The organism is Stenotrophomonas sp. YJH_SMC_120, assembly GCF_059368675.1.
Genome location: NZ_JCAFRY010000004.1, coordinates 1 through 113,200 on the forward strand (window position 1 = coordinate 1; position 113,200 = coordinate 113,200).

The window sequence follows — 113,200 nt, forward strand, 5'->3', positions numbered from 1 at the left end:
AGTGCTCGACTATGGACGGTCAAACGGGCATTTTTATGGTGGTTCATCCGGGCTCTTTGGGGTCTGGAGAGGTGTGGTAACCACCATTTTCCAAAGATGTCCCGGATGAACAACGTACAGAGAGATCACAGTTAGTCGACTATCGCGCGAAGCGCGGGCTTTCCAGCATGGGAGAGAAGAGCAGTCGACTAACAGTCGACTCTACCCAGTCGGCTCTATCCAGTCGGCTCTATCCAGTCGGCTCTACCCAGCCGGTTCTACCCCGTCGGCCCTACCTGGGCAACGCAAACGCCATCACGTAATCGCCGTTCGGGGTTTCCATGAAATGGTGGCCGCCGGCCATGATCACCACGTACTGGCGCCCGCCCTGCTCGTACACCATCGGATTGGCCTGGCCGCCGGCAGGCAGCTTGGCGTGCCAAAGCTCCTTGCCGGTCTTCAGGTCGATGGCGCGCAGCAGGTCATCGGTGGCGGCGGCGATGAAGATCAGGCCGCTGGCGGTCACTACCGAACCGCCGTTGTTCGGCGTGCCGATCTCGATCGGCAGGCCGGAACGGATGCCGAACGGTCCGTTGCCGCGCGCACTGCCAAACGGACGGTCCCACAGCAGTTTGCCGGTGCGCAGGTCGATGGCACGGATACCGCCATAGGGCGGCTGCTTGCACAGCAGGCCGGTGAACGGCAGCCGCCAGCCGGCGTTGACCTGGATGGCGTAGGGCGTACCCACCTGCGGGTCGCCCGCGCCTTCGGCACCGCCCTTGTCGAACCGGACCTTCTCGCGCGGCAGCCAGCCCAGCCGGTCGGCCTCCGCGCGTGGCACCAGCCGGTTGTAGTTGGGCATGTCGTTGTAGTTGGCCACGATCACGCCGCGGCGCGTATCGATGGACACGCTGCCCCAGTCCGAGCCGCCGTTGTAGCCGGGGTACTCGATGGAATGTCGCTCGCTGCTCGGCGGCGTGTAGAACCCTTCGTAGTACGCCTTGCGGAACTGGATGCGGCAGACCAGCTGGTCAATCGGGGTGATGCCCCACATGTCACGCTCGGTCAGGTCATGTTCGCGGCGCAGCGTGTGGTACAGCGAAAACAGCTGGGTGGGAGAACGCTGCTCGGGTTCGACGCCGCCGACCGGCACCTTGCGCTCTTCGGCGGCAGTCAGGAGCTGGCCGTTGCGGCGATCGAGGATGTACATGTCACCTTGCTTGGTCGGCAGCAGGATCGCCGGCACCTTGCCCGCCGCCGTCGGGTAGTCGATCAGGCTGGCCTGCGAACCCAGGTCGTAGTCCCACACATCCTTGCGCACCGCCTGGAAATGCCAGACCGGCTTGCCGGTGGCCACGTTGATCGCCACCAGCGAGGTCGCATAGCGATTCTGGTTCTCCGTGCGCGAACCACTCCAATAGTCTCCCGCGGAATTACCCAGCGGCAGGTAGACCAGCCCCAGCGCTTCATCACCGGTGGCAGTGGTCCACATGTTGGGGGTGCCGCGCGTATAGGTCTGCTCGCGCGGCGGCAGGCCGCTGCGCTCGGGCTGGTCCATGTCCCACGCCCAGCGCAGCTTGCCGGTGATGGCGTCGTACGCCTGGATCACGCCTGAGGGCGCATCGCGGCGCTGCCCGTCCAGCACCTGATGACCGGTCACGATCACGCCGCGCACGATGGCCGGCGGCGAGTTGATCGACACGTAACCCGGTGGCACCTCGCCCATGCCCAGGGTGATGTCGACCTGGCCGTTGTTGCCGAAGTTGGCGCAGGGGCGGCCGCTGTCCGCGTCCACCGCGATGATGCGACCGTCCAGCGTGCCTTCAATGATGCGCGCCCAGCACGCCGGACGACTGCCCGGTGCAGCGCTGCGGGTGACGCTGGGCGGCGGCTCCGGCAGGGCCAGATCGGCAGCGACATCGGCCAATGCCGCGTCGGCAAGGGTCGGCGTGCTGGGCTGCTCGTAATAGCTCACACCACGACAGGCAGCGGTATAGGGAATCGAAGCATCCTTCACCTTTGGATCGAACCGCCACAGTTCCTTGCCGCTGGCAGCATCAAGCGCGATCAGGCGGTTGCGTGCGGTGCACAGGTACAGGCGGTCGCCGATCTTCAGCGGCGTGGTTTCCGCGCCCCAGCGCTTCTTCGGCATATCGCCGGTACGGAACTGCCAGGCCGGCTGCAGCGTGGCCACATTGGCCGGGGTGATCTGCTGCAGTGGCGAATAGCGGGTACCCGCATTGCTGCGGCCCCACGCCGGCCAGTCGCCCTCGGCGGGCTGGTCAGCCGGCTGCAGGCCCGTGGTATCGCGCGTAGGTTCCAGTCCGGCGCTGACCGCGCCTTCCGGGAACGGCTGATGCCCATCCACTTCACCATGCGGCGCGAAAGCCAGGCCGAAGGCGGCCACGAACACCAGCATCAGCACGCCCGCCACGCTGCGCGACAGGCGTTGTGAAACCGGCTCGCGCAGTGTCGGCGCCAGCAGCGCCAGCACGATGCCGAGCGCAGTCACCAGCCCGAGCCGCGGTACCCAGCGCCAGTAGTCGCTGCCCGATTCCCACCAGGTCCACAGCAGCGTGCCGATGAACACCAGCGCATACAGCAGCGCGCCGCTGCGGCGGTTGCCGAACAACAGGGTTCCGCTGGCCAGCAGGCCGAGCCCGGCGATGGCGTAGTACGCCGAGCCACCCAGGCTGAGCAGCCACCCACCGAGCCCGCCGATGACCAGGCCGAGCACGACCAGCAGCAGTGACAGCACGGTGACGAGGGGATGCCGGGAGGCGCGGACGGGAGCAGGAGCGGACTGCGGCGTGGCGGACATCGTCGATCTCCGGGGGCAGCATGCGCCGTTATCCCACCGCCTGCGTGAAGCGCGCGCGTATGCGTGGCACCCGGATACGACGACGCCGGCACAGGGCCGGCGTCGTCGGTACCTCAGGCTCGCGGCAGGATCACTCCTGCGCGGCGTCCTCGCTGCTGGCAGCAGCCGGTGCGCCGTCGGTCGTGGCCGGGGCGGCGGCAGCCACCTCGTCCTCGTCCTCGTCGATCGAGGCATCCATGCGCTCCACCGCCTGCAGCTTCTCGTCCTTGGAGAGGCGGATCAGGGTCACGCCCTGGGTGTTGCGGCCGACGCGGCTGATTTCCGAGCCACGCGTACGCACCAGGGTGCCACCATCGGAGATCAGCAGGACTTCGTCGCTGGAGCCCATCAGCACCGCGGCGACCAGCTTGCCATTGCGCTCGGTGGTCTGGATGCCGATCACGCCCTGGGTGCCACGGCCCTTGCGCGGATAGTCCGGCAGCGGGGTGCGCTTGCCATAGCCGTTCTCGGTCGCGGTCAGGATGTACTGAACGCTGGCGTCGTCGGCGCCTTCGATCACCGCATCGCCATTGCCGGCGGCTTCCTCGACACCGCTGTCGTCCTCGTTCTCGTCCTCGATGCCACCGGCACTTTCGGCCACGATCAGGCTGACCACCTCCTCGCCGGCCGGCATCTTGATGCCCCGCACGCCGGTGGCGGTACGGCCCATTGAGCGGACCTTGTCCTCGCCGAAGCGCACGGTCTTGCCGTTGGAGGCGAACAGCAGGATGTCGCGCTGGCCGTCGGTCAGGCCGACGCCGACCAGCGCGTCGCCCTCATCGAGGTTGATCGCGATCTTGCCGCGCGCCAGACGGAAGGCGAACTCACCCAGCGGGGTCTTCTTGACCGTACCGTTCTTGGTGGCGAAGAACACGAACTGGCCATCGGCGTAATCGCGCACCGGCAGTACGGCCTGCACGCGTTCACCCGGTTCCAGCGGGATCCAGTTGATGATCGGACGGCCGCGGGCGTTGGAGCCCGCTTCCGGCAGCTGGTAGACCGGCAGCCAGAACACCTTGCCCGAACTGGTGAAGGTCAGCAGCGTGTCATGCGTGTTGACCAGCCACAGCTGTTCGATGAAATCCTCTTCCTTGGTCGCCGCCGCACTACGGCCACGACCACCACGGCGCTGCGCGCGGTACACGCTCACCGGCTGGCGCTTCACGTAACCGGCATGCGACACGGTGACCACCACGTCTTCCGGCGCGATCAGGTCGAGGATGTCCAGGTCTTCTTCGCTGTGGCGGATCTCGGTACGACGCTCGTCGCCGAATTCGGCCTTCACACTGACCAGCTCTTCGCGGATCACCTGCAGCAGGCGGTCGGGATCTTCCAGGATGTGGATCAGCCCGGCGATCACTTCCAGCAGCTGCTTGTACTCATCGGTCAGGCGGTCCTGCTCCAGCCCGGTCAGGCGGTGCAGGCGCATTTCCAGGATCTGGGTGGCCTGGATCTCGGTCAGCTGGTAGCCGCCCTCGATCAGGCCCACGCCCTTGGGCAGGTCTTCCGGGCGCGAGGCTTCGGCGCCGGCGGCACCCAGCATCGCACCGACCAGGCCCGGCTCCCACACGCGTGCCAGCATGCGCTCGCGTGCTTCGTTCGGGTTCGGCGAGGTCTTGATCAGTTCGATCATCTCGTCGATGTTGGCCAGCGCGACGGTCAGGCCTTCCAGCACGTGGGCACGGGCGCGCGCCTTGCGCAGCTCGAACACGGTACGGCGGGTGACCACTTCGCGACGGTGGCGGACGAACGCCTCCAGCATCTGCTTGAGGTTCATCAACTGCGGGCGGCCATCGACCAGCGCCACCATGTTGATGCCGAACACCGATTCCATCTGCGTCTGCTGGTACAGGTTGTTCAGCACAACCTCGGCAGATTCACCGCGCTTGATCTCGATGTAGATGCGCATGCCGTCCTTGTCGGACTCATCGCGCAGCTCGCTGATGCCTTCGATCTTCTTTTCCTTGACCAGCTCGGCGATCTTCTCGATCAGACGCGCCTTGTTCACCTGGTAAGGAATTTCAGTGACGATGATCGATTCGCGGCCGTTGTCGGCCACTTCGATATCGGCCTTGGCACGGATGCGCACGCGGCCACGGCCGGTGCGGTAGCCGGCGACGATGCCGGCGGTGCCGTTGATGATGCCGGCGGTCGGGAAATCCGGGCCCGGGATGTACTCCATCAGGCCGTCGACGTCGATTTCCGGGTTGTCGATCAGCGCGATGCAGGCGTTGATCGATTCGCTCAGGTTGTGCGGCGGGATGTTGGTCGCCATGCCCACCGCGATACCGGCCGAACCGTTGACCAGCAGGTTCGGGAACCGGGTCGGCATGACCGTCGGCTCCAGTTCCTTTTCGTCGTAGTTGGGCTGGAAATCGACAGTTTCCTTGTCGATGTCCGCCATCAGCTCATGCGCCAGGCGCGACATGCGCGCTTCGGTGTATCGCATTGCCGCGGCGGAGTCGCCATCGATGGAGCCGAAGTTACCCTGGCCATCGACCAGCATGTAACGCAGCGAGAACGGCTGTGCCAGGCGCACCAGCGTGTCGTATACCGACTGATCGCCATGCGGGTGGTACTTACCGATGACGTCACCGACGATACGCGCCGACTTGAAGTAGGGCTTGTTGCTGTGCGCGTTGAGTTCATTCATCGCGAACAGCACGCGGCGATGCACCGGCTTGAGGCCGTCGCGCGCATCCGGGAGCGCGCGGCCCACGATCACGCTCATGGCGTAATCGAGGTAGCTCTTGCGCATCTCGTCTTCCAGGTTGACCTGGATGATTTCCTTGGCGGTTTCTGCCATTCGGGTTCCGTTGTCTGGTAGCGGTCCAGTCCGGCGCAGCCCCCTGCGGGAGGGGGTCGTGCCGGAACCTCGATTCAACCTGCGGATATTACCACAACAGGCCGTTTTCCGCCTCCCTTTACGGGTATTTTACCTGCACAAATCAGGAACTTAGGGGGTTGCCGGCCCGCGGCCGGCACCACCGGGGGCGGAGGTCACGCGGCCCCTCCCCCCGCGCGTCAGCCGCCGAAGGCGGCGCGCATGTTCTCCGGGGTCGGGTTCAGGATCACGCCGCGCTCGGTCACGATGGCGTCGATCAGCTCACCCGGGGTGACGTCGAACACCGGGTTCCAGGCAGCGATGCCCTCTGCCACCGTGCGGGTGCCGCCCACGCCGTACAGCTCGCCCGGATCGCGCTGCTCGATCTCGATCTGGCTGCCGTCCACGGTCTCCATGTCCACCGTCGAGGACGGCGCCACGACCATGAACTTCACGCCGTGATGGCGGGCGGCGATGGCCAGCTGATAGGTCCCGATCTTGTTGGCGGTATCGCCGTTGGCGCAGATGCGGTCGGCACCGACGATCACCCACTGCACAGCGCCGGTCTTCATCAGGTGCGAGGCGGCTGAATCGGCGATCAGCGTGGCGTCAATGCCATCCTGCTGCAGCTCCCACACGGTCAGGCGCGCGCCCTGCAGCCACGGACGGGTCTCGCCAGCGAACACGCGGGCAATGCGGTGCTGGGCCATGCCGGCGCGGATCACGCCCAGCGCGGTGCCGAAGCCGGCGGTGGCCAGCGAGCCGGTGTTGCAGTGGGTCAGCACGCCGCTGCCGGCTTCGATCAGGCCTGCGCCCAGCGCGCCCATGTGGCGATTGGCGGCCAGGTCTTCCTCGGCGATGGCCTGCGCTTCGGCCTCCAGCTTCGCCTTCCAGTCAGCACCGGCGGCATTCAGGCAACGGCGCATGCGCGCCAGCGCCCAGGCCAGATTGACGGCGGTCGGACGCGAAGCGTTCAGACGCTGCAGCGCCGGTTCCAGCTGCTGCAGCGCGTGCGCACCGTCTGCGGCCTGCACGTCACGTGCGGCCAGCACCACGCCCCAGGCGGCGGCGATGCCGATGGCCGGCGCACCGCGCACGGTCAACGCGTGGATGGCCGCAGCCACTTCGTCACTGTCATGGCAGACCACATGCTCGACCACGAACGGCAGCTTGCGCTGGTCCAGCAGTTGCAGGGCATCGCCGGTCCACAGGATCGGACGGATATGGTCGTAACGGGCGTAGTCGATGTCGGAGGCAGTGTTCATGGGCCCATTGTAGGGCCACGCCCCCCGGGGTTGGAGCCCGCCCGGGCTCAATTCACCGAGAACTCGGCGCGGCAGCCACCGTCCACCCAGATGCCGTTGCGGCTCCAGCCCCAGGTACTGCCTTCCTCGCACGGCGTGCTGGACAGCTGCTCGGAGACGGCGGCACCGACCGAGATGCTGGCGCCGCAGAAACGGCGCTTCTTCGACTTCGATTCACAGGTCAGCCGGCGTGGTACGTCAACGAATCGGCCGTCCTCGTCAGCCACTTCGAAATCCCCCTGGCAACCGCGGCTGGTCCAGACTTCATTGCGCTTGTAGCCCCAGCCCTGCCCTTCGCGGCATGGCAGCGCCGACAGCTGGCGCAGCAGGCGCACTGGCGCGCCATCCAGGCGCACCGGGCAGCTCTGCGGGCGACCATTGGATTCACAACGCACCACGCGACGGACCAGGCGCTTGCCCTCGCTGGCTACCGGCGCGGCACCCGCAGCGCGGCGTGCGCGGAACTCGGCGCGGCAGCCCAGCGTGACCCACACGCCACTGCGGTCGGTGCCCCATTCGCTGCCACGGATGCAGCTGCTGTTGGAAAGCTGGCGCACCAGGTCGACGCCGTTGCTGACATCGATATCGCAATGCACCCAGCCCATATCGCGTGATTCGCAGGTCACCACTTCACCGTCGTAGCCGGCCTGCTGGGCAGATGCCGATGACGGCAGCCAGGCACCCCAGAGCGCGATGGAGTAAACCGGTGCAGCGACAACCGCAAACCACTTGACCAAAGCCTTCCCCAGCAGGAATGGATGAACTGCGTGCCAGTGTCCGGCATCTGCCGTGATAAGAGCATCATCCTGCTTACCGAAGCAAGCGCGGAATCGCGGAATTCCGTTCAGTCTTTGACGTTCAGGAACGCACGTCCCTCATGCGTGGGCAAAGTCGTAGGCCAGCACGTCAGCGATCCGCGGCGTGCGGTTCATCGCCATCAGGAGGCGATCGACCCCCACCGCCACGCCCGCGCACGCCGGCATCGATGGCAGCGCGGCCAGCAGCGCCTCGTCCAGCGCCGGCTGCACCTGGCCACGTTCATGTCGTCGCTGCAGGTCACGCTGGAAGCGCGCGCGCTGCTCGTGGGCGTCGTTCAGTTCGTGATAGCCGTTGGCCAGCTCCACCGCGCCCAGGTACAACTCGAAACGCTCGGCCAGGGGTGGTGTACCGGCACGGATGCGCGCAAGCGCCGCCTGGCTGGCCGGCCAGTCATGGACCACGGTCATCACTGTGTCATCAAACTGCGGCTGGATGCGATGGGTCATCAACAGGTCCAGCCAGTCGTCGCGGGTCAAACCGACCGGATCGATGTGCACATCACCCATCGCGGCCCGCAACGCAGCCTCATCGGCCTTGAACGGGTCAACGCCCACATGCTGCTGGAACAGCTCGCGGTAGCTCAGCACGCGCAGGGTCGCACTGCGCCCGACCAGCGCCAGCGCCTGGCCGACCAGCTCTGCGGTCTCCTGCACCAGGCGATGATGATCCCAGCCAACCCGGTACCACTCCAGCATGGTGAACTCCGGGTTGTGGCGGCCGCCCGCCTCGCCATTGCGGAATACCCGGCCCAGTTCGTAACAGTCACCCACGCCCGCCGCCAACAGGCGCTTGAGCGGATACTCCGGCGAGGTGCGAAGCCAGCGGCGGCGTCCGCCGGCATCGACATGGCCGGTGAAATCGGTATGGAAGCTGTCGATGTTCGGCTCGGTGTTGCCGGCCACCGACAGGATCGGCGTTTCCACTTCCAGCACATCGCGTTCGGCGAAGAAGCGGCGGACCAGCGCATTGAGCGCGGCGCGCTGCTGCAGCGCGCGCAGCAGGGCCTCGCTCACAGGATGCCCTCCGGGCGCGGGTGGTCCAGCGGCAGGGTCAGCAGATCGCGGGTGTCATCGATGTAACCGCTCGCCAGATAGAGGCGACGGGCCAGCTCGTTGTGGTGGTTCACTTCCAGGCGCAGGCGGCTTACGCCGCGGCCCCGTGCCCGCTGTTCGCAGATGGCCAGCGCCTGCTTGCCGCGGCCGCGACCACGCGCACGATGGCTCAGGTACAGCTCGTCCAGCAGCATGAAGTGGCCGCCCTGCTCCAGGCTGAAGCCCATCGCGATCACTGCGTAACCGACCACCTCGGCCGCCTCGTCCAGCCACAGCAGCACTTCGCCGTTGCGTGGGTCGGCCAGCAGCGCATCCACGCCGCGACGCACGCGCGCGTCGTCGAAGTCGATCCTGTCTTCGGCATAGAACTCGCGCATCAACGCGATCAACAGTTCTTCGTCGGCACGGGTGGCCAGGCGGAAATCCAGTGGGGCAGTCTGCATCGGTGTTCCTTTGTGCTTCATGCCGGGTGCCGGGCACCCGGCGGCGTCATCATTCGTGTTCGGCAAGATAGGCCAGCAGGCGGTCCTCATCCCACACCGGCACGCCCAGCGACTGTGCCTTGTCCAGCTTGGAGCCGGCCTCGGTACCGGCCACCACGAAGCTGGTCTTCTTCGACACACTGCCGGAGACCTTGGCACCCAGCGCTTCCAGGCGTTCCTTGGCGGCATCGCGGGTGAGCTGGGCCAGGGTGCCGGTCAGCACCACGGTCTGCCCATCCAGCGGACCCGCCACGATCTCGGCCAGCGCCGGCGCCTTGGCCAGGATCTCCCGCATCGCGTTCTCGGCGGCCAACAGCATCGCACCGTGGCCATCAGCGTCCAGCCATTCGGCCAGACCGCGCGCGGTGTCATCGGGCAGGCCGGCGTTGACGAACTGGCCATGCTCGGCATCGAGCACCGCCTGTGCGCCGGGAAGCGCAGCCACCAGCTTTTCGGCGCGCAGACGGGTGATGCCGGGGATCTCCGACTCGACCAGCAACTGCGCCAGATCCAGCCCTTCGCGCAGCTTGGCACTGGGCGCATGCACGTCGCTGATGCGCACCTGGCCGACCTGCAGCAGGTCATCGATGGCCTGCTGGTTGCCCTGCTGCTCGAAGAAGTGGCCAAGCGAACGCGCCACTTCGCCACCGATGTCCGGCACACGCTTGAACAGCGGCCACGGCAGGTGACGGATCAGCTCCAGGTCACCGAACCACTGCGCCAGCGCCTTGGCGGTACTTTCGCCCACATGCTCGATGCCGAGCGCGAACAGCAGGCGCTCCAGCGTGGCCGCACGACTGGCGTCGATCGCTGCGATCAGGTTGTCGGCCCACTTGGTGGCGATCTTCTTCGTGTTCCATTCGAAGCTGGCCGGCTGCGCCAGCGCCTGCGCGCGCCAGCCCGGATCGTTGCCGTCCAGCTTGAGCACCGCATTGAGCACCGCACCACTGCCCTCGGCGGGAAGGTGCAGCTTCAGCGCCGCTGCCAGCGCCGACGGCTCCTCGGCGTCGAGCACCAGCTTCAGGTGCAGCAGCGTATCGCGGCTGAGCCGGTACAGGTCGGCCACGCTCTTGACGATGCCCGCGTCGACCAGGGTTTCGATGTACTTGTCGCCGAGACCGTCGATGTCCATGGCACGGCGCGAAGCGAAATGGGCAATGGCTTCCTTGCGCTGCGCCGGGCAGGACAGTTCGCCCGAACAACGCCACGCCGCCGCCCCCTCCTCACGCACGATCTCCGAGCCGCACACCGGGCAGCGCGTCGGCATCTGCCACGGCGTGGTGCCCTGCGGGCGGCGGTCGAGAATGACGCTGACCACCTCGGGAATCACGTCGCCAGCGCGGCGCACGATCACGCTGTCGCCAACGCGCACATCGAGGCGCGCGATCTGGTCGGCGTTGTGCAGGGTGGCGTTGGACACGATCACGCCAGCCACAGCCACCGGCGCCAGTCGCGCGACCGGCGTGGCAGCACCGGTGCGGCCGATCTGGATCTCGATCGCCTCCACCGTGGTGCTCTGTTCCTGCGCAGGGAACTTGTGCGCGATGGCCCAGCGCGGCGCACGGGAGACGAAGCCCATCGCCTGCTGACCCGCCCGGTCATCCAGCTTGTAGACCACGCCATCGATATCAAACGGCAGGCCGTCGCGGCGTTCACCGATAGTGCGGTAGTAACCGAGCAGGCCGTCGGTGCCCTCCACCACTTTGCACAGCTCACTGACCGGGAAGCCCCAGGCGCCGAGCTGGGCCAGGGTGCCCGAATGGGTGTCCGGCAGCTCGCCGCCCTGCACTTCGCCGGTGCCGTAGGCGAAGAAACTCAGCCTGCGCTGCGCACTGATCTTCGGGTCGAGCTGGCGCAGCGAACCGGCCGCCGCGTTGCGCGGATTGGCCAGCACCTTGCCGCCCTGCAGGCGCGCACGTTCGTTGTAGGCCTCGAAGTCGGCGCGGGCCATGTAGACCTCGCCGCGCACCTCCAGCACATCCGGCCAGTCCTTGCCGTGCAGGCGCTTGGGAATGTCACCGATTTCGCGCAGGTTGGCGGTCACGTCCTCGCCGGTACTGCCATCGCCACGGGTCGCGCCGAGCACGAAATGACCGTCCTCGTAGCGCAGGCTGATCGCCAGGCCGTCCATCTTCGGCTCGGCCGAGAACCGCAGGCTGCGACGCCCCAGGCGCTCATCGATGCGGCGCACGAAATCGGCCACTTCCTCGTCGCTGAAGGCATTGGACAGCGACAACATCGGTACCGCATGGCGCACTTCCGGGAAGCGGCCAGAGGGGCGCGCACCGACCTGCTGGGTCGGGCTGTCGGCACGGGCCAGTTCCGGGTGCTCGCGCTCCAGCGCTTCCAGCTCGCGCACCATCCGGTCGTAGTCGACGTCGGGGATCTCCGGCGCGTCCAGCTCGTGATAGGCGCGGTTGGCCTGGGCGATCTGCCGGCGAAGGTCTTCGGCGCGTTCGGCGGGGCTGGGGCTCATCGGGATCCGGTGGTTCTGGGATGGCCGGGGATTCTACCGCGCCCAGCCGTCAGGCCCTGTAACGCCTCCGCCTTTGCAGCGTCGAGCGTGCTCGACGGGCACTCCCCGCTCCGGCAGGTGCCAACCTTCTTCCTCGCTCCGGCAGGTGCCAACCTTCTCCCTCGTTCCGGCAGGTGCCAACCTTGGTTGGCACATCTGCATGGCGCGACGCCACAAAAAGCAGCTTGCCGCCCACCCTCGCCGGCGCTAGCGTGCGACGGTCTGCCCTTCGGAATCCTGCCCGTGACCCTGCCCGCTTCCCGTCGACGCTTCCTGCAACTGGCCGGAGCCGGCCTCGCCGTCGCCGGCAGCGGGCTGCCGCGGCCCGGCCATGCCCAACCCGCGACAGCCGTCGCCCCGGGCCCCGCCGAAGGTGCGGTGCTGCTGAATTTCAACGAATGCCCCTACGGCCCCTCGCCCGCAGCCCAGCAGGCGGCACGCGACAGCATCGCCGGTTGCGGCCGCTACCGTTTCGCACTGGCCGGTCAGGTGCGCGACGCCTTCATCGAACAGGCGCGCATTCCGGCCGATCACGTGCGGCTCTATCCGGGTTCCAGCGAACCGCTGAACCGTGCCGCCGTGCTGTGGACCGGCCCGCAGGCGGGACTGGTAGTCGCCGATCCGACCTTCGAGACGCTGGGCGAGGTCGCGGCCGCACACGGTGCGCACGTGCAGAAAGTGCCATTGCACGACGACGGCGCACATGACCTGCGCGCGATGGTGGCCGCCGCACACGCGCGCTCGACTGGCCTGCTGTATGTGTGCAACCCGAACAACCCGACCGGCTCGATCAGCCCGCCGGATGAACTCGCCTGGCTGCTGGCCCACAAGCCTGCGTCCACCCGCGTACTGGTCGACGAGGCCTACCTGCAGTACAGCGAGCAGCCGAGCCTGATCGCGCAGGTGGCGCAGCGCGATGACCTGATCGTGTTGCGCACGTTCTCCAAGCTTTATGGCATGGCCGGCCTGCGCCTGGGCGTGGCGGCCGCGCATCCCGACCGCCTGCGCGAACTGGCCAGCCTGGGCGACAACCCGCTACCCGTGCCAGCACTGGCCGCGGCACTGGCCAGCCTGCAGGATCCTCAGTTGATCGCGCAGCGGCGCCTGCAGAATGCCAAGGTGCGGCAGGCCACCATCGCGTGGCTGGGCAAGCGTGGTTTCAGCTGCGTGCCGTCGGAAGCGAACTGCTTCGTGGTGGATGTGCAGCGCGACGGTGCCGCCTTTGCCAAGGCGATGGCAGACAACGGCGTGATCATCGGCCGCAGCTGGCCGATCTGGCCGCAGCGCGTGCGCGTGACCGTCGGCACCGAGGACGAGATGGCCGCGTTCCGCGGGGCATTTGCCAAGGTCGCCGGCGTACCGGCCTAACCCTGTTGGTGGGGGCGAACCTTGGTTCGCCCCATCCACGCATAGCGTGGATCTACTGTTGTGGGTGCCGACCGCTGGTCGGCACACCAGGGCGCTCACCAGCGCGGGGTCTTGGTCAGCGGCGGCGCCTGGTGCTGGCGATCATAGGCACGCAGTTCGTCACGGATGTGCGCGATGCGCTGCCGGCCGAGAGCGTTGCGGCTGTCGTCCAGCACCACGCCGTCGAGCAGCTCGGCCATGCGCTGCACGGTGGGCAGCATCTTCTCCCAGGCATCCAGCGCGGTCAGCGGCGCCGGCAGGGTCAGGAAGAAGGCGATGGCCGGGGTCTCCATGGCGCGGATGTTGGCCATGTCGAAGCTGCCCGGCTTCATGATGCTGGCCATCGAGAAGATCGGGCCGCGCTCGGGGTGGCCTTCCACCAGGCGGTGGAACACGTTCATGTGGCCGAACACCAGGCCGGTCTTCTCCGCCGCCACCACGATGTCTTCACCACGCAGCTGTTCGCCGGCGCGAGCGGCCACGAACAGCGACACGATCTTGTCGAAGTCCTGGGTGGCGCGCTTGCCAAGGTCGCTGGCCGCGCCGGCGTCGGTGTCGGCCAGGCCAAGCTCGGCCTGCTCGCCTTCCGAGCCCATGCCCGGCTCTACGCGGCCATCGGCCACAGTGACGCCATCATCGCCCAGCACCGGCTCGCGACGCTCGCCGCCGGTCGGTTCCGCGCTTTCCACGCGACGCCCCTGGGGCTTCTTCTTCGGACGGCCAAACAGGAAGATCGCAGCGATCAACAGCAGGCCGGCGGCCAGGATGCCGATGCGCAACAGTGCCGTGTCGGACATTCGATAGGTTCTCCGGCTAGTTCATTCAGGTAATTAGGATGGCACGTCAGGCCGCGCCCGCCAATCGTGCGGCTTCTTCCAGGTCCACGCTGACCAGGCGGCTGACACCCGGTTCGCGCATGGTCACGCCCGACAGCTGGTGCGCAGCTTCCATCGTCGCCTTGTTGTGGCTGACGAACAGGAACTGCACCTTCTCGCTCATTTCCTTGACCATGTTGGCCAGGCGACCGACGTTGGCTTCATCCAGCGGTGCGTCCACCTCGTCCAGCAGGCAGAACGGTGCCGGATTCAACTGGAAGATGGCGAACACCAGCGCAACTGCGGTCATCGCCTTTTCGCCGCCGGACAGCAGCGAGATGCTGGACACGCGCTTGCCCGGCGGGCGCGCCATGATGGTCACGCCGGTGTCGAGCAGGTCTTCACCGGTCAATTCCAGGTAGGCGTGGCCGCCACCGAACAGGCGCGGGTACAGCGCCTGCACGCCGGCGTTGACACGGTCGAAAGTGTCCTTGAAGCGGCCGCGGGTCTCGCGGTCGATCTTGCGGATGGCATCTTCCAGGGTTTCCAGCGCTGTGGTCAGGTCGGCGTGCTGCGAATCCAGGTAGTCCGAGCGCTGCGAGGCCTCGCCGTACTCGTGGATGGCGGCCAGGTTGACCGGCTCCAGCCGGCGCATGCGGCCATCGATCTGGTGCACGGCCTGCTCCCAGTCGCCCAGGCGGGCGTCCTCGGGCAGTGCATTGAGCACGTCCTGCAGCACGAAACCGGCCTTTTCGACCGCCGCCTGCAGGGTCTCCGCGCTGAGCACCAGCGCCTGCTGGTCAAGCTTGCGCTGCGAAATACGCTCACGCTGGGCCAATGCCTGTTCGTCGCGCTGGTGGCGGGTCTGCTCGTAGTTGCGCAGCTCGGCGTCGATGCCGTCCAGCAGCGTTCGCGCTTCGGTCAGCACGCGATCAGCGCGCACGCGCTCTTCCAGCGCATTCTGGTGTTCGGCCTGCAGCGCTTCGACCGGCGAATCACCTTCGTCCAGCTGCGAATGCAGCTCGCCCAGGCGCGAATCCAGCTGCCCGCGCTGGGTGCCCATGCGCTCCAGCGCCTGGCTCAACGAGGCCAGCTGCGCACGCTGCGATTCCAGGGTCAGGGCCAGCGAGTGCGCGCGCTCGCGTACCGCACGGGCGGCGTCGCGAGCCAGGTCGCGCGCCTCGGTCAACTGGCGGCGCTCGCCCTCCAGCCGCTGCCGGGTCGATTCCAGGTCGCCCATGCTGCTGACCGCGTTCTCCAACCGCGAGCGCGCTTCACGCGCTTGTTCGTTGTTGGCTTCAATGGTTTCCTGCAGCTGCTTCAGCTCGCCTTCGATGCGATCGATGCGCGTGCGCGCTGCCTCCACCTTGCCCTGCTGGCCCTGCAGCTGGCCGGCCAGTTCGGACACCGCACGATGGGCCTGGTACAGCGCACGCTGCGCGTCTTCCCGCTGCTGTTCGGCAGCCTGCAGCTGCTCTCGGAAGCCAGCCAGCTGTTCTTCCAGTTCGGCCTCGCGGTCCTGCAGCTGCTCGATCTGCTCACGCAGCTCCTGGATCTCACGTTCGCGCAGCAGCGCGCCCTGCGCGGCGGCACCGGAGCGCGATACGCGCAGCCAGCCCTGGCCCAGGCGCTCGCCACTCTGGGTGATGATCGAATCGCCTTCCGGAAGGCTGGCCTGCAGCACCTTGGCCTCGGACAGATCCCTGGCACCGTGCAGGTGCGCCAGCAGGCGCCGGATCGCTGCCGGGCCACGCACGCGTGCAGCCAGCGAGGTCGGCGCGACCTTCAGGTCCGCGCCATCGTTGGCGACCAGCGCAATGTGGCCCTCGCCCAGTTCGCCCAGCGCGTCGACCAGGCTGGCCGGGTCATCGACCAGCACGCCTTCGATCAACTGGCCGAGCGCGCTTTCCACCGCGTTTTCCCAACCGGCATCGACATCCAGGCGTTCGCCGACACGCGCCGCCGAATCCAGCCCACGCGCCTTCAGCCAGGCCACGGCAGCACCCTGCTCCTGGCCCAGCGCGGCCTGCTGCAGGGTTTCCAGCGAAGCCAGGCGACCGCGCAGGCCATTGGCCTGCTTGCGCAGTTCGGCCAGTTCGTTCTGGCCATTGCGCTGCTGTTCCTGCACCGCCGCCACGCTCTGCTTGCGCAGCTCGACGTCTTCGCTCAGTTCATCCAGCGCGGTCTTCTGCGTGTCGTGCTGCAGGTGCAGCTGCTCGAAGGCTTCTTCCAGCGCATCCACGTCCAGCCCGGCGCGCTCGGCGGCCAGGGCTTCACGACGCCGGTCGGCATCGAGGATCTGCTTGTCCAGGTAGTCCACGCGCGTGCGCTCGACGTCGCCGGCGCGCGAGGCTTCCGAACTCTGCGAGGTGTGCTGTTCCCAACGCTGCTGCCAGCTGGCCAGCCGGTCTTCAGCCTCGCGCAGGCTTTCCTGCTTTATCTCGTTTTCTTCCTGCAGTTCTTCCAGCTGCGGGGTGGCGGCCTCTACCGCCTCCCGCAGCACCCTCAGCTTGGCCTCGTCGCCACTGATGTGCTGCCCCAGTTCGGCCAGGGCCTGCTGGGTTTCGTCGCGCGCCTTGTGCAGGCGCTGCGACAGCTCGCGCTGGTGCTGGATCTGCTGCTCCAGGCGGGCCAGCGTGCTGCCGACCTGATAGACCGCCGCCTGCGCGGTGTTGAGCGCATCGGCGGCCTCTTCGCGACGCACTCGCGAGGTTTCGATGCGGGCCTCTGCGTCGCGCTGATCGGCGATCAGCTGCTGCAGCTTGGTCTCTTCCTGCGACAGGCCTTCGCGCAGCTTCGACAGGCGCCCATCGAGGCCACGGAATTCCAGCGCCTTCCACTCGGCATCCTTGATCCGGCGCTCTTCCTGCAGGGCCTGGTACTGCTCGGCCTGCTTGGCCTGGCGCTTGAGGTGTTCGAGCTGCTTGCTGATCTCGTCGCGCAGGTCACCCAGCCGGTCCAGATTCTCACGGGTGTGGCGGATGCGGGTCTCGGTCTCCTTGCGACGCTCCTTGTACTTGGAGATGCCGGCTGCCTCTTCCAGGTACACCCGCAGGTCTTCCGGGCGCGCCTCGATGATCTGGCTGATCATGCCCTGCTCGATGATCGAGTAGCTGCGCGGGCCCAGACCGGTGCCGAGGAACAGATCGGTGATGTCGCGGCGACGGCACTTGGTGCCGTTGAGGTAATAGTTGCTGGTGCCGTCGCGGCTGACCGTGCGCTTGACCGAGATCTCGTTGAACGAGGCGTACTCGCCGGAAATCGTGTGGTCGGAGTTGTCGAAGATCAGCTCGACCGTGGCCTGCGACACCGGCTTGCGGGCATTGGACCCGGAGAAGATTACGTCGGTCAGCGAGTCGCCACGCAGGCGGCTGGCCGAACTCTCGCCCATGACCCAGCGCACGGCGTCGATGATGTTCGACTTGCCGCAGCCATTGGGCCCCACCACGCCGGTCATGTTGGTCGGCAGGTGCAGGGTGGTCGGATCGACGAACGACTTGAAGCCGGACAGCTTGATCGTGGAAAGACGCATAGGGGTTCCGGACTGGGGCCGGCAAGCGGCCTGCGTTTACCCTCCAAGCCATTGATCCTGTTGGGATCGATGCCCGTGGAACGGGTGTGACGCCCTGAGTATACCGATGTGGACGTGTTCTACGAATGGGCGTGGAACATTGCCCACCACCACCCCGTCGGACGGACCTGGCCCGACACTGCGGAACGGCGCCAAAAACAAAACGGGCACCCTTGCGGGCGCCCGTTCTGCGGTGATGCCAGGCCTTGCGGCGTGGGATCAGGCTTCGGCGACGACGACGACCTTGACGGTGGTCTCGACGTCGGCGTGCAGGTGGACCAGCACGTCGTATTCGCCGATGTTGCGGAAGGCGCCTTCGCCCAGGATGACTTCGCTCTTTTCCAGCGGCAGGCCGGCGGCGGTGAAGGCCTCGGCGATGTCGCGCGGGCCAACCGAGCCGTACAGCTTGCCTTCGGTCGAAGCGTTGGCGGCGATGGTCACGCTCGCGCCTTCCAGCTTGGCCTTGCGGCCTTCGGCGTCAGCGTGGATGGCCTGGGCCTTGGCTTCGTATTCGGCGCGCTTGGCTTCGAACTCGGCCTTGTTGCTCTCGGTGGCCGGCACGGCCTTGCCCTGCGGCACGAGGAAGTTACGGCCGTAGCCCGGCTTCACGTCGACCAGGTCGCCCAGGTTGCCGAGGTTGGTGACTTTCTGCAGGAGGATCAGCTGCATGGTATTGCTCCAGATAAGTTATTCGTTAGCGAGGCAATGCCCCGCAACAAAGGCTGTCCGAATAGCTGGCACAGCGGGAGCGGCGCCGGGCCGCCCCGCTGGCATCAGACGTCGTGGTTGTCGGTGTACGGGATCAGGGCCAGGAAGCGAGCGCGCTTGACGGCGGTCGCCAGCTGGCGCTGGTACTTCGACTTGGTACCGGTGACGCGGCTCGGCACGATCTTGCCGTTCTCGGTCAGGTACTGGCGCAGGGTGTTGAGATCCTTGTAGTCGATCTCCTTCACACCTTCAGCAGTGAACTTGCAGAACTTGCGGCGACGGAAGAACTTGGACATGGGAAGGCTCCTTAGGCGGCGGAAGCGGCGTCATCGCCGGCTTCGTTGTCAGCGGTGTTGTTGGACTCGCCTTCTTCGTCGTCACGACGACGGCGCTCACCGCGCTCCGGCTTGTCACCCTTCTCGTCCTTGCTCTTCATGATCAGCGACTGCTCGGTGTCAGCCTCGTCACGCTTGATGACCAGGTTGCGCAGCACGGCGTCGTTGAAGCGGAAGCTCTCGGTCAGTTCGTTCAGAACGGCCTGGTCGGCTTCGATGTTCATCAGCACGTAGTGGGCCTTCACCAGGTTCTGGATCGGGTACGCCAGCTGGCGGCGGCCCCAGTCTTCCAGACGGTGGATGGTGCCGTTGCCGTTCTCGACCAGCGACTTGTAGCGCTCGATCATGGCCGGGACCTGCTCGCTCTGGTCCGGGTGGACCATGAACACGATTTCGTAATGACGACTCATGTTTTTTTCTACCTTTCGGATGTGGCCTTGCGGCCGGACAGCCCCCCGCCGTTGAGACCGCGGTGGGGCAAGGATTCCCGCCGGGAGGCAGGAAGCCGCGCATTATGGCGCAGATGGGGGTGCCGGGCAACCGGCGGGTCACAGGGCAACCTGAACCGGGGGCGCAGCCCCCATGCCGACCCAGGCTGGCCGCTACCGGAGCCCCGCACAGCCCAAGAATCCGCCTGGATTCACCCCAGGTCGACGTGAAGGCGATGCTGGCCGCATTCCAGGCACTGGAACAGGCAGCCGACCATCATCCCGTCCCGGCTCAGGTGCGCCAGCACCCAGTCGGCGTCGCGCGGATTGACCTCCGCCACATCGGGCCGGACCTGGTCGAGGATGGGCAGCAGATCGTCGCTGCCGGCGAAACCGAGGAAGGCGCAGGGCCGTTCACAATGGCTCAGCCAGACCGATTGCTGCCAGGACGGGTAGCCCGGCGTGCGCTCGCAGATCTCCAGCAGCAGCTCACGAGCGATGCTCGGCGGCGGGTCGGCCGGGCCTGGCGAGACCCCTTCGATATCACTCCAGCCGGTGAATTCACCCTCGTAGCTGGCCGCCGCCCTGCCGTCGGCGATACACCAGGGGCAAAGGTAATCCGGACGCAGACGGGTGTAGAACGGCCCGCGGTAGCGCAGTGTGCGCGGCTGGCCGCAGCAGTCACAGATTCCGTCGACCTCTTCGAAGGAGAGGGCGTAGGCGTTGGGATGATAGGTAAAAGCCGGTCGTTCCATCCGCGGGGTCCCTGCCGAGCCCCGCGTGCCGACCAAGGTCGGCAGCTACCGGGACGCGCCGGGCCGTCAGGCCTTGTCGGCGTCGGTGGTGAAGCTCTCGCCGCAGCCACACTCGGCGGTGGCATTGGGGTTGCTGAACGTGAAGGTCTCGCTCAGGCCGTGCTTGCCGAAGTCGATCACGGTGCCGTCCACCAGCGCCAGGCTCTTGGCGTCGACATAGATCTTCACGCCGTCCTGCTCGAACACGGTATCGCCCTCGCGCTCGTCGCGTGCCAGGTCGGTGATGTGGCCCCAGCCGGAGCAACCGGTCTTGGTCACGCCGAAACGCAGGCCCAGCGCACCGGGGGTCTGGGCGACAAAGCGCTGCACGCGCTCGAAGGCAATGGGGGTCAGGCTGACGGCCATGGGGCTACTCCAGAGGTACGGGGACATTATAAGGAGCCGTTGCCGCGAAAAATGCCTCGCAAGCAGAACGCTGCAACCGGTAAACTCCCGTGTTCACAGATCGAGTCGATCAGCAGAGGATTCAAGTCATGACGGTGGTCAGCGTTGAACATGCGCTTGCCGGGAAGATCCCGGAAGGCGGCGAAGTCACGGTACGCGGATGGGTGCGCACGGTGCGCGGTTCAGCGAATCTGGCCTTCGTGAATGTGAGCGACGGCTCCTGCTTCGCCCCGATCCAGGTCGTGGCCGGCGACAGCCTGGCCAACTTCGACGAGATCAAGCGCCTGACCAGCGGCTGCTCGGTCATCGCCACCGGCACCCTGGTGAAGTCGCAGGGCAAGGGCCAGTCGTTCGAGATCCAGGCCAGTGCAGTGGAAGTGGTCGGCTGGGTCGAAGACCCGCTCACCTACCCGATCCAGCCCAAGCCGATGTCGCCGGAGTTCCTGCGCGAAGTGGCGCACCTGCGCCCGCGCACCAACCTGTTCGGCGCGGTCACCCGCATCCGCAACTGCCTGGCCCAGGCCGTGCACCGTTTCTTCCACGAGAACGGCTTCAACTGGATCAGCACCCCGATCATCACCACCTCCGACGCCGAAGGCGCCGGCCAGATGTTCCGCGTGTCCACCCTGGACATGGTGAACCTGCCGCGCGATGAGAAGGGCGCGATCGATTTCAGCCGCGACTTCTTCGGCAAGGAAACCTTCCTGACCGTGTCCGGCCAGCTGAACGTCGAGGCCTACTGCCTGGCGCTGAGCAAGGTCTACACCTTCGGCCCGACCTTCCGCGCCGAGAACAGCCACACCACTCGCCACCTGGCGGAGTTCTGGATGATCGAGCCGGAAATCGCCTTCGCCGACCTGGCCGAAGACGCACGCCTGGCCGAAGAGTTCCTGAAGTACCTGTTCCGTGCGGTGCTGAACGAGCGCAGCGACGACCTGGCCTTCATCGCCGAGCGCGTGGACAAGAACGCGATCACCAAGCTGGAAGACTTCATCAACGCACCGTTCGAGAGCATCGACTACACCGACGCGGTCAGCCTGCTGCAGAAGTCCGGCAGGAAGTTCGACTTCCCGGTCGAATGGGGCCTGGACCTGCAGACCGAGCACGAGCGCTGGCTGACCGAGGAACACGTCGGCCGCCCGGTGGTGGTGACCAACTATCCGGAGCACATCAAGGCCTTCTATATGCGCCTGAACGACGACGGCAAGACCGTTGCCGCGATGGACGTGCTGGCCCCGGGCATCGGCGAGATCATCGGCGGCAGCCAGCGCGAAGAGCGCCTGGACGTGCTGGACGCGCGCATGGCCCAGTTCGGCCTGGATCGCGAACACTACAGCTGGTACCGCGATTTCCGCCGCTATGGCTCGGTGCCGCACGCCGGCTTCGGCCTGGGCTTCGAGCGCCTGGTGGTGTACGTCTGCGGGCTGTCCAACATCCGCGATGCGATCCCCTACCCGCGCGCCCCGGGCAGCGCGGACTTCTAAGCCCCATACGACCACGGAGGTACTGCCCCCATGACCCTGTTCTTCGCCCTCTGTTTCGTCGGCGTTGCAGTGGCCGGGTTCAGTGCCTTCGTGATCTTCTGGCCGCTGACCCTGGTGCACGTGCGCGACCGCCATCCGGCGCTCGCCGCGCGCTTCGGCAGCGGCGCCTTCCTCAAGCCCGATGCCCTGGCCTGGCTGCTGCGCCGCGACTATCGGCAGCAACCGGACCGCTCGCTGTCCGGGCTGGCGACACCGGCCTGGGTATCGCTGCTGACCCTGCTGGCCGGACTGGGCATGGCCGCCCTGCTCTGGCTGGCCTCGCTCTGGTAACACACCCATGAATGACATCACCGCCTCGCGCGACAGCTGGTGGCTGGCCAGCCTCGGCAACACCCTGATCTGGGCGCGCCTGCGCGTTCGCCCGGCCGGCACCGCCGAAGTGCTCGACAGCGATGGCAACACGCTGAGCTACGACAGCGAAGACACCGCCCGTTCGCAGTTGTTCGACGCCGAGTTCGTCGAGTACGACGGCCTGGACGAGGAGGACGCACTGGTGCGCGGCTTCAGCCTGCACGAAGTGCAGCCGCCGCAGGCCGACAGCGACGAGGGTCTGCGTGGCCGCATGATCCAGTCGCTGGGCGGGCGCGCCTGACCCCTGCATGTTCACCCCGCGCGCCTTCGCCGAGACCGACCTGCTCTGGCTGGACCGCCTGCTGGCGCGCGACCCGTTCGTCACCGTGCTTACCCCCGGCAGCGATGGCCTGCCGGAGCTGACCCGGATGCCGGTGCTGTACCGGCGTGACGGCGACCAGATCGAACTGCGCGGCCACTGGGCCCGCGCCAATCCGCAGTCGCGCCACAGCGGCGCAGCCAAGGTACTGGTCGATGGCCCACACGGCTACGTCTCGGCCAGCTGGTATCCGGACAAGGAACCCGCTGCGCGGGTACCCACCTGGAACTACGCCGCTGCCGAGCTGCGTGGCCAGCTGCAGACCTTCGACGACGCTGATGCGCTGGCCGAACTGGTCGGCGCGATCAGCGACCGCTTCGAAGCCAGCGTCGGCCAGGCCTGGCAGTTCGATGCCGCGCGCGCCGAACACGGCCCGGAGCTGCGCGCCATCGTCGGCTTCCGCTTCCAGGTGGAACACGTGCAGCTGAAGCTGAAACTCAGCCAGAACCATCCCGACGCCAACCAGCAGGCCGTGATCGCCGCACTGGACGCGCTCGCCTCCCCGTCCTCCCATGAGCTGGCGCAGTGGATGCGCTGGCACCGTGAACAGTCCGCCTCCAGCGGCTGATCACCCCAGCTTCCCGCGACGGCGCGACCAGAACGGCCGCGCCTTGCCCCCACCCGACGCCAGGGATACCGCACATGAAAGACATCCACCGCCTGCTGCAGAACAATCGCGACTGGGCCGACCGCATCGCCAAGGAAGACCCTGGGTTCTTCCAGCAGCTGTCCAAGCAGCAGCATCCGGAATACCTGTGGATCGGCTGCTCCGACTCGCGGGTGCCGGCCAACCAGATCATCGGCATGGCCCCGGGTGAAGTGTTCGTGCACCGCAACGTCGCCAACGTGGTCGCGCACACCGACCTGAACTGCCTGAGCGTGGTGCAGTACGCGGTGGACCAGTTGAAGGTGAAGCACATCCTGATCGTCGGCCACTACGGCTGCGGCGGCGTGCACGCCTGCCTGCACAATACCCGCGTCGGCCTGGCCGACAACTGGCTGCGCCATGTCGGCGACGTGGTGCAGAAGCACCAGGGCATCCTCGATGCGATCGAGGATGACGAGCTGAAGCATGCCCGCCTGTGCGAACTGAACGTGATCGAGCAGGTCGCCAACCTGTGCCGTTCGACCATCGTCGAGGACGCCTGGGCGCGCGGGCAGAAGCTGATGGTGCACGGCTGGGTCTACAGCCTGAAGAACGGCCGGGTCAGCGAAATGGGCATCGATGTCGGTGGACCAGAGGAGCTGAAGCCGGCCTATGAAAAGGCACTGTCCTACGTGCCCCGCCAGGGCCGGCGCGACTGACCTCACTACGGACCACGACCATGCTCGCCTCGCCGATCAACCTGCACGCCTGGATCGAAGAAAACCGCCACCTGCTGAAGCCGCCGGTGGGCAACAAGATGATCGACAACGGCGACTTCATCGTGATGGTCGTGGGCGGGCCGAATTCGCGCACCGACTATCACTACGACGAAGGCCCGGAGTGGTTCTACCAGCTCGAGGGCGAGATGGTGCTGAAGGTGCAGGAGGACGGCGCGGTGCGCGACATTCCGATCCGCGCCGGCGAGATCTTCCTGTTGCCGGCCAGGGTGCCGCACTCGCCGCGGCGCCCGCCCGGCGGCATCGGCCTGGTGGTCGAGCGCAAGCGCCTGCCGCACGAGAAGGACGGCGTGATCTGGCATTGCGAACGCTGCAACCACAAGCTGCACGAAGAGTTCTTCCCGCTGCAGAACATCGAGACCGACCTGCCCAAGGTGTTCGCGCGCTATCACGCCAGCCTGGAGCTGCGTACCTGCAGCCAGTGCGGGCACGTGGATCCGCTGCCGGTGCCGGCGGCGGGCTGACGCCCACACCGGTAGGCGCCCACTTTGGTGGGCGCATGGATCCACGCGCGCCAACCAAGGTGGGCCACTACCAGAAAACGCGGCGCTCGAAGCGTGGCCGCGTCTACCGGTCCATGCCCCAGGCGCTACACTGGCGGTCCCGTTGCAGCCTGTTGCCCGACCATGTCCGACCTGCTCAGCCGCACCCACGCCATTGCCCTGGACGCCGCCGATCCGCTGCGCCCGCTGCGTAACGAATTCCTGATTCCGCGCCATGGCGGTGGCGAGCAGACCTACTTCGTCGGCAACTCGCTGGGCCTGCAGCCGCGTGGCGCCCAGGCCGCGGTGCAGGAAGTGATGAAGCAATGGGGCGAGCTGGCGGTGGAAGGCCATTTCACCGGCCCGACGCAGTGGCTGTCCTACCACCGTCTGGTGAGCGCGCAGCTGGCCCGCGTGGTCGGTGCACTGCCCAGCGAAGTGGTGGCGATGAACACGCTGAGCGTGAACCTGCACCTGATGATGGTCAGCTTCTACCGACCGACCGCGCAGCGCCCGGTGATCCTGATGGAAGCCGGTGCGTTCCCGACCGACCGACACGCGGTCGAAGCGCAGATCCGTTTCCACGGGTTCGACCCGGCCGAGTGCCTGGTGGAAGTGCAACCGGACGAAGCCAACGGAACGATCTCGCTCACCGCGATCGAGCGCGCCATCGCCGAACACGGTCCGCGCCTTGCACTGGTGCTGTGGCCCGGCGTGCAGTACCGAACCGGCCAGGCCTTCGACCTCGATGCAATCACCCGTGCTGCCCGCCTGCAGGGCGCGCGCATCGGCTTCGACCTGGCGCACTCGGTCGGCAACCTGCCGCTGCGCCTGCATGACGTCGCACCCGATTTCGCCGTGTGGTGCCACTACAAATACCTCAACAGCGGCCCGGGTGCGGTGGCCGGCGCGTTCGTGCACGAGCGCCATCACCGCGACACCACGCTGCCGCGCTTTGCCGGCTGGTGGGGCCATGAGGAAGCCACCCGCTTCCAGATGGCACCGCAGTTCACCCCCGCCATCGGTGCCGAAGGCTGGCAGCTCAGCAATCCGCCGATCCTCGGCCTGGCGCCGCTGCGCGCGTCGCTGGACCTGTTCGAGCGCGCCGGCATGGAGGCACTGCGCAACAAGTCGCTGGCGTTGACCGGCATGCTCGAAGCGCTTGTACGTGCACGCCTGTCCGGCGTGCTCGACATCATCACCCCGGCCGAGCCACAGCGCCGTGGCTGCCAGCTGTCATTGCGCGTGATCGGTGGGCGCGAGCGCGGCCGTGCGCTGTTCGAGCACCTGCGCGGCATCGGCGTGCTCGGCGACTGGCGCGAGCCGGACGTGATCCGCATCTCGCCCACCCCGCTCTACAACCGCTATCTGGACGTGCACCACTTCGTCGAGGAAGTGGAAGCCTGGGCTGGCCTCTGAGCCGGTCCCTCCCCTACTGCTGGACAGTTCGTTGATCGCACATGCTTCCCGCTCGTTGAGCATTATCGGTGCCGGCCTCGCCGGGTCGCTGCTGGCCATCCTGCTGTCACGCCAGGGCTGGCGCATCACCCTGTACGAACGCCGTGGCGATCCACGCGTGGCCGACTACGAGAGCGGCCGCTCGATCAACCTGGCGCTGGCCGAGCGTGGGCGCAATGCGCTGCGCCAGGCCGGTGTGGAAGACGAGGTCATGGCGCGCGCGGTGATGATGCGCGGACGCATGGTGCATCCGCGCGAAGGCGAACCGCAGCTGCAGCGCTATGGCCGCGACGACAGCGAAGTGATCTGGTCGATCCATCGCAGCGACCTCAACACCACGCTGCTGGAACTGGCCGAACAGGCTGGCGCGACCGTACACTTCCACCGCCGCCTGCACACCGTCGATTTCGATGCCGGCTACGCACGCTTCATCGACGACCGCGACGACAGCCCGCATGACATCCGATTCGACACCCTGATCGGTGCCGATGGTGCAGGCTCGGCCCTGCGCGCGGCGATGAACCGGCGGGCGCCGCTGGGCGAGGAAATCGCGTTCCTCGATCACTCCTACAAGGAGCTGGAAATTCCGCCGGCCGACGATGGCAGCTTCCGCATCGAGCGCAACGCGCTGCATATCTGGCCGCGCGGCCATTACATGTGCATCGCCCTGCCCAATCACGAAGGCACCTTCACCGTCACTTTGTTCCTGCCCAACCAGGGCGATCCCAGCTTCGCCACGATCAATACCGGCGCGCAGGCCGAGGCGCTGTTCGCGCGCGAGTTCGCCGACACCCTGCCGCTGATCCCGAACCTGCGCGCAGACTGGGAACAGCACCCGCCGGGCCTGCTTGGCACGCTGACGCTCGATCGCTGGCACCAGCAGGGCCGTGCCGTGCTGATCGGCGACGCCGCGCATGCGATGGTGCCGTTCCACGGCCAGGGCATGAACTGCGCGTTCGAGGACTGCGTTGCGCTGGCCCGCCACCTGATGGAGGCCGATGATCTGGAAGGTGCGTTCGCCGCGTTCGAAGCCGAGCGCAAGCCGAATGCACGTGCCATCCAGCAGATGGCGCTGGAGAACTACCTGGAAATGCGCGACCGCGTCGCCGACCCTGCATTCCTGCTGCAGCGCGAACTGGAACAGGAACTGCAGCGGCGCTGGCCGACCCGCTTCGTGCCGCACTACACCATGGTCACCTTCCTGCACACGCCGTACGCCGAGGCGCTGCGCCGCACCGAACTGCAACGCGACATGCTGGTGGCCGCCACCACCGGCCATGATTCACTGGACAACATCGACTGGGCCGCGCTGGAAGCGCAGATTCATGCGCAGCTGCCGGTCCTGGAGGGCGCGCACTGATGGCTGACAGCTTCCTGTTCTACGATCTGGAAACCTTCGGCCAGGACCCGCGGCGCACGCGCATCTCGCAGTTCGCCGCCATCCGCACCGACGCCGATCTCAACGAAATCGACACCCCGGTCAGCTTCTTCGTGCGCCCGGCCGATGACCTGCTGCCCTCGCCGATGGCCACCCTGGTTACCGGCATCACCCCGCAGCAGGCACTGGCCGAGGGCATCAGCGAGGCCGAGGCCTTCGACCGCATCAACGAGCAGCTGTCGCGCCCGGGCACCTGCGCGCTGGGCTACAACACGCTGCGCTTCGACGATGAGTTCGTCCGCTACGGGCTGTTCCGCAACTTCCACGACCCGTACGAACGCGAGTGGCGCAACGGCAATTCGCGCTGGGACCTGCTGGACATGCTGCGGCTGATGCGCGCGATGCGCCCGGACGGCATCCGGTGGCCGCTGCGCGAGGATGGCGCCACCTCGTTCAAGCTTGAGCACCTGGCCGAGGCCAACCACGTGCGCGAAGGCGATGCACACGAAGCACTGTCCGACGTGCGCGCCACCATCGGCATGGCGCGGCTGTTCAAGCAGTCGCAACCACGCCTGTGGGAATACGCCCTGAAGCTGCGCGACAAGCGCTTCGTCGGCGGCCTGCTGGACGTGGCCGCGATGAAGCCGGTGCTGCACATTTCCATGCGCTACCCGGCCAGCCGCCTTTGCGCGGCACCGGTGCTGCCGTTGGCCGTGCACCCGACCATCAACAACCGGGTGATCGTGTTCGACCTGGAAGGCGAGATCGACGACCTGCTGGAACTGCCGGCCGAGGTGATCGCACAGCGCCTGTACATGCGCGCCAGCGAGCTGCCCGAAGGCGCGGCACGGGTACCGCTGAAGGAAGTGCATCTGAACAAGGTGCCGGCGCTGATCGCCTGGAACCACCTGCGCGCCGATGACCACGCGCGCCTCGGCCTGGATGTGGCTGCGATCGAAGCCAAGGTGGAGCGCCTGCGCGCGTTCGCCCCGCAGCTGGCCGAGAAGGCCCGGCAGGTCTACAACCAGCCCCGCACCGCCACCGTGGCTGACGTCGATGCCTCGCTGTACGACGGCTTCCTCGGCAACGGTGACAAGCCGCTGCTTGCGCTTGCACGCACCACTGCGCCCGAGCAGCTGGCCGCGCTGGAAGGTCGCTTCCGCGACCCGCGCCTGCCGGAGCTGCTGTTCCGCTACCGCGCGCGCAATCATCCCGACAGCCTCGCGCCGCCTGAACGCCAGCGCTGGCAGGATTACCGCCGCCAGCGCCTGCTCGGAGACGGCGGCCTGGGCGAACTCAACCTGCCCCAGTACCAGCAGCAGCTGGATGCACTGGCCGCCGAAGCGCCCGATGACACCCGGCGCCAGGCCCTGCTGCAATCGCTGCGCGACTGGGGCCAGCACCTGCAGGAGACGCTGTGAGCACTTATTTCTCGGACGCCAGCTTCAAGTTCCTGCGCAGCCTTGCGCGGCACAACGACAAGGCCTGGTTCAACGATCACCGCCAGCAGTACGAAGACCACGTGCGGCAGCCGTTCCTGCGCCTGCTGGGCGACCTGCAGCCGGCGCTGGCCGAGGTCAGCGAGCACTTCCGCGCCGATACCCGTGGCGTCGGTGGCTCGCTGTTCCGCATCCATCGTGACGCGCGTTTTTCCAACGACAAGTCGCCGTACAAGACCTGGCAGGGTGCACGCCTGTTCCATGAGCGCCGCCGCGAAGTGGCCGCGCCCTCGTTCTACGTGCACCTGCAGCCGGGCGAGAGCTTCGTCGGCGCTGGCCTGTGGCATCCGGAACCGGAAACCCAGCGCCGCGTACGCCACTTCATCCTCGACAATCCGGGCAGCTGGAAGGCCGCCGCGCATGCACCGGCCCTGCGCAAACGCTTCGATTTCGAGGAGAGCGAAAAGCTGGTGCGGCCCCCGCGTGGCTTCCCGGCCGACTTCGAGTTCATCGACGACCTCAAGCACCGCAACTGGGTGATGTGGCGCTCGCTGGACGATGCCACCATGACCGGCCCGCGCCTGCTGTCCACGCTGGGCAAGGACCTGGCTGGGCTCGGCCCGTTCGTTGACTACCTGTGCGCGGCGCTGGACCTGGAGTTCTGAGCCGCATCACCTGCCGTTCACCACTGGCTGCCTCACTTGCGGCAGTCTGGACAGCATGAAGAAGCTCACTGCACTGGCTGTGCTGCTGGTCCTGGCCTTGGCTGCGTGGTGGTTCGGCGGCCCGTACATGGCCGTGCACGGCCTGTCCAGGGCCATCGAAGAACGCGACACGGCGCGACTGGAACGCTATGTCGATTTCCCTCGCGTGCGCAGCAGCCTGCGCGCCCAGCTCAACGACTATCTGGTACGCCAGGCCGGCCCGGATGTAGCGGCCAGCCCGTTCGGCGCCCTGCTCTACGGCCTCGGCGACCAGCTCGGCGGTGCAGCGGTGGAAACCATGGTGACCCCGACCGGGATCGGCGCAATGCTGCAGGGCCACGTGCTGTGGAAGCGCGGCCGCAATGAACTGCAGGGCGGTGATGCCTTCGGCGCGACCGAGCCGGCACGGCCATTGAAGAACGCCGAGCATCACTTCGAAGCGCTGGACCGCTTCGTGATCGACGTCGATCGCGGCCCCGACCAGCCGCCGATGAAAGTGGTGCTGGAACCGCAGGGCCTGCGCTGGAAGGTGGTGGATCTGCAGTTGGGGATGTCCGGCAGCCCGTGACGGGTCATGCCCTTCGACGGCGCTGCTTTCGGTAGGTGCCCGCCTTGGTGGGCATGGGTCCAGGACGGCGCCAACCAAGGTTGGCGACTACCGCGGTACAGCGCTCTGGTAGATGCCCACCTTGGTGGGCGCCGATGCATGGCAGTGCCAACCAACGGTTGGCACCTACCCGGCATGGTTTCACCCCTCGTTGGCGACACCGTGCGGTACGTGGCCGGCGGCCACGTGTTCGCGCGCACTGTCGATGTTGTGCTGCGAGTCATCGAAGAAGATGTCGGCACCGAACGCCTGCAGGAACGGCCCCTTGTGGCGGCCGCCGAGGAACAGCGCTTCGTCCAGGCGCACTCCCCACTCGCGCAGGGTGCGGATTACGCGCTCATGCGCCGGTGCCGAGCGTGCGGTCACCAGCGCAGTGCGGATCGGCGCGCTCTCGCCGGCCGGGAACACTTCCTGCAGCGTATGCAGGGCCGACAGGAAACCGCGGAATGGGCCGCCGCTGAGGGGTTCGCGGGCCCGTTCACGCTCGTGCCGGCCAAACGCCTCCACGCCCTGCTCGCGTGAGATGCGCTCGCTCTCGTCACCGAAGATCACTGCGTCACCGTCGAAGGCGATGCGCAACTGGCCGGCCGGGCGCCCGGTATCGATCTGGTCGGCCGCCGCGGCGGCGGTTTCGCCGGGCGGCTTGGGCAGGATGGTCGCTGCGGCGATGCCGTGGCGCAGCGCGCTGCGCACCGATTCCGGGTTGGCCGACAGGAACAGGTCGGTGCCGAACGGCTTCACGTACGGCCAGGTCGGCTCGCCGGCGGTGAACGTTGCGCGGATGATGCCCAGGCCGTAGTGCTGGATCGAATTGAAGATGCGCAGGCCGGTATCGGCCGAGTTGCGCGACAGCAGGATCACCTCGACGCGAGGATTCTCCGGGCTGGCGCCCTGGTTCAAAGCCAGCAGCTTGCGTACCACCGGAAACGCCACGCCGGGGCCGAGGATATCGTCCTCGTGCTGGCGCTGGAATTCGGCATAGGCCGCCACGCCATCGCTCTCGAACAGCGCGTGGCTTTCCTCGAGGTCGAACAGCGCGCGCGAGGTCACCGCGACGGTCAGCAAACGGGGGGAGTTGTCGCCCATCGGTGGGGGTCCTTCAAGCGGTCGGCACGGCCGGCTGCCCATTGTCCTCAAAAAACGAACTGTTCGCTCAGGATCCGGTCTTCCAGGTTGTGCTCCGGGTCGAACAGCAGGGTCACGCGGCGGTCCTTCGACTCACGGATGGTCACCTCGACCACGTCGCGGGTCTCGTGCGAATCGGCAGTCACGCTGACCGGGCGCTTGTACGGATCGAGCACGCGGAAGCGCACTTCGGTATCGGCCTTCAGGATCGCGCCGCGCCAGCGCCGCGGCCGGTACGGGGCCAACGGCGTCAGCGCGATGGTGTGCGAGCCCAGCGGCAGCACCGGACCATGCGCGGAATAGTTGTAGGCGGTGCTGCCGGCCGGGGTGGCCACCAGCACGCCGTCGCCGATCAGTTCGGCCACACGCTCCTGGCCGTTCAGATCGATACCGATATGCGCGGCCTGCCGGGTCTGGCGCAGCAGCGAAACATCGTTGTAGGCCAGCGAACCGGTACTGGTGCCGGACTCGGTCAGCGCCACCATTTCCAGCGGGCGCAGGTTGGCCGGTTCTGCGCGTGCGATGCGGGCCTGCACGTCGTCGTCTCCACGGTACTGGTTCATCAGGAAGCCGACCGTGCCCAGCTTCATGCCGAACACCGGCTTGCCCAGGTGCCCATGCCGATGCAGGGTCTGCAGCATGAAGCCGTCGCCCCCCAGCGGGCACAGCACGTCGGCCTGCTCCGGCGCGTGATCGCCATAACGCGAGATCATCGCCGCGCGGGCCATCTGCGCGGGCTCGGCGGTGCTGGCCAGGAAAGCGATGCGGGGGGTGTCGCTCATCGGTGGATCCGGGGGGAAGGCATGAGGGAGAGCATAACCGAGCGCCGGGGGCTGGACCCCGCTGGGCGGATGACCGGCCCGTCCGCCGGGACACGCCGTAAACCCATCCATGGGGGCTCGGTCGCGCCATCCATGGCGCTCACGGTCCCGGCGGACGGGCCGGTCATCCACCTGGCAGGTTCACGGCCGGCGTCGGGTCAGGTGGTCGCAAAGGTCAAGGGCAGAAACAGAACGGCCCCGCTTTCGCGGGGCCGTTCCGGTTCACGCATGCCAGGCATGGCCTGGCACTACTTCACTTACGCGCCATGTGCCGCCAGCTGGCCCAGGCGCTGCACCGCGACCGAAACGGTCGGGTAGTCCAGGGTCTTCTGCTCGGCCAGTTCGGCCAGCATCGCCAGGGTGAAGCGCAGGCTGTTGTCGTCACGGCCCATCCAGGCTGCGACCTTGGCTTCCGCGCTGCTGCCCTTGGTGCCCAGCACCTGGCCGGCCAGGTTGCGGTGGTTGGCCGCCAGTTCGTCACGCAGCACGCCACGTGCCACGGCGTGCCAACGACCGTTGACCTCCAGCGCGTCGACCTGCTCGAACAGCCACGGCAGCTGCAGGGCATCGCCCAGGCGGAAGTGGACCTTGGACACGTCCACCGGCTTCAGCTTGCGGGTGCGGGCCAGTTCGATGATGTCGAACGCCGGCTCCAGGAAGTGCAGTTCGGCCAGCTGCTGCGCCAGCGCGGACGGCAGGCCCTTTTCCTTCCACTCGGCCACCAGGGCTTCGTAGGTCGGACGCTGCGAATCCGGCAGCACACCCGAGGCAACGCGGATGTCGTTGAACGGACCCTGGTAGCGGTTGACCGCTTCAGTGATGCCCGGCATCGCGCCCGGGCGCGACAACAGCCAACGCACGAACGAACGCTGCAGCTTCCAGATCACTTCCAGTGCGTCGATCTGCACCGACTCCGGCACCTTGCCGTCGAGTGCATCGATCTGCGCCCACAGCGCGCGCGCATCCAGCGTTTCGCGGCTGATGGTGTAGGCCTTGGCGACCTCGGCGATGGAACGGCCGGTGTCTTCCTGCATGCGCATCAGGAAGGTGGCGCCCATGCGGTTGATGGTCTGGTTGGTCACGGCCGTGGCGATGATTTCGCGCTTCAGGCGGTGACGCTCCATCGCGTCGGCGTACTTCTTCTGCAGCGGGGTCGGGAAGTAACGCTGCAGTTCCTTGGACAGGTACGGATCTTCCGGGATGTCCGATTCCAGCAGCTGGGCGAACGCCACCAGCTTCGAGTAGGACAGCAGCACCGACAGTTCCGGGCGGGTCAGGCCCTGGCCGCGTGCCTTGCGCTGGGACAGCTCGGCGTCGGACGGCAGGAACTCGATCTGGCGATCCAGCAGGCCCTGCTGTTCCAGGGTACGGATGAAGTGCTGCTTGGAACCCAGGCGCTTGACCGCCATCCGCTCCATCAGGCTCAGCGCCTGGTTCTGGCGGTAGTTGTCATTGAGCACCAGCTCGGCGACTTCATCGGTCATCGAGGCCAGCAGCTTGTTGCGCTGCTCGACGGTCAGCTTCTTGGCCCGCACCACATCGTTGAGCAGGATCTTGATGTTGACTTCGTGGTCGGAGGTGTCCACACCGGCCGAGTTGTCGATGAAGTCGGTGTTGAGCAGCACGCCGGCCTGGGCGGCTTCGATGCGGCCCAGCTGGGTCATGCCCAGGTTGCCGCCCTCGCCCACCACCTTGCAGCGCAGCTCGCCACCGTTCACGCGCAGGGCGTTGTTGGCGCGGTCGCCGACATCGCTGTGCTGCTCGCTGGCAGCCTTCACGTAGGTACCGATGCCGCCGTTCCACAGCAGGTCGACCGGTGCCTTCAGGATCGCGCTCATCAGATCGTTCGGCGACAGCGCCTTGACGTTGTCATCCAGGCCCAGCGCTTCACGCACCTGCGGGGTGATCTCGATCGACTTCAGGCTGCGCGGGTACACGCCGCCGCCCTTGCTGATCAGCTTGGCGTCGTAGTCCGCCCAGCTCGAACGCGGCACGGTGAACAGGCGCTCACGTTCGACGAACGTGGTGGCCGCATCCGGGTTCGGGTCCAGGAAGATGTGGCGGTGGTCGAAGGCAGCGACCAGGCGGATGTGGCGCGACAGCAGCATGCCGTTGCCGAACACGTCGCCGGACATGTCGCCGACGCCGACCGCAGTGAAGTCCTGGGTCTGGCTGTCACGGCCCAGCGCACGGAAGTGGCGCTTGACCGATTCCCACGCACCGCGTGCGGTGATGCCCATGCCCTTGTGGTCATAGCCAACCGAACCACCGGAGGCGAACGCATCGCCCATCCAGAAGCCGTGCGCGATGGCCAGGCCGTTGGCGATGTCGGAGAAGGTCGCGGTGCCCTTGTCGGCGGCCACCACCAGGTACGGATCGTCCATGTCGTGGCGCACGACATCCACCGGCGGCACGATCTTGTTGTTGACGATGTTGTCGGTGATGTCCAGCAGGCCTTGGATGAACAGCTTGTAGCAGGCCACGCCGTTGGCGAAGATCGCGTCGCGGTCGCCGTTCACCGGCGGGGTCTTGGCGAAGAAGCCGCCCTTCGCGCCGACCGGCACGATCACGGTGTTCTTGACCATCTGTGCCTTGACCAGGCCCAGCACTTCGGTACGGAAGTCTTCGCGACGGTCCGACCAGCGCAGGCCGCCACGGGCGACCGCGCCGAAGCGCAGGTGGGTACCTTCCACGCGCGGGCCGTAGACGAAGATCTCGCGGTACGGGCGCGGCTTCGGCAGGTCCGGCACCAGCGCCGAATCAAACTTGAAGCTGATGACATGGCCGTGCTGGCCGTTGGCATCGGTCTGGTAGTAGCTGGTGCGCAGGGTCGCGTCGATCACGCCCATGAACGAGCGCAGGATGCGGTCCTCGTCCAGACTGGACACACGGTCCATCAGCTTCAGCAGCGCATCGCGCGCGGCCTGCATCTGCGCGTCGCGGTCACCCTTGCGGGCGTCGACCACGGTCTTGAGCACCTTCAGGGTGGCGTCGTCGCCAGCAGCCAGCACATCGAAGTGGGCCTTCAGGTGGGCCTGGCCGGCGGCGATGTCGTCCTTGCTCTCGTGGCCGGTAGCCGGATCGAAGCGCGCTTCGAACAGCTCGACCAGCAGTCGGGCCAGCAGCGGGTAGCGCGCGAAGGTGCCTTCCACGTATGCCTGCGAGAACGGCACGCCGGTCTGCAGCAGGTACTTGCAGTAGCCACGCAGCATGGCGACCTGGCGCCAGTGCAGGCCGGCAGCCAGCACCAGGCGGTTGAAGCCGTCGTTCTCGGCATCGCCGTGCCAGACGCGGGCAAAGGTCTCGCCGAAGGCTTCGTCGACGCTGGCGGCATCGATCGCGCCGGCGGTCGATTCGACCTCGAAGTCCTGCACGTACACCGGGGCGTTGTCGACTGACAGGCGGTACGGACGCTCGGCGATCACGCGCAGGCCCATGTTTTCCATCATCGGCAGCGCGTCCGACAGCGGGATGTCGTCCAGCTGGCGATACAGCTTCAGGCGCAGGCCATCACCGCTTTCGCGCGGCACGGCCTGCAGGCTCAGGCGCAGGTCGTCCGGGCCGGTCAGGGCATCAAGCTGGCTGACATCGTTGGCTGCAACCGCGGTGCTGTTGTCTTCGATGTAGCCGGCCGGCAGCGCCTTGCCGATACGCGCGGCGATGCGCAGGCCTTCGGTCTCGCCGTGGCGGGCCACCAGCGCTTCGCGCAGGTCGTCCTGCCAGTTGCGCAGCACCTGGGCCAGCTTCTGCTCCAGTTCGGCGGTATCAACGTCGAGCATTTCACCCGGCTTCGGGCGCACGATCAGGTGCACCTGGGCCAGCGGCGATTCGCCCAGCACCACCGAGCTGTCCACGTACTCACCGTGCAGCGCGTCCTTCAGCATCGCCTCGATGCGCAGGCGCACGTCGGTGTTGAAGCGCTCGCGCGGCAGGTAGACCAGCGCGGAAATGAAACGGCTGTACTTGTCGCGGCGCAGGAACAGGCGGCTGCGCACGCGTTCCTGCAGACCCAGCACGCCCATCGCGGTGCGGAACAGTTCGTCCTCGCTGGACTGGAACAGTTCTTCGCGCGGCAGGGTTTCCAGGATGTGGCGAAGGGCCTTGCCGCTGTGGCTGGCCGGAGCCAGGCCCGACTGCTTCATCACGTGCTCGTGGCGCTGGCGCACCAGCGGGATCTCCCACGGGCGACGGTTGTAGGCGCTGGAGGTGAACAGGCCCAGGAAGCGCTGCTCGCCGATGATCTTGCCCTTGGCGTCGAATTCCAGCACGCCGATGTAGTCCATGTAGCCGGCGCGGTGCACGCGCGAACGGGCATTGGTCTTGGTCAGGATCAGCGCGTCCTTCAAGCCGGACGTGGTGTTCAGGCCCTGCGCGGCCAGCGTCTTGACCGGACGGGCGGCGGACTTGTCCTTGCCGCGCATCAGGCCCAGGCCGGTGTCGTTCAGCGGCGCCAGCACTTCTTCCTTGCCCTGCTTCTCGACGCGGTACTCGCGGTAGCCGAAGAAGGTGAAGTGGTTGTCGGCGGCCCAGCGCAGGAATTCCTGTGCTTCCTTGCGCGAGGCTGCGTCGACCGGCAGCTGGCGGCTGCCCAGGTCGTCGGCCAGTGCCAGCGCCTTGTCCTTCATCGGCTGCCAGTCACGCACGATCGCACGCACTTCATCCAGCGCCTTGTTGATGGCCTGCTCGATGGCCGCCATGGCTTCGGCCGGTTGGCGGTCGATTTCCAGCAGCATCACCGACTCGGCATCACCCTCGCCGACCTTGACCAGCTTGCCGGCCTTGTCGCGGGTGAAGCGCAGCACCGGGTGGCCCAGCACGTGGACACCCACGCCCTGTTCGGCCAGCGACATGGTGACGGTGTCGACCAGGAACGGCATGTCGTCGTTGACGATCTGCAGCACGGTGTGCGGCGATTCCCAACCGTTGGCCTTCGCGGTCGGATTGAACACGCGGACGTTGGCCTTGCCGGCCTTGCGGGCACGGGCGAATTCCAGCGTCTCAGCCGCGAGAGCGGCCCACTCTTCAGCGCTGTGGTGCGGGAACTCGTCCGACTCCATGCGCTTGTAGAAGTCAGTGGCAAAGGCCACTGCTTCGGCCTGTGCGGCCGCGGGGTAGCGCTTGCGCAAGGCCGTGTACACCGGCTCCAGGGAGAAACCAGCGGTCACTGCGACCTCCGACTCTGCTGGTTTCGTCTTGTTCTTCACGGTCTTGGCTGCGGTTTTTTGCGGTTTCATGGCAGAGCGATGCGCTTGCTCAGTTGGGAAAATGAAATTGTAGCCCTACCGCGCGAAAAGGCCTTGCTGCAGGACGGAATAAGCAGATTCGGGTTTGCTGCGGTTCAAACGCCTATTCAGTTCGCACCGGTATGGTGCTGGCGCCTGTTTCAGCACTGCCGACAGGATCGGCAAAACGTGTTACCGGAAGACACACGCGGCGACGCCGACGCGATTCCACAATCCTGAACTGGACGGTATAGTCCACCGCGTGAACCCGGCCTACCTCCCCGTTGCCCTCGATGCACGCGATGAGCGTGTGTTCGACGCCGTACGCGAACTGCTGGCCCAGCAGGGCATGCAGATGAGCATGGAGGCGGTGGCCCAGCACGCCGGCTGCTCCAAGCAGACCCTGTACTCGCGCTACGGCAGCAAGCAGGAACTGCTGCGCCGGGTGATGCAGCGCCACGTCGGCCACGCTACCGGCGCCATGGTTCGTGCACTCCGCACTGACGACCTGCGTGCCAGCCTGCTCCAGTTCGCCACCGACTTCCTGGAGCACTTCAACCAACCGCACGTGGGCCAGGCCTGCCGGCTGATCGCCGCCGACGCGGCCCAGTTTCCCGAAGAGGCGCGTACGCTGTACCGGCACGGAGCCGGCGCACTGACGCTTCATCTTGCTGAATGGATTGAAACCGTTTGCATGCGTGGCCAGCTCCGGCATGACGACCCGCACTTCATGGCCGAACTGCTGCTGAGCATGATTGCCGGTCAGGATTTCGACAAACAGCGTTTCCATACCCCCCATCGTGATGACGCGCGGCTGCGTCGGCGCTGGGCAGAGTTCTCCGTCGACAGCTTCCTGCGCGCCTTCGCGCCTCAGCCGTCGCCGGCCCCGTCTTCAAACCAACCCCGGAGTTCCTCCTGATGACCGCCCCACTCCGCACCCTTGCCTTGACGTGCGCCGTTGCTGTCGCGCTGGCTGCCTGCAAGAAGCCGGAACAGCAGACGCCCCCGCCGCCGGAGGTGGGCGTGATCGACGCCAAGCCGCAGACCCTGCCGCTGCAGCGCGAGCTGGTCGGTCGCCTGTCGCCGTTCCGCAGCGCCGACGTGCGTGCGCGCGTGCCGGGCGTGCTGCTCAAGCGCGTCTACCAGGAAGGCTCGCAGGTCAAGCAGGGCCAGACCCTGTTCCTGATCGACCCGGCGCCGCTGCGCGCCTCGCTCAACGCCTCCGAAGCACAGCTGGCCTCGGCCCGCGCGACCTACGCCAACGCCAAGGTGGCCGCCGACCGTGCACGTTCGCTGGCGCCGCAGCAGTTCGTCTCCAAGTCCGACCTGGACAACGCTGAATCGGCCGAGCGTACCGCGCTGGCGGCGGTCAAGCAGGCCGAAGCAGCGGTGACTTCCTCGCGCATCAGCCTGGGCTACACCGAAGTAACCGCACCGATCAGCGGCGTGGCCAACAAGCAGCAGGTCACCGAAGGCGCGCTGGTCGGCCAGGGCGATGTGACCCTGCTGACCACCGTCGACCAGCTCGACCCGCTGTACGTGAACTTCTCGCTGAGCGTGGACGAGCTGACCCAGCTGCGCGCGCAACAGGCCAAGGGCGCGCTGGCGCTGTCGGGCGACGGCAAGGCCACGGTGAACGTCAAGCTGGCCGATGGCAGCACCTACAGCGAGCCGGGCACCCTGGACTTCTCCTCGACCACGGTCGACCCGGCCACCGGTGCGGTGTCGTTGCGCGCGTTGCTGCCGAACCCGCAGCAGATCCTGCTGCCGGGCGCCTTCGTCAGCTTCCAGGCCAACCTGGGCGAACGCAACAATGCCTTCCTGGTACCGCAGCAGGCCCTGCTGCGCGACACCACCGGCGGCTACGTGATGGTGGTCGGCGCCGACGGCAAGGTCGCGCGCAAGAACGTGAAGACCGATGGCGCGCAGAACGGCAACTGGCTGGTCAGCGACGGCCTGGCCGCCGGCGACAAGGTGATCGTGGCCGGCGTGCAGAAGGTCAAGGAAGGTGCACCGGCGGTGGCCAAGCCGTGGACCCCGGGGCAGGACGCCAACGGCAAGCCGGCCGCAGGCGGCGCCGCTGCGGCGGGCACCGCACCGGCTGCTGGCAAGGCACCGGCCGACGCGGCCAAGCCCGAGCAGGCCGATGCGGCCAAGCCGGCCGCCACCGATTCGAACAAGCAGTAACGGGAACCTTCCGTCATGCCTAAATTTTTCATCGAACATCCAGTCTTCGCCTGGGTGGTGGCGATCCTGATCTCGCTCAGCGGCGTGATCGCGATCCTCAACCTGGGCGTGGAGTCCTATCCCAACATCGCCCCACCGCAGGTCACCGTCTCGGCCACCTACCCGGGCGCCAGTGCCGACACCACGGAAAAATCGGTCACCCAGGTGATCGAGCAGCAGCTGACCGGTATCGATCACCTGCTGTACTTCAGCTCTTCCTCGTCGTCCAACGGCCGTGCGCAGATCACCCTGACCTTCGAGACGGGTACCGATCCGGACATCGCCCAGGTGCAGGTGCAGAACAAGGTCTCGCTGGCCACGCCCCGACTGCCTTCGGAAGTGACCCAGCAGGGCGTGGTGGTGGCCAAGGCCAACGCCGGCTTCCTGATGGTGGTGGCGCTGCAGTCCGATACCCCGACCATCAACCGTGATGCGCTGAACGACATCGTTGGTTCGCGCGTGCTCGACCAGGTCTCGCGTATCCCCGGCGTCGGCAGCACCCAGCAGTTCGGTTCCGAGTACGCCATGAACATCTGGCTGAACCCGGAAAAGATGCAGGGTTATGGCCTGTCGGCCAGCCAGGTGCTGGCTGCGGTGCGCGCGCAGAACGTGCAGTTCGCCGCCGGTGCGCTTGGCTCGGATCCGTCGCCGGAAGGCCAGCACTTCACCGCCACGGTCTCGGCCGAAGGCCGCTTCAGTTCGCCGCAGGAGTTCGAGAACATCATCCTGCGCGCCAACGCTGACGGCTCGCGGGTGCTGTTGAAGGACATCGCCCGCGTTGCCTTCGGTGCCAACAACTACGGTTTCGACACCCAGTACAACGGCAAGCCGACCGGTGCCTTCGCCATCCAGCTGCTGCCGGGCGCCAACGCCCTGAACGTGGCCGAGGCGGTGCGCGCCAAGATGGACGAGCTGCAGCCCAGCTTCCCGTCCGGGGTGACCTGGTTCTCGCCGTACGACAGCACCACCTTCGTCAAGATCTCGATCCAGGAAGTGGTCAAGACGCTGTTTGAAGCAGTGTTCCTGGTGTTCCTGGTGATGCTGATCTTCCTGCAGAACTTCCGCGCCACGCTGATCCCGACCCTGGTCATCCCGGTGGCGCTGCTCGGTACCTTCCTGGGCATGTGGATGATCGGCTTCACGATCAACCAGCTGACCCTGTTCGCGATGGTGCTGGCAATCGGCATCGTGGTCGATGACGCGATCGTGGTGATCGAGAACGTCGAACGCATCATGACCGAGGAAGGCCTGGCGCCGAAGCCGGCCACGCAGAAGGCGATGACCCAGATCACCGGCGCGGTGGTGGCGATCACCGTCGTGCTGGCTGCGGTGTTCATCCCGTCCGCCCTGCAGGGCGGCGCCGCCGGTGAGATCTACAAGCAGTTCGCCCTGACCATCGCCATTTCGATGGCGTTCTCGGCGTTCCTGGCGCTGGGCTTCACCCCAGCGCTGTGCGCGACCTTCCTGAAGCCGACGCACAACGACAACCCGAACATCGTCTACCGCACCTTCAACAAGTACTACGACAAGATCAGCCACACCTATGTCGGCCACATCACCTCGGCGGTGCGCCATGCGCCGCGCTGGATGATCCTGTTCGTGGTGCTCACCGCACTGTGCGGCTTCCTGTTCACCCGCATGCCGGGCAGCTTCCTGCCGGAAGAAGACCAGGGCTATGCGCTGGCGATCGTGCAGCTGCCGCCGGGCTCGACCAAGGGCCAGACCAACGAAGTGTTCGCGCAGATGCGTGGCATCCTGGAAAAGCAGGATGGCTATGAAGGCATGCTGCAGGTGGCCGGCTTCAGCTTCGTCGGCTCCGGCGAGAACGTGGGCATGGGCTTCATCCGCCTGAAGCCGTGGGAAGAACGCAAGTTCACCGCACCCGAGTTCATCCAGAACATGAACGGCGCGTTCTACGGCATCAAGGAAGCGCAGATCTTCGTGGTCAACCTGCCCACCGTGCAGGGCCTTGGCCAGTTCGGCGGCTTCGACATGTGGCTGCAGGACCGCAGTGGTGCCGGTTACGAGCAGCTGACGCAGGCCCGCAACATCCTGCTCGGCCAGGCCGCGCAGAAGCCGGACCACCTGGTCGGCGTGCGCCCGAACGGCCTGGAAAACGCGCCGCAGCTGCAGCTGCATGTGGACCGCGTGCAGGCGCAGTCGATGGGCATGTCGGTGTCGGACGTGTACAGCACCATCCAGCTGATGCTGGCCCCGGTGTACGTCAACGACTTCTTCTACGAAGGCCGCATCAAGCGCGTGACCATGCAGGCCGATGGTCCGTACCGCACCGGCCAGGAATCGCTGAAGAGCTTCTACAGCCCGTCCAGCCTGACCACCAATGCCGATGGCACCAACGCGATGATCCCGCTCAACACGGTGGTCAAGTCCGAGTGGGTGTCGGCACCGCCGTCACTGAGCCGCTACAACGGTTACTCGGCGATCAACATCGTCGGCTCGCAGGCCCCGGGCACCAGCTCGGGTGAAGCGATGCAGACCATGGAAAGCATCGTCAACGAAGACCTGCCGGCCGGCTTCGGCTACGACTGGTCCGGCATGTCCTACCAGGAAATCCTGGCCGGCAACGCCGCGACCCTGCTGCTGGTGCTGTCCATCGTGGTGGTGTTCCTGTGCCTGGCCGCGCTGTATGAAAGCTGGTCGATCCCGGTAGCGGTGCTGCTGGTGGTACCGCTGGGCGTGCTGGGCGCGCTGGGCCTGTCGATGCTGCGTGGCCTGCCCAACGATCTGTTCTTCAAGATCGGCCTGATCACCGTGATCGGCCTGGCGGCGAAGAACGCGATCCTGATCGTGGAGTTCGCGGTGGAGCAGCGCGCCGCCGGCAAGAACCTGCGCGATGCCACCATCGAAGCGGCCCGCCTGCGTTTCCGCCCGATCCTGATGACCTCGTTCGCGTTCATCATGGGCGTGATCCCGATGGCGATCTCCACCGGCGCGGGCGCCAACTCCCGCCACGCCATCGGTACCGGCGTGATCGGCGGCATGCTGTTCGCCACCCTGCTCGGCCTGTTGATGATCCCGGTGTTCTTCGTGGTCGTGCGCCGCATGCTGGGCGACAAGCTGGATGAACCGTCCAAGGAGTTCATGGAACGCCAGCGCGACGCGGATGCAGCACACCGTCCGGATCGTTGATCCAGCGGTGAACTGAAACGAGAAAGGCCCCGGAGCGATCCGGGGCCTTTGTTGTTGCCGCTTCTGGATCCATGCCGCCCCAGGTTGGCATCTACCGGGGCAACGGCATACCCGGTAGTCGCCAACCTTGGTGGGCGCTGTCCGGGCAGCGTCTCAGCGCAACACTGCGATCACCACGCATGCCGCCACAATCGCCAGTGCAGGCCATTGCATCGGCAGGAAGAAGAAGTGATGCGGAGCATGCTGCCCAGGTGCACGCGGCTTTCGATTGAGCACGAAACCCAGCACCGTGTTGATTGCCGAGCCAAGGCCGAACGCCAGCAGGACCTGGCTGAGTGAAGTATTGCCGCGACCCACCGCTGGATCCGGGAACAGGATGAGGATGAGCAGCACGGCAGCGATCGGTGTGAGCAGGGTCAGCAGCCCTGCGCCTCGATAGATGAGCATGTGGTGGCGTCCATGAACGGTGGAGCATTCTGCGACCAAGGAGCGGGAATGCCAATGGATCGTTGGCATGTCGCCTGCCCGGAGACCGGTCGCATACGGCCTGTACTGAAAAGTCCCTTCCACTGCTGCGCCGACAACGAGGCGCTCAAGGCGTCTACCGGTTTCGCATAAGGCCCCCGCTTTGGATTCCTGGGCGCGCAGAAGTGCGGCACGCCCGGATCGTTGCTATCCAGATGCCTCCACGGCAATCGATCCGATGCCGCCCAGGAGACAGTTCATGGAAAGAGCACCACTACGACGCTTCAGCCGCCCCGCCCTTCTGCTTGGCGCGCTCTTCGCGGCCAGCAGCGTCCAGGACGCACATGCGGCAGGTGTCCTCGTCTGCGACAACTGTCGCGATCCACGCGCACTGGCGCTTTACTCGGGCACGGGGCCCACCATCGTCGTCGACTTCCAGCAGCGCCGGCTCCATGGCTTCGATGTGGAATACGATCGCGAGCTGCGTCGGTATCGCGCCACCAGGGCGCAGATCCCCGAGCCAATCAACGCATCCTTCAATCGGATCATGGGGATGCTCGACAACAACGTGCCAACCGTACAGTTCGCGCCGCGGCAGTGGGCCGGAAGAGGAGTCCAGTACGAGGTTCATCCTGATGACCCGCAATACGCCAACGGCATAGGCTTCCCGGAAGAGCACAAGAACCTCAACGCCTACGATGTCGTGCAGATGGCAACCGAGCGATTCAGGCTGGAGAGCGCCATGGGCAAGGCATTCACAGGCGCCACGACATCGTCGAGGGCCTGGAACAGCATGGCGACATTCCTGTCCTCGATCGGCCTTAGCTTCGTCAGCAAGGCCCTCGGAATCGACGGTGCAATCTACAGGATCACCTGGCGCGATGGCTCGAAGACTACGCTGGCCATCGTCTCTTCGTCAGTGGACACCGCCAGATACGTGCAAGGCCAGAGCAAGGACGCCAATGGCAACATGATTCCCGACGGCGCGGCAACCAGCCCCGGCCTGGCCCAACACTTCGCCGGCACCTACAACTTCAACAGCCGGGACGATCTGGATCGATGGATCGACTCCGGTCGCCTCTATGGGGTGAACATGTTCCCCGGTGCTCCACCTGAGTCGCTGCAGATCGTCTGTGAATGGAACGGAACGGATATCGTTTGCCGATTGCCACGTTGATCGCACAAAGGAAACGGGGCGGCAATCGCCGCCCCGTCGCGTCCATCAGCGCAACCCGGTCTCGTTGCGCGCGATCACCAGGCGCTGGATCTCCGAGGTGCCCTCGTAGATCTCGGTGATCTTGGCATCACGGAAGTAACGCTCCAGCGGCATCTCCTTCGAGTACCCCATGCCGCCGTGGATCTGCACCGCCTGGTGGGTGATCCACATCGCTGCTTCCGAAGCGGTCAGTTTGGCCACCGCTGCTTCGGTGCTGAAACGCTTGCCCTGGCTCTTCACCCACGCGGCACGCAGGGTCAGCAGCAGCGCTGCGTCCAGCTTGCACTTCATGTCGGCGATCTTGGCCTGGGTCATCTGGAAGGTGCCGATGGCCGCGCCGAACGCCTTGCGCTCCTTCACGTACTCCAGGGTCGCCTCATAGGCGGCGCGGGCGATGCCGATGGCCTGCGAGGCGATGCCGATGCGGCCGGCATCGAGCACGCTCATGGCGATCTTGAAGCCCTCGCCTTCCTGGCCCAGCACGTCTTCGGCCTGCGCCACGTAATCGTTGAACTCGATCTCGCAGGTGGCCGAAGCGCGGATGCCCAGCTTCGGCTCGGTCTTGCCGCGACCGAAGCCCGCCTTGTCGGTATCGATGAGGAAGGCGGTGATGCCACGCGCGCCCTTGTCCGGCTCGCTCATCGCGAACAGCACGATGTACCTGGCCACCGGGCCGGAGGTGATCCAGCTCTTCTTGCCGTTGATGACGAAGGTGCCGTCGGCCTGCTTCACCGCGCGGCAGCGCATGGCGGTGGCATCGGAGCCGGACTGCGGCTCGGTCAGCGCGAACGCGCCGATGGCCTCGCCCTCGGCGATCGCACGCACGTAGGTCTGCTTCTGCTGCTCGGTACCGTGGGTGAGGATGCCGTTGCAGAACAGCGAGTTGTTGACCGACATGATGGTCGAATGGGCTGCGTCGGCGGCGGCGACCTCCACCATCGCCAGCACGTACGCAACCGGGTCCATGCCCGCGCCACCGTATTCGGTCGGCACTTCGATGCCCATCAGGCCGTTCTCGCCCAGCAGGCGGATGTTGTCGAGCGGGAACTCGCCGGTACGGTCATGGTGCTCCGCGCTCGGGGCGATCTTCTCCTGCGCGATGCGCCGCGCAACGTCCTGCAGCATCAACTGCTCTTCGGTAAAGCTGAAATCCACAACACCCTCCCGGGTACATGAAGTTATGGGCTACATACGGCGCGCCCAGGTGCCCCGATTGTACCGGGGCCCGGCTGTTTCCGTACGCTGGCGACTTGACCGCGACGGGCCCTTTCAGCGAATATATCTCTATATCGCGATAGGTAGATATTTATGGATCTTGAAGACTGGTCGACCCGCCTGAAGGTGTTCGCCGATGCGACCCGCGTGCGCCTGCTGGCGCTGCTGGAGCAGGAGGAACTGACCGTGGCCGAACTGTCGGCGATCACCCGGCTGGCACAGCCACGCGTGTCCACCCACCTGGCGCGCCTGAAGGAAGCCGGCCTGGTCCGCGACCGCCGTGCGGGCGTATCGGCCTATTACCGCTTCGACGAGGCCCAGCTGGACCCCGCGCAGCGTGCATTGTGGCATGCCTTGAGCAACGGAAGCGATGACCCGCTGCTGCGCCAGGACGCTGAACGCGTCGCTGCCGTGCTGGCCCACCGCGCCTCCGACCAGAACTGGGCCGACAGCGTGGCCGGCGACATGGAACGCCACTACTCCCCGGGGCGCACCTGGGAAGCCCTCGCCCGCACCGCGCTGCCGCTGCTGGAGACCGGCGACGTGCTGGACATCGCCTCTGGTGACGGCGTGCTGGCCGAACTGGTGGCCCCGCATGCCAAGCGCTACATCTGCATCGACACCAGCGCGCGCGTGGTCGCCGCCGCCAGCGAGCGCCTGCGCCGTCTGCCCAACGTGGAAGTGCGCGAGGGCGACATGCATGCGCTGCCCTTCAAGGACAACAGTTTCGATCTGGTAGTGCTGATGCACGCGCTGACCTACGCCAGCAAGCCGGCGCAGGCGGTGACCGAAGGCGCGCGCGTGCTGCGCCCGGGCGGGCGCCTGCTGCTGTGCAGCCTGGCCCGCCATGAACACAAGGCCGCGGTGGAGGCCTACGGCCACGTCAACCTCGGCTTCAGCGACAAGGAGCTGCGCAGGTTCGTCGACAAGGCCGGCCTGCAGGTATCCAGCCTGGAGACGGTCACCCGCGAGAAGCGTCCGCCGCACTTCGAAGTGATTTCGCTGATCGCCCACAAACCCTGAGCCCGAGAACGCCATGCCTGCCCTGCCCTGGTTGCATCCTGAGCGTGCCAACGCCCTGCTCGACGCCCTGCGCGAGCGGATCCTGATCATCGACGGTGCGATGGGCACGATGATCCAGCGCCACGGCCTGCAGGAAGACGATTACCGTGGCGAACGCTTCGCCGGCGGTTACGATCACAGCCATGGCCCCGGCTGCGACCACGGCACGCCGGAGGGCCATGACCTGAAGGGCAACAACGATCTGCTGCTGCTGACCCGGCCGCAGATCGTCGCAGACATCCACACCGCCTACCTGGAAGCGGGCGCGGACCTGGTCGAAACCAACACCTTCAATGCAACCTCGGTCAGCCAGGCCGACTACCACCTCGAACACCTGGTGTACGAGTTGAACAAGGCCGGCGCTGCGGTCGCGCGCACCTGTTGTGACGCCGTGGCCGCAACCACCCCGGGGAAGCCGCGCTTCGTGATCGGGGTGGTCGGCCCGACCAGCCGCACCGCCTCGATCAGCCCGGACGTGAACGATCCGGGCTTCCGCAACACCAGCTTCGACGAACTGCGCGACACCTACCGCGAAGCCATCGAGGGCCTGATCGACGGCGGCGCCGACACCATCATGGTCGAGACCATCTTCGACACGCTCAACGCCAAGGCCGCGCTGTATGCGCTGGAGGAAGCGTTCGATGCGCGCGGCGCGCGGTTGCCGGTGATGATCTCCGGCACTATCACCGACGCTTCCGGTCGCACCCTGTCCGGGCAGACTGCGGAAGCCTTCCATGCCTCGCTGGCGCATGCACGGCCGCTGTCGATCGGGCTGAACTGCGCGCTGGGCGCCGATGCGATGCGACCGCACGTGGAAACCCTTGCGCAGGTCGCCGACTGCTACGTCAGCGCACACCCCAATGCCGGCCTGCCCAATGCCTTCGGCGAGTATGACGAGACGCCGGAGGACATGGCCAGCACCCTGCGAGGCTTCGCCGAAGATGGCCTGCTGAACCTGGTCGGCGGCTGCTGCGGCTCCACGCCCGACCATATCCGCGCCATTGCCGCGGCTGTGGCCGGGCTGCCGCCGCGCGCACTGCCCGGCACCCGGGAGCAGGCCGCATGAATGTCGCCGCCACCGTTCCGCACTTCCCGCCCTATTGCTGCTGAGCCGACGCCTGCCATGACGCCTGTCCGCCCTACCCGCCTGTCCGGCCTGGAACCCCTGGTCATCACCCCGGACCTGCTGTTCATCAACGTCGGCGAACGCACCAACGTGACCGGCAGCGCGCAGTTCCGCAAGCTGATCAAGGAAGGCCGCTACGAAGAAGCGGTGGACGTGGCCCGCCAGCAGGTGGCAAGCGGCGCGCAGATCCTCGACGTCAACATGGACGAGGGCCTGATCGATTCGGAAGCGGCGATGACCCGCTACCTCAACCTGATCATGTCCGAGCCGGACATCGCCCGCATCCCGGTGATGGTCGACTCCTCCAAGTGGAGCGTGATCGAGGCCGGCCTGAAGTGCCTGCAGGGCAAGAGCGTGGTCAACTCGATCTCGCTGAAGGAAGGCGAGGCGCTTTTCCGCGAACACGCGCGCAAGGTCCTGCGCTATGGCGCCGCCGCGGTGGTCATGGCCTTCGATGAAAGCGGGCAGGCCGATACGTGTGCGCGCAAGGTCGAGATCTGTACCCGCGCCTACCGCATCCTGGTCGACGAGATCGGCTTCCCGCCGCAGGACATCATCTTCGACCCGAACATCTTCGCCGTCGCCACTGGCATCGAAGAACATGACAACTATGCGGTGGACTTCATCGAAGCCACCCGCATCATCAAGCAGACGCTGCCGCACTGCCACGTCTCCGGTGGTGTCTCCAACGTCTCGTTCTCGTTCCGCGGCAACGAAACGGTGCGCCAGGCCATCCATTCGGTGTTCCTGTACCACGCCATCGCCGCCGGCATGGACATGGGCATCGTCAATGCCGGTGCCATGCCGATCTACGATGAGCTGGAGCCGGAGCTGCGTGAGCGCGTGGAGGATGTGATCCTCAACCGCCGCAGCGATGCCACCGAACGCCTGCTGGAGATCGCCGAGCGCTACAAGGGCAGGAAGGGTGCGGCGAAGACCGAAGACCTGGCCTGGCGCGACAAGCCGGTGGCGCAGCGCCTGGCGCATGCACTGGTGCACGGCCTGGATGCCTTCGTTGAGGAAGACACCGAACTGGCCCGACAGGCCTCCAGCCGCCCGCTGGACGTGATCGAGGGCCCGCTGATGGACGGCATGAACATCGTCGGTGACCTGTTCGGCGCCGGCAAGATGTTCCTGCCGCAGGTGGTGAAATCCGCGCGTGTGATGAAGAAGGCCGTGGCCTACCTCCTGCCGTACATCGAGGCGGAGAAGGCGCGCAGCGGCGACACTGCCAAGAGCAACGGCAAGATCATCATGGCCACGGTGAAGGGCGATGTGCATGACATCGGCAAGAACATCGTCGGCGTGGTCCTGGCCTGCAACAACTTCGAGGTGGTCGACCTTGGCGTGATGGTGCCGGCGCAGAAGATCCTCGATGCCGCGCGCGAGCACAACGCCGACCTGATCGGCCTGTCCGGTCTGATCACTCCCTCGCTGGAGGAGATGAGCCACGTCGCCCGCGAGATGGAGCGCCAGGGTTTCAATCTGCCGCTGCTGATCGGCGGCGCCACCACCTCGCGCGCGCACACCGCGTTGAAGATCGACCCGCACTACAAAGCGCCTACGGTGTGGGTGAAGGACGCCTCGCGCGCGGTCGGCGTGGCCCAGTCGCTGATCTCGCGCGACCTGCGCGAAGCCTTCGTTGCCGCCAACGAGGCCGACTATGCCGAGATCCGGGCACGGCACCGCAATCGTGGCGATGCCAAGCGCCTGGTGCCGCTGGAACATGCACGCGGGCAGAAGTTCCAGGGCGACTGGGGGAACTACACGCCGCCCGCGCCGAAGCAGCCAGGCCTGCACGTCTTCGATGACTATCCGCTGGCCGAGCTGGTCGAGTACATCGACTGGACGCCGTTCTTCCAGGCCTGGGAGCTTGCCGGCAAGTTCCCGGCGATCCTCACCGACGAGATCGTCGGCAGCCAGGCCAGCGAGCTGTACCGCGATGCCCGCGCGATGCTCGACCGCATCGTCGGCGAGAAGTGGCTGACCGCCAAGGCCGTGTTCGGCCTGTGGCCGGCCAACAGCGTCGGCGACGACGTGCGCGTGCAGCACCCACAGGGCGAGACCACCCTGCACTTCCTGCGCCAGCAGGTGGACAAGCCGGCCGAGCGCCCGGATTTCTGCCTGGCCGATTTCATCGCGCCGACCGACAGCGGCAGGCAGGACTGGATCGGCGCGTTCGCGGTCACTGCCGGCATCGGCATCGATGCCCACGTGGCGCGCTTCGAAGCCGAGCATGACGACTACAACGCGATCCTGCTGAAGGCCCTGGCCGACCGCTTCGCCGAAGCCCTGGCCGAGCGCCTGCATCAGCGTGTACGCACGGAATTCTGGGGTTATGACCAGGCCGAGACGCTGGACAACGACGCCCTGATCGATGAGCAGTACCGTGGCATCCGCCCCGCTCCCGGCTATCCGGCGTGCCCCGAGCACAGCGAGAAGCGGCGCCTGTTCGATCTGCTGCGGGCCGAGGCCAACGCCGGCATGGAACTGACCGAGAGCTTTGCGATGCTTCCGACCGCCGCGGTATCGGGCTACTACTTCAGCCATCCGCAAAGCCAGTACTTCGTGGTCGGGCGCCTCAGCCGCGAGCAGGTCACCGACTACGCCCGGCGCAAGGGCGTGGAGCGCGCCCAGGCCGAGCGCTGGCTGGCCTCCAACCTCGACTACGATCCCGAATGACCCGAAAAGGGGACGGAGGGGATTAAGTCGTTTGTGCCTCAAACGACTTAATCCCCTCCGTCCCCTTTTTGCTTCATCATTCCGCGATGACCGTTCCCGTTGCCCGTCTTTCCAGCTTCTACCTGTTCTATTACGCGGCGCTGGGCGCGTTCACTCCGTACTGGAGCCTGTTCCTCACTGCACGCGGGATGAGCGTGACCGCCATCAGCGTGATGATGGGGCTGTGGTATGCCACACGCGTGGTTGCACCCAGTGCCTGGACCTCGCTGGCAGCCACCTCACCGCGGCCGATCCGACTGTTGCGCATCGGCTGCGTACTGACCCTGATCAGCTTCGCCGCATTCCTGCTGCCTCTGCCGCAGCCATGGATGTATCCGGCGATGATCGTGTTCTGCTTCTTCTACAACGCGGTGATGCCGCAGTTCGAGTCGATCACCCTCACCCATCTCGGCAGCGACAGCCATCGCTACGGCCTGATCCGGGTCTGGGGTTCGCTTGGGTTCATCGCCATCGTCACCCTGTTCGGCTGGCTGATCGAAGGTGACGGCACCGCCGGCCGCGCCGGGCTGCTGCCCTGGATGATGCTGCCGCTGTTCGTCCTGCTGGTCGCCTCGGCCTTCAGCAACCACTACGCACGCGACATCGGCAGGACCGGCGGCGATGCCAGCGGCTTCTGGCAGATCGTGCGCCGCCCGCCGGTGCTGGCGTTCTTCCTGGCCGCTTTCATGGAGCAGCTCTCGTTCGGCCCGTACTACACCTTCTTCTCGGTCTACATGGACCACCACGGCTATCGCACATCCACGCTCGGCCTGCTCTGGACCATCGGCGTGGTGTTCGAAGTGGGCGTGTTCTTCACCATCGGCCGCTTCTTCCGCCGCTATGACGCCAGCTGGATGCTGCTGATCGCGCTGGTCAGTTCCTGCCTGCGCTGGGCGGTGACCGCACTGTTCCCGGAAAACCTGCCGGTGATGCTGCTGGCGCAGACCGCGCACGCGCTGGGCTTTGCCGCGTTCTTCGCCGCGGCGATGCAGATGCTGGCGATCTACTTCCCCGGACGCCTCAATGGCCATGGCCAGGGCCTGCTGTACGGTTTCTCGTCCGGTGTCGGCGGCGTGCTGGGCGCGCTCATCGCCGGCCAACTGTGGAAGATCGACGAGGGACGCACGGCCTTCCTCGCCGGTAGCGGATTCGCTCTGGTCGGCGCACTGCTGTGCTTCTTCGCGCTGAGCCTGCCGTTGATCCGTGCACGCCGCAGCACTGCGCGCGTCCGGTAACGAAAACGCCGGGCAATGCCCGGCGTTTTCATCGTGCAGCAGGTGCAGTTACCAGACCAGGTCGTCCGGTACCTGGTACTGCGGGTCTGCGTAGGGATCTTCCTCGGCCGGCGCGTTCGGGTCGACCTTCAGTGCCACCGATGCGGCAAACACCGCTTCGGACTGTGCCAGCACTTCGGCGGTCACCAGCAGGTAACGGCCATTGAGCTGGACCACGCCCAGCTCACCGGCATTGAGCGCGGTCAGCTGTTCGGCGGTCACGTAGATGCGCTTGATCTTGCCGCCATACGGGAAGTGGCGAGCGATATCAGCCGCCTCGGAGTTCAGGCCCTTGTCCTTCAGCAGTTCTTCCAGCTTGGCCTTCGCCTCGCGGCGCACGCGTGCTTCTTCCTGCTTCAGGCGCTCGGTCTCGATGCGCTCTTCCTTCTCACGCTGCGCACGGATGGCATAGGCCTTGGCCAGATCCATCTCTTCGGCGCTGCGCGGCTTGCGCGGGCCCTGCTGGCCCGGGCCACGCGACTGGCCGGGCCTGCCCGGGCCACCGTGGCCATGCCCGCGACGCTCGCCGGGCTTGTGCTCGCCCTTGCCAGCGCCCTGCGGCTTTCCATTGCCGTTGCCACCCTTGCCCTGCGGGCGGCCATCACGGCGGGGGCCATCATTCTTGCGCTCGGGCTTGGGCGCGGGCCTGAAGCCCAGGCCCATCAGCTGGTCGCGGAGGGTATCGCTCATAGGATTCGGATCAGTAGTGCGGCGGCGGTGGTTCGCTCGCCGGATCGGAAGAATTCAGTGCGTTGCGGACCTTGCCCAGGTCCTCCAGCAGCACACGCAGCACGTCGGCGTTGCGCATGCCCTGCATGCGGGCATCGGCCAGCGCATCGCTCAATTCGGCAAGCGCCTGTTCCTGGAAGGACACGCGCATTTCCAGTTCGACCAGGCGCGCTTCCAGCGCCTGCTCGCGTTCGGTCGGCAGCAGGTCAGACATGCAGCGAACGCCCCCGGCCAATGCCGTAGTACGCCAGGCCGGCAGCTTCCACTTCGGCAGGATCGTACAGATTGCGCCCATCGAACACCGCCGCGTCCTTCAGCTGCTCGCGCAGCTTCTGGAAGTCGGGGCTGCGGAACTGCTTCCACTCGGTGACCACCACCAGCGCGTCGGCCCCTTCGAGGGCCTCATCAGCACTGCTGCAGAACACCAGGTCATCGCGCTCGCCGAAGATGCGCTGCGATTCATGCATCGCTTCCGGGTCGTAGGCACGCACCGTGGCACCGCCCTCCCACAGCTGCGCCAGCAGGCGACGGCTGGAGGCTTCACGCATGTCGTCGGTGTTCGGCTTGAAGGCCAGGCCCCACACGGCAAAGGTCCTGCCGCGCACGCCTTCGTCCTCGCCCTTGTCGTAATGACGCTGGATGAGGGCGAACAGGTGGCCCTTCTGCGCATCGTTGACCGCTTCCACCGCGTTCAGCAGCTTCGGCTCAAGACCATGCTGCTGGGCGGTGCGGGCCAGCGCCTGCACGTCCTTGGGGAAGCAGGAGCCACCGTAGCCGGCGCCCGGGTAGATGAAGTGCCAGCCGATGCGCGGGTCCGAGCCGATGCCCTGGCGGACCTGCTCGACGTCGGCACCGACGCGCTCGGCGATGTTCGCGATTTCGTTCATGAACGAAATCTTGGTCGCCAGCATCGCGTTCGCCGCGTACTTGGTCAGCTCGGCCGAGCGCACGTCCATTTCCACCACTCGGTCGTGGTTGCGGTTGAACGGCGCATACAGACGACGCATCACCGCGACCGACTCCTCGCTGGTCGCACCAATGATGATGCGGTCCGGGCGCATGCAGTCGGCGACCGCGTCGCCTTCCTTCAGGAATTCCGGGTTGGACACCACGTCAAAGGTGATATCCGCGCCACGCGCGGCAAGTTCTTCAGCAATGGCCGCACGCACCTTGTCGGCGGTGCCCACCGGCACCGTCGACTTGTTGACCACCACGGTCGGCACGCTCATGTGCCGGCCAATGGTACGGGCCACGGCCAGTACGTACTGCAGGTCAGCGCTGCCATCCTCGTCCGGCGGGGTACCGACGGCGATGAACACCACCTGGCCATGCGCGATCGCGGACGCGGCATCGGTGGTGAATGCCAGCCGCGACGCGGCGTGGTTGGCCTTCACCATCGGCTCCAGGCCGGGCTCATAGATCGGGATGATGCCCTGGTTGAGGCCATCCACCTTGGCCTGGTCGATATCGACGCAGACCACCTGATGACCGACATCGGCCAGGCAGGTACCGGTCACCAGACCTACATAACCGGTACCGAAAATCGCAACGCGCATGTCCGTGCAGGCTCCGTGGTGGCTTACGGCAGGACGCCCAGCAGCTCGACGTCGAACGTCAGAGTCGCGTTCGGGCCGATCGGGCCACCCGGCGTGCCGTTCTCGCCATAAGCCAGATTGCCCGGGATCCAGAAGCGGTACTTCGAACCGACCGGCATCAGCGCAACGCCCTCGGTCCAGCCCTTGATCACCTGGTCCAGGCCGAACTCGGCCGGCTGACGACCATAGGAGCTGTCGAACACGGTGCCGTTGAGCAGCTTGCCTTCATAGTTCACGCGCACCTTGCTGCTCGGCAGCGGGCGCTCGCCGCTACCCGGGCGGATGACCTGGTACTGCAGGCCCGAGGCCGTCGTCACGACGCCCGGCTGGGTCTTGTTCTTGGCCAGGAAGGCATTGCCTTCTTCGCGGTTGGTCTGCGCAGCAGCGGCAGCCTTGGCCTGCATTTCAGCCTGCTTGCTGCCCATGAAGGCCTGGATGGTGGCGGTCGCGTCAGCTTCCGTCATCTTCGGCTGGCCCTTGGTCAGGCCGGTGCTGATCGCGTCAAACAGCGAGGCAACATCGATGTCGTCCTTCAGCTGCGCCAGCGACGGGCCCACAGAGTAGGAACCGATCATCTGCGACACCTTGACGCGGTCGACCTTCGGCGGCTGCGAACCCGGCGCCATGCCCGGCACCTGCTGGCCGCTGCGGGCCATCACGACCTGGCGCAGGGCCGCGTCGGTGGCCTTGGCCTGTTCCTGGGTGATCTGCGGCTGCAGGCCTTCGAACGAACGCTCCACGGCGGTGCGCAGCGCGGCCACGTCGATCTCATCGGCGATCGGGGTGAACGACTTGGCCACGTCCAGGCCGATGGCGTAGCCGAGCTTCTGCTTGGGGGAATTCAAGGTTGCGGTCTCCTTGGCGGCTGCGGGGGCAGCCGATTGTTGCGACAGAGCGACACCTGAAGTGCCCATCGCCAGAATCAGAACCGACGCCGCGGCGCCGCGCATTCCCATCTTCATTCGCTGCATTCCTGGAAGTGTCTGGGCGCCGACGTCGGCGCGAAAAGAAGCATTGTCGCACGCATGCCGTCGATGTCGAGGCATCCGTGCCGGATATCAATGTGCGGCCGCTGCGGCCAGCGCCTTGTCGATGGCCGCAGTCAGCTGCGGATCATCCGGCGTCACCTTGCTGGCGAACTGGGCGATGACCTTGCCATCGCGGCCGACCAGGTACTTGTGGAAATTCCAGCCCGGTGCCACGCCGGTGGCCGCGGTCAACCGTTGATAGAGCGGCGTCGCCTCCGCACCGACCACGTGCACCTTCTCGAACATCGGGAACTTGACCCCGTAGGTGAGCGTGCAGAAATCCTGGATCTGCTTCTCGTCACCGGGCTCCTGGCCCTTGAAATCGTTGGACGGGAAGCCGAGCACGGCAAAGCCGCGGCCGGCATAGCGCTTCTGCAGCGCCTCCAGGCCTTCGTACTGAGGGGTATAGCCGCACTTGCTTGCGGTATTGACCACCAGCAGCACCTGCCCGTGGTAGCGCTGCTGCAGGTTGACCTGCTGCTTGCTGGCCAGCGGGCGGTAGTCGAGGTCGAGAAGATCGGCCGCCAGCACCTGGGTGGAACCGGCCAGGCCGGCTACCAGCAGGGTCAGCAGGGACAGGCCGCGCAGGCGGCGCGGCATAACGGTCGGCAAGGGCATCGAGAGCAGTCCGCGGTGGCCATTCACAGGGCCGGCCGGTAGCGGCCGGAGTCGGCCGAACTATAGCACCGGGCCCCCTTCCCCCTTGTTGCAAGGGGCGCCTGTGGCTTTGCGCGGCGTGGCGCTTTCCTGCACGACCCGCCAGCAACGGCGCAGTAATGACATAGCATGGACAACACTGAATGGAAGGCGGGCCTGGGTCGGCCCGCGCCAGAACCTGATTTCCCTTCCGAATCAATCAGATAAACGGATATTTCAGCGATTTGACCACCCCTGCCATCAGTTGGGGACGGCAAGGGGTTGCACGTAGGCGTGCCGGTGTTATAGTTGCATACAACACCAGTCACCTGAGACAGGGGGAAGCCATGAACGCCCGGATCCGTCGCAACCTCACCGCACCCGCGGCCGCTGCTGTTTCGACCCTGATCGTGCTGGCCTGGCTGGCCACGCCCACCGCCCCCGCCTCGCCCGACAGTGCGCAGGATGCAATCGCTACACCGGCCGGGAACGCCGATTCCTCCCCCCCTCCCCCGCGTCGGCTGCACAGCTCCCTGTCCATGCCGTATTTCTCGTTCGCCCAGCCGCTGACCCCACGGAGCTGAATATGAGCGACATCCAGTGGAGCGACGGCGCTCCCATCTACCGTCAGTTGAAGGAGCGCGTGATCGCCATGATGCTCGACGGAATCCTCAAGCCGGGCGATGCCCTGCCTTCGGTGCGCCAGGTGGCCGCCGATTACCAACTGAACCCCATCACCGTTTCGCGCGCTTACCAGGAACTGGCCGACGAAGGCCTGGTCGAAAAGCGCCGCGGGCTGGGCATGTTCATGACCGAGCAGGCCGCCACGCAGCTGCGCAGCAGCGAGCGCGAGCGCTTCCTCAATGAAGAATGGCCGGCCGTGCTGGAGCGCATCCAGCGCCTGGGCCTGAGCCTCGACGAATTGCTGCCCCAGGGGAAAGTCTGATGAATAGCACCGCAAGCGAACCGGTCATCACCGCCCGCGGCCTGCGCAAGGCCTACAAGTCCACCGTTGCCCTCGACAGTGCCAGCTTCAGCATTCCGAGCGGGCGCATCGTCGGCCTGATCGGTCCCAATGGCGCCGGCAAGACCACCGCGCTGAAGGCCATTCTTGGCCTCACCTCGGTGGAAGGTGAGTTGAGCGTGCTCGGGCGCGACCCGCGGCTGCACCGCGACGAACTGATGAACGACATCTGCTTCATCGCCGACGTCGCCGTGCTGCCGCGCTGGCTGAAGGTGCGCGAAGCCATCGATTTCGTCGCCGGCGTGCATCCGCGCTTCGACCGCGCCCGCTGCGAGCGCTTCCTGGCCAACACCAAGCTGCAGCCGAAGCAGCGCGTGCGCGAGCTGTCCAAGGGCATGATCGTGCAGCTGCACCTGGCGCTGGTGATGGCCATCGATGCCCGCATCCTGGTACTGGACGAGCCCACCCTGGGCCTGGACATCCTGTACCGCAAGGAGTTCTACCAGCGCCTGCTGGAAGACTACTTCGACGAGCAGAAAACCATCATCGTCACCACCCACCAGGTGGAAGAGATCGAGCACATCCTCAGCGACGTCATGTTCATCCGTGATGGCCGAATCGTGCTCGATGCGGAAATGGACGAGGTCGGCCAGCGTTACACGGAACTGCTGGTCAACGCCGACCAGCTGGAGACCGCGCGCGCCCTGAAGCCGATCGACGAACGCAGCCTGGCGTTCGGCAAGACCGTGATGCTGTTCGACGGCGTACCGCGCGCCCAGCTTTCCACCCTTGGCGAGACCCGCAGCCCGGGCCTGGCCGACCTGTTCGTCGCCGTCATGAAGGGGACCTACGCATGAATGCCGTCAACCATCCCGTCAGCCCCCTCGGCACGCTGCGCTGGCTGCTCAAGCGCGAGTACTGGGAAAACCGCGGCGGTTTCCTGTATGCCCCGCTGATCGCCGGCCTGATATCGCTGGTGATGAGCACCGTTGGCATCGCCTTCGGCCTGTTCGCGCTGAACCGCGCGGCGCGCAACGGTGCGCTGCATGTCGATGGCGAGAGCGTGAACGTCAATGGCCTGGACCTGGCGCTGCTCACCCGCAACATCGACGGCAAGGACCTTGCCGACCTCGGTAACGGCCTTGACCTGACCCTGGTGCTCAGCTCGGCATGGCCGTTCCTGGTGCTGGCCTTCGTGGTGTTCTTCTATTGCCTCGGCGCCCTGTACGACGACCGCCGCGACCGCAGCATCCTGTTCTGGAAGTCGTTGCCGCTGTCGGATACCCAGACCGTGCTGTCCAAGGTCATCAGCGCACTGGTCGTGGCACCGCTGATCGCGGTGATTGCCGGCATCATCACCATGTTCGGCTTCATGCTGATCATCAGCATCGTCGCGCTGATGCACGGTGGCAGCCCGATGGCGCTGATCTGGGGGCCCGCCAGCCCGTTGACCCTGGCCGCTGGCCACCTGAGCTGGATTCCGGTCTACGCGCTTTGGGCCCTGCCCACTGCAGGGTGGCTGCTGCTGTGCTCGGCCTGGGCCAAGAGCAAGCCGTTCCTGTGGGCGGTGATGCTGCCACTGTTTGCCGGCGTCATCGTCAGCACCACCAAGATCATGCCGCTGTTCGGCCTGACCACCGGCTGGTTCTGGCAGAACATCGTCGGCCGCCTGCTGCTGGGCGGCGTGCCCGGCATGGACCTGCTGTACCGCCTCGGCGCAGGTGAAGGTTCGCGCCGCGACCTGGATTCGGTGGTCAGCCTGATGTCCCCCGCCTCGCAGCTGAAGTCGCTGGCGATGCCGGAGCTGTGGATCGGTGCGGCCGTCGGGGCACTGTTCATCTTCCTCGCCATCCGCCTGCGCAAGCGCGCCGGCGAGATCTGATTCCATCCACCCGGAGGCACCACCCATGCGTTCCCTGCTCGCCTGTTCTGCGTTGTTGCTGTTGCCGTTGTCGGCGCTGGCCGCCGATGCTCCGAACTGCAAGTTCACTGCCGCCCGCGCGCTGAAGCTGGACGTGGCCGGTGCCAGGACGGTGGTGTTCGAGGTCAACCAGCATGACCTGAAGGTGGTCGCCAGCGCTGGCGGCGGCCAGCTGGACGGCCGCGCCTGCGCGTCCAGCCAGGAATGGCTGGACCAGCTGGTACTGGACCAGCGCAAGGTGGGCGACAAGCTGGTGGTGAGCCTGCGCCGCGACGGCCGCCAAAGCGGCATCAGCCTGGGCAACAGCTACGCCTGGCTGGATATCCGTGGCAGCGTGCCGGACAACCTGCCGCTGCAGTTCAAGGTCGGCTCGGGTGACGCCAGCGTGGAGAACGCACAGTCGCTCAGCGTGGACGTCGGCTCCGGTGACGCGGTGGCCCGCGGTACCCGTGGCAGCATCCACGCTGCAGTGGGTTCCGGCGACCTCACCATCGATGGCGGCAGTTCGCTGAATCTGCTGTCGCTGGGTTCGGGCGACGTCAATGTCCGCAACATCGGCGGCGATGCCATCACCGGCACTGTCGGTTCGGGTGACCTGAAGATCACCGATGTGCGTGGCAACGCACGCCTGGATACGGTCGGCTCCGGCGACATCGAGTTCAAGCGCGTGCAGGGCAGCGTCGAAGTCGGCGTGGTCGGCTCCGGTGGCATCGATCTGGCCGATATCGGCGGCAACGTGCATGTGCGCAGCCACGGCTCGGGCGACATCCAGGTGGACGGCGTACGCGGCAGCCTGACCGTCGATCACAGCGGCAGCGGCGATATCGAACACCGCAACGTCAGCGGCCGGGTCACCCTGCCGCGCAGCAAGTAATCCTCTTCCACACACGTCCAGGGGAACATCATGAACCTGTTGCGCCTGCTGCCCGCTACCCTGCTGTGCCTGCCGCTGATCGCCTGTGGTGGCACGTCCTCCGCCCCCGACAAGAGCGTCGGCAAGAGCGTCGCCGAAGCCACCAGCGGCGTTGGCCAGACCGTCAAGGAAGCCATGGACGATGCCCGCAAGGACATCGCCCAGGGCAACATCAAGATCTCGGCCGACAAGCAGCCGCGTGCGGAGATCACGCCGGATGGCCGCCTGCTGATCGCCGGCAAGGAGGTCGCCGCCAACGACGTCCAGCGCCGCCACCTGCAGGAGTACCGCGGTCACGTGGTCGCCGTTGCGATGGCGGGCATGGATGTCGGGCTGGCCGGCGCCAAACTCGGCGCCAACGCCGCCGGTGAAGCGCTGAAGGGCATCTTCAGCGGCGACAGCGAAGGGGTGGAGAAGCGCATCAACGCCGAAGCCGCCAAGATCGAGGCCCAGGCCAAGCGCATCTGCGATCGCCTGCCGGCGATGCTGGCCAGCCAGCAGGCACTGGCGCGCGAGCTGCCGGCATTCAAGCCCTACGCGACGATGGACCAGAGCGACGTGGACGACTGCGGCAAGGACAACTCGGTCACGTTCTCCAACTGAGACAAATCGACGCACCCGACCGGCTGCGGCCTTCCGTTGCCGGTCGGGCACTGTCGGCGGGCTTACAATGGGCCCCCCGGATGCCCCCGAACCGAACGCCATGAAGAAGTTGTTCCTGCTGCTGGCCGCCCTGCTCTGCCTGGGCCTGGTCGGCTGCGACAAGGATTACCGCAATCACCGCGCCGAGCGCGGCAAGCCCAAGATTTCCGTCAGCGAAGGCATGGTGACCGTGCGCCGCCCGCCGGCACCGAACATCATCATCCTCGGCGACGGCACGATGAAGGTGGACGAGATCCAGATTCCACTGGACGACGGGCAGAAGCAGATGCTGCAGACGATGTTCGGCAAGCTGCAGGTGCTGCGCCAGAACACGCTGGTGGCCGCACCGGCCGATCCGAACATGCAGCCGGTGAAGATCCAGCCGCCGGAGGGCATGGAGGTGATCCCGGCCGACCTGATCCAGCGCATCCCCGAGTTCAAGGATTACACCGACACCTTCGGCAACATCGTCGCCGACCGTCGCTGACGAAAAACGCCGCCCGAGGGCGGCGTTCTTCGTTTCCGTAGAGTCGAACCATGCCCGACTCCGGAACAACCGTCGAGCGTGGCTCGACTCTGCAACCGGCAGATCACCCCCCGGCGCCACCACCGCCAGCCTGGATGCCACCAGCAGTCAGCGCAGTCGGGTCCAGCAGGCGACGCAGCTCGGCCTCGTCAAGCCCGCTGTCTTCCAGCGCCACGTCCAGCACCGGGCGCTGTTCCTTGTAGGCACGCTTGGCAATCGCCGCTGCCTTCTCGTAGCCGATGATCGGGTTCAGCGCGGTGACCAGGATCGGGTTGCGCGCCAGCGCCTCGGCCACGCGGTCCTCGCGCACCTTCAGCCCGGCGATCGCGCTGTCGGCCAGCAGCCTGGACACATTGGCGAGCAGGCCGATGCCATCGAGCAGGTTCACCGCGATCAACGGCAGGGTGACGTTGAGCTGGAAGTTGCCGGTCTGCCCGGCCACGGTGATCGCGGTGTGGTGGCCGATCACCTGCGCGCAGGCCATCACCGTGGCTTCCGGAATGACCGGGTTGACCTTGCCTGGCATGATCGAGCTGCCCGGCTGCAGTGCCGGCAGTTCGATCTCGCCCAGCCCGGCCAGCGGACCGGCGTTCATCCAGCGCAGGTCATTGGCGATCTTGATCAGCGCCACGGCCAGCGCATTGAGCTGGCCCGACAGTTCCACTGCATCATCCTGCGCGGCCAGACCTTCGAACTTGTTCTCGGCGCTGTCGAACTTGAAACCGGACTGCTGCTTCAGCGCCTTGGCCACCTGTGCACCGAAGCGTGGGTCGGCATTGATGCCGGTCCCGATGGCGGTGCCGCCCAGCGGCAGGCGGCGCACGCGCTTGAGGCTGTCTTCGATGCGCTCCTGCGCCGAGGCCAGCTGCGCCGACCACGCACCGAATTCCTGCTCGAAGGTGAGCGGCATCGCGTCCATCAGGTGGGTACGGCCGGTCTTGACCACCTTGCGCAGGCTGCGGCCCTTCTTGTCCAGGGTCTTGCGCAGGTGCACCAGCGCCGGCAGCAGCTGCTCGTGCGTCGCCAGCACCGCCGACACCCGCAGCGCAGTCGGAATCACGTCATTGGAGCTCTGCCCCTGGTTGACGTGGTCATTGGGATGCACGGTGGTCTTGCCCGCCTTGCCGGCACGGTTGGCCAGGGTGGCGATGACCTCATTGGCATTCATGTTCGACGACGTGCCCGAACCCGTCTGGTAGACGTCGATCGGGAACTGCGCGTCCCAGTTGCCGGCGGCCACTTCGGCAGCAGCGGTCTGGATGGCCTTGGCCACATTCTTCGGCAGGTGGCCCAGCTCGGCGTTGACGCCGGCGGCTGCGCCCTTGACCAGGCCCAGGGCGCGGATGAAACCGCGCGGCATGCGCTGGCCCGACACCGGGAAATTCTGCACGGCGCGCTGGGTCTGCGCGCCCCACAGGGCATCGGCAGGCACCTGCAGCTCGCCCATGCTGTCGTGTTCGATTCTGAAACCCTTGCTTGCAGCTTTGCTCATTGCATCAACTCCGCACTACTTCAGTTGGGGAAAGGGAAGCGGCGGCTGGCAGGGTGTCGCTTCCCGGGCTGGCGGCTGCGGCCACAATACTCCCTTGCCCGCAGCATGGGATGACGAGGGCGGGCCAGATCGTTCCACCTGCACGGCCGTTCTGCGCGCGCAAGGGTAGTGCCGGCCGCTGGCCGGCAATCCATGGAATCGAGGGCCGGGCGTGGTTGCCGGCCCGCGGCCGGCACTAGCTGACCGGCACGTCGTAGAATATGGCCCCCGCCGCTCGTCCCAGCCCTGCCGACATGTCCGATTCCGCCCTGCTCGCCCTGTCCCCGCTCGATGGCCGCTACGCCGGCAAGGTCGACGCCCTGCGCCCGATCTTCTCCGAATACGGCCTGATCAAGGCCCGCATCGTGGTCGAGGTGGAATGGCTGCTGGCGCTGGCCGCCGAACCGGGCATCGTCGAACTGGCGCCGTTCTCCGACGCCGCCGTCGCCCGCCTGCGCGGGTTGGCCGCCCGCTTCAGCCCGGCCCAGGCCGCGCGCGTGAAGGAGATCGAGCGCACCACCAACCATGACGTCAAGGCGGTGGAGTACTTCATCAAGGAACAGCTGAAGGACGACGCCGAGCTGGCTCCGGCGCTGGAATTCGTGCATTTCGCCTGCACCAGCGAAGACATCAACAACCTCAGCTACGGCCTGATGCTGGAACAGGCCCGCCGCGAGGTGCTGCTGCCGACCCTGGACGGCATCGCCACCACGCTGCGCAACCTCGCCCACGCCCAGGCCGGCCAGCCGATGCTGTCGCGCACCCATGGCCAGACCGCCTCGCCGACCACGCTGGGCAAGGAGCTGGCCAACGTGGTCGCCCGCCTGGAGCGCCAGCGCCGGCAGATCGCCGCGGTCGAGCTGACCGGCAAGATCAACGGCGCGGTCGGCAACTACAACGCCCACGTGGCCAGCTACCCGGACGTGGACTGGCCGGCCTTCGCCGAGCGCTTCGTGACCGGCCTGGGCCTGGTGTTCAACCCGTACACCACGCAGATCGAGCCGCACGACAATGTTGCCGAGATCGGCGATGCCGCGCGCCGCGCCAACATCATCCTGATCGACCTGGCCCGCGACATCTGGGGCTACATCTCGCTGGGCTACTTCAAGCAGCGCCTGAAGGAAGGCGAAGTCGGCTCGTCGACGATGCCGCACAAGGTCAATCCGATCGATTTCGAGAATGCGGAAGGCAACTTCGGTATCGCCAACGCGCTGTTCGAGCACTTCAGCGCGAAGCTGCCGATCAGCCGCTGGCAGCGTGACCTGACCGATTCCACCGTGCTGCGCGCACTGGGCACCGCGTTCGGCCACAGCCAGGTGGCGCTGGATTCGCTGGCCAAGGGCCTGGGCAAGCTGGAGGTGAACCCACAGCGCCTGGACGCCGATCTGGACGCGGCCTGGGAAGTGCTGGCCGAGGCCGTGCAGACGGTGATGCGCCGCCACGGCCTGCCGAACCCGTATGAGCAGCTGAAGGCGCTGACCCGTGGCCAGGGCATCACCGCCGAGTCGATGCGTGCGTTCGTGCAGGGGCTGGAGCTGCCGGCGGATGCGAAGCAGCGCCTGCTGGAGATGACCCCCGGCAGCTACACGGGTCTGGCCGAGGCCCTGGCGAAGAAGATCTAAGGGGTTTCCTTTGCGGCGGCGGCCGCGGGCGCTGCCTGCGGCAGGCAACGGCAACGGCAACGGCGACAGCAACATCAACGTCCAGAGCGGCTCTGGATTGCTGCTAGCTGGGCGGGGCGGGAGGGGCCAGCGGGACACGCCGTGAACCCATCCATGGGGGCTCGATGGCGCCATCCATGGCACCAACGGTCCCGCTGGCCCCTCCCGCCCCACCTCTGACAGATTTCCGGTGACGGATCGAAGAGCGTGGGGTTGTCGGGACGGAATTTGAAAGAGGGACGCGGCTTCGCCGCGTCCCTCTTTTGTTTTGGGACGAGCAAGCGCAGCGCGCGACCCGCTTTTGCCTTGCTTTTTCTTCTTCCATTCCGTGGCGGGCCGCGCAGGAAACTGTCAGGGGCCGGGCGGGGTGGGTTCGCGGGACCGTTGGCGCCATGGATGGCGCCATCGAGCCCCCATGGATGGGTTCACGGCGTGTCCCGCGAACCCACCCCGCCCGGCCCAGCCCAGGAAGCCGGCGCTTTGCGCGACCAACCACCCCGCCACGAGGGGCTCCGCCGTTGGCCGGACACCCCGCGACAAACCCGCGCACGTGCGCAATCCCGACGAACGGCGGACAATGGAGACCTTGGCGGCCCGCCGCGCCGCCCCTCCCGCTTTCCGCTGCAAGGATTCCCCCATGGCCGCCCGCAAGTCCTCCGCCCCCCTGATCGAAGTCACCGCCCGCCCCGGCCAACCGCTGGGCATGGCGCCGGCCACCTTCCTGCGCGACTTCTGGCAGAAGCGCCCGCTGCTGATCCGCAACGCCTTCCCCGACTTCCAGACCCCGGTGCAGCCGGAAGACCTGGCCGGGCTGGCCTGCGAAGAAGGCGTGCTGGCGCGCCTGATCGAGCACGACAAGACCCAGGACGGCTGGCGCGTGCGTACCGGCCCGTTCCAGGAAGACGTGTTCCCCGCCCTGCCCGACCACGACTGGACCCTGCTGGTGCAGGACGTGGACAAGTGGGACCCGGACGTGCGCGCCCTGATCGAGCACTTCAGCTTCCTGCCGCGCTGGCGCATGGATGACGTGATGATCAGCTTCGCCGCCACCGGCGGCTCGGTCGGCGCCCATGTCGACCAGTACGACGTATTCCTGCTGCAGGCCCACGGCCACCGCCGCTGGCAGATCGATGCCAGCGAATCGATCAAGGGCAGGCAGCCGCCGCTGGGCTTCCGCCCCGACGTGGAGCTGAAGCTGCTGAAGGTGTTCAAGCCCACCCACGACTGGGTGCTGGCGCCGGGCGACATGCTGTACCTGCCGCCGAACGTGCCGCACCACGGCGTCGCTGAAGACCCCTGCCTGACCTTCTCCTTCGGCATGCGTGCGCCGTCCTCGGCCGAGCTGATCAGCGACTACCTGGACACCCTGATCGCCGACGCCGACGAGAACATCCGCTACCAGGATGCCGACCTGAAGGTGCCGGCCGACCCGAACGAGATCGACACGGTGGCGATGGCGCGGGTGATCACCGCGCTCAATGCCATCCGCATGAACGATCCGGACAAGCTGGGTGACTGGTTCGGCCGTTTCATCACCACCTACCGCGCGGCCGGCGAAGTGATGGCCCACCAGGCCGCACCGGCACAGGAGGAAGTGGTCCAGGCCCTGGCCTCGGGCCTGCTGCTGCAGCGTCATCCGTGGGCACGCCTGGCCTGGCGCCGGGCCAAGCGCGGCGCCAGCCTGTACGTCAGTGGCCAGGACTTCGCGCTGCCGGTGAAGGACGCGCAGCGCCTGGCCGGCGCCGAGCAGCTCGATGCCGCCGCCTATCGCGGCCTGTCCGACAAGGGCCGCGCGGTGGTCCAGCAGCTGTTGGTCGGTGGCGTGTTCCAGCTGATCGATCCGAACGAGGTGTATGACGCTGAAGATGAGGATGACGGCGAAGACGCCGTGGTGCTCGGCGAAGTGGTTGAAGGCCGTGACCGTGTCGACGCGATCGACGCCGAGGCGGTGTCCGACGATGTCCACACCGTGACCGTGCACGACGACGGCATCGAGGTCATCGTCAACTTCGAGGATCACGACGAAGACGACAGTGACGACGGTCGCGCCTGAGCCCTGCCATGGTCCGGGTCCAGCAGGTCAGCCACGCCGACGCCCACGTTGCCATCCACGACGTGCGCCAACGCGTGTTCGTGCAGGAACAGGGCATCACCGCCGAACTGGAACGCGATGCGCTGGACCCGCTCAGCGCCCATGTGCTGGCGCTGGACAGTGACAACCAGCCGGTCGGCACCGGTCGGCTGGCCCCGGACGGCCGCATCGGCCGCATGGCGGTGTTGGCCAGCCATCGCAGCCACGGGGTCGGTGAGGCCCTGCTGGAGGCACTGGTCGAGGCCGGGCGCAGGCTCGGCCTGGCCGAGCTGCACCTGCACGCCCAGCTGCCCGCCCGCGATTTCTATGCCCGCCAGGGCTTCCTGCCGGAAGGCGAGGTATTCGAGGAGGCCGGCATCGGCCACCAGCAGATGCGCCGCCGGTTGGGCGCGGCCAGTGCCATCGACAGTCGCGAGCAGGCGGTGGCCATCACCACGGCCATCGTCCACCGCGCCCGCCGCCAAGTGTGGCTGCACAGCCGTCAGCTGGACCCGGGACTGCTCGACGCGCCGTCGGTACAGGCCGCCCTGCGCCGCTTCGTCACCGCCCGCCACGACAAGCAGCTGCGGGTGATCGTGCACGACGCCGCCGCCATCGCGTCTGCCGGGGCGCCGCTGCTGGCCTTGGCTCAACGCCTGCCCAGTGTGATCCAGTTCCGCGAGGCCACCGATCCGGTCGACCGTGCACTGGCCTCGGCCTGCCTGCTCAACGACGCCGGCGACTTCTACTTTCGTCTGATCGGTCATCGCCTCGACGGCGAGGCAGGCGTCGCGCTGCCTGCACGTTCGCAGCCGTTCGAGCAGCAATTGCAGCGGGTCTGGGACCGTTCGCGCGATTGCAGCGAACTGCGTGCGCTCGGCATCTGAGCGGGTACCGCCTACTCAACCTGTCTGGAAGCGGCACCGGGGGACCCGGGATGCCCGTTTTGGTGCCCCTTCCTGTCCGGATGGGGGTACAATTTGGCTGTTTGAACGCGCCCGCGCAGGGCTATTCATCTTCCTGCCGGGTCCTTCTGAAGCCATACCCCACAAAGCGAATCAACACCCTCCATCGTGGACAATCAACTGAAGCAGTTTGCGCAATCTTCGCAGCTCGCCGGCGGCAACGCCTCCTATGTCGAGGACCTGTACGAGCAGTACCTGGTCTCCCCGGACAGTGTCGATCCCAAATGGAAGACCTACTTCGACGGCTTCAAGGGCCGCGAAGCAGGCGACATTCCGCACTCGGCCGTCATCTCCCACATTGCGGACGCGGCCAAGGAAGCGCTGAAGGCCGGCACCGGCAACGGTGCGGGCGACGAGCGTGAACGCAATGTCGGTCGTCTGATCACCGCCTACCGCTCGCGCGGCCACCTGGACGCCCGCCTCGATCCGCTGGGCCTGGCCGCGCCGGTCAACACCCCGGACCTGGGCCTGCCGTTCCACAGCCTGTCCGATGCCGACCTCAACAGCGAGTTCAGCACCGGCGGCGTCGGTGGCCAGCCGCGCATGAAGCTGCGCGACCTGCTGGCACGCCTGAAGGCGACCTACACCGGCTCGATCGGTGCGGAGTTCATGCACATCTCCGAGGTCGAGCAGCGCCAGTGGATCTACAAGAAGCTGGAAGCAGCCGGCGGCAACTACCAGCTGGACGCTGACACCCAGCGCCGCACCCTGGAGCGCCTGACCGCGGCCGAAGGCCTGGAGCGCTACCTGCACACCAAGTACGTCGGCCAGAAGCGCTTCTCGCTGGAAGGCGGCGACTCGCTGATCCCGATGATGGACACCATCATCCGCAGCGCCGGCAAGGATGGCGTCAAGGACGTGGTGATCGGCATGGCCCACCGCGGCCGCCTGAACGTGCTGGTCAACACCCTCGGCAAGAACCCGCGCAAGCTGTTCGACGAGTTCGAAGGCAAGTTCGAGCACGACGAGCACGCTTCTGCCGGCGACGTGAAGTACCACATGGGCTTCTCGGCCGACGTGGCTACCGACGGCGGCCCGGTGCACCTGGCGCTGGCGTTCAACCCGTCGCACCTGGAAATCGCCGACCCGGTCGTGGCCGGTTCCGTGCGTTCGCGCCAGGAGCGCCGCAAGGACACCGCACGCAAGCAGGTCATGCCGATCCTGATCCACGGCGATGCGGCCTTCTCGGGCCAGGGCGTGGTCATGGAGCTGTTCCAGATGTCGCAGGCCCGCGGCTTCGCCGTCGGCGGCACCGTGCACATCGTGGTCAACAACCAGGTCGGCTTCACCACCTCCAACCCGCTGGACACGCGCTCCACGCGCTACGCCACCGACGTGGCGAAGATGATCGCCGCCCCGGTGCTGCACGTGAACGGCGATGATCCGGAAGCGGTGGTGTTCGCCGCGCAGCTGGCCTTCGAGTTCCGCCAGAAGTTCGCCAAGGACGTGGTCATCGACCTGATGTGCTACCGCCGTTGGGGCCACAACGAGGCCGACGAGCCGGCGATCACCCAGCCACTGATGTACCAGGTGATCCGCAAGCACCCGACCACCCGCGAGATGTACGCCGAGCAGCTGGAAAAGGCAGGCGTGATCGCTGCCGGTGCCGGCAAGGCGATGGTCGATGCCTACCGCGAGAAGCTCGATGCCGGTGAGGTGACCACCGAGCTGGCCAAGGTCGAGAAGACCCCGCCGACCAGCCCGCTGTTCGTCGATTGGCCGAAGCTGCTGGAAGGCAAGCTGTCCGACCCGGTCTCGACCAAGGTCGAGAAGAACAAGCTGGTCGAACTGGCCAAGCTGATCAACACCATTCCCGAAGACGTGCAGCTGCACTCGCGCGTGGCCAAGGTCTATGACGACCGCCGCAAGATGGCCGCCGGCGAGATCCCGGGCGACTGGGGCTTTGCCGAGAACCTGGCCTACGCCACCCTGCTCGACGAAGGTCACGCACTGCGCCTGGTCGGCCAGGACGTCGGTCGCGGTACGTTCACCCACCGCCACGCGATCCTGCACGACCAGAAGACCGACAACTACTACATGCCGCTGCGGCAGCTGGTGGATTCGCCGGAGAAGGCCACCGTCATCGATTCGCTGCTGAGCGAAGAAGCGGTGATGGCCTACGAGTACGGCTTCTCCACCACCGATCCGAACACGCTGTGCATCTGGGAGGGCCAGTTCGGCGACTTCGCCAACGGCGCCCAGGTGGTGATCGACCAGTTCATCGCCGCCGGTGAAGCCAAGTGGGGCCGCATTTCCGGCCTGACCCTGCTGCTGCCGCATGGCTATGAAGGGCAAGGCCCGGAGCACAGCTCGGCGCGCCTGGAGCGCTTCCTGCAGCTGTGTGCACTGGAGAACATGCTGGTGGTGGTTCCGTCCACCCCGGCACAGGCCTTCCACATGCTGCGCCGCCAGCTGCACCTGACCACCCGCAAGCCGCTGGTGGTGATGTCGCCGAAGTCGCTGCTGCGCCACAAGCTGGCCGTGTCGACCCTGGACGAACTGGCCAACGGCGAGTTCCAGCACCTGATCGGCGACGCCAGTGCGGACGCCAAGAAGGTCAAGCGCGTGGTGCTGTGCTCGGGCAAGGTCTACTACGATCTGCTGGAAGACCAGACCAAGCGTGGCCAGGACGACGTGGCGATCATCCGCGTGGAGCAGCTGTATCCGTTCCCGCGTGCGCTGCTGGCTGCCGAGCTGAAGAAGTACGGCAAGGCCACCGACGTGGTGTGGACGCAGGAAGAACCGCAGAACCAGGGTGCGTGGTACCAGATCCGCCACCACCTGCAGTTCTGCCTGGCCGATGGCCAGAACCTGCACTACGCCGGTCGCGCACGTTCGGCGTCGCCGGCTGCCGGTCACATGGCTGACCACGTCCGCGAACAGCAGCAGCTGATCGCCGACGCGCTGGTCAACCCGTTCAACGACACGTTCGCTGAATAATCCTCCCCCTATTTAGAAGACAAACCAGGAAGCTCCCGCAATGGCCACCGAAGTCAAAGCCCCGGTACTGCCCGAATCCGTCGCCGACGGCACCATCGCCACCTGGCACAAGAAGGTGGGCGACGCCGTCAAGCGCGACGAAAACCTGCTTGACCTGGAAACCGACAAGGTCGTCCTGGAAGTGCCGTCGCCGGTCGACGGCGTGCTGAAGGAAATCAAGTTCGCCGAAGGCTCGACCGTGACCTCCAGCCAGGTCGTGGCGATCATCGAAGAAGGCGCCGTGGCTGCTGCCCCGGCTCCGGCTGCCGAAGCCGCTCCGGCTGCAGCCGCTGCGCCGGCCGCTGCTGCTCCGGCCGCTGCCGCCGCTCCGGCCCCGGCCGCCAAGTCGGCCGCCGATGCGCTGCCGCCGGGCGCCCGCTTCACCGCCATCACCGAAGGCGTGAACCCGGCCGACGTCGACGGCACCGGCCGTCGCGGCGCGGTGACCAAGGAAGACATCGTCAACTTCGCCCGCAACGGCGGCGCCGGCAAGGCCGGTGGTGCACGTCCGGAAGAGCGCGTGCCGATGACCCGCATCCGCAAGCGCATTGCCGAGCGCCTGATGGAGTCGAAGAACTCCACCGCCATGCTGACCACCTTCAACGAAGTCGACCTGTCCAAGGTGTCGGCGGCGCGCAAGGAACTGCAGGACGAGTTCGTCAAGGCCCACGGCATCAAGCTGGGCTTCATGAGCTTCTTCGTGAAGGCCGCCGCCAACGCGCTGCAGCGCTTCCCGCTGGTCAACGCCTCGATCGACGGCGACGACATCATCTACCACGGCTACTCGGACATCTCGATCGCCGTCTCGACCGAAAAGGGCCTGGTCACCCCGGTCCTGCGCAATGTCGAGCGCATGTCGTTCGCCGACATCGAGAAGACCATCGCCGACTACGCCAAGAAGGCGCGTGACGGCAAGCTGGGCCTGGATGAACTGCAGGGCGGCACCTTCACCGTGACCAACGGCGGCACCTTCGGTTCGCTGCTGTCGACCCCGATCATCAACCCGCCGCAGAGCGCCATCCTGGGGATGCACGCCATCAAGGAGCGTCCGATCGCCCAGAACGGCCAGGTCGTGATCGCGCCGATGATGTACCTGGCGCTGTCGTACGACCACCGCATCATCGACGGCAAGGATTCGGTGCAGTTCCTGGTGGACATCAAGAACCAGCTGGAAAACCCGGGCCGCATGCTGTTCGGCCTGTAAGACACCTCCCGCCCCTCCGCGCCTGCGCGGAGGGGTTCTGGTAATGCATCAAGGAATAATTCAATGGCTGAACAATTCGACGTCGTCGTCATCGGTGCCGGCCCGGCCGGTTACCACGCTGCCATCCGCGCGGCCCAGCTGGGCCTGAAGACCGCCTGCATCGACGCGGCGCTGGGCAAGGACGGCAAGCCGGCCCTCGGCGGCACCTGCCTGCGCGTGGGCTGCATCCCGTCCAAGGCGCTGCTGGATTCCTCGCGCCAGTTCTGGAACATGGGCCACATCTTTGGCGACCATGGCATCAGCTTCAAGGATGCCAAGATCGACGTCGAGGCGATGGTTGGCCGCAAGGACAAGATCGTCAAGCAGTTCACCGGCGGCATCGGCATGCTGTTCAAGGCCAACAAGGTCGCTGCCTATTATGGTTTTGGCGAACTGCAGCCGGGCAACGTGGTCAAGGTCACCCAGCATGACGGTTCCATCGTCGAGCTGAAGGGCACCAACGTCATCATCGCGGCCGGTTCGGATTCGATCGAACTGCCGTTCGCCAAGTTCGACGGCGAGACCATCGTCGACAACGTCGGCGGCCTGGACTTCACCGAAGTGCCGAACCGCCTGGCGGTGATCGGCGCCGGCGTCATCGGCCTGGAACTGGGCAGCGTGTGGAAGCGCCTGGGCGCGGAAGTCACCATCCTCGAAGCCATGCCGGAGTTCCTGGCGGCTGCCGACGCCGAAGTGGCCAAGACCGCTGCCAAGGAATTCAAGAAGCAGGGCCTGGACATCAAGCTCAATGCCAAGGTTTCCAAGACCGAGATCACCGGCAAGGGCAAGAAGAAGGAAGTCATCGTCACCTACACCGACGCTGAAGGCGAAAAGACCCTGACCGTGGACAAGCTGCTGGTGGCCGTTGGCCGTCGCGCGGCCACCAAGGGCCTGCTGGCCGAAGGCACCGGCGTCAAGATCAACGAGCGCGGCCAGATCGAAGTCGACGCGCACTGCCACACCGGCGTCAACGGCGTGTGGGCGGTGGGCGACTGCGTGCGCGGCCCGATGCTGGCGCACAAGGGCTTCGAGGAAGGCATCGCGGTGGCTGAGCTGATCGCCGGCCTGCCGGGCCACGTCAACTTCGACACCATCCCGTGGGTCATCTACACCGAGCCGGAACTGGCGTGGGTCGGCAAGACCGAAGCCCAGCTGAAGGCCGAAGGCATCCCGTACAAGGCCGGCAGCTTCCCGTTCGCCGCCAACGGCCGTGCCGTGGCGATGATCGAGCCGGCGGGCTTCGTGAAGATCCTGGCCCATGCCGAAACCGATCGCATCCTCGGCATGCACCTGGTCGGCGCCAACGTCTCCGAACTGGTGCACGAAGGCGTGCTGACCATGGAGTTCAGTGGCTCGGCCGATGACCTGGCCCGCATCTGCCACGCCCACCCGTCGCTGTCGGAAGTGATCCACGACGCGGCGATGGCGGTCAGCAAGCGCGCCATCCACAAGGCGAACTGATCGGCATCATGGCAGGTGCCGACCGTTGGTCGGCACTCACCTGCAGACGAAAAACCCCGCTTCGGCGGGGTTTTTTGTTGCCCGTTTTCCTGCAGAGCCAAGCCCATGCTCGGCTCTCCGGTCGGCAGCCGCGGAGGGTGAAGCCGAGCGTGGGCTCGGTTCTACACCTTTCCAGCCGGCTTCTTCGGCGGATCGTCACAGATGCGGTGCTGGGCCACGGTTTCACCGGCCTTCCACTCCTTCACCACCCGGCAGCGCTCCTTGGGTTTGACCGCCTTGGCCGCTGCAGCATCCGCCTCATCGGCAGCGGCGGTCTGCTGGCGTTCCAGCCATGCGGACGGCGGCACCTGTGTGGCCAGTGCCGGCCCCGCGAGCAATGCCAGCGCGACCAGCAACACAGCCCTCATGCCGCCACCGGGCCGCCGCCGAGCAGGCGCGCGGGCAGCATGAACAGCGCGCGCAGGAACGCAAACAGCGCCGAGAAGGTGATGCCGACCAGGCGGAACGGCAGGCTCAGCAGCCACACGAACGGCCAGGCGATCAGGGCGAGGATCGCCAGCGGCCAGCACAGCACGAACAGCAGGCACCACACGACGAGCGCGAACAGGGTCTTCATCACGGTCTCCTTGTGGCGGCACCTTGCCGCCTGCGGACACCTTGGCGCCCCGCTCTGGCCGCCCGCAAACGGTTTGCGACGAAACCCGGCTCGGGGCGATGAATCCGGTGGTGGGGAAGCCGAAGATTGATCAGGTTGCCGGCCAGCGGCCGGCACGACCGAACGGATTCACACCAGCACTGCGCCCGGGCGGCCGTGGGTGACCTGGAAGCGCGCCGCAGTGCGCACCGGCGCATCCGCGCGCAGCACGCTGTCGGCGAAGCGCAGCTCCGCATCCACGGTCTGCCGGTTCAGCTGCAGCTTCCACCAGCCGCGGCGGTCACCGTCGAAATAGCGGATGTGCGGGTTCTGCGCTATCGACGGCCCATAGTACGGCCCGTACGGTGTGTCGTCTCCGCCACTGCTGATCGCCGGGGCGATGAATTCGGTGGCCACGATCGGCGCGCTGGCCGCGTCGAAATCCAGCTTCAGGTCGTTGACGAAAGTGGAATGCCAGTCACCACCGAGCACGATGGCATTGCCCTGCCCGCCTGCCTGCATCGCCTGCAGCAATCGCTTGCGTGCGGCGGGATAGCCGTCCCAGGCATCGTTCCAGAAGCGCTCGCGCGCCGTGCCGCCGTCCAGCCGCAGCTGCGCCATCAGCAGCTGCTGCACCACCACGTTCCAGCGCGTGCCGCGTGCGGCCGCCATCGACTGCGCGAACCAGGCTTCCTGGCCCACGCCCAGCATGCTAATGCGTGGATCCAACGCAGCGTCGCAGCGCGGCGACTCGCCCACCCCGCAGGGATTGGCCGGACGGAACTGGCGGCAGTCGAGCAGCACAAGCTGTGCCAGATCGCCGTAACGCAGGCGCCGATGCACGCGCAGGCCACCGTTGCCCGCAGGCGTACTACGCATCGGCAGGTGTTCGTAGAACGCGCGGTAGGCCGCCGCCCGGCGAACGATGAAGTCCTCCGTCGAGACGCCGGGCTTCTCCGGATGGATGCCGGAGTAATCGTTCTGCACTTCGTGGTCGTCCCAGATCACCGCGAACGCGTGGGCGGCGTGCGCGGCCTGCAGATCGGGATCGAGCTTGTACAGCGCGTACTGGTCGCGGTAGCGCTCCAGGCTGACGGTCTCGCCACTGAAGCGTTCCGCATCCAGCGTGCATCCGCGCGCGTTCTGCAGTGGGCTGTACTCGTACAGGTAGTCACCGGCATGCAGCGCCAGGTCGACATCACTCTTCGCGATATCGCGCAGCACCGGGTAGTAGCCACTGTTCCAGGCCTGGCAGGTGCACAGGGCCAGCCGCAGCTGCTGCAGCTGCGTGTCGGGCAGCGGCGCGGTGCGGAAGTGGCCGACCGCGCTTTCCTCGTCACCGTCGCAGGCAAAACGGTAGTAGTAGTCGCGGCCTGGACGCAGGCCATTGACCTCCACGTGCACCGAATGCGCCAGCTCGGGCACCGCCGCGGCGACGCCACGCTGCACCAGCCGGCGCATGCCCGGGTCTTCGGCCACGAACCAGCGCACCGGCACCGCCCGTGATGGCATGCCGCCGCCGTTGAGCGGGTCCGGCGCCAGACGCGTCCACAGTACGGCTCCCTGTGCATCCGGATCGCCGGCGGCGACGCCCAGGGTGAACGGATCACGCCCCAACCGCGGGCGTGGGCCGGCCGTGGCCAGCCCCGGCATCGCCGCCAGTGCGATCGCCGCCCCCGTGCCCTGCCACGCCATGCGCAACAGGCGACGACGGCTTTCCGGATCGACGGGGCCGCGCATCAGAAGTGCACGGTGGCGGTGGCCATCACCTGCCGCGGCGCGCCAACCTGCATGGTCGCCAGGCTGCGGGTCGGGTCGGCGGCGTAGGTGCCGTTGGTGTTGATCGAGGACAGGTAGCGCTTGTCGGTCAGGTTGGTCAGGTTCAGCGCCACGGTCAGGTTCTGCGCCGGGCCGAGCTTGCCGAAGTCGTAGGCCACCGAAGCGTTGACCAGCCAGTAGCTGGGCACCGACACGTCGTTGGTATAGGTCACGTAACGCTTGCCGACATGGTTGGCGGCCAGGCGCAGGTCCCACGGGCCCGGGGTCCAGGCCAGGGTGCTGGCGAACATCCATTCGGGGGTGTCAACGGTCTTCTTGCCGCGGGTCGGCACCACGCCGTTGTTGACGTAGTCGTTGTCGTAGGTGCTGTCATTCCACGACAGCGCGTTGGACCAGGTCAGGTCCTGCATCGGCTTCAGCTGCAGGGTCGCCTCGGCGCCGCGGCTGGTTACCGAACCGACGTTGGAGAACAACGCCGGGCAACCGAGGATGCCCACGCACTGCGCGATGGCCAGCAGACGGTTGTCGAACTTGACGTCGTACACCGCTACCGAGGCTTCATAGCCCTGGCCGTAGCCGCGCCAGCCCAGCTCGATGGTGCGCGACTGTTCCGGCTTCAGGTTCTTCGCGCTGGCATCGAAGGCGGCCTGCGGCACGTTGAACGGGCTGCCCACGCCCAGCGCGTAGGCGGCCACGTTCTTGGCGAACGAGCCGAAGATCTCGTTGCCCTCGTTGAGCTTGAAGTTGAAGCCCGCCTGCGGGAGCAGGCCCTTCTTCGAGGTCAGGCTGCTGTTGTTGGCATAGCTGCCCAGCGGCGTGCGCACGCGGGTGCGGGTGTGCGGCGACTTCGCGCCGATATCGATGGTCAGGCGGTCACCGAACAGGCGGAAGCGGTCCTGCACGTAGAACTGGCGGGTGATGGTGGTGTAGCGCTGGTGCCACACGCGCTGGTCCGGATTGCGCAGGAAGAAGTCGTCGGTGATCGGGCCGTCGATGTAGTAGAAGTTGCGCTGCACGCTGTGGCCGTTGTCTTCGTACCACAGGCCCGCCTCCAGTTCGTGGCCCGCCACGTTCCAGGTGAACGCCGAGGTCACGCCGGTGCGGTCGATCGCATACTCGGTGGTGCGGATCGAGATCGGGATCTCACGGCTGGTGCCCGGGTTGGACGGATTGGACGGGCTGAACCAGTGGCCCTGGCCACGGTTGCTGTGGTTGTAGACGTTGACCTTCAGGCGCATCGATTCGTTCAGGCCGAAATCACCGGCAATGCTGGACACATCGTCATTGCGCAGGCCGTGACCGGAGTAATAGGCGTCCCACGGGCTGTTGACGCCACCACTGTACTTTCCGCGTGCAGCAGCCACCGCGCGATCCCAGTCCGGCGCGTAGTTGTCCCAGTCCCAGCCGAGGCGATCGATCATCTCCAGCGACAGGTCCTGGTAGTCGGCCTCGACGCGGCGCGAAGCGTTGAACAGCGCGGTGATCCTGCTGTCCGTGCCGAAGTTGTAGGTGGCCTTGCCGTTGAACTGCTTCAGTTCCTGCGAGCCCTTGCCCTTCCACTTGTCGCCTTCGGAATACACGCCGGACAGGTAAGCGGCAAAGCCCTGGTGGTCGCCGGTATCGAGGCGCGCATAGCTGCGGCGCGCATTGTCGCTGCCGAAGCTCTGTGCCAGCACGACCCCATATTCGGTGGACGGATCGATCGAGTAGAACTGGAACACGCCGCCGAGGTTGCTGGTGGACGGCGTACCCAGCGCACCAATGCCGGTGGAGACCTCCGCACCGCCCAGGTTCTCGCTGATCACCGCGCGGCTGATGTGCAGGCCGTTGCTGTTGCCGTAGGCCATGTTGCCCAGCGGGATGCCATCGAGGGTGTAGCCCAGGCGATTCTGGTTGAAGCCACGCAGGCTGATGCTGGTGGACCATTCGTAGGCGCCGGTGGCATCGGCAGATTCGAAATGCACGCCCGGCTTGGCCGCCAGCAGCTTCAGCGGGTTGGCACCGGGCGGCAGGACCTTCATGTCCTCGGCGGTCACGCGCTGCACCTGGCGGGCTTCGCCGCGGCCGATCACCGAGATCGAATCGAGGGTCGTGGCCGACTGCGCGTCGGTCGCGGGGGCGGTTTCAGCGACAGCCAGCGACGGCAGCGAAGCACAGACCAGCAGGGCCAGCAGATTGCGGCGAAGCGGAGCGTGGGACGGCATGGAGGCGGATTCCTTGGGCACGCTGGACGCCGAAGGGCGGCGTCGAAGAGCAGCAGCGGCGGAATCGTAGAAGCCTCGCGTTACATGTCATTTACACGCCACGTACGGAAGATTGGCGTTCTGAATGGTTTGCAAGCCGTGGGGTGGTTGCCGGCCAGCGGCCGGCACTACGGTTATTCGAATGAGCCGACCGAGTCGTGGGCCAGGTTGTCGAAGCGGGTGTACTCACCGAAGAACTTCAGCTTGCACGATCCGGTCGGGCCACCACGGTGCTTGCCGATGATGATTTCGGCCAGGCCCTTGTCCGGCGAATTTTCCTTGTTGTAGTAATCGTCGCGGTAGATGAACACGATCATGTCCGCGTCCTGCTCGATTGCGCCCGATTCGCGAAGGTCGGCCATCACCGGGCGCTTGTCGGTACGTGTTTCCAGCGAGCGGTTGAGCTGCGACAGCGCGATCACCGGCACGTGCAGTTCCTTGGCCAGGCCCTTCAGCGAACGCGAGATCTCCGAGATTTCGGTGGCGCGGTTTTCACTGTTGCCCGGCACGCTCATCAGCTGCAGGTAGTCGATCACCACCAGGCCCAGGTCGTGCTCGCGCTTGAGGCGGCGGCACTTGGAACGCAGCACTTCCGGCGACACGCCCGGCGTATCGTCGATGAAGATCTTGGTTTCCTTCAGCATCTTGATCGCGCTGGTGACACGGCTCCAGTCTTCATCTTCCAGCTGGCCGGTACGCAGGCGCTGCGCGTTGATGCGGCCGTTGGAGGAGATCAGGCGCATCGCCAGCTGCGAGGCCGACATTTCCATCGAGAACACCGCCACGCCCTTCTTCGACTTGATCGCCGCGTACTCGGCGATGTTCAGTGCAAAAGTCGTCTTGCCCATGGCCGGGCGCGCGGCGAGGATGATCAGGTCGGTCGGCTGCAGGCCGGCAGTCATCGCATCGAAGTCGTTGTAGCCGGTCGGCAGGCCGGTGATGTTGCCGCCGTTCTCGAAGCGGTTGCGCAGTTCCTCGAAGGCATCCTTCAGCGCGCCAGGCATCGCCACGAAGTCGGTACGGCCGCGTGCACCCTGTTCAGCGATGGCGAACACGCTCTTCTCCGCAGAGGCCAGCAGCTCACTGCTGTCACGGCCCTCAGGCTGGAAGCCATCGTTGACGATGTCGGTGCCGACCTGGATCAGCTGCCGCAGCACGGCCTTGTCACGCACGATCTCGGCATAGGCCACGATGTTGGCCGCCGACGGCGTGGTGCTCGCCAGCTCGATCAGGTAGGCACCATCGCCCACCAGTTCCAGCTTGCCCTGTGATTCGAACCACTCGCCCAGGGTCACCGCGTCGAACGGCCGCTCGCGCTCGGACAGCTCACGGATCGCGCGGTAGATCATCTGGTGATCGCGGCGGTAGAAATCGCCCTCGGTCAGCTGGTCGTTGACCCGGTCGTAGGCCTCCGGCGCCAGCATCAGGCCACCCAGCACCGCCTGCTCGGCTTCCACCGAATGCGGCGGAACGCGCAACTGGTCGATACGCGATTCATCGCGATCACGATCAAAGCCATCACCGCGCTCTCTGCGGTTGGAACGGAAGCCGGAACGAGCGGACATGCTGCGGTGTTTCCTGCAAAAGTGGGCCGGACGAGTGTAGGCATGCGCCGACCCCGGCAGCCATGGACAAGCCTGTGGATAAGCCGTGGAGAAACGGGGGATATCCGCCAGTGCCTGGCCACTCTGGCGCGGGGGCGTCGCAGTGCCTGCGACGGGCGCCGTTGCGGCGCCCGGGTGGGTCATTATCGCAGATCAGGCGGCCAGGGTCGGATTCCGTGCAGCGCAAGGGCTCCGATGCTCAGCGGAACGTGGGGCCAGGGCCCGCCGCTGCGCGCCGGGATCCGATCCGCGGCCTGGCTGCTGCTACCCCATCGGTCTCAGTCGCCCTTCACATGCACCGCGATCAGTGCCAGGAACCGGTCCACGTAGCCCTGCAGGAATTTCTGCGTGCCCTCGTTGTGGATCGTGCCGTCGGCGTCGATCAGGCCGTCCTTGAAATGGATGAACGCCTCGGGCTGGCCGAGCACGTGCATGTCCAGGAAGGCCAGGCTGTTGCGCAGGTGCTGCTGGGCCACGGCGGTGCCGATCTGGCCGATGGAGGCGCCGATCACCGCCGCCGGCTTGCCGGCAAACGCACTGTCACCGTAGGGGCGCGAGCCGACGTCGATGGCGTTCTTCAGCACGCCCGGCACCGACCGGTTGTATTCGGGGGTCACGAACAGCACCGCGTCGGCGGCGCGCACCTGATCCTTCAGCCGGGTGCCCTGAGGCGGGTACTGGCCATCGAAATCCTGGTCGTACAGCGGTAGATCACCAATCTGCACGTACTGGAAGCGCGCGCGGTCGCCAGCGATCTTCTCCAGCGCATGGGCCAGCTTGCGGTTGCAGGAATCCTTGCGCAGGCTGCCGACGAACACAGCGATGGTGGGGACGGACATAGGGACATACTCCTCACGGTGCGGGAGGCCCAGCCTAGACGCCGGGCCCGTGCCGTCCGGTGAAGATCAGCCCCCGGTCACGCGGGCCCGCACCTGCCGCCAATGCGCCTGCCAGGCCTGGAACATCAGCACGTTCCACAGGTGGGTATGCCACTTGCGCTGGCCGCCCAGGAACTGCTGCCACAGCGGCTGCACCGCCGCCGCCGACAGCACGCCTTCGCGCTCCAGGCGCGCCGGCTGCAACAGATCCTCGGCCCACGGCCGCAGGTCGCCCTTCAGCCAGTCGCTGACCGGCGCGCCGAACCCGCGCTTGGGCCGGTGCACCATCGACTGCGGCACGTAGCGGCCAAGCACGCGCTTGAGCAGCACCTTGCTGGTGGTTTCGCTGCGCTTGAAGCCCAGCGGCAGCGACCAGGCGAACTCGGCCACGCGCCAGTCCAGCAGCGGCGCACGTGCCTCCAGGCTGACCGCCATCGAGGTGCGGTCGACCTTGCAGAGCAGGTCATCCGGCAGGTAGGTCACGTAATCGGCCAGCATCATCGCGTCGGCCGGCGTGCCGGCACCGTGCAGCGGATCGGCCAGGTCGTAGAAGCTGCCGGCGGCCTGTGCGCCGGGCACTGCCGCGGCGGGGTCGCGCCAGCGCGAGATGCGGTTGCGGTACACGTCGCCAATGCCTCGCGCGCCGGACTCGGCCAACAGCGCGGCCAGTCCGCCGGTCCGCGAGGCCTCGCCCTGGTGCTGCGCGCGCGCGCCCATCCAGCGTCGCAGCGGGCCCGGCACGCGGCCCAGCATCTGCCAGTTGCGCAGCGCGCGCACGTAGCGGGTATAGCCGAAGAACAGCTCATCACCGCCGTCGCCAGACAACGCCACGGTCACGCCCTGCCGCGCCAGCCGGGCGACCAGCGCGGTCGGCACCTGCGAGGCATCGGCAAAGGGTTCGTCGAACATTGCCGGCAGCTGCGGCACGACCGCCAGTGCATCCGCGCCGCTGACGTAGAGCTCGGTGTGGTCGCAGCCCAGATGCGTGGCCAGTTCCCTGGCCAGCGGTGCCTCGTCGTGGCCCGAATCGGTGAAGCCGATGCTGAAGCTGTGCACCGGCTGCCCGCTCTGCGCCTGCATCAGCGCCGCCACCAGCGACGAATCGGTACCGCCGGACAGGAACACGCCCACCGGCACGTCGGCCACCATGCGCAGCGCCACCGCGTCGCGCAGCAGCCCGTCCAGCTGCTCCTCTGCTTCCTCGATGCGGCCCTGGAACGGCGCAGCCAGTGCCGCCTGCATGCGTGCACGCGCATCCCAGTACGGGCGCTGCGCCTGCTCCGGGCGATGCGCCGATGCACCCGCCGCCACGGCTTCGGCGTCCAGGCGCAGCATGCGGCCGGGCATCAGCTTGTAGCAGCGCTGGTGGATGCTGTGCGGGGCCGGAATGTAATCCAACCGCAGCAACAGGGTCAGCGCGTCGCGGTCGATGTCGTTGTCGAACGCCGGGTGCTGCCACAGCGCTTTCAGTTCGGAACCGAACACCAGGGTGTCACCGGCCCAGCCGTAGTACAGCGGCTTCTTGCCAACGCGGTCGCGTGCCAGCCACAGGCACTGCGCCTGGCGGTCCCACAGCGCGATGGCGAACATGCCGTTGCAACGCTGCAGGGTTTCTTCCATGCCCCACTGCAGGATCGCCGCGAGCAGCACTTCGGTGTCGGAATGGCCACGGAAAGCATGCCCCAGCGGCTCCAGTTCGGCACGCAGGGCGGCGAAGTTGTAGACCTCGCCGTTATAGGCCATCACGTAGCGGCCATCGGACGAGGCCATCGGCTGGTGGCCCAGCGGCGACAGATCGAGAATGCTCAGCCGACGGTGCGCCAGCGCGATGCCTGCCCCGGCATCGACCCAGCTGCCGCCATCATCCGGCCCGCGGTGGTGCAGCGCCTCGCCCATGGCCAGGACCTGCGCCTGCAGCACCTCGGCCGACGCCACCGGCGCCGGCAACAACATTCCCGCCAATCCACACATGCATCAAGGTTCCTGCGCCAGTTCAAGGGCGGCGCCAATCACCGCATTGTCGCTTGGAAGCCCGAACATTGCTGCCCCTGCCAGCGGGGTATAGGTATCGGCGCCGCAGACCCGGCGCAGCGGCAGGTGGCCGAAACCGGCCTCGACCAGTGCGGTGACCACACCCTCGCCCACCCCTCCACTGTGGCGGCCCTCGTCCAGCACCAGCACGCGCCGTGCGCTGGCGGCCTGGCTGGCGATGAAGCCGGCATCCAGCGGCACCAGCCAGCGCAGGTCGACCACCCGTACCTGCCAGCCCAGTTGCTGTTCGATGGCCCGCGCTGCGCGCAGCGCCATCGGCACGCCATTGCCGTAGGTGTAGACCACCAGGTCGCCAGCCTCCGGCCCGTAAACACGGCCTTCGCCCGGCACCAGTGCCCGGCCCTGGGCCGGGTAGTCGAACAGCCACTGGCCATCGCCCGGCTCATGCAGGTCCTTGCTCATGTACAGCGCGATCGGCTCCAGGAACACCGCCACGCGCCCATCCACCCGGGCCAGCGCCGCCAGCGTGCGCAGCATCATCACCGCGTCGTCGCCGCGCGATGGGCAGCCGACCACCAGCCCGGGGATGTCGCGCAGGGCGGTGACCGAGTTGTCGTTGTGGAAATGGCCGCCGAAACCCTTCTGGTAGCCCAGCCCGGCCACCCGCACCAGCATCGGGTTGCGGTACTGGTCGTTGGAGAAGAACTGCAGCGAACAGGCTTCGCCACGCAGCTGGTCGATGGCGTTGTGCAGGTAGGCCAGGTACTGGATCTCCGGGATCGGCAGCATGCCCATGTTGGCCAGGCCCTGCGCCATGCCCAGGATCATGGTCTCGTCCAGCAGGGTGTTGAACACCCGGCGCGGCCCGAAGCGGCGCAGCAGATCCTTGGTGACGGTGTAGACACCGCCCTTCTGCGCCACGTCCTCGCCGAACAGCAGGCTCTGCGGATACTTGGCCAGCAGCTCCTGCAGACCATGATTGATCTGGATTGCGAGATGCCGCGGCGCCTGTCGTTCCGGCAATGCCTCGGCACCGCCATAGAGTGCCCCGCGTGCTTCGGCAGCGACCTCGCGCTGCGCTTCGGCCTGCACCGCTGCAGGGGTGTACGGTGCCAGCGGCGCCATCACCTCCCGCAGCGACTCCAGCTTCGCACTGCCTTCGGCATCGGCGGCAGCGGCCATGCAGCGCGCGCGCATCGTTTCGTAGGCCACTTCGATGGCGGCCGCATCCATCCAGCCTGATTCCAGCGCGATCTGCGCCGAGCGCAGCAGCGGATCCTGCGCCTCGGCCGCGCACAGCTCCGGCAGCGCGCGCCATTCCACTTCAAAGTCGGTGCCGGCATGGCCCATCAGGCGCGTGGTGCGCAGATGCAGGAAGGTCGGCCGCCGCGTGCGCCGGCAGTGTTCCACCGCCGCCTGCACCTGGGCGTGCCCGGTGGCCAGGTCGAGGCCATCGGCAAAGAAATAGTCCAGCCCCGGCTGGTGGCTGAAGCGCTCGGCGATCCAGCCATCGGGGGTCTTCACCGAGATGCCCAGGCCGTTGTCCTCGCAGACGAACAGGATCGGCGCCGGCAGTTTCTGGTAGGCCGACCACATCGCGGTATTGAAGGCGGTCTGCGCGGTGGCGTGGTTGGCCGACGCATCGCCGAACGAGCACAGCACGATGCTGTCGGTGGGAATGGGCAGCGCCTGCCCCAGCCGCTTGCCACTCTCGATGGCCAGCGCGGTACCCAGCGCCTTGGGCAGGTGCGACGCAATCGTCGAGGTCTGCGGCAGCACCCACAATGGCTTGGTGCCCCACACCTTGTGGCGGCCACCGCTGGCCGGATCATCCGCGCTGGCGGCGAAGGACAGTGCCGCATCGCGCAGCGGGTCGATGCCCGGCACCTGCCGCGAACGCTCGGCCATGAAGGCGCCGGAACGATAGTGCAGGAAGGCAGGATCGGTGTACCGGCAGGCCCGCGCCAGCAGCGCGTTGCCTTCATGGCCGGACGAACCAATGGTGTAGAAGACCTTGTTCTGCACGCGCAGCACGCGCGCCATCAGGTCCAGCTGGCGGCTGGCCAGCTGCGAGTCGAACAGTTCATCGAAGGCGGCAGCGGTGAGCGTACTGCCCGGCAGGATCGGAGCATCTGCCGCGGGTCGCGGGCGCGGCGTCCCGCGCCACCCGCGCACCGCCTCAAGGAAATTGACGTCGCACACCTCGGCGCGGTTGAGCCCCCGCATGCGCGCGGGAATCGGATCCGGAACCACAGCGAACATCGAACACCCTCCGTGTCGTTGTTGCGTTCCGCCCGGCAATACCGGGCGCTACCCTGTGGGCATCAAGCCGCCTCGAAGCGCGAGCGCACCTCGGCGGTCACCGCCGGCATCGGCAGGAAGCGCGGCTGCGCACGCACCCGCTGCAGCCAGGCGCGAACTTCCGGGAACGGCTCCAGGCTGATGCCGCCCTCGCCCGCCACATCGGTATAGGCAAACAGGGCGATATCGGCAATGCCGTATCCGCTGCCGGTGAACCACTGCGCTTCGCGCAGGTGCTGCTCCATCACCGCCAACGCGGTGGCGGCACGCTCGTGCAGGCGTGGCAGTTCGGCACGGCGTGGCGAGTCGGGCGCCGTCCAGCCCCGGATGAAGCGCGCTACCGCCACGCACGGCTCGTGCGTGTACTGCTCGAAGAACATCCAGCTCAACGCCTGCGCACGCTCCCAGCCATCGCTGGGCAGGTAGGGCGTGCCTTCGGCCAGCCAGAACAGGATCGCGTTGGATTCGGTCAGCACGCGGCCGTCGTCGCGGACGATCAGCGGCACCTTGGCATTCGGGTTGAGCGCCAGGAATTCGGGCGTGTGGGTCTGACCATGGGCACTGTCCACTTCCACCCAGCGGTAACGGCTGCCGAGCTGCTCAAGCAGCAGCCGGACCTTGTGGCAATTGCCCGAGACCGACATGCCATGCACCGTCAGCGGGACGCGCTCTTCCACCATTGCCTGCTCCATCGGATCCGGCCGGCGGCCGGCTGCGTGCAGTCTGGCAAGTGCGCCAGGGAATGCCAAGCGCGGATGCAGCATGGCACCCCGGTAGTGCCGGCCGCTGGCCGGCAATCGCACGAATCCTGCTGCAGCGAGGTTGCCGGCCAGCGCCCGGCACTACCGGGTCACGTTCAGCGCGCACGCTGCCGCCACTGTTCGCGCGACTGGCCCCAGATCTGCATCGGTTTGTCGTTGTACGGCGGCGGCAGTTCGCCCATCCGCAGCAACGTGCTGCCCAGCTTGCGCGCGACCGCCCGCGAGTTGTCATTGTTCTCGGCGATGGTATCGATCACCTCGTGCCAACCCAGCGTGTCGAAGGCCCAGTCGATCGCCGCGACCGCCGCTTCCGGCGCATAGCCCCGGCCCCAGCTGGCGCGGCGGATGCCCCAGCCGACCTCGGTACCCGGCCAGTCCTGCGGTTGCCAGGGGCCCATCCGCCCGATCCAGTCCCCGCTGGATTTTTCGATCACGCTGAACATCGAGAAGCCGAACAGCTGCCAGGCGCCAGCCAGGCTGCAGAAGCCGCGCCAGGCTACCGAAGGCGGCTGCACGCCACCGAGGGTGCGCATCGTTTCCTCGTCGGCGCAGAACGCCAGATAGGGTTCGTAGTCCTCGCGCAGCAGCGGACGCAGGATCAGGCGCTCGGTTTCCAGGCGCAGGTCGAAGATGCTCATGCCGACTCCATGTCGAAGGGGCCACCATGATGGTGGATTCCGCCTCCACACGGATGAATGCCCGCGCTCACAACGAAACGGGCCGGCATGCGCCGGCCCGTCGGGTACAGCACGTATTCTGGATTACTGGCGCGTGGCCGCAGTGGCGCTGGCAGCAGCGGTCTGCGTGACCAGCTGGCCATCGACCACCGGCAGGCGATCGCTGGCCGGCTTGTTGTCCATGCGCACGGTCTTCTCGGCGCCGTCGTAGCGGTAGGTCACGTTGTAGCCCTTCACCACGTCATTGGTGCCCATGGCGATGCGGTTGCCCGGCTTGCTGGCCATGCGCATGGTGCCGGTGGTGCCGTCCTCGTTGCGGTAGGTCACGTTGTAGCCGGTAACACGGCTCGACTCGGAGGTGGCGGTCTCGGTGTGGCACTGGCGCTCGGTACGGTTGACCACGCGGCCACCCACGTGGCGCTTGTCGATCTGGTTGCCGATGAAGCCACCGGCCACGGCACCGGCTGCGGTCGCGGCCTTCTTGCCGTTGCCACCGCCGACCTGGTTGCCGAGCAGGCCGCCGACCACCGCGCCGACCACGGTGCCGCCGACGTTGCCGTCACGCTCCGGCAAGCGCTCCTGCACGGTCACGTCCTGGCAGACCTCGTGCGGGGTCTGGGTGGTGGAGGTCTCGCGCACGGGATCGGTGCCGATCACGGTGGCGTAGGCCTTCTGCTTCTCGGTGATCGGGTCGACCTTCAGCACGTCGGCGTATTCCAGCCCGCGCGGTGCAGACGGGTCGAGCTTGTCACCACGCGCGCCATCGTCAACGGCATTGCCGTCAACCAGCCGCGATTCACCGTTGGGGGTTCCGGCGCTGATGGAATCAGGCGACTTGTCGCCGCTCTTCATGAAGGCGGCGGTGGCGATGCCACCGACCAGCAGCGCGCCCGCTGCGACCAGGACAGTTGTAGTTGTGCTTTTCATGACCTGCTCCTTGCGGACCATCCGCAACGTTCTCGGCCCAGATTGCAGCATGCACTGCCTGAACGGAATCTCCACATTTCCTGCTCATTCCTGTAACCCATTCAGCATCGGGAAATGCTGGGCCCGTGGTAGCGTTTGCATATTCCCCACGAGGATCCACGCCATGGCCAACCCGATGCTGCTGCCGGTACTGCAATGGGCCCGCCGGCTGCGCTACCCCACCCTGTTCAAGCTGACCGCCGGCCTGTTCGTGCTGACCCTGTTCATTCCCGACCCGATTCCGTTCGTCGACGAGCTGGTACTGGGCTTCGGCACCCTGCTGCTGGCCAACTGGAAGAGCCGCAATACAGTCCAGGCCCCGCCGCCGCTGGAACAGCGTTGATCCCGCTGGTCGACAGCCACTGCCATCTGGATGCCAGTGAATTCGATGCTGACCGCACGGCGGTGATCGAGCGCGCAGGCGCCGCGGGCGTGCGCGAGCAGGTGGTACCGGCCGTCACGGCCGCCAGCTGGCCGAAGCTGCGCGAGGTCTGCCGGCAGGCACCGGGGCTGTACCCGGCCTACGGCCTGCATCCGATGTTCCTGGCCGAGCACCGGCCCGACCATCTGCCGCTGCTGCGCGAATGGATCGTTCGCGAACGCCCGTGCGCGATCGGCGAATGCGGGCTGGACTTCTTCGTCGAGGGACTGGATGCAGAGGCGCAACAGGCGTACTTCATCGGCCAGCTGCAACTGGCCCGCGAGTTCGAGCTGCCGGTGATCGTGCATGCGCGACGCGCGGTGGATGCGGTCATTGCCGCGATCCGTCGCGTCGGCGGCCTGCGCGGCGTGGTGCACAGCTTTTCCGGCAGCCCGGAACAGGCCGCGCAACTGCACCGGCAAGGCTTCCTGCTCGGTCTCGGTGGTCCGCTGACCTACGATCGCGCGCAACGGCTGCAGCGCCTGGTGCGCGGGATGCCGCTGGAACAGCTGCTGCTGGAGACCGACGCGCCCGACCAGCCTGACGCCGGCATCCGCGGCCAGCGCAACGAACCAGCGCGACTGGCAGTCATCGCCCGCCATGTGGCTGCACTGCGCGGGATGGAGCTGGACGCGGTGGCCCAGGCCACGACGGAGAATGCGCGGCGCCTGTTCGCGCTGCCAGCAATGTAACGGGTAGGTGCCGGCCGCTGGCCGGCACGATCCATCACCCCTCGCTGGACTCGACCACTTCGGCCTTCACCTTCTTCGGCTCCAGCAGCAATTCAAGCGCCTTGCCGACCGCCGCGAAGGCGAAGGCACCGGTGATGTGGGTTGCCGCACCGAGGCCTGCGCCACAGTCCAGTTTCAATGCAGCATCCGCACCGAGGTTCGGGCGTATGCCGCAGACGCTGCCATCGGCCTGCGGATACTTCACGTTTTCCAGCGAGTACACCGCCGGTACGCCAAAATAGCGCTTGGCATTCTTCGGGAAATTGAACTCGCTGCGCAGCTTCTTGCGGATCAGCGCCAGCATGGCGTCGTGCTCGGTGCGCGAGACATCGCGGATGCGCACCAGGGTCGGATCGGTGCGACCACCGGCAGCCCCCACGGTCAGCAGCGGCAGCTTGCGGCGGCGGCACCAGGCGATCGTCTCGACCTTCACCCGGAAGCTGTCGCAGGCATCGATCACCAGGTCGAAGCCACGGTCCAGCAACTCGGCCATGTTCGACACGGTCAGGAATGCCTGCACGGCATCGACCTCGATGTCCGGATTGATCGCACGGCAACGCTCGGCCATCGCCTCGGCCTTGTTGCGTCCGTAGTTGCCTTCCATCGCCGGCAGCTGCCGGTTGGTGTTGGACACGCAGATGTCATCGGCGTCGATCAGGGTCAGGTGGCCGACCGCCGAACGCGCCAGCGCTTCCACCACCCACGAGCCGACCCCGCCCATGCCCACCACCGCCACGCGGCTGCCCTGCAGGCGCTCGAGCGCACCTACGCCATACAGCCGTTCGATGCCGGCGAAGCGTTGTTTGACCTGTTCGTTCATGCGGCTATTTTAACGTGCAGGCGCCAGTGCCTACAGCGCGCCGGCATCGAACCCACCGTTGCACGCCCGGAGAGCCCGCCATGAACGTCAGCCCGCCCCGCCGCCCGTCCACTGCCCAGCGGTACCTGTTCGTGCTGTGCCTGGGCCTGCTGATCGGCCTGGTCGCCACGGTCATGGTCGGCCGCGCCCTGCAGGCCCGCCGCGACCCGTTCCCGGACAGCCTGATGCAGGTGATGCAGCGGCAATCGCAGCTGCTGCAGCAGGCCCAGCAGCAGAACCGCTGCAGCCTGGCCGACAGCGTGCCGCGGCTGCAGGCCCTGCGCCTTCTGTCCAACGACCTCGACCTGGCCTTTCCCGGGCTGAAGGACAACGGCCGGTTCCAGCAGCACGCCAGCCAGCTGCGCGGCAACCTCAACGCCGCATTGGCGGCTCCGCCCAGTGACTGCACCGCCCTGGCCAAGGTCGTGGAAACCGTGCAGGCCGACTGCCGCGCCTGCCACCAGGACTTCCGCTGACGCGCATTCATCCTGTAGCCGGGCAAGGCACGCCTGGTTGGCACCTTGTTCACGTTCGAAAGGAGAGGATTCGTCCACCCTGCTGCATGACGCAGTACCACCCAACACACCCGCCTTCACGGCCAGGAGACGCTCCATGAAGATCCAGCTCATTGCCGCCAGCGCCATCGCTACCCTCGCCCTGGCTGGCTGTGCCACCTCGCCCGGCTACGGTGGCGGTGGTTACAACAACGGCTACAACAATGGTGGCTACGGCAACAACGGCGGTTACAACCAGGGCCGTTGCGCTGACTGTGGCATCGTCACCCGCATCAACACCGTGCCGTCGGGCCGCACCGCGCCCAGCGCGACCGGCGCCATCCTCGGCGGCATCGTCGGTGCCGTGGCCGGCCATGAGATCTCCGATCACACCGGTGGCAGCCGTGGCAACAAGAACATCGCTGCGGCCGCAGGCGCGGTCGGTGGCGCGCTGGCCGGCAACCAGATCCAGAAGAACGTGACCAGTGATACCTACGACATCAGCGTACGCATGGACGATGGCCGCACCATCGTGGTCAACCAGCGCGACCTCGGCGGCATCCGCGAAAACACCTACGTGCGCGTGGTCAACGGCAAGGTCATCCTGCGCTGACCTGCGCCGGGCCGGCGGCAAAGAAAAAGGCCCGCTTGCGCGGGCCTTTTTCATGTGACGGCTTGCAGCGCGATCAGGTCGGCTGCACGGCGTCGGCCTGCAGGCCCTTCTGGCCCTGCACGACGGTGAAGGTGACCTTCTGGCCTTCCTTCAGGCTCTTGAAGCCCTGGGTCTGGATGGCACGGAAGTGCACGAACACGTCTTCGCCGTTTTCACGGCTGATGAAGCCGAAGCCCTTTGCATCGTTGAACCACTTGACGGTACCGGTCTCGCGATCAGACATCTCACTAACTCCCTGGTGACTCTCTCTTGTTGTTGGAAACGCCTGGTGGGCGGCTGACAAGCAAGGGGGAAGCGAGGTGCATCGATGCAGCGGATCGGGAAGATCTTGCTTCATCAGGCCACGATCCACGGTGACCTTGCCAAGCTCAGCGACTGCAACTTAACCCGCCCAAAACGAAAAAGCAACTGGCAAAATCTTTCACTGTCAACCCCAAAACGGCGACCATACGGGACAGCATGGGACTCTCATTCATCTTATATCTGCTAGCGGTCATTTTTGTCCTTGTCGGCATCGCCGGAATCATCCTGCCGGCCCTGCCCGGCATCCCGCTGGTGTTCATCGGACTGCTGCTGGCGGCCTGGGCGGACGGCTTCACCCACGTCGGCTGGCCGACCCTGGTCGCGCTGGGCGTACTGACCGTCCTCTCGCTGCTGGTGGACGTGCTGGCCACGGTGGTGGGTGCGCAGCGGGTCGGTGCCAGCCGCAAGGCGCTGTGGGGTACGTTCGTCGGCAGCATCGTCGGCCTGTTCTTCATGCCGATCGGCCTCTTTGCAGGCCCCCTGATCGGCGCCCTGGCCGGCGAGTACTGGCACACCCGCGAACTGGGGCGCTCGACCAAGGTAGGCCTGGCCACCTGGCTCGGTATCCTGCTCGGCTTGGCGCTGAAACTGGCCGTGGTGATCGCGATGCTCGGCCTGTTCGCCTTCGCCTGGTTCCTGTAACCCGCACTGCCTTCACGCCGCGCGCACGCGGTGCCCGTGCATAAACCGTGGGGGGCTGGCCGTGAACCGGTGCAGCCGCCACACTGTGCGATTCCCGTATTCACCTAAGGGCCTGCTGCAATGACCCTGTCTCCGCTGCTTCCCCGTCTCGCGCCGCTGGCGCTGGCCCTGGCCAGTGCGCCGCTGGCCGCGCAGGAGTTCGCGCCCAGCGCCGAAGCCTCGCCGGCCGCGTGCGCGGCGATTACCACCGATGCTGCCCGCCTGGCCTGTTATGACCGCCAGTTCGGCCGTACCCCGCAGGCCACTGCCGAGGCCGACGCTGCGGCCGAGGCGGCCGCGCAGGCCCGTCGCGAAGAACGCCAGACTGCACGCGTGAGCCAGGGCGAAGAGAAGCTGCGCGAGCGGGTCAGCGATCTGTTCCGTCCAGCAGCCCCTGACAGCGCACTGGCCAATGCTGGCCGCGGTTCGCTGCTGGACAGCCGCTGGGAACTGGCCGAGGACTCCAAGCTGGGCCCCTTCCAGCTGCGCGCCTACAAGCCGGTGTACCTGCTGCCGGCGTTCTGGACCAGCGATCGCAACACCACGCCGCATTCGCCGAACCCGGCCAACACGGTCACCACGCCGCAGGTGCTGGACAGTGCCGAGCTGAAGTTCCAGATCAGTTTCAAGACCAAGATCGCCGAGAACCTGTTCGGCGACAACGGCGACATCTGGGCCGGCTACACCCAGAGCTCGCGCTGGCAGGCCTACAACGGCGAGGATTCGCGCCCGTTCCGCGAAACCAATTACGAGCCGGAAGTGATGATGGTGTTCCGCAACGGCTACTCGATCGGTGGCTGGCGCGGGCGCATGACCGGCATCGCGCTGAACCACCAATCCAACGGCCGCGCCGACCCGCTTTCGCGCAGCTGGAACCGGGTGATGCTCAACATCGGCCTGGACAGCGAGAACTGGGCGCTGGTGCTGCGCCCCTGGTACCGCATTCCCGAGACCCGCAGCGACGACAACAACCCGGACATCGAGGATTACATGGGCCGCGGTGATGCGACCCTGACCTGGAACCGCAACGGCCACGAAGTCTCGCTGATGGCGCGCCATTCGCTGCGCACCGGCAGCCGCTCGCACGGTGCCCTGCAGCTGGATTACGGCTTCCCGATCAGCAACCTGCTGCGCGGGCATGTGCAGGTGTTCGACGGTTACGGCGAAAGCCTGATCGACTACAACCACAAGGCCACCTACGTGGGCGTGGGCGTGTCGCTGCTGGAGTGGTTCTGATGCCCGTGACGATCTGGCACAACCCGGCCTGCAGCAACTCGCGCGGCGCATTGAAGCTGATACGTGATGCCGGCTTCGAGCCGGTGGTGGTCGACTACCTGGGCAGCCCGCCGGACGTGCCCACGCTGCGCCAGGTGCTGGCCGAATCAGGATTGAGCGCACGTGATCTGGTGCGCAGCAAGGAGGCGCAGTTCGCCGAACTGCGCCTGGAAGGTGCGGACGAGGCCACGCTGCTGGCCGCGATGGCCGAACACCCGCGACTGATCAACCGCCCCGTGGTGCGCACGGACAAGGGCACACGCCTGTGCCGTCCACCGGAAACAGTGCTGGAGATCCTGTAACCCGCACCGCCTCGCCTTGGCCACGGGGCGGCGAAGTCTGTTGGCAAAGTCGACTGTCAGTCGACTTCCTCCCCACCCTTCATATGCCTCCGCGGAAAAGCCCGCACTGCGTGCGATAGTCGACTGACAGTCGACTCTACCCCAGCGCCCTCTTCTACCCGGACGCCCTCCTCCCCGGCTGGCTTACAGCCAGTCGGTGATGCCTTCGCGGCGGTACACCTCGGCGAACGCCGGGCGCGCCTTCATCAACGTGGCGTGCGCCTTCAGTACCGGCCAGGTGTCGGTGGGCCTGGGCATGTTGCGCGACCAGCGCATCAGCATCACCAGCATGTAGTCGACCACGCAGGGCGTGGCGCCCAGCAGGCAGGGGCCATGTGCATGCAGGTGCGCGGCCACATGCTGCCAGGCCGCTTCCAGGCGCTGCCGTGCCATCCCGCGGCTGGCCTCGATGTTCGCCTCGCCCGCCATTTCGTGTGGATAGAACCAGGCTCGATAGGCCGGCTGCAGCGTATTGGCACACCAGAACATCCAGCGGTAGGCATCGGCGCGCTGCGGCGTGCCCAGCGCGGGCAGCAGGTTGGCGTCCGGATGGCGATCAGCCAGGTACAACGCAATGGCCGCCGCTTCGGTCAGTACCAGGCCATCGATCAGCAGTGTCGGCACCACACCGGCCGGATTCAGCGCCAGGTACCCCGCCGACTTGTGCTCGCGCGCGTCGAAATCCAGCAGCACCAGTTCATGCTCGATGCCCAGCTCGATCAGCAGCCAGTGCACCACCAGCGCGGCGGTACTGGTCGAACCATACAGCGTGGTGCTCATGCAGAAGATCCTGTACAGGTGGATCAGCCGATTATGCGCCCGCGCGCACGATCGTTGCTCAGCCGCAGCTGCTCATGCAGGAATCCCGGCGTTCGCCACAGGACATCATCGGCGCGCGCATCGTACAGTCATGCGTCTTCAGTTCGCAGGCATGGCGCAGGTCGGGGTTGTCCACGTCCTTGCAGCGCTTGTCCGGCGCCGGCACCATCCGCTGCTCGCAATTGCTCTGGCGGCTGCCGAGAGAGTCATTCTGCGCCATGCAGCTGCGATAGCCGGCCTGGCACTGCACGCGGCACTGCGCCGATGCAGGGAAATCCGCGCCTTCGTACGACGCTGGGGTGTTGCAGCCGGCCAGCGCCAGCAGCATGCCTACCACGATGAATCGATGCAGGGCCATGGACACGTCCTGTGCGAGGGTGTGCCGACCGTAGCAGAGCAAGGGCTACAGGCGCGTTAATCCTCCCCCCGGATACAACAACGGCGCCACACGGGCGCCGTTGTCTGGACCGAAGCGTGCGGGGAGTTACTCCACCACCACCGGAATCTTGCCGATGCGGGCCTGCCATTCGCGCGGGCCGGTCTTGTGCACCGATTCACCGGTGGAGTCGACTGCCACGGTCACCGGCATGTCCTGCACGGTGAACTCGTAGATCGCCTCCATGCCCAGGTCAGCGAAACCAACCACCTTGGCGGCCTTGATCGCCTTGGACACCAGGTAGGCCGAGCCACCGACGGCCATCAGGTAGGCCGACTTGTGCTTCTTGATCGCCTCGATCGCGGCCGGGCCGCGCTCGGCTTTGCCGACCATGCCCAGCAGGCCGGTCTGTGCCAGCACCTGCTCGGTGAATTTGTCCATGCGGGTGGCGGTGGTCGGGCCGGCCGGGCCCACCACTTCGTCGCGCACCGGATCGACCGGGCCAACGTAGTAGATGAAGCGGCCCTTCAGATCAACCGGCAGTTCCTCGCCCTTGTTGAGCATGTCGACCATGCGCTTGTGCGCGGCATCGCGGCCGGTCAGCAGCTTGCCGTTGAGCAGCAGGGTCTGGCCCGGCTTCCAGCTGGCCACGTCTTCCGGCGTGATCGTGTCCAGGTCCACGCGGGTGCCCTTGGATGCGTCGTAGGTCAGCTTCGGCCAGTCTTCCAGCGACGGCGGGTCCAGCATCACCGGGCCGCTGCCATCGAGGGTGAAGTGCGCATGGCGGGTGGCCGCGCAGTTCGGGATCATCGCCACCGGCAGGTTGGCCGCGTGGGTCGGGTAGTCGTTGATCTTGATGTCGAGCACGGTGGTCAGGCCACCCAGGCCCTGCGCACCGATGCCCAGCGCGTTGACCTTCTCGTACAGCTCCAGGCGCAGCTCTTCGATGCGGTTGGACGCACCACGGGCCTGCAGCTCGGTGATGTCGATCGGCTCCATCAGCGCTTCCTTGGCCAGCAGCATCGCCTTCTCGGCGGTGCCACCGATGCCGATGCCGAGCATGCCCGGCGGGCACCAGCCGGCGCCCATGGTCGGCACGGTCTTCAGCACCCAGTCGACGATCGAGTCGGACGGGTTGAGCATGGCGAACTTGGTCTTCGCTTCCGAACCACCGCCCTTGGCGGCGACGATCACGTCGACCTTGTTGCCCGGCACCACCTTGACGTTGACCACGCCCGGGGTGTTGTCCTTGGTGTTGATGCGCTTGCCGGCCGGATCAGCCAGCACCGAAGCGCGCAGCTTGTTGTCCGGGTGCATGTAGGCACGGCGCACGCCTTCATTGGCCATGTCTTCCACGCCCATGGTGGCGTCGTCCCAGCGCACGTCCATGCCGATTTCCAGGAACACGGTGACGATGCCGGTGTCCTGGCAGATCGGACGGTGGCCTTCGGCGCACATCCGCGAATTGATCAGGATCTGGGCCATCGCTTCCTTCGCGGCCGGCGACTCCTCGCGCTCGTAAGCGGCGGCGAGGTTCTTGATGTAGTCGACCGGGTGGTAGTACGAGATGTACTGCAGCGCGTCGGCGATGGACTGGATGAGGTCTTCCTGCTTGATCGATGTCACGTCTTGCTCGCTTGCTCGAGGCTGGCGGGGGTAATCCGCCCATTTTACCCCCTCCCCCGGCCCCGGGGTGGTAGTGCCGGCCGCTGGCCGGCAAGATTCCCCCGACGCTCTGTCACGCCACGCGCCACTGCGGCGTCCTTGCCCACATGAACGCCGAAACCGCTTTCCAGACCCACCGCCCGCGCCTGATGGCCCTGGCCTACCGCCTGCTTGGCAGCCGCGCCGACGCCGAAGATGTGCTCCAGGATGCCTGGCTGCGCTGGTCCGGCGCCGACCCGGCGGCCGTCCGCGACCCCGAAGCCTGGCTGGTCACCACCACCACCCGGCTCGGCCTGGACCGGCTGCGCGCGGCCAAGCGCGAGCGCGTGCACTACGTCGGCCCATGGCTGGCCGAGCCGCTGGCGGTCACCCTGGAGCCCGACCCGGCGCCCGGCCCGGCGCAGCTGCATGCGCTGGCCGACGACGTCTCGGTCGCCTTCCTGACCCTGCTCGAACAGCTCGGCCCCGAGGAACGCGCCGCGTTCCTGCTGAAGGAGGCCTTTGACCACGACTACCGCGAAATCGCCGAGCTGATCGGCCACAGCGAAGCCAACTGCCGGCAACTGGTACACCGTGCCCGGCAGCGCCTGCACGCCGGACGGCCGCGCTTCAACGCCGATGCCAGCCAGCACCGGCAGCTGCTGGCGCGCTTCATGGACGCCTCGCAGCGCGGCGACAGCGAGGCGATCCAGGCCCTGCTGCACGCCAACGCGCTGCTGGTCTCCGACGGTGGCGGCGTGGTTACCGCCGCGATCCGCCCGCTGCGGGGCGCCGAGCGCATCGGCCGCCTGTTCTGGGCCATCGCCCGCCGCAGCGCGGCGCATCCGGCGCAGCTGGGCTATGTCAACGGCGAACCGGCGATCCTGCGCTTCCACGGCGAGCGCCTGCACTCGGTCACCACCATCGAAGTGGTCGACGGCCGCATCGCCAATGTCTACAGCGTGTTGAATCCGGAAAAGTTGCCGAAGGTTGTCACGCGCGGCGACGCTGCGGCGTCCTGGTAGTGAAAGGCGGCCATCGTGGCCGCCGTGGAGCCCCCGATGTCCAATCACACTTCTCCCCGCGTCCCCTACACCCGCCTGGCCGCCGAGGCCTTCAAGGGCCTGCTGGCCACCAGCCAGGCGGTGCATGACAGCTCGATCGATCCGACCCTGATGGAACTGGTGTTCCTGCGCGTGTCACAGCTCAACGGCTGCGGCTACTGCATGGACATGCACGGCACGGCGCTGCGCAAGGGTGGCATCGAGCCGCGCAAGCTGGACACGCTGCCGGCATGGCACGAGAGCCGCTTCTTCGACGAACGCGAGCGCGCGGTGCTGGGTTGGGCCGAGGCACTGACCCGGCTGACCGACGGCGCGCCGTCGCAGGCGGCGTTCGATGCATTGGCGCCGCACTTCGATGAGAAGGGCATCAGTGACCTGAGCATGGGAATTGCGGTGATCAACGCCTGGAACCGGCTGGGTGCGGGCCTGCTGCCGCCGCTGCCGGCCTGACCCACCCCGCCTTCGACAATTCACTGGAGCTGCTGGTAGGTGTCGACCTTGGTCGACACGGTAGATCCACGCTACGCGTGGATGCGGGAGAGTCAGAGCCCTTTGCCGCGCAAAGGGATCTGACCCCGGCGCCAGCCACACGCCTGCACTGACCCCCTCTGCACGTATCAGGCGCGCACAATACGCGCATGCCTGCCCCCCCCACCGCTGGCGCTGACGCCGCAAAGAAACCCAGCCTGCGCCAGCGCTTCAGGGCGATGCGCAACCTGCCGCCGTTCCTGCGCATGGTCTGGAAGACCAGTCCCGCGCTCACCCTGGCCAGCCTGGGGCTGCGCCTGATCCGCGCGCTGCTGCCGGTGGCGATGCTGTACGTCGGCAAGCTGATCATCGACAGCGCCCTGCACCTGAGCCAGCACGACGCGGGCTTCCCGCCGCTGGGCGAAGCGCTGTCCAGCGGCGTGCTGAATCCGCTGCTGGGCCTGCTGGCGCTGGAATTCGGCCTGGCCATCGCCTCGGACCTGCTCGGCCGGCTGGTCAGCTACGCCGATGCCCTGCTCTCCGAGCTGTTCGCCAACGTCACCAGCATCCGGCTGATGGAACACGCGGCGACGCTGGATCTGGAGGACTTCGAGGACCCGGACCTGCAGGACAAGCTGGACCGTGCGCGGCGCCAGACCATGGGCCGGATGAACCTGATGAGCCAGCTGTTCGGCCAGGTCCAGGACGCGATCACCGTGGCCAGCCTCGCTGTCGGCCTGCTGGTCTACGCGCCGTGGCTGATCCTGCTGCTGGCGCTGGCACTGGTGCCGGCCTTCATCGGCGAATCGCACTTCAACGCGGCCGGCTACAGCCTCAACTTCCAGTGGACGCCCGAGCGCCGCCAGCTCGACTACCTGCGCCAGCTCGGTGCCAGCGTGGAAACGGCCAAGGAAGTGAAGATCTACAACCTGCACCGCTTCCTGGTGGAACGCTACCGGCGGCTGTCGGTGGCGCTGTTCCAGGCCAACCGTGCACTGGCCCGGCGCCGCGCGTTCTGGGGCACGCTGCTGGCCGCGCTGGGCACGCTGGGGTATTACACCGCCTACGCCTACATTGCCTGGCGTACGGTACGCGGCGACTTTTCGATCGGCGACCTGACCTTCCTCGCCGGCAGCTTCCTGCGCCTGCGCCAGCTGCTGGAAGGCCTGCTGATCGGCTTCTCGCAGGTGGCCAGCCAGGCACTGTACCTGGACGACCTGTTCTCGTTCTTCCAGATCGAGCCGGAAATCCACTCGCGCGAAGGTGCGGTGCGCGTGCCGCAGCCGATCCAGCAGGGTTTCGTGTTCGAGAACGTCGGTTTCCGCTATCCCGATGCCGAACAGTGGGCGGTGCGCCACCTCGATTTCCAGCTGCAGGCCGGCGAAGTGCTGGCCCTGGTCGGCGAGAACGGCGCGGGCAAGACCACGCTGGTGAAACTGCTGGCACGGCTGTACGAGCCCGACGAAGGCCGCATCCTGCTCGACGGCCGCGACCTGCGCGACTACGACCTGGACGACCTGCGCGCCAACCTCGGGGTGATCTTCCAGGACTTCGTGCGCTACAACCTCAGCGCCGGCGAGAACATCGGCGTCGGCCAGGTCGAGGCGATGGACGACCAGGCACGCATCGCCGATGCCGCGCGACGAGGCATGGCCGAGGAAGTGATCGACGACCTGCCCGGCGGCTACGACCAGCTGATCGGGCGCCGCTTCAAGCAGGGCGTGGACCTGTCCGGTGGCCAGTGGCAGAAGATCGCCATTGCCCGCGCGTGGATGCGCAATGCGCAGGTGATGATCCTGGATGAGCCAACGGCAGCGCTGGACGCGCGCAGTGAGTTCGAAGTGTTCCAGCGGTTCAGGGAGCTGGCGGATAATCGTACGGCAGTGCTGATTTCCCACCGTTTCTCTTCGGTACGCATGGCCGATCGCATCCTGGTGCTGGCCGATGGCCGCATCGAGGCCAGCGGCACCCATGCGCAGCTGATGGCCCAGGGAGGACGGTACGCCGAGCTGTTCGAGCTGCAGGCGGCGGGTTACCGCTGAGAACGCCTCTCGTTCCGCCCAATGAGAACCCATCTCATTTGAGATAGAATCAACCCCGACGACTTCCGATAGATACGCCCATGTCCTCCGCTTTCGGCGCCGAAACGGTGCTTGAGGTCCGTCACTGGACCGATGCCTACTTCAGTTTCACCACTACCCGCGACAGCGGCTTCCGCTTCGAGAACGGCCAGTTCGTGATGATCGGCCTGGAAACCGAGGCACGGCCGCTGCTGCGCGCCTATTCCATCGCCAGCGCCAACTGGGAAGAGCACCTGGAGTTCTTCAGCATCAAGGTGCAGGACGGCCCGCTGACCTCGCGCCTGCAGCACATCAAGCCGGGCGACAAGGTGCTGGTCGGCAAGAAGCCCACCGGCACCCTGCTGATCAGCGACCTGCACCCGGGCAGGAACCTGTACCTGCTGGGCACGGGCACCGGCATGGCGCCGTGGCTGTCGGTCATCAAGGACCCGGAAACTTACGAGCGTTTCGAGAAGGTGATCCTCTGCCACGGCGTGCGCTACGAGAAGGATCTGGCCTACCGCGATTACTTCGAGAAGGAACTGCGTGAGCACGAGTTCCTGGGCGAGATGATCGGCGACAAGCTGCTGTACTACCCGGCCGTCACCCGCGAGCCGTTCGCCAACCAGGGCCGCCTGACCCAGCTGATGGAAAGCGGCCAGATGCAGCGCACCCTCGGCCTGCCGGAGCTGAGCCCGGAAAACGACCGCGCGATGATCTGCGGCAGCCCGCAGATGCTGGCTGATCTGCGCAGCGTGCTCGATGCCCGCGGCTTCCAGGTCTCGCCGCGCATCGGCCAGCCGGGTCACTACGTGTTCGAGCGCGCGTTCGTCGAGAAATGATCTGCAACGGCAGTGCCGGCCGCTGGCCGGCTCTCCGTGCGCTCCGGGATTGCCGGCCAGCGGCCGGCACTACCCCCTTCACAGCAGCGCTTCGATCGCGCTGCGCAGCTGTTCCGGCCTGGTGGTTGGCGCAAAGCGCGCAGCCACCCGCCCCTGGCGATCGACCAGGAACTTGCTGAAATTCCACTTGATGCGGGCGCTACCCAGCAGGCCGCGCTTCTCGTGTGAAAGCCATGCCCACAACGGATCAGCCCCCTCGCCGTTGACCTCGATCTTCTCCGAAAGCGGGAAGCTGACCGGATAATCCAGCGAACAGAACTGGCGGATCTGCGCGGCGTCCCCCGGCTCCTGCGCGCCGAACTGGTTGCATGGGAAGCCGATCACCACCAGGCCACGCTCGCGATATTCCTTCCACAGCTGTTCCAGCCCGGTGTACTGCGGTGTGAAGCAACAGCGGCTGGCGACATTGACCAGCAACAGCGGGTGACCCCGGTACCCGGCGAGGGCCTGTGGCTGGCCGTCGAGGTCGCGGAAGCTGAAATCGTAGGCAGTGGTCATGGCGGTGAACCGTGGGCGGTGAATGCATGGTACCCGCGCCCGGCCGCGGCAACATGCCTTTTGACACAAGTGCGGGCGCCGCCGGCCGGGTTACCCTCGGGCCCTTGTTTGCCTTACCGGAGTTCCTGCCTTGACCACCCGCCTTGCCCTTGCCGTGGCCATGTCCCTCGGCCTTGCCCTGCCCGCCTTCTCGGCCGGCGCCGCCACCCCGGCCGCCAGCAGCACCGCCCAGCAGGCCAATCCGTTCTTCGCCGAAAGCCCGCTGCCGCTGCACTTCCCGCAGTTCGACAAGATCAAGGACAGCGACTTCGCCCCGGCCTTCGACGCCGGCATGGCGCAGCAGCTGAAGGAAGTGGAGGCCATCGCCAACAACAAGGCCAAGCCGACCTTCGACAACACCATCATCGCCCTGGAAAAGAGCGGTGATGTCCTCGACCGCGCGACCACCGTGTTCTTCAGCCTGGTCGGTGCCGACACCAACGACACCCGCAAGAAGCTGCAGGCCGACTACTCGGCGAAGTTCGCCGCGCACAGCGATGCGATCGCGCTGAACGGCAAGCTGTTCGCCCGCATCCAGGCGCTGTATGACACCCGCAGCCAGCTGGGCCTGGACGCCGAAGGCGTGCGCCTGGTCGAGAAGTACTACGACAACTACGTGCGCGCAGGCGCCAAGCTGTCCGACGCCGACAAGGCCAAGCTGAAGGAGATGAACGCCGAGCTGGCCAACCTGGGGACCAAGTTCAGCCAGAACGTGCAGTCGGAGGTGAACGCTTCGGCGATCACCGTCGACGACGTCAAGGAACTGGACGGCCTGTCCAAGGAGCAGATCGCCGCCGCCGCCGAAGCCGCCAAGGCCCGCGGCCAGGACGGCAAGTACGTGATCACCCTGCTCAACACCACCGGCCAGCCGCCGCTGACCAACCTGGCCAACCGCGCCCTGCGCCAGAAGATCTACGAAGCATCGGTGAGCCGCGGCAGCCGCGGCGGTGAGTTCGACAACACCGCGCTGGTCTCGCGCATCATGCAGCTGCGCGCCGACAAGGCCAAGCTGATGGGCTTCCCGAACTTCGCCGCCTACAACCTGACCAACCAGACCGCCAAGACCCCCGAAGCGGTCAACGCGATGCTGGGCAAGCTGGCCCCGGCCGCGGTGGCCAACGCCAAGCGTGAAGCCGCCGACCTGCAGGCGATGATCGACCAGGAACAGAAGGCCGCTGGCAAGCCGACGTTCAAGCTGGAACCGTGGGACTGGGCCTTCTACAGCGAGAAGGTGCGTCAGGCCAAGTACAACTTCGACGAGTCGCAGCTGAAGCCGTACTTCGAAATGAAGAACGTGCTGGAGAACGGCGTGTTCTACGCCGCGGGCCAGGAATTCGGCCTGACCTTCAAGCAGCGCACCGACCTGCCGGTCTACCACGATGACGTCACCGTCTACGACGTGTTCGACGCCGACGGCAGCCAGCTGGCGATCTTCATCTTCGACCCGTATGCACGCGCCTCCAAGCGCGGTGGCGCGTGGATGAACTCCTACGTCTCGCAGTCCAAGCTGACCGGCTTCAAGCCGGTGGTCGCCAATCACCTGAACATTCCGAAGCCGCCGGCCGGCCAGCCGACCCTGCTGACCTGGGACGAGGTGAACACCACGTTCCACGAGTTCGGCCACGCCCTGCACGGCATGTTCTCCAACGTGAAGTACCCGTACTTCTCGGGCACCTCGGTGCCGCGTGACTTCGTCGAGTTCCCCTCGCAGGTCAACGAGATGTGGGCCGACAACCCGGTCATCCTGAAGAACTACGCCAAGCACTACCAGAATGGTTCGGCGATGCCGCAGGCACTGCTGGACAAGGTGCTGGCGGCAGCCAAGTTCAACCAGGGCTTCGCTACCACCGAGTACCTGGGTGCGGCCATGCTGGACCAGCGCTGGCACCAGATCGGCGCCGACCAGGTGCCGGCCGCCAAGGACGTGATGGCCTTCGAGCGCGCCGCGCTGGAGAAGGACGGCATCTACTACGCGCCGGTGCCGCCGCGCTACAAGACCCCGTACTTCAGCCACATCATGGGCGGCTATTCGGCCGGTTACTACGCCTATATCTGGTCGGAAGTGCTCGACGCCAACACCCAGAAGTGGTTCAAGGACAACGGCGGCCTGAGCCGCAAGAACGGCGACCACTTCCGCGCCACCCTGCTGTCCAAGGGCGGCAGCGTCGACGCGATGCAGCTGTTCCGCGATTTCGCCGGCCACGAGCCGCAGATCGAACCGCTGCTGGAAAAGCGTGGCCTGACCGGCGCCGGCAACTGATCGCCCGCGCAGTAGCCTGAAACGAAAAACCGCCCGGGAAACCGGGCGGTTTTTCGTTGTGGTTGGGGTCAGAGCCCTTTTCTGAGAAAAGGGATCTGACCCCGGGGTTTCCGCCCCGCGCTGGCTTCAGCGCGGCGCCACGTACCCGCCCGGCACGCCTTCCGGCGACAGCACCAGCTGCCACAGCTGCGCGTGCCGGCAGCGGAAGGTGGCCATCGATCCGGCCAGGTAGAACCGCCACATGCGGCGGAAATGCTCGTCGTAGCGCGCGTCCAGCTGCGGCCACGCCGCTTCCACGTTGCGTCGCCAAGCCTGCAGGGTGAGGTCGTAGTCGGTGCCGAAGTTGTGCCAGTCCTCCAGCACGAAGCGCCCTTCGAACGCCTTGCTGATCTGCACCGCCGACGGCAGCATTGAATTGGGGAAGATGTAGCGCGCGATCCACGGATCGGTGCGATGCCGCGAGATGTTGGTGCCGATGGTGTGCAGCAGCAGCAACCCGCGCGAAGACAGGCAGCGCCTGGCCACCTCGAAGAAACTGGCGTAGTTCTTGTCGCCGACATGCTCGAACATGCCGATCGAGAAGATCGCATCGAACGGCTCATCCAATTCGCGATAGTCCTGCAAGCGGATCTCGATCGGCAGGCCGGCGCACAGTTCGCGTGCGAACCCGGCCTGTTCCTGCGAAATGGTCACGCCGACGCCGCTGACGCCGTAGCGCTCTGCTGCGAACTTCAGGGCTTCACCCCAGCCACATCCGATGTCCAGCACACGCTGCCCGGGGCGCAGCCCCAGCTTGCGGCAGACCAGGTCCAGCTTGGCCTCCTGCGCGGCATCGAGATCACCGGCATTGCGCCAGTAGCCGCAGCTGTACACCAGGCGTTGGCCGAGCATGGCCTGGTAGAGGTCGTTGCCAAGATCGTAGTGGCGGCGGCCCACTTCGTAGCTGCCCTGCCCGACCTGCAGGTTGAACAGGCGCGCCTTCAGCGCATCGGCCACTTCGCGCCAACCGTGCACCCGTTCATCCAGGTGTGCCTGCATCAGGTGGACAAGGAATTCATCGAGGACGTTGGCATCCCACCAACCGTCCATGTAGCTCTCGCCGAGGCCGAGCGAGCCGTGCGCCATGACCCGCGCGAAAAAGCGCGGGTCATGCACCTGGATGTCCTGTGGCTGGGTGCCGCCGATGCGGACCCCGGCTTCCTGCAGCAGGCCGGCGACCCGCTCCTGCAACCCTGTATCCACGCCACCTCCTCGACTGCGGTCAACCGCGTGCGAACAGCTCCACGTAGTCCTTGGCCACGTGCGGCAACAGCACCGCCGCCGGTACGTCGGCGGTCTGGGTGCCGTCCGAGTATGGACCCACCTGGTACGGCGGGAAAACAAAGCGCAGCGCGGTGATCTGCCCCTTGTCGTTGGTCAGCGGCTGGAACTGGCTGAAATTGTCGGCCTGGGGGCCGGTACCGTCGGCAATCATGCGCGATGCGTTACGCAGCGATTCCTGCAGCTGGGCCGGGTCCATGTCCTCGCCACTGAGGCGGGTGGCCACGCGTTCGCGCAGCTGGTCGGCGACGAAATCACTGATCGCCTTCCAGCCCTTGGCATCGGCCACCAGCTTGTCGGCACTGAGCATCTGTTGCTGCGCCGGCAGCCACACGAAACGCGCCACCAGCGGCTCGCCGTGGGCGCCACCGGTATAGCGGCTGCCATCGGCACTGACCACCACCAGCTGCGGCGTTTCCAGCAGCTTTTCGAAGCTCAACGACAGTTCGTAGGGCATGGTCGGCTTGTCATTGCCGAGCCCGTCCAGTGCCTGCTGCAGGTCGCTGCGTGCGCTGGTTGCGTAGTTCTGCAGCGCGCGCGCCAGGCCCGGGTAGCGATCGATGCCGGCCGGGTAGCTGATGCCCACCACTTCGCGCTCGTTGTTCTCGATCACGTCGCGCAGGTCCAGCGGCGCTTCCGTGGCCGGCGTTTCACCTGCGGCAGTGGCCTCGGCGGCGGGAGCCGCGTCGGTCGCCGGTGCCGGCTCGCTTTCACGCTGGCAACCGGCCAGCAACAGCACGCCCACCACGCCGGCCAGCACGCTGCCGTGCAATGGCCGGTTGTTTCCAATCTTCATCGGGATCCCCTGTTCATGTTTGTACATCATCGCCTGCCATGGCTGAAGCGTGGCCCGCTGGCATTCAGCCAGCGAGCAGGTCGTGGTACTCCTCGTGCCGCTGCAGGAAGGCCTCGGCGTAGGAACATGCCGGCACCACCTTGTACTTCTGCTCGCGGGCAAAGCGCAGTGCCACGCGGGTCAGCTCACCTGCGATGCCACGGCCGGCAATCGGCTCGGGTACCTCGGTGTGGGTGATGACCATGCGCCTGCGTTTGATCTGGTAATCGAGCACCGCCAGCTGTCCGCGCACACGGGCGGTGAAGCGATGGTTGGCCAGGTCGTGTTCGACCTCATAGGCCAGACCGGGGGGCGTGACCGAAGCCATGGAACTGTCTCCTGCGGCGACTGCGTGGATGGTGCGCAGCCGGGCGCCATGATCGCGTGAAGCCTGAACAGGGGCAAGTCCAATCCATTCACGTCAGTTTTCGACCCTCAAGCTGGAGCGAGGACGGCCGCTATCACCTGTGGAGGGGTACGGCCATGCTGGCACGGCCCTTGCGACCGTTGATCATGCGCACCACCGCGGAGGCTCCGATGCACCCCAGCGATTCCCATTCCGACACCGACCGCGCCCTGCTGGAGGGCCTGCTGCAGCTGGCGGTGGAAGGGCAGACCGAAGATCAGGATTTCCAGCGCATCGGCGAAGAGGTATTCGCCCGCCTGCTGGACACCTACGGCCAGCAGACCCGCGCCTGACCAGGAGCGGGTCCCTGCCCCCGGGGGCGGATCCAGTGGATCCGACCCCAGCCCCCTCAACCGCCGCCGAGGCGGAAGGTCGGGTTGGAAAGCTCGCGCAGGAAGTGGGTGAAGATGCTCGGCTGCATGGCCAGCATGAAGATCACACCGAACGCCGCGCCCGCCAGGTGGGCGCTGTGGTTGATGCGATCACCACCGCGCTTGTCCATCCAGATGCTGTAGCCCACGTAGAACGCGGCATAGACAATGGCCGGTGCCGGGATGAAGAACACCAGGATGATCGACCACGGCTTGATCAGGATGAAGGCGAACAACACCGCCGACACCGCACCGGACGCGCCCAGGCTGAGGTAGTTCGGGTTCTTCTGGTTCTTCAGGTAGCTGGGCAGGATCGAGACCAGCAGCGCACCGATGTAGAACGCCGGATAGGTCAGGTAGCTGCCGGTCAGCTGCACCATCACGCTCTCGATGAATCCCCCGAAGAAGAACAGGGTGATCATGTTGAAGATCAGGTGCGACCAGTCGGCGTGGATGAAGCCATAGGTCACCAGCCGGTCGTACTGGCGGTGACGGTCGATGGCCGGCGGCCACAGGATCAGGCGGTCGGCCAGCTTGCGGTTGTTGAACGCCATCCACGACAGGAGGGCGGTGATGGCGATCAACAGCAGATTGACGGGGGTCATGTCAGGCTCAGGCGCTACGGTAGTTGTCGACCATACGATAGCGTTTCGCGTACCAACCGAAGGCCAACGCCGCAACGAAGGCGAAACCGGCGAAGAAGAACATCAGGAATGCCGCCTCGCTCAGGCCCGTACTGGCGATCTTGTGGGTCACCGCATCGTTGCGCACAGCAGCGTTGGACAGCAGCACCCACAGGTTGCCGATGGTGGTGGTCAGGTTCCAGAAGCTCATCACCACGCCCTTCATCGCCTGCGGCGCCTGGCTGTAGGCGAACTCCAGGCCGGTGGCCGAGACCAGCACCTCACCGAAGGTCAGCAGCGCATACGGCAGCATCTGCCAGAAGATCGACATGGCATTGCCACCGTCCATCACCACCTGGATGCCGCCGACCACGATCCAGGCCAGGCCACTGAAGGCGATGCCGGCGGTCATGCGGCGCAGCGCGGTCGGCTCGAAGCCGAAGCGGCGCAGGGCCGGGTACAGCACCAGGTTGTTGAACGGAATCAGGATCATCACCAGCAGCGGGTTCAGCGCCTGCATCTGCGAGGCGGTGAACCAGCTCGGCATCTGCATCTGCTGGCCCTGCAGGACCCAGGTCGAGGCCTTCTGGTCAAACAGCGAGAAGAACGGCGTGGTCAGCGCGAAGATCACCAGCACGCGCAGCACGGAGCGTACACCTTCCACGGCTTCGGTCGGGTGCAGGCCACGGGCGCGATCGAGCTGCATCCAGGTGCCACCGCCAATACCGGCCAGGATCGACACCAGCGCCAGGCACAGGCAGATGACGATGCCCAGCGAGCCAACCAGGCCGAACGAGGCCACTGCCAGGACCAGGCCGAGTACGGCGATCACCAGGCCCGGACGGCCCTGGCCGGCCACGCGCGTGGTCAGCGCGGTACGCACCACGTTGGCGAACGAATGCGGGTCCTTCGGCGGGAGCGGCACCAGCACGTAGCGCTTGCGGCCCAGCCAGAACACGAAGGTGGCGATGAACATCAGGATGCCCGGGATGCCGAACGCCCACTGCGGGCCCCAGTTCTTCAGCACCAGCGGGATCAGCAGCGAGGCGAACAGCGAGCCGAAGTTGATGATCCAGTAGAAGGCGTCGAAAACGATCTTGGCCAGGTGCTTGTTGCTCTGGTCGAACTGGTCGCCCATGAACGAGGCCACCAGCGGCTTGATGCCACCGGCACCCAGCGCGATCAGGCCCAGGCCGAGGAAGAAGCCCTCGCGGCTGTTCTCGAACAGCGCCAGGCACAGATGGCCGGCACAGTAGACCAGGCTGAACCAGAGAATGGTGTGGTACTTGCCGAAGAACCTGTCGGCCAGCCAGCCTCCGAGCAGCGGGAAGAAATACACGCCGATCATGAAGCTGTGCATGATGTCCTTGGCTTCACCGGCACGGCCTTCCGCAGTGATTTCCTGCAGCAGCAGCGAGGTGATCAGGAACTGCACCAGGATGTTGCGCATCCCGTAGAAACTGAACCGCTCGCAGGCCTCATTGCCGATGATGTACGGGATCTGGCGCGGCATCTTTCCCTGGCCGGCGATGGGGGCAACTGCGTCGTGGCTCATCCTGTAAGGCAATCCTGCAAAGCGAAAGGCGCAAGGTTACCGGAAGCGGGGCTTGCGAAGCACGCTGCAGGGCTGCATGACAACGGTGCCAATCCATGGCAGGCAACGTTACTACATGCCGGAAGTCACGGCACCTGCACGACAAAAGCGTAAACTTATCGTTATGCACCCCCTCGCCCACGCCCGTCTCCTGCTCAGCTGTCTCGTGCTGCTGCTGGCGTTGCAGGCACAGGCGCGGCCGCAGGCACCGGCCGCCGCCAGCGGTGAGGCCGAGCCCCGGCAGCTGACCGTGGCCGCGCTGGAACTGCCAAGCCGCGATGATGCGCAGTGGAAGCAGCGCCGCGAACAGGTGGCGCACCTGCTCACCGAGCTGCAGCCGGACGTGATCTCCGTACAGCAGGTGCTGCAGCAGCAGGGCCGCAATCCGGCCTGCTGGCTGGCCAGCCGGCTGCGCTACAGCTGCGACTTCGTTACCGCCGATCCGCCCAGCCAGCCGTTGCGGCACGGCAACGCGATGCTGACCCGGCTGCCGGTCAGCGAGGATGGCGTAACCCTGCTGCACCCACCCGGAACCTTCAGCGCCGCCGGCATGATGCGGCTGAAGCTGGGCCAGGCGCTGGTCAACATCTATGTGGCACGGCTGCGCCCGGACCCGGACGAGGCCACTGCCCGCCAGCACCAGACCAGCGACCTGATGACCTGGATAGGCGCCACCGCCGAGGGCATGCCCAGCCTGATCGCCGGTGATTTCTCGGCAACCACCGTCGAGCTCGTGCGCAGCACCCCGGGGTTCCAGCCGGCCCGGCGCAATCCGGGCGGCCGCCCCGAGCCGCCGGCGGCCAGCGGCGGTGGCGCCAGTGGTCATGGCCTGGACGTGCTGTTCCAGGTCAAGCACTTCGGCGGCATCCGCCAGCAGCCGATCCTGCTGCCGGCCGACGGTGACCTGCCGGGCCTGCGTCTGGGCGTAATGGCCACCCTGCGCCTGCAGGGCGATACGGCCACGGCCGAATAGGTAGTGCCGGCCACTGGCCGGCATTCCAGGGCTGCCGGCCAGCGGCCGGCACTACCAATGCGGAAAACAAAAAGGCCGGGGTCTCCCCCGGCCTTTTCATTTCATCTAGCCAACGAGATCAGGCAATCGCTTCCTGGTAACGGCGCTCGACTTCGTTCCAGTCGATGACGTTGAAGAACGCGCCGATGTATTCCGGGCGGCGGTTCTGGTACTTCAGGTAGTACGCGTGTTCCCACACGTCCAGGCCGAGGATGGGGGTGTTGCCTTCCATCAGCGGGCTGTCCTGGTTCCCGGTGCTCTCGACCACCACCTTCTTGTCCGGAGTCACGCTCAGCCAGGCCCAGCCGCTGCCGAAACGGGTCAGCGCTGCCTTGGTGAAGGCGTCCTTGAACTTGTCGAAGCCGCCCAGGTCCTTGTCGATGGCCTTGGCCACGTCGCCCACCGGGTTACCGCCCGCGTTCGGTGCCATCACGGTCCAGAACAGCGAGTGGTTGGCATGGCCGCCACCGTTGTTGCGCACCGGACCCTGCAGGTTCTCCGGCAGCGACTTGAGCTTCTTCACCAGTTCTTCGACCGGCAGGTCAGCGTACTCGGTGCCTTCCAGCGCCGCGTTGACGTTGTTGATGTAGGTCTGGTGATGCTTGGTGTGATGGATTTCCATCGTCGCCGCATCGATATGCGGTTCCAGCGCGTCGTAGGCGTAGGACAGCTTGGGCAGGGTATAGGCCATGATGCATCTCCTGATTGCGAGGGCACCCGACGGTGTCGGGCGTTGCGCGGTGAATGATGGGGACAGACCGCCAGATTACCAAGGGGGATGTAAAGGAAATTGCGTCCTGCCGGTGAGCACGACGGCAATTGTTACGCAGCGGTGACGCAGCGCCGTCCTCATGCACCGTGCAGCGCGCAGGCGCTACAGTGCGAGCACCACCCTCGCCCGTTTCCTTGCCCATGCGCAACCCCCGGCTGCTGATCACCGCCATCGCCCTGCTGCTGCTCGGCCTGGTCGTCAACCATTTCATGCAGCGCCCGCCGGCGCCGCAGTTCGCGCCGGACCTGCAGGGGGCGCCTGCCGCGCGCGCACCGGCCACGGCCACGCCCGGCAAGGGCAACGGTCTGCCCGCCTTCCTGCCCGCCGAAGCCCTGCAGACGATCGCGCTGATCCAGCGCGGCGGGCCGTTCCCGCACCGCCAGGATGGCAGCACTTTCGGCAACCGCGAACAGCAGCTGCCGCAGCGTCCGCGCGGTTACTACCGCGAATACACCGTGGACACCCCCGGCGCGCACACCCGTGGCACGCGCCGCATCGTCACCGGCGGCGATCCGCCGGAGGCGTGGTACTACACCGACGACCACTACGCATCGTTCCGCAGCTTCACCGTACCAGCCCAGGGAGCGCAGTGATGAGCCACGATGATTTCGGCCTCGGCCTGCATGACATCAACAATGCCGGCGTCTACGCCATCGACAGCGACGACATCGACGCACTGGCCGCAGCGATGCGCGATGCCGGACTGAAGGTGATCCGCATCGATCTGGAAGGCGTGGCCGACAAGCGCACCCTGCTCGCCCGGCTGGCGGCGCAGCTGGATTTCCCGGCTGGCTTCGGCGGCAACTGGGATGCACTGTCGGACAACCTGCGTGATCTGCAATGGCTGCCGGCCGACGGTTACGCGCTGTTCCTGGCCGACGTGGATACGTTGCGCGCCTCCACACAGAAGGATTTCGACACGTTGCTGGACGTGATCGACGAAGCCAGCCGCGACTGGGTCGGCCGCGACGTGCCGTTCTGGGTGTTCCTGTCGCAGAGCGCGTAGGGCAATGCCCTGGTAGAGGCCGACCTTGGTCGGCATGCGCTGGTGCCTTGGTAGAGGCCGACCTCGGTCGGCGCTTCTGTGCCAATCAACGTCGGCACCTACCCAAGCGCGCGCCGGCCAGGGCGTGGCGCGCCCCTTGCCTACCGGCTCCCGTTATCTTCCTGCAGCTCTTTCTTGAACGGAACGTCCGGCGGCGGCCGTGCCACCGCCGGCTGGTCATGCATGTTCGGATTGGTGAGGCCGCAGCCGCCACCCGCCTGCAGGATCGAGATCACGCAGGAGATCTTCGTACCGGTGCCCGGCAACGGAATCTCCATCGACTTGATGCCCTTGCGCACCCATTCGGCCAGCAGTGATTCCTGCGGCACCCAGTACTTGTCGAATGAGGTCGGCGTGTAGTCGTACGGCGGTCGCTTCAACCAGGTGCCAGACTGCGCGATGCGCTCCTTGCTCCAGCCATCGTTGGCGCCCCCGGGGGCACCACGTTCGGCGTGACCGCCACCTTCCTGCCCCGGCACGCGCACGCTGCCGTCGGCATTGAACAGGCCATTGCCCTTGCCGGCGGCACTGGCCTGGCTTGCGCCCCTGCTGGCGCCGTCGTGGTTGCGGCTCGACGCGCCCCAGTCGTCGCCCTTGGCAGGCGTAGCCCAGTTGCCCGGGTTGGAAGCCGGACGCGCGCCGGCCTGGGCCGGTGTCGTGCTGGAGGCGGATGGCCGTGGCGTGCTGCTGTTGGCCTGGGTTGCAGTGCTACTGGCCGCAGACGCCGGCGTTGCCGCTGGCGCGCTGCCACTGGACGTTGAAGGCGCCGCCGCGGGTGCCGACGCAACTTCGCGCTCGCGCACCTGCAGGTCACGGCCTGCCGGCGCACGCACGGTCGGCTCGCGCCCGGCCACAGCAGCCATCCGTACCTGCGGATCGACCACGGCCTGCACTTCGCGCTCGCGCACCTGCACATCGCGCTGCGGCACACGGACCTGTACATCGGCCGTGCGCAGCGGCTGCGATATCGCCGGTGCATCGACCGTACTGATTTCACGCTCCTGCACCGGGATGTCACGCAGCTGCGGCGTCCGCACCGCGATCTCCGGCGCACGCAGTGCGGCAGGGGCCGGCGGCGCCTGCACCGGCTGCACGCTGCGCTCGCGCACCGTCGGTACCGTGTCGCGCGGCACGATGCTGATCTCCGTGCGCGGCACGCTGACAGGCGGCACCACGAAATCCGCACTGGCCTCGGCTACTTCGGTGGCCTGCACCGGAGACGGCGGCGGTGCCGCGACCGGCGCCGGCTCGGATTCGGCGGGCGGCGGTGGCACGCTGGCCACTGCAGCCGGAGCGGGTGCGGACGCAGCTGCCGACGCGGACGCCGGACGCGGCTCAGGCGCCGTTGCGGCCCCTGCGTTCTGGCCAGCTGCAACCTGGCCCGGCGGTGCAGCGGCCGCCGCTTCCGCACCTGGCTGATCGCCACCGCCCTCCTGGGTAGCGCGACCGACGAACTCCACCTGCACGCGCTCGCCCTCGGCGCCTTGTTCTTCCGGCGCCGAGGTGCGGATCACTGCCACCCATAGCAGCAGCATGAAGAACAGCAGATGCAGCAGCGCACTGGCCAAGGCCGAGACCCAGCGCATCCAGCGCTGGTCGCGCGGCGCAGCATCCCAGTCCTGCCAGAACAGACGGCGCAACGCTTGCCAGGGTGACAACCGGGGCAACTGCCCGGGTGGCCCCGGCAGCGGACGCGGCAGCAGCACCGCGATCAACTCGCTGGCGTGCAGCGGCCGCGGCAACGGACCGAGCGAGCGCAGCCACAGCGCCCAGCCGTACGGCAGGCGCGTGGTTTTCTCCAGGACGGCCCTGGGCTGCTGGCGGGCCAGCAGCAGGTCGATGAACTGCTCGGCCCGGGTCAGAGGCACGCGTCAGCGATCAGGCGGCGTTGCCGCGAGGGATATACGGCGCGTGGCCACTGTCGTGGTCGGTCGCGTCGCGCACGGCGGTCACGCCCGGCACGCGGCCCATCAGGGTCTTTTCAATGCCCTGCTTGAGGGTCACGTCGGCCATGCCGCAGCCCTGGCAACCGCCACCGAAGCGCAGCAGCACCACGCCTTCGGCCGAAACTTCCTGCACGGCCACCTTGCCGCCATGAGAGGCCAGCTGCGGATTGATTTCGTTTTCCACCACCCAGTGCACGCGCTCGACCAGCGAGGCGGCATCGCCGGGCGCTTCGCCCTTGATGCGCGGCGCCTTGATGGTCAGCTGCTGGGTACCGGCACTGCCGGCGACGATGTCGATCTCGGCGCCATCGAGCCAACCGACGCTGCCGGCATCAACGTAGAGCGTGAAACCATCGCAGTCCACCGCCCACTCGTCGCCGAGCAGGTCGGTCGGTTCGGCGAACTCCAGCCGGGCGTCGGCGCGCGGGGTGCCGGGATCGACCGCGCTCAAGCGCACACCCATGCCGGGCACGCCCTCGCGTTCGATCAGCTTGCGGAAATGGGTCTGGGCAGTGTCGGAGATCTGGATCATCAGGCTATTCTAGCCAAGTAAGCGTCAGCCGCTCATTCGATTTATACACCGTCCGGCGCATTGTTCAGTCAACACGAGGTGGAGATTCCCATGGCCGACCTGATTCCACTGGCCCAGGCCCGTTGCGTGCCGCGCAAAGGCAGCGACCACAAGCTCGGCGAAGCCCGCCTGGCCGAACTGCTGCCGCAGATTCCCGGCTGGGAGCTGAGCGAGGGCGGACAGGCCCTGACGCGCACCTTCCGCTTCAAGGATTACTACGCCACCATGGCCTTCGTGAACGCGCTGGCCTGGATTGCCCACCGCGAGGACCACCATCCGGACCTGGGCGTGCACTACGACCGCGCTGTGGTGCGCTTTTCCACCCACGACGTGGGCGGCCTGAGCGAGAACGACTTCATCTGCGCTGCGAAGACTTCGGCCCTGACGGAGCAACTGCCATGAACGTACGCTTGCTGAGCCTGTCCCTGATTGCTGCGACCGGCCTGGCCGGCTGTGGCCCGTCGGAACCGCCGGCACCACCGCCGCCGCCGCCGACCGAAGTAGCCGCGGT

101 protein-coding genes (1 of these 101 cut by a window edge) are annotated in these 113,200 nt (G+C 66.6%); 51 read left to right on the forward strand and 50 right to left on the reverse strand.

Annotated features, from left to right (window positions below; genetic code table 11):
* Positions 1 to 271: 271 nt before the first annotated feature.
* From AC5P60_RS07375 to ligA, 7 genes are all read right to left on the reverse strand, one after another.
* On the reverse strand, positions 272 to 2,800 hold the full coding sequence (locus AC5P60_RS07375; RefSeq protein WP_495201720.1) for a membrane-bound PQQ-dependent dehydrogenase, glucose/quinate/shikimate family: 2,529 nt from the start codon (positions 2,798 to 2,800) through the stop codon (positions 272 to 274).
* A gap of 130 nt (positions 2,801 to 2,930) precedes the next feature.
* A complete protein-coding gene (gyrA, locus tag AC5P60_RS07380; RefSeq protein ID WP_088431503.1) occupies positions 2,931 to 5,645 on the reverse strand; it encodes a DNA gyrase subunit A in 2,715 nt (904 codons plus the stop codon).
* A gap of 218 nt (positions 5,646 to 5,863) precedes the next feature.
* Positions 5,864 to 6,928, reverse strand: coding sequence for an S-methyl-5-thioribose-1-phosphate isomerase (gene mtnA / locus AC5P60_RS07385; RefSeq protein WP_005413901.1), 1,065 nt, complete (start codon positions 6,926 to 6,928; stop codon positions 5,864 to 5,866).
* 47 nt (positions 6,929 to 6,975) lie between these two features.
* Positions 6,976 to 7,704 carry a DUF3011 domain-containing protein gene (locus AC5P60_RS07390; protein ID WP_005413902.1) on the reverse strand — a complete coding sequence of 243 codons (729 nt, stop codon included), beginning with the start codon at positions 7,702 to 7,704 and terminating at the stop codon, positions 6,976 to 6,978.
* Between the two features lie 138 nt (positions 7,705 to 7,842).
* Positions 7,843 to 8,799, reverse strand: a complete 957-nt coding sequence (gene epmA / locus AC5P60_RS07395) for an EF-P lysine aminoacylase EpmA (protein ID WP_005410221.1) — start codon at positions 8,797 to 8,799, stop codon at positions 7,843 to 7,845.
* A complete protein-coding gene (locus AC5P60_RS07400) occupies positions 8,796 to 9,281 on the reverse strand; it encodes a GNAT family N-acetyltransferase (RefSeq protein WP_005413904.1) in 486 nt (161 codons plus the stop codon). Before AC5P60_RS07400 ends, epmA begins: the two co-directional genes overlap by 4 nt.
* A 49-nt stretch (positions 9,282 to 9,330) precedes the next feature.
* Entirely contained in the window at positions 9,331 to 11,802 is a 2,472-nt protein-coding gene (gene ligA / locus AC5P60_RS07405; protein WP_172958440.1) for an NAD-dependent DNA ligase LigA, read from the reverse strand.
* A gap of 276 nt (positions 11,803 to 12,078) precedes the next feature.
* On the opposite strand from ligA, the gene AC5P60_RS07410 reads away from it, so the two are divergent.
* Entirely contained in the window at positions 12,079 to 13,203 is a 1,125-nt protein-coding gene (locus AC5P60_RS07410; RefSeq protein ID WP_012480756.1) for a pyridoxal phosphate-dependent aminotransferase, read from the forward strand.
* 95 nt (positions 13,204 to 13,298) lie between these two features.
* Here AC5P60_RS07410 and zipA read toward each other — a convergent pair whose 3' ends face one another.
* The 7 genes from zipA to AC5P60_RS07445 all read right to left on the reverse strand — a co-directional run bounded on the left by zipA (position 13,299) and on the right by AC5P60_RS07445 (position 20,259).
* Positions 13,299 to 14,039, reverse strand: a complete 741-nt coding sequence (gene zipA, locus AC5P60_RS07415; protein ID WP_005410225.1) for a cell division protein ZipA — start codon at positions 14,037 to 14,039, stop codon at positions 13,299 to 13,301.
* Positions 14,040 to 14,085: 46 nt separating this feature from the next.
* Complete coding sequence (gene smc, locus AC5P60_RS07420; protein ID WP_033835123.1) at positions 14,086 to 17,589, reverse strand: chromosome segregation protein SMC; 3,504 nt, start codon at positions 17,587 to 17,589, stop codon at positions 14,086 to 14,088.
* 258 nt (positions 17,590 to 17,847) lie between these two features.
* Entirely contained in the window at positions 17,848 to 18,297 is a 450-nt protein-coding gene (rplI, locus tag AC5P60_RS07425) for a 50S ribosomal protein L9 (protein ID WP_005410227.1), read from the reverse strand.
* Between the two features lie 104 nt (positions 18,298 to 18,401).
* Positions 18,402 to 18,632, reverse strand: coding sequence for a 30S ribosomal protein S18 (rpsR, locus tag AC5P60_RS07430; RefSeq protein WP_002804494.1), 231 nt, complete (start codon positions 18,630 to 18,632; stop codon positions 18,402 to 18,404).
* Positions 18,633 to 18,643: 11 nt separating this feature from the next.
* Positions 18,644 to 19,081, reverse strand: a complete 438-nt coding sequence (gene rpsF, locus AC5P60_RS07435) for a 30S ribosomal protein S6 (RefSeq protein ID WP_005410228.1) — start codon at positions 19,079 to 19,081, stop codon at positions 18,644 to 18,646.
* Positions 19,082 to 19,311: 230 nt separating this feature from the next.
* Entirely contained in the window at positions 19,312 to 19,854 is a 543-nt protein-coding gene (locus AC5P60_RS07440; RefSeq protein ID WP_033835124.1) for a CbrC family protein, read from the reverse strand.
* A 66-nt stretch (positions 19,855 to 19,920) separates the two neighbouring features.
* Positions 19,921 to 20,259, reverse strand: coding sequence for a HesB/IscA family protein (locus AC5P60_RS07445; protein ID WP_005410230.1), 339 nt, complete (start codon positions 20,257 to 20,259; stop codon positions 19,921 to 19,923).
* A gap of 128 nt (positions 20,260 to 20,387) precedes the next feature.
* On the opposite strand from AC5P60_RS07445, the gene asnS reads away from it, so the two are divergent.
* The 11 genes from asnS (at position 20,388) to AC5P60_RS07500 (ending at position 29,924) form a co-directional block, all read left to right on the forward strand.
* A complete protein-coding gene (gene asnS / locus AC5P60_RS07450) occupies positions 20,388 to 21,782 on the forward strand; it encodes an asparagine--tRNA ligase (RefSeq protein ID WP_033835125.1) in 1,395 nt (464 codons plus the stop codon).
* A 30-nt stretch (positions 21,783 to 21,812) separates the two neighbouring features.
* A complete protein-coding gene (locus tag AC5P60_RS07455) occupies positions 21,813 to 22,112 on the forward strand; it encodes a hypothetical protein (protein WP_005410232.1) in 300 nt (99 codons plus the stop codon).
* A 7-nt stretch (positions 22,113 to 22,119) separates the two neighbouring features.
* A complete protein-coding gene (locus tag AC5P60_RS07460) occupies positions 22,120 to 22,434 on the forward strand; it encodes a hypothetical protein (RefSeq protein WP_006453002.1) in 315 nt (104 codons plus the stop codon).
* A 7-nt stretch (positions 22,435 to 22,441) separates the two neighbouring features.
* Positions 22,442 to 23,080, forward strand: coding sequence for an FMN-binding negative transcriptional regulator (locus AC5P60_RS07465; RefSeq protein ID WP_033835126.1), 639 nt, complete (start codon positions 22,442 to 22,444; stop codon positions 23,078 to 23,080).
* Positions 23,081 to 23,154: 74 nt separating this feature from the next.
* Positions 23,155 to 23,817, forward strand: a complete 663-nt coding sequence (can, locus tag AC5P60_RS07470) for a carbonate dehydratase (protein ID WP_033835127.1) — start codon at positions 23,155 to 23,157, stop codon at positions 23,815 to 23,817.
* A 20-nt stretch (positions 23,818 to 23,837) separates the two neighbouring features.
* Positions 23,838 to 24,359 (forward strand): 3-hydroxyanthranilate 3,4-dioxygenase, encoded by a 522-nt coding sequence (locus tag AC5P60_RS07475; RefSeq protein WP_005413911.1) that lies wholly within the window; start codon positions 23,838 to 23,840, stop codon positions 24,357 to 24,359.
* Between the two features lie 162 nt (positions 24,360 to 24,521).
* Positions 24,522 to 25,796 carry a kynureninase gene (gene kynU / locus AC5P60_RS07480; protein ID WP_005410237.1) on the forward strand — a complete coding sequence of 425 codons (1,275 nt, stop codon included), beginning with the start codon at positions 24,522 to 24,524 and terminating at the stop codon, positions 25,794 to 25,796.
* Between the two features lie 31 nt (positions 25,797 to 25,827).
* Positions 25,828 to 27,195: an FAD-dependent oxidoreductase gene (locus AC5P60_RS07485; protein WP_033835128.1), complete on the forward strand. Its 1,368-nt coding sequence runs from the start codon at positions 25,828 to 25,830 to the stop codon at positions 27,193 to 27,195.
* Positions 27,195 to 28,634: an exodeoxyribonuclease I gene (gene sbcB, locus AC5P60_RS07490; protein WP_033835129.1), complete on the forward strand. Its 1,440-nt coding sequence runs from the start codon at positions 27,195 to 27,197 to the stop codon at positions 28,632 to 28,634. The genes AC5P60_RS07485 and sbcB overlap by 1 nt, the downstream gene beginning before the upstream one ends.
* Positions 28,631 to 29,317, forward strand: a complete 687-nt coding sequence (locus AC5P60_RS07495) for a DUF2461 domain-containing protein (protein ID WP_005410240.1) — start codon at positions 28,631 to 28,633, stop codon at positions 29,315 to 29,317. The genes sbcB and AC5P60_RS07495 overlap by 4 nt, the downstream gene beginning before the upstream one ends.
* 55 nt (positions 29,318 to 29,372) lie before the next feature.
* On the forward strand, positions 29,373 to 29,924 hold the full coding sequence (locus AC5P60_RS07500; RefSeq protein ID WP_005413915.1) for a DUF2939 domain-containing protein: 552 nt from the start codon (positions 29,373 to 29,375) through the stop codon (positions 29,922 to 29,924).
* Positions 29,925 to 30,104: 180 nt separating this feature from the next.
* Here the strand turns inward: AC5P60_RS07500 and AC5P60_RS07505 are convergent, their stop codons facing one another.
* From AC5P60_RS07505 to AC5P60_RS07515, 3 genes are all read right to left on the reverse strand, one after another.
* Positions 30,105 to 31,049, reverse strand: coding sequence for a 5'-nucleotidase (locus tag AC5P60_RS07505; protein ID WP_005410242.1), 945 nt, complete (start codon positions 31,047 to 31,049; stop codon positions 30,105 to 30,107).
* A gap of 47 nt (positions 31,050 to 31,096) precedes the next feature.
* Entirely contained in the window at positions 31,097 to 31,870 is a 774-nt protein-coding gene (locus AC5P60_RS07510) for an NAD kinase (protein WP_005410243.1), read from the reverse strand.
* Positions 31,871 to 32,166: 296 nt separating this feature from the next.
* Positions 32,167 to 37,143, reverse strand: a complete 4,977-nt coding sequence (locus tag AC5P60_RS07515) for an NAD-glutamate dehydrogenase (RefSeq protein WP_049433277.1) — start codon at positions 37,141 to 37,143, stop codon at positions 32,167 to 32,169.
* 250 nt (positions 37,144 to 37,393) lie between these two features.
* On the opposite strand from AC5P60_RS07515, the gene AC5P60_RS07520 reads away from it, so the two are divergent.
* From AC5P60_RS07520 to AC5P60_RS07530, 3 genes are read left to right on the forward strand one after another with little or no spacing between them, the layout of a single operon-like run.
* A complete protein-coding gene (locus AC5P60_RS07520; RefSeq protein ID WP_005410245.1) occupies positions 37,394 to 38,050 on the forward strand; it encodes a TetR/AcrR family transcriptional regulator in 657 nt (218 codons plus the stop codon).
* Entirely contained in the window at positions 38,050 to 39,318 is a 1,269-nt protein-coding gene (locus tag AC5P60_RS07525) for an efflux RND transporter periplasmic adaptor subunit (RefSeq protein WP_005413920.1), read from the forward strand. The genes AC5P60_RS07520 and AC5P60_RS07525 overlap by 1 nt, the downstream gene beginning before the upstream one ends.
* Before the next feature lie 15 nt (positions 39,319 to 39,333).
* Positions 39,334 to 42,507, forward strand: a complete 3,174-nt coding sequence (locus AC5P60_RS07530) for a multidrug efflux RND transporter permease subunit (protein ID WP_033835832.1) — start codon at positions 39,334 to 39,336, stop codon at positions 42,505 to 42,507.
* Between the two features lie 153 nt (positions 42,508 to 42,660).
* On the opposite strand, the gene AC5P60_RS07535 is transcribed toward AC5P60_RS07530, so the two are convergent.
* Positions 42,661 to 42,954 carry a hypothetical protein gene (locus tag AC5P60_RS07535; protein WP_033833585.1) on the reverse strand — a complete coding sequence of 98 codons (294 nt, stop codon included), beginning with the start codon at positions 42,952 to 42,954 and terminating at the stop codon, positions 42,661 to 42,663.
* Positions 42,955 to 43,231: 277 nt separating this feature from the next.
* On the opposite strand from AC5P60_RS07535, the gene AC5P60_RS07540 reads away from it, so the two are divergent.
* Positions 43,232 to 44,149: a hypothetical protein gene (locus AC5P60_RS07540; RefSeq protein WP_005413923.1), complete on the forward strand. Its 918-nt coding sequence runs from the start codon at positions 43,232 to 43,234 to the stop codon at positions 44,147 to 44,149.
* A gap of 45 nt (positions 44,150 to 44,194) precedes the next feature.
* On the opposite strand, the gene AC5P60_RS07545 is transcribed toward AC5P60_RS07540, so the two are convergent.
* Positions 44,195 to 45,343, reverse strand: a complete 1,149-nt coding sequence (locus AC5P60_RS07545; protein ID WP_033833586.1) for an acyl-CoA dehydrogenase family protein — start codon at positions 45,341 to 45,343, stop codon at positions 44,195 to 44,197.
* Between the two features lie 153 nt (positions 45,344 to 45,496).
* Between AC5P60_RS07545 and AC5P60_RS07550 the strand changes: the two genes are divergently transcribed.
* From AC5P60_RS07550 to AC5P60_RS07565, 4 genes are all read left to right on the forward strand, one after another.
* The gene (locus tag AC5P60_RS07550) at positions 45,497 to 46,426 is read left to right on the forward strand and encodes an ArsR/SmtB family transcription factor (protein WP_005410251.1); all 930 of its coding nucleotides are present in this window, start codon (positions 45,497 to 45,499) and stop codon (positions 46,424 to 46,426) included.
* A gap of 13 nt (positions 46,427 to 46,439) precedes the next feature.
* The gene (locus AC5P60_RS07555; RefSeq protein ID WP_033835833.1) at positions 46,440 to 47,531 is read left to right on the forward strand and encodes a homocysteine S-methyltransferase family protein; all 1,092 of its coding nucleotides are present in this window, start codon (positions 46,440 to 46,442) and stop codon (positions 47,529 to 47,531) included.
* A gap of 57 nt (positions 47,532 to 47,588) precedes the next feature.
* Positions 47,589 to 50,273, forward strand: a complete 2,685-nt coding sequence (metH, locus tag AC5P60_RS07560) for a methionine synthase (RefSeq protein ID WP_033833945.1) — start codon at positions 47,589 to 47,591, stop codon at positions 50,271 to 50,273.
* An 86-nt stretch (positions 50,274 to 50,359) separates the two neighbouring features.
* On the forward strand, positions 50,360 to 51,547 hold the full coding sequence (locus tag AC5P60_RS07565) for an MFS transporter (protein WP_033833946.1): 1,188 nt from the start codon (positions 50,360 to 50,362) through the stop codon (positions 51,545 to 51,547).
* Positions 51,548 to 51,595: 48 nt separating this feature from the next.
* Here the strand turns inward: AC5P60_RS07565 and AC5P60_RS07570 are convergent, their stop codons facing one another.
* From AC5P60_RS07570 to AC5P60_RS07590, 5 genes are all read right to left on the reverse strand, one after another.
* Complete coding sequence (locus AC5P60_RS07570) at positions 51,596 to 52,276, reverse strand: DUF2058 domain-containing protein (RefSeq protein WP_033833947.1); 681 nt, start codon at positions 52,274 to 52,276, stop codon at positions 51,596 to 51,598.
* A gap of 10 nt (positions 52,277 to 52,286) precedes the next feature.
* Positions 52,287 to 52,529 carry a SlyX family protein gene (locus AC5P60_RS07575; protein ID WP_005410256.1) on the reverse strand — a complete coding sequence of 81 codons (243 nt, stop codon included), beginning with the start codon at positions 52,527 to 52,529 and terminating at the stop codon, positions 52,287 to 52,289.
* Positions 52,522 to 53,871, reverse strand: a complete 1,350-nt coding sequence (locus tag AC5P60_RS07580) for a UDP-glucose dehydrogenase family protein (protein ID WP_005410257.1) — start codon at positions 53,869 to 53,871, stop codon at positions 52,522 to 52,524. The genes AC5P60_RS07575 and AC5P60_RS07580 overlap by 8 nt, the downstream gene beginning before the upstream one ends.
* Positions 53,872 to 53,894: 23 nt before the next feature.
* Positions 53,895 to 54,872 carry an FKBP-type peptidyl-prolyl cis-trans isomerase gene (locus AC5P60_RS07585; protein ID WP_005413927.1) on the reverse strand — a complete coding sequence of 326 codons (978 nt, stop codon included), beginning with the start codon at positions 54,870 to 54,872 and terminating at the stop codon, positions 53,895 to 53,897.
* Positions 54,873 to 54,968: 96 nt separating this feature from the next.
* Positions 54,969 to 55,556 carry a glutathione peroxidase gene (locus AC5P60_RS07590; RefSeq protein ID WP_005410259.1) on the reverse strand — a complete coding sequence of 196 codons (588 nt, stop codon included), beginning with the start codon at positions 55,554 to 55,556 and terminating at the stop codon, positions 54,969 to 54,971.
* A gap of 365 nt (positions 55,557 to 55,921) precedes the next feature.
* On the opposite strand from AC5P60_RS07590, the gene AC5P60_RS07595 reads away from it, so the two are divergent.
* The 7 genes from AC5P60_RS07595 (at position 55,922) to AC5P60_RS07625 (ending at position 60,501) form a co-directional block, all read left to right on the forward strand.
* The gene (locus AC5P60_RS07595) at positions 55,922 to 56,158 is read left to right on the forward strand and encodes a hypothetical protein (RefSeq protein ID WP_005410260.1); all 237 of its coding nucleotides are present in this window, start codon (positions 55,922 to 55,924) and stop codon (positions 56,156 to 56,158) included.
* A gap of 2 nt (positions 56,159 to 56,160) precedes the next feature.
* Positions 56,161 to 56,520 (forward strand): GntR family transcriptional regulator, encoded by a 360-nt coding sequence (locus AC5P60_RS07600; protein ID WP_005410261.1) that lies wholly within the window; start codon positions 56,161 to 56,163, stop codon positions 56,518 to 56,520.
* On the forward strand, positions 56,520 to 57,395 hold the full coding sequence (locus AC5P60_RS07605; protein WP_005410262.1) for an ABC transporter ATP-binding protein: 876 nt from the start codon (positions 56,520 to 56,522) through the stop codon (positions 57,393 to 57,395). Before AC5P60_RS07600 ends, AC5P60_RS07605 begins: the two co-directional genes overlap by 1 nt.
* Positions 57,392 to 58,420, forward strand: coding sequence for an ABC-2 transporter permease (locus tag AC5P60_RS07610; protein ID WP_005410263.1), 1,029 nt, complete (start codon positions 57,392 to 57,394; stop codon positions 58,418 to 58,420). Before AC5P60_RS07605 ends, AC5P60_RS07610 begins: the two co-directional genes overlap by 4 nt.
* Before the next feature lie 25 nt (positions 58,421 to 58,445).
* On the forward strand, positions 58,446 to 59,333 hold the full coding sequence (locus AC5P60_RS07615; protein WP_033833949.1) for a DUF4097 family beta strand repeat-containing protein: 888 nt from the start codon (positions 58,446 to 58,448) through the stop codon (positions 59,331 to 59,333).
* A 30-nt stretch (positions 59,334 to 59,363) separates the two neighbouring features.
* Entirely contained in the window at positions 59,364 to 59,975 is a 612-nt protein-coding gene (locus AC5P60_RS07620) for a YggN family protein (RefSeq protein ID WP_005413931.1), read from the forward strand.
* Positions 59,976 to 60,075: 100 nt separating this feature from the next.
* Entirely contained in the window at positions 60,076 to 60,501 is a 426-nt protein-coding gene (locus AC5P60_RS07625; RefSeq protein ID WP_033833950.1) for a hypothetical protein, read from the forward strand.
* A gap of 103 nt (positions 60,502 to 60,604) precedes the next feature.
* Here the strand turns inward: AC5P60_RS07625 and AC5P60_RS07630 are convergent, their stop codons facing one another.
* Positions 60,605 to 62,032: a class II fumarate hydratase gene (locus AC5P60_RS07630; protein WP_033833951.1), complete on the reverse strand. Its 1,428-nt coding sequence runs from the start codon at positions 62,030 to 62,032 to the stop codon at positions 60,605 to 60,607.
* A 293-nt stretch (positions 62,033 to 62,325) separates the two neighbouring features.
* Here AC5P60_RS07630 and purB point away from each other — a divergent pair, with 293 nt between their 5' ends.
* The 6 genes from purB (at position 62,326) to lpdA (ending at position 72,451) form a co-directional block, all read left to right on the forward strand.
* Positions 62,326 to 63,693, forward strand: a complete 1,368-nt coding sequence (gene purB, locus AC5P60_RS07635) for an adenylosuccinate lyase (RefSeq protein ID WP_024958488.1) — start codon at positions 62,326 to 62,328, stop codon at positions 63,691 to 63,693.
* Positions 63,694 to 64,369: 676 nt separating this feature from the next.
* Positions 64,370 to 65,785 carry a ribosomal protein uL16 3-hydroxylase gene (locus tag AC5P60_RS07640; protein ID WP_049452169.1) on the forward strand — a complete coding sequence of 472 codons (1,416 nt, stop codon included), beginning with the start codon at positions 64,370 to 64,372 and terminating at the stop codon, positions 65,783 to 65,785.
* An 8-nt stretch (positions 65,786 to 65,793) separates the two neighbouring features.
* Entirely contained in the window at positions 65,794 to 66,690 is an 897-nt protein-coding gene (locus tag AC5P60_RS07645) for a GNAT family N-acetyltransferase (protein ID WP_049452168.1), read from the forward strand.
* Positions 66,691 to 66,876: 186 nt separating this feature from the next.
* Positions 66,877 to 69,708, forward strand: coding sequence for a 2-oxoglutarate dehydrogenase E1 component (locus AC5P60_RS07650; protein WP_005410271.1), 2,832 nt, complete (start codon positions 66,877 to 66,879; stop codon positions 69,706 to 69,708).
* Positions 69,709 to 69,748: 40 nt separating this feature from the next.
* Complete coding sequence (gene sucB / locus AC5P60_RS07655) at positions 69,749 to 70,951, forward strand: dihydrolipoyllysine-residue succinyltransferase (RefSeq protein WP_005410272.1); 1,203 nt, start codon at positions 69,749 to 69,751, stop codon at positions 70,949 to 70,951.
* 63 nt (positions 70,952 to 71,014) lie between these two features.
* Positions 71,015 to 72,451, forward strand: a complete 1,437-nt coding sequence (gene lpdA, locus AC5P60_RS07660) for a dihydrolipoyl dehydrogenase (protein WP_005410273.1) — start codon at positions 71,015 to 71,017, stop codon at positions 72,449 to 72,451.
* Between the two features lie 161 nt (positions 72,452 to 72,612).
* Here the strand turns inward: lpdA and AC5P60_RS07665 are convergent, their stop codons facing one another.
* From AC5P60_RS07665 to AC5P60_RS07715, 11 genes are all read right to left on the reverse strand, one after another.
* A complete protein-coding gene (locus AC5P60_RS07665) occupies positions 72,613 to 72,858 on the reverse strand; it encodes a hypothetical protein (RefSeq protein ID WP_033835429.1) in 246 nt (81 codons plus the stop codon).
* Positions 72,855 to 73,067, reverse strand: a complete 213-nt coding sequence (locus AC5P60_RS07670; protein ID WP_483693342.1) for a hypothetical protein — start codon at positions 73,065 to 73,067, stop codon at positions 72,855 to 72,857. The genes AC5P60_RS07665 and AC5P60_RS07670 overlap by 4 nt, the downstream gene beginning before the upstream one ends.
* A gap of 168 nt (positions 73,068 to 73,235) precedes the next feature.
* Positions 73,236 to 74,825 (reverse strand): alkaline phosphatase D family protein, encoded by a 1,590-nt coding sequence (locus AC5P60_RS07675; RefSeq protein WP_483693341.1) that lies wholly within the window; start codon positions 74,823 to 74,825, stop codon positions 73,236 to 73,238.
* A complete protein-coding gene (locus tag AC5P60_RS07680; RefSeq protein WP_049452166.1) occupies positions 74,825 to 77,068 on the reverse strand; it encodes a TonB-dependent receptor family protein in 2,244 nt (747 codons plus the stop codon). Before AC5P60_RS07680 ends, AC5P60_RS07675 begins: the two co-directional genes overlap by 1 nt.
* A 173-nt stretch (positions 77,069 to 77,241) precedes the next feature.
* Positions 77,242 to 78,672, reverse strand: coding sequence for a replicative DNA helicase (locus AC5P60_RS07685; protein WP_005410278.1), 1,431 nt, complete (start codon positions 78,670 to 78,672; stop codon positions 77,242 to 77,244).
* A gap of 317 nt (positions 78,673 to 78,989) precedes the next feature.
* On the reverse strand, positions 78,990 to 79,550 hold the full coding sequence (locus AC5P60_RS07690) for an NADPH-dependent FMN reductase (protein ID WP_024956652.1): 561 nt from the start codon (positions 79,548 to 79,550) through the stop codon (positions 78,990 to 78,992).
* A gap of 66 nt (positions 79,551 to 79,616) precedes the next feature.
* Complete coding sequence (gene asnB, locus AC5P60_RS07695; RefSeq protein WP_024956651.1) at positions 79,617 to 81,560, reverse strand: asparagine synthase (glutamine-hydrolyzing); 1,944 nt, start codon at positions 81,558 to 81,560, stop codon at positions 79,617 to 79,619.
* Positions 81,561 to 81,563: 3 nt separating this feature from the next.
* The gene (locus tag AC5P60_RS07700; RefSeq protein WP_483693340.1) at positions 81,564 to 83,843 is read right to left on the reverse strand and encodes a transketolase C-terminal domain-containing protein; all 2,280 of its coding nucleotides are present in this window, start codon (positions 83,841 to 83,843) and stop codon (positions 81,564 to 81,566) included.
* Between the two features lie 62 nt (positions 83,844 to 83,905).
* On the reverse strand, positions 83,906 to 84,562 hold the full coding sequence (locus tag AC5P60_RS07705; protein ID WP_005410282.1) for a glutathione S-transferase family protein: 657 nt from the start codon (positions 84,560 to 84,562) through the stop codon (positions 83,906 to 83,908).
* Positions 84,563 to 84,738: 176 nt separating this feature from the next.
* Positions 84,739 to 85,281 carry a GNAT family N-acetyltransferase gene (locus tag AC5P60_RS07710; RefSeq protein ID WP_495201721.1) on the reverse strand — a complete coding sequence of 181 codons (543 nt, stop codon included), beginning with the start codon at positions 85,279 to 85,281 and terminating at the stop codon, positions 84,739 to 84,741.
* Between the two features lie 123 nt (positions 85,282 to 85,404).
* On the reverse strand, positions 85,405 to 86,247 hold the full coding sequence (locus tag AC5P60_RS07715; RefSeq protein ID WP_049452171.1) for a glycine zipper 2TM domain-containing protein: 843 nt from the start codon (positions 86,245 to 86,247) through the stop codon (positions 85,405 to 85,407).
* A gap of 163 nt (positions 86,248 to 86,410) precedes the next feature.
* Here AC5P60_RS07715 and AC5P60_RS07720 point away from each other — a divergent pair, with 163 nt between their 5' ends.
* Together AC5P60_RS07720 and AC5P60_RS07725 are read left to right on the forward strand one after the other, a co-directional pair.
* Positions 86,411 to 86,629, forward strand: a complete 219-nt coding sequence (locus tag AC5P60_RS07720; protein WP_288418792.1) for a DUF6116 family protein — start codon at positions 86,411 to 86,413, stop codon at positions 86,627 to 86,629.
* Positions 86,626 to 87,399 carry a TatD family hydrolase gene (locus AC5P60_RS07725; RefSeq protein ID WP_080353398.1) on the forward strand — a complete coding sequence of 258 codons (774 nt, stop codon included), beginning with the start codon at positions 86,626 to 86,628 and terminating at the stop codon, positions 87,397 to 87,399. The genes AC5P60_RS07720 and AC5P60_RS07725 overlap by 4 nt, the downstream gene beginning before the upstream one ends.
* Before the next feature lie 34 nt (positions 87,400 to 87,433).
* Here the strand turns inward: AC5P60_RS07725 and AC5P60_RS07730 are convergent, their stop codons facing one another.
* On the reverse strand, positions 87,434 to 88,258 hold the full coding sequence (locus AC5P60_RS07730; RefSeq protein WP_322534832.1) for a tRNA threonylcarbamoyladenosine dehydratase: 825 nt from the start codon (positions 88,256 to 88,258) through the stop codon (positions 87,434 to 87,436).
* 80 nt (positions 88,259 to 88,338) lie between these two features.
* On the opposite strand from AC5P60_RS07730, the gene AC5P60_RS07735 reads away from it, so the two are divergent.
* Positions 88,339 to 88,773 carry a hypothetical protein gene (locus AC5P60_RS07735; RefSeq protein WP_483693338.1) on the forward strand — a complete coding sequence of 145 codons (435 nt, stop codon included), beginning with the start codon at positions 88,339 to 88,341 and terminating at the stop codon, positions 88,771 to 88,773.
* Between the two features lie 136 nt (positions 88,774 to 88,909).
* Positions 88,910 to 89,404, forward strand: coding sequence for a glycine zipper 2TM domain-containing protein (locus tag AC5P60_RS07740; RefSeq protein ID WP_005410289.1), 495 nt, complete (start codon positions 88,910 to 88,912; stop codon positions 89,402 to 89,404).
* Between the two features lie 73 nt (positions 89,405 to 89,477).
* Here the strand turns inward: AC5P60_RS07740 and AC5P60_RS07745 are convergent, their stop codons facing one another.
* The gene (locus AC5P60_RS07745; protein ID WP_005410290.1) at positions 89,478 to 89,687 is read right to left on the reverse strand and encodes a cold-shock protein; all 210 of its coding nucleotides are present in this window, start codon (positions 89,685 to 89,687) and stop codon (positions 89,478 to 89,480) included.
* Positions 89,688 to 89,923: 236 nt separating this feature from the next.
* Here AC5P60_RS07745 and AC5P60_RS07750 point away from each other — a divergent pair, with 236 nt between their 5' ends.
* The 3 genes from AC5P60_RS07750 to arsC all read left to right on the forward strand — a co-directional run bounded on the left by AC5P60_RS07750 (position 89,924) and on the right by arsC (position 92,025).
* The gene (locus AC5P60_RS07750; protein ID WP_033835435.1) at positions 89,924 to 90,409 is read left to right on the forward strand and encodes a DUF456 domain-containing protein; all 486 of its coding nucleotides are present in this window, start codon (positions 89,924 to 89,926) and stop codon (positions 90,407 to 90,409) included.
* Between the two features lie 120 nt (positions 90,410 to 90,529).
* A complete protein-coding gene (locus tag AC5P60_RS07755) occupies positions 90,530 to 91,684 on the forward strand; it encodes a phospholipase A (RefSeq protein ID WP_483693337.1) in 1,155 nt (384 codons plus the stop codon).
* A complete protein-coding gene (gene arsC / locus AC5P60_RS07760; protein WP_049402266.1) occupies positions 91,684 to 92,025 on the forward strand; it encodes an arsenate reductase (glutaredoxin) in 342 nt (113 codons plus the stop codon). Before AC5P60_RS07755 ends, arsC begins: the two co-directional genes overlap by 1 nt.
* A gap of 183 nt (positions 92,026 to 92,208) precedes the next feature.
* Here the strand turns inward: arsC and AC5P60_RS07765 are convergent, their stop codons facing one another.
* The 3 genes from AC5P60_RS07765 to AC5P60_RS07775 form a co-directional block, all read right to left on the reverse strand.
* Positions 92,209 to 92,844 (reverse strand): glutathione S-transferase family protein, encoded by a 636-nt coding sequence (locus AC5P60_RS07765; RefSeq protein WP_164208606.1) that lies wholly within the window; start codon positions 92,842 to 92,844, stop codon positions 92,209 to 92,211.
* A gap of 58 nt (positions 92,845 to 92,902) precedes the next feature.
* Positions 92,903 to 93,241: a hypothetical protein gene (locus AC5P60_RS07770; protein WP_005410295.1), complete on the reverse strand. Its 339-nt coding sequence runs from the start codon at positions 93,239 to 93,241 to the stop codon at positions 92,903 to 92,905.
* A 126-nt stretch (positions 93,242 to 93,367) separates the two neighbouring features.
* Positions 93,368 to 94,885 carry a fumarate hydratase gene (locus AC5P60_RS07775; RefSeq protein WP_033832916.1) on the reverse strand — a complete coding sequence of 506 codons (1,518 nt, stop codon included), beginning with the start codon at positions 94,883 to 94,885 and terminating at the stop codon, positions 93,368 to 93,370.
* A gap of 146 nt (positions 94,886 to 95,031) precedes the next feature.
* Here AC5P60_RS07775 and AC5P60_RS07780 point away from each other — a divergent pair, with 146 nt between their 5' ends.
* The 4 genes from AC5P60_RS07780 (at position 95,032) to AC5P60_RS07795 (ending at position 99,337) form a co-directional block, all read left to right on the forward strand.
* Positions 95,032 to 95,928, forward strand: coding sequence for an RNA polymerase sigma-70 factor (locus tag AC5P60_RS07780; protein ID WP_033832917.1), 897 nt, complete (start codon positions 95,032 to 95,034; stop codon positions 95,926 to 95,928).
* A 36-nt stretch (positions 95,929 to 95,964) separates the two neighbouring features.
* Positions 95,965 to 96,417: a carboxymuconolactone decarboxylase family protein gene (locus AC5P60_RS07785; RefSeq protein WP_033832918.1), complete on the forward strand. Its 453-nt coding sequence runs from the start codon at positions 95,965 to 95,967 to the stop codon at positions 96,415 to 96,417.
* A gap of 188 nt (positions 96,418 to 96,605) precedes the next feature.
* Entirely contained in the window at positions 96,606 to 98,477 is a 1,872-nt protein-coding gene (locus tag AC5P60_RS07790) for an ABC transporter ATP-binding protein (RefSeq protein ID WP_049402269.1), read from the forward strand.
* A gap of 80 nt (positions 98,478 to 98,557) precedes the next feature.
* Positions 98,558 to 99,337, forward strand: coding sequence for a ferredoxin--NADP reductase (locus tag AC5P60_RS07795; protein ID WP_005410300.1), 780 nt, complete (start codon positions 98,558 to 98,560; stop codon positions 99,335 to 99,337).
* A gap of 78 nt (positions 99,338 to 99,415) precedes the next feature.
* Here AC5P60_RS07795 and AC5P60_RS07800 read toward each other — a convergent pair whose 3' ends face one another.
* The gene (locus AC5P60_RS07800; protein WP_483693336.1) at positions 99,416 to 99,895 is read right to left on the reverse strand and encodes a glutathione peroxidase; all 480 of its coding nucleotides are present in this window, start codon (positions 99,893 to 99,895) and stop codon (positions 99,416 to 99,418) included.
* A 130-nt stretch (positions 99,896 to 100,025) separates the two neighbouring features.
* On the opposite strand from AC5P60_RS07800, the gene AC5P60_RS07805 reads away from it, so the two are divergent.
* Positions 100,026 to 102,194, forward strand: a complete 2,169-nt coding sequence (locus tag AC5P60_RS07805) for a M3 family metallopeptidase (RefSeq protein WP_033832920.1) — start codon at positions 100,026 to 100,028, stop codon at positions 102,192 to 102,194.
* Positions 102,195 to 102,320: 126 nt separating this feature from the next.
* Here the strand turns inward: AC5P60_RS07805 and cfa are convergent, their stop codons facing one another.
* Genes cfa through AC5P60_RS07820 form a run of 3 tightly spaced genes read right to left on the reverse strand, consistent with a single transcriptional unit; the run spans position 102,321 to position 104,677 of the window.
* Complete coding sequence (cfa, locus tag AC5P60_RS07810) at positions 102,321 to 103,436, reverse strand: cyclopropane fatty acyl phospholipid synthase (RefSeq protein ID WP_005413964.1); 1,116 nt, start codon at positions 103,434 to 103,436, stop codon at positions 102,321 to 102,323.
* 19 nt (positions 103,437 to 103,455) lie between these two features.
* Positions 103,456 to 104,337 (reverse strand): DUF3298 and DUF4163 domain-containing protein, encoded by an 882-nt coding sequence (locus AC5P60_RS07815; RefSeq protein WP_005410304.1) that lies wholly within the window; start codon positions 104,335 to 104,337, stop codon positions 103,456 to 103,458.
* 37 nt (positions 104,338 to 104,374) lie between these two features.
* The gene (locus tag AC5P60_RS07820; protein ID WP_005410305.1) at positions 104,375 to 104,677 is read right to left on the reverse strand and encodes a GNAT family N-acetyltransferase; all 303 of its coding nucleotides are present in this window, start codon (positions 104,675 to 104,677) and stop codon (positions 104,375 to 104,377) included.
* 209 nt (positions 104,678 to 104,886) lie between these two features.
* Between AC5P60_RS07820 and AC5P60_RS07825 the strand changes: the two genes are divergently transcribed.
* Positions 104,887 to 105,048 (forward strand): hypothetical protein, encoded by a 162-nt coding sequence (locus AC5P60_RS07825; RefSeq protein ID WP_005413966.1) that lies wholly within the window; start codon positions 104,887 to 104,889, stop codon positions 105,046 to 105,048.
* A gap of 56 nt (positions 105,049 to 105,104) precedes the next feature.
* Here the strand turns inward: AC5P60_RS07825 and AC5P60_RS07830 are convergent, their stop codons facing one another.
* Positions 105,105 to 105,731, reverse strand: coding sequence for a rhomboid family intramembrane serine protease (locus AC5P60_RS07830; RefSeq protein WP_005410307.1), 627 nt, complete (start codon positions 105,729 to 105,731; stop codon positions 105,105 to 105,107).
* 7 nt (positions 105,732 to 105,738) lie between these two features.
* Positions 105,739 to 107,304 (reverse strand): POT-type proton-dependent oligopeptide transporter, encoded by a 1,566-nt coding sequence (locus tag AC5P60_RS07835; RefSeq protein ID WP_033832923.1) that lies wholly within the window; start codon positions 107,302 to 107,304, stop codon positions 105,739 to 105,741.
* A 163-nt stretch (positions 107,305 to 107,467) separates the two neighbouring features.
* Between AC5P60_RS07835 and AC5P60_RS07840 the strand changes: the two genes are divergently transcribed.
* On the forward strand, positions 107,468 to 108,316 hold the full coding sequence (locus AC5P60_RS07840) for an endonuclease/exonuclease/phosphatase family protein (RefSeq protein WP_288469241.1): 849 nt from the start codon (positions 107,468 to 107,470) through the stop codon (positions 108,314 to 108,316).
* A gap of 118 nt (positions 108,317 to 108,434) precedes the next feature.
* Here the strand turns inward: AC5P60_RS07840 and AC5P60_RS07845 are convergent, their stop codons facing one another.
* Positions 108,435 to 109,046, reverse strand: coding sequence for a superoxide dismutase (locus tag AC5P60_RS07845; protein WP_005410310.1), 612 nt, complete (start codon positions 109,044 to 109,046; stop codon positions 108,435 to 108,437).
* Positions 109,047 to 109,267: 221 nt separating this feature from the next.
* Here AC5P60_RS07845 and AC5P60_RS07850 point away from each other — a divergent pair, with 221 nt between their 5' ends.
* Both AC5P60_RS07850 and AC5P60_RS07855 read left to right on the forward strand, forming a co-directional pair.
* Positions 109,268 to 109,720: a guanyl-specific ribonuclease gene (locus AC5P60_RS07850; RefSeq protein WP_483693335.1), complete on the forward strand. Its 453-nt coding sequence runs from the start codon at positions 109,268 to 109,270 to the stop codon at positions 109,718 to 109,720.
* On the forward strand, positions 109,720 to 110,133 hold the full coding sequence (locus AC5P60_RS07855; protein ID WP_049402271.1) for a barstar family protein: 414 nt from the start codon (positions 109,720 to 109,722) through the stop codon (positions 110,131 to 110,133). The genes AC5P60_RS07850 and AC5P60_RS07855 overlap by 1 nt, the downstream gene beginning before the upstream one ends.
* A 140-nt stretch (positions 110,134 to 110,273) precedes the next feature.
* Here the strand turns inward: AC5P60_RS07855 and AC5P60_RS07860 are convergent, their stop codons facing one another.
* Positions 110,274 to 112,040 (reverse strand): hypothetical protein, encoded by a 1,767-nt coding sequence (locus AC5P60_RS07860; protein WP_483693334.1) that lies wholly within the window; start codon positions 112,038 to 112,040, stop codon positions 110,274 to 110,276.
* Positions 112,041 to 112,050: 10 nt separating this feature from the next.
* Positions 112,051 to 112,650: an NfuA family Fe-S biogenesis protein gene (locus AC5P60_RS07865; RefSeq protein WP_005410314.1), complete on the reverse strand. Its 600-nt coding sequence runs from the start codon at positions 112,648 to 112,650 to the stop codon at positions 112,051 to 112,053.
* A gap of 90 nt (positions 112,651 to 112,740) precedes the next feature.
* Here AC5P60_RS07865 and AC5P60_RS07870 point away from each other — a divergent pair, with 90 nt between their 5' ends.
* Positions 112,741 to 113,091, forward strand: coding sequence for a 4a-hydroxytetrahydrobiopterin dehydratase (locus AC5P60_RS07870; RefSeq protein WP_005410315.1), 351 nt, complete (start codon positions 112,741 to 112,743; stop codon positions 113,089 to 113,091).
* Positions 113,088 to 113,200: the beginning of an energy transducer TonB gene (locus tag AC5P60_RS07875; RefSeq protein ID WP_005410316.1), read on the forward strand. Its footprint extends 304 nt past the window's final position; the window shows 113 of its 417 coding nt (coding positions 1-113); the start codon lies at positions 113,088 to 113,090; its stop codon lies off the right edge, out of view. The genes AC5P60_RS07870 and AC5P60_RS07875 overlap by 4 nt, the downstream gene beginning before the upstream one ends.

What these genes read in the sequence shown, in the direction of transcription:
- AC5P60_RS07375 (WP_495201720.1), bottom strand. Translation starts at nt 2,800, where the DNA reads ATGTCCGCCACGCCGCAGTCCGCTCCTGCTCCCGTCCGCGCCTCCCGG.
- gyrA (WP_088431503.1), bottom strand. Translation starts at nt 5,645, where the DNA reads ATGGCAGAAACCGCCAAGGAAATCATCCAGGTCAACCTGGAAGACGAG.
- mtnA (WP_005413901.1), bottom strand. Translation starts at nt 6,928, where the DNA reads ATGAACACTGCCTCCGACATCGACTACGCCCGTTACGACCATATCCGT.
- AC5P60_RS07400 (WP_005413904.1), bottom strand. Translation starts at nt 9,281, where the DNA reads ATGCAGACTGCCCCACTGGATTTCCGCCTGGCCACCCGTGCCGACGAA.
- zipA (WP_005410225.1), bottom strand. Translation starts at nt 14,039, where the DNA reads ATGTCCGACACGGCACTGTTGCGCATCGGCATCCTGGCCGCCGGCCTG.
- smc (WP_033835123.1), bottom strand. Translation starts at nt 17,589, where the DNA reads ATGCGTCTTTCCACGATCAAGCTGTCCGGCTTCAAGTCGTTCGTCGAT.
- rplI (WP_005410227.1), bottom strand. Translation starts at nt 18,297, where the DNA reads ATGCAGCTGATCCTCCTGCAGAAAGTCACCAACCTCGGCAACCTGGGC.
- rpsR (WP_002804494.1), bottom strand. Translation starts at nt 18,632, where the DNA reads ATGTCCAAGTTCTTCCGTCGCCGCAAGTTCTGCAAGTTCACTGCTGAA.
- rpsF (WP_005410228.1), bottom strand. Translation starts at nt 19,081, where the DNA reads ATGAGTCGTCATTACGAAATCGTGTTCATGGTCCACCCGGACCAGAGC.
- AC5P60_RS07440 (WP_033835124.1), bottom strand. Translation starts at nt 19,854, where the DNA reads ATGGAACGACCGGCTTTTACCTATCATCCCAACGCCTACGCCCTCTCC.
- AC5P60_RS07445 (WP_005410230.1), bottom strand. Translation starts at nt 20,259, where the DNA reads ATGGCCGTCAGCCTGACCCCCATTGCCTTCGAGCGCGTGCAGCGCTTT.
- asnS (WP_033835125.1), top strand. Translation starts at nt 20,388, where the DNA reads ATGACGGTGGTCAGCGTTGAACATGCGCTTGCCGGGAAGATCCCGGAA.
- AC5P60_RS07455 (WP_005410232.1), top strand. Translation starts at nt 21,813, where the DNA reads ATGACCCTGTTCTTCGCCCTCTGTTTCGTCGGCGTTGCAGTGGCCGGG.
- AC5P60_RS07460 (WP_006453002.1), top strand. Translation starts at nt 22,120, where the DNA reads ATGAATGACATCACCGCCTCGCGCGACAGCTGGTGGCTGGCCAGCCTC.
- AC5P60_RS07465 (WP_033835126.1), top strand. Translation starts at nt 22,442, where the DNA reads ATGTTCACCCCGCGCGCCTTCGCCGAGACCGACCTGCTCTGGCTGGAC.
- can (WP_033835127.1), top strand. Translation starts at nt 23,155, where the DNA reads ATGAAAGACATCCACCGCCTGCTGCAGAACAATCGCGACTGGGCCGAC.
- AC5P60_RS07475 (WP_005413911.1), top strand. Translation starts at nt 23,838, where the DNA reads ATGCTCGCCTCGCCGATCAACCTGCACGCCTGGATCGAAGAAAACCGC.
- kynU (WP_005410237.1), top strand. Translation starts at nt 24,522, where the DNA reads ATGTCCGACCTGCTCAGCCGCACCCACGCCATTGCCCTGGACGCCGCC.
- sbcB (WP_033835129.1), top strand. Translation starts at nt 27,195, where the DNA reads ATGGCTGACAGCTTCCTGTTCTACGATCTGGAAACCTTCGGCCAGGAC.
- AC5P60_RS07500 (WP_005413915.1), top strand. Translation starts at nt 29,373, where the DNA reads ATGAAGAAGCTCACTGCACTGGCTGTGCTGCTGGTCCTGGCCTTGGCT.
- AC5P60_RS07505 (WP_005410242.1), bottom strand. Translation starts at nt 31,049, where the DNA reads ATGGGCGACAACTCCCCCCGTTTGCTGACCGTCGCGGTGACCTCGCGC.
- AC5P60_RS07510 (WP_005410243.1), bottom strand. Translation starts at nt 31,870, where the DNA reads ATGAGCGACACCCCCCGCATCGCTTTCCTGGCCAGCACCGCCGAGCCC.
- AC5P60_RS07515 (WP_049433277.1), bottom strand. Translation starts at nt 37,143, where the DNA reads ATGAAACCGCAAAAAACCGCAGCCAAGACCGTGAAGAACAAGACGAAA.
- AC5P60_RS07525 (WP_005413920.1), top strand. Translation starts at nt 38,050, where the DNA reads ATGACCGCCCCACTCCGCACCCTTGCCTTGACGTGCGCCGTTGCTGTC.
- AC5P60_RS07530 (WP_033835832.1), top strand. Translation starts at nt 39,334, where the DNA reads ATGCCTAAATTTTTCATCGAACATCCAGTCTTCGCCTGGGTGGTGGCG.
- AC5P60_RS07535 (WP_033833585.1), bottom strand. Translation starts at nt 42,954, where the DNA reads ATGCTCATCTATCGAGGCGCAGGGCTGCTGACCCTGCTCACACCGATC.
- AC5P60_RS07540 (WP_005413923.1), top strand. Translation starts at nt 43,232, where the DNA reads ATGGAAAGAGCACCACTACGACGCTTCAGCCGCCCCGCCCTTCTGCTT.
- AC5P60_RS07550 (WP_005410251.1), top strand. Translation starts at nt 45,497, where the DNA reads ATGGATCTTGAAGACTGGTCGACCCGCCTGAAGGTGTTCGCCGATGCG.
- AC5P60_RS07555 (WP_033835833.1), top strand. Translation starts at nt 46,440, where the DNA reads ATGCCTGCCCTGCCCTGGTTGCATCCTGAGCGTGCCAACGCCCTGCTC.
- metH (WP_033833945.1), top strand. Translation starts at nt 47,589, where the DNA reads ATGACGCCTGTCCGCCCTACCCGCCTGTCCGGCCTGGAACCCCTGGTC.
- AC5P60_RS07565 (WP_033833946.1), top strand. Translation starts at nt 50,360, where the DNA reads ATGACCGTTCCCGTTGCCCGTCTTTCCAGCTTCTACCTGTTCTATTAC.
- AC5P60_RS07570 (WP_033833947.1), bottom strand. Translation starts at nt 52,276, where the DNA reads ATGAGCGATACCCTCCGCGACCAGCTGATGGGCCTGGGCTTCAGGCCC.
- AC5P60_RS07575 (WP_005410256.1), bottom strand. Translation starts at nt 52,529, where the DNA reads ATGTCTGACCTGCTGCCGACCGAACGCGAGCAGGCGCTGGAAGCGCGC.
- AC5P60_RS07580 (WP_005410257.1), bottom strand. Translation starts at nt 53,871, where the DNA reads ATGCGCGTTGCGATTTTCGGTACCGGTTATGTAGGTCTGGTGACCGGT.
- AC5P60_RS07585 (WP_005413927.1), bottom strand. Translation starts at nt 54,872, where the DNA reads ATGAAGATGGGAATGCGCGGCGCCGCGGCGTCGGTTCTGATTCTGGCG.
- AC5P60_RS07590 (WP_005410259.1), bottom strand. Translation starts at nt 55,556, where the DNA reads ATGCCCTTGCCGACCGTTATGCCGCGCCGCCTGCGCGGCCTGTCCCTG.
- AC5P60_RS07595 (WP_005410260.1), top strand. Translation starts at nt 55,922, where the DNA reads ATGAACGCCCGGATCCGTCGCAACCTCACCGCACCCGCGGCCGCTGCT.
- AC5P60_RS07600 (WP_005410261.1), top strand. Translation starts at nt 56,161, where the DNA reads ATGAGCGACATCCAGTGGAGCGACGGCGCTCCCATCTACCGTCAGTTG.
- AC5P60_RS07605 (WP_005410262.1), top strand. Translation starts at nt 56,520, where the DNA reads ATGAATAGCACCGCAAGCGAACCGGTCATCACCGCCCGCGGCCTGCGC.
- AC5P60_RS07610 (WP_005410263.1), top strand. Translation starts at nt 57,392, where the DNA reads ATGAATGCCGTCAACCATCCCGTCAGCCCCCTCGGCACGCTGCGCTGG.
- AC5P60_RS07615 (WP_033833949.1), top strand. Translation starts at nt 58,446, where the DNA reads ATGCGTTCCCTGCTCGCCTGTTCTGCGTTGTTGCTGTTGCCGTTGTCG.
- AC5P60_RS07620 (WP_005413931.1), top strand. Translation starts at nt 59,364, where the DNA reads ATGAACCTGTTGCGCCTGCTGCCCGCTACCCTGCTGTGCCTGCCGCTG.
- AC5P60_RS07625 (WP_033833950.1), top strand. Translation starts at nt 60,076, where the DNA reads ATGAAGAAGTTGTTCCTGCTGCTGGCCGCCCTGCTCTGCCTGGGCCTG.
- AC5P60_RS07630 (WP_033833951.1), bottom strand. Translation starts at nt 62,032, where the DNA reads ATGAGCAAAGCTGCAAGCAAGGGTTTCAGAATCGAACACGACAGCATG.
- purB (WP_024958488.1), top strand. Translation starts at nt 62,326, where the DNA reads ATGTCCGATTCCGCCCTGCTCGCCCTGTCCCCGCTCGATGGCCGCTAC.
- AC5P60_RS07640 (WP_049452169.1), top strand. Translation starts at nt 64,370, where the DNA reads ATGGCCGCCCGCAAGTCCTCCGCCCCCCTGATCGAAGTCACCGCCCGC.
- AC5P60_RS07645 (WP_049452168.1), top strand. Translation starts at nt 65,794, where the DNA reads ATGGTCCGGGTCCAGCAGGTCAGCCACGCCGACGCCCACGTTGCCATC.
- sucB (WP_005410272.1), top strand. Translation starts at nt 69,749, where the DNA reads ATGGCCACCGAAGTCAAAGCCCCGGTACTGCCCGAATCCGTCGCCGAC.
- lpdA (WP_005410273.1), top strand. Translation starts at nt 71,015, where the DNA reads ATGGCTGAACAATTCGACGTCGTCGTCATCGGTGCCGGCCCGGCCGGT.
- AC5P60_RS07665 (WP_033835429.1), bottom strand. Translation starts at nt 72,858, where the DNA reads ATGAGGGCTGTGTTGCTGGTCGCGCTGGCATTGCTCGCGGGGCCGGCA.
- AC5P60_RS07670 (WP_483693342.1), bottom strand. Translation starts at nt 73,067, where the DNA reads ATGAAGACCCTGTTCGCGCTCGTCGTGTGGTGCCTGCTGTTCGTGCTG.
- AC5P60_RS07675 (WP_483693341.1), bottom strand. Translation starts at nt 74,825, where the DNA reads ATGCGCGGCCCCGTCGATCCGGAAAGCCGTCGTCGCCTGTTGCGCATG.
- AC5P60_RS07680 (WP_049452166.1), bottom strand. Translation starts at nt 77,068, where the DNA reads ATGCCGTCCCACGCTCCGCTTCGCCGCAATCTGCTGGCCCTGCTGGTC.
- AC5P60_RS07685 (WP_005410278.1), bottom strand. Translation starts at nt 78,672, where the DNA reads ATGTCCGCTCGTTCCGGCTTCCGTTCCAACCGCAGAGAGCGCGGTGAT.
- AC5P60_RS07690 (WP_024956652.1), bottom strand. Translation starts at nt 79,550, where the DNA reads ATGTCCGTCCCCACCATCGCTGTGTTCGTCGGCAGCCTGCGCAAGGAT.
- asnB (WP_024956651.1), bottom strand. Translation starts at nt 81,560, where the DNA reads ATGTGTGGATTGGCGGGAATGTTGTTGCCGGCGCCGGTGGCGTCGGCC.
- AC5P60_RS07700 (WP_483693340.1), bottom strand. Translation starts at nt 83,843, where the DNA reads ATGTTCGCTGTGGTTCCGGATCCGATTCCCGCGCGCATGCGGGGGCTC.
- AC5P60_RS07705 (WP_005410282.1), bottom strand. Translation starts at nt 84,562, where the DNA reads ATGGTGGAAGAGCGCGTCCCGCTGACGGTGCATGGCATGTCGGTCTCG.
- AC5P60_RS07710 (WP_495201721.1), bottom strand. Translation starts at nt 85,281, where the DNA reads ATGAGCATCTTCGACCTGCGCCTGGAAACCGAGCGCCTGATCCTGCGT.
- AC5P60_RS07715 (WP_049452171.1), bottom strand. Translation starts at nt 86,247, where the DNA reads ATGAAAAGCACAACTACAACTGTCCTGGTCGCAGCGGGCGCGCTGCTG.
- AC5P60_RS07720 (WP_288418792.1), top strand. Translation starts at nt 86,411, where the DNA reads ATGGCCAACCCGATGCTGCTGCCGGTACTGCAATGGGCCCGCCGGCTG.
- AC5P60_RS07730 (WP_322534832.1), bottom strand. Translation starts at nt 88,258, where the DNA reads ATGAACGAACAGGTCAAACAACGCTTCGCCGGCATCGAACGGCTGTAT.
- AC5P60_RS07735 (WP_483693338.1), top strand. Translation starts at nt 88,339, where the DNA reads ATGAACGTCAGCCCGCCCCGCCGCCCGTCCACTGCCCAGCGGTACCTG.
- AC5P60_RS07740 (WP_005410289.1), top strand. Translation starts at nt 88,910, where the DNA reads ATGAAGATCCAGCTCATTGCCGCCAGCGCCATCGCTACCCTCGCCCTG.
- AC5P60_RS07745 (WP_005410290.1), bottom strand. Translation starts at nt 89,687, where the DNA reads ATGTCTGATCGCGAGACCGGTACCGTCAAGTGGTTCAACGATGCAAAG.
- AC5P60_RS07750 (WP_033835435.1), top strand. Translation starts at nt 89,924, where the DNA reads ATGGGACTCTCATTCATCTTATATCTGCTAGCGGTCATTTTTGTCCTT.
- AC5P60_RS07755 (WP_483693337.1), top strand. Translation starts at nt 90,530, where the DNA reads ATGACCCTGTCTCCGCTGCTTCCCCGTCTCGCGCCGCTGGCGCTGGCC.
- arsC (WP_049402266.1), top strand. Translation starts at nt 91,684, where the DNA reads ATGCCCGTGACGATCTGGCACAACCCGGCCTGCAGCAACTCGCGCGGC.
- AC5P60_RS07765 (WP_164208606.1), bottom strand. Translation starts at nt 92,844, where the DNA reads ATGAGCACCACGCTGTATGGTTCGACCAGTACCGCCGCGCTGGTGGTG.
- AC5P60_RS07770 (WP_005410295.1), bottom strand. Translation starts at nt 93,241, where the DNA reads ATGGCCCTGCATCGATTCATCGTGGTAGGCATGCTGCTGGCGCTGGCC.
- AC5P60_RS07780 (WP_033832917.1), top strand. Translation starts at nt 95,032, where the DNA reads ATGAACGCCGAAACCGCTTTCCAGACCCACCGCCCGCGCCTGATGGCC.
- AC5P60_RS07785 (WP_033832918.1), top strand. Translation starts at nt 95,965, where the DNA reads ATGTCCAATCACACTTCTCCCCGCGTCCCCTACACCCGCCTGGCCGCC.
- AC5P60_RS07790 (WP_049402269.1), top strand. Translation starts at nt 96,606, where the DNA reads ATGCCTGCCCCCCCCACCGCTGGCGCTGACGCCGCAAAGAAACCCAGC.
- AC5P60_RS07795 (WP_005410300.1), top strand. Translation starts at nt 98,558, where the DNA reads ATGTCCTCCGCTTTCGGCGCCGAAACGGTGCTTGAGGTCCGTCACTGG.
- AC5P60_RS07800 (WP_483693336.1), bottom strand. Translation starts at nt 99,895, where the DNA reads ATGACCACTGCCTACGATTTCAGCTTCCGCGACCTCGACGGCCAGCCA.
- AC5P60_RS07815 (WP_005410304.1), bottom strand. Translation starts at nt 104,337, where the DNA reads ATGTACAAACATGAACAGGGGATCCCGATGAAGATTGGAAACAACCGG.
- AC5P60_RS07820 (WP_005410305.1), bottom strand. Translation starts at nt 104,677, where the DNA reads ATGGCTTCGGTCACGCCCCCCGGTCTGGCCTATGAGGTCGAACACGAC.
- AC5P60_RS07825 (WP_005413966.1), top strand. Translation starts at nt 104,887, where the DNA reads ATGCACCCCAGCGATTCCCATTCCGACACCGACCGCGCCCTGCTGGAG.
- AC5P60_RS07830 (WP_005410307.1), bottom strand. Translation starts at nt 105,731, where the DNA reads ATGACCCCCGTCAATCTGCTGTTGATCGCCATCACCGCCCTCCTGTCG.
- AC5P60_RS07835 (WP_033832923.1), bottom strand. Translation starts at nt 107,304, where the DNA reads ATGAGCCACGACGCAGTTGCCCCCATCGCCGGCCAGGGAAAGATGCCG.
- AC5P60_RS07840 (WP_288469241.1), top strand. Translation starts at nt 107,468, where the DNA reads ATGCACCCCCTCGCCCACGCCCGTCTCCTGCTCAGCTGTCTCGTGCTG.
- AC5P60_RS07845 (WP_005410310.1), bottom strand. Translation starts at nt 109,046, where the DNA reads ATGGCCTATACCCTGCCCAAGCTGTCCTACGCCTACGACGCGCTGGAA.
- AC5P60_RS07850 (WP_483693335.1), top strand. Translation starts at nt 109,268, where the DNA reads ATGCGCAACCCCCGGCTGCTGATCACCGCCATCGCCCTGCTGCTGCTC.
- AC5P60_RS07855 (WP_049402271.1), top strand. Translation starts at nt 109,720, where the DNA reads ATGAGCCACGATGATTTCGGCCTCGGCCTGCATGACATCAACAATGCC.
- AC5P60_RS07865 (WP_005410314.1), bottom strand. Translation starts at nt 112,650, where the DNA reads ATGATCCAGATCTCCGACACTGCCCAGACCCATTTCCGCAAGCTGATC.
- AC5P60_RS07870 (WP_005410315.1), top strand. Translation starts at nt 112,741, where the DNA reads ATGGCCGACCTGATTCCACTGGCCCAGGCCCGTTGCGTGCCGCGCAAA.